This is a genomic window from Klebsiella sp. YJ, from assembly GCF_002108615.1.
Taxonomy (GTDB): Bacteria; Pseudomonadota; Gammaproteobacteria; order Enterobacterales; family Enterobacteriaceae; genus Klebsiella; species Klebsiella planticola.
Genome location: NZ_MTEG01000028.1, coordinates 1 through 81,833, shown reverse-complemented (window position 1 = coordinate 81,833; position 81,833 = coordinate 1). Strand labels below are relative to the sequence as shown.

75 protein-coding genes and 6 tRNA genes are annotated in these 81,833 nt (G+C 56.0%); 20 read left to right on the top strand and 61 right to left on the bottom strand.

Features of this window, described 5'->3' with window-relative positions; translation table 11 throughout:
• Positions 1-159: 159 nt before the first annotated feature.
• The 4 genes from hemG to pepQ are packed head-to-tail and all read right to left on the bottom strand — an operon-like array spanning position 160 to position 4,143.
• Positions 160-693, bottom strand: coding sequence for a menaquinone-dependent protoporphyrinogen IX dehydrogenase (gene hemG, locus BV390_RS24400; protein ID WP_032690008.1), 534 nt, complete (start codon positions 691-693; stop codon positions 160-162).
• Between the two features lie 11 nt (positions 694-704).
• Positions 705-2,156 (bottom strand): Trk system potassium transporter TrkH, encoded by a 1,452-nt coding sequence (gene trkH / locus BV390_RS24395; RefSeq protein ID WP_004119068.1) that lies wholly within the window; start codon positions 2,154-2,156, stop codon positions 705-707.
• A gap of 41 nt (positions 2,157-2,197) precedes the next feature.
• A complete protein-coding gene (locus BV390_RS24390) occupies positions 2,198-2,812 on the bottom strand; it encodes an IMPACT family protein (RefSeq protein WP_032690010.1) in 615 nt (204 codons plus the stop codon).
• Entirely contained in the window at positions 2,812-4,143 is a 1,332-nt protein-coding gene (pepQ, locus tag BV390_RS24385; protein ID WP_032690011.1) for a Xaa-Pro dipeptidase, read from the bottom strand. The genes BV390_RS24390 and pepQ overlap by 1 nt, the downstream gene beginning before the upstream one ends.
• Before the next feature lie 191 nt (positions 4,144-4,334).
• Between pepQ and fadB the strand changes: the two genes are divergently transcribed.
• The gene (fadB, locus tag BV390_RS24375; RefSeq protein ID WP_032690012.1) at positions 4,335-6,524 is read left to right on the top strand and encodes a fatty acid oxidation complex subunit alpha FadB; all 2,190 of its coding nucleotides are present in this window, start codon (positions 4,335-4,337) and stop codon (positions 6,522-6,524) included.
• Positions 6,525-6,533: 9 nt separating this feature from the next.
• Positions 6,534-7,697, top strand: a complete 1,164-nt coding sequence (gene fadA / locus BV390_RS24370) for an acetyl-CoA C-acyltransferase FadA (protein WP_032690013.1) — start codon at positions 6,534-6,536, stop codon at positions 7,695-7,697.
• A gap of 296 nt (positions 7,698-7,993) precedes the next feature.
• Here the strand turns inward: fadA and fre are convergent, their stop codons facing one another.
• Entirely contained in the window at positions 7,994-8,695 is a 702-nt protein-coding gene (fre, locus tag BV390_RS24365; protein ID WP_004869682.1) for an NAD(P)H-flavin reductase, read from the bottom strand.
• Between the two features lie 49 nt (positions 8,696-8,744).
• Positions 8,745-10,220 (bottom strand): 4-hydroxy-3-polyprenylbenzoate decarboxylase, encoded by a 1,476-nt coding sequence (gene ubiD, locus BV390_RS24360; protein ID WP_032690015.1) that lies wholly within the window; start codon positions 10,218-10,220, stop codon positions 8,745-8,747.
• Positions 10,221-10,397: 177 nt separating this feature from the next.
• Between ubiD and rfaH the strand changes: the two genes are divergently transcribed.
• The gene (gene rfaH / locus BV390_RS24355; RefSeq protein WP_004869678.1) at positions 10,398-10,886 is read left to right on the top strand and encodes a transcription/translation regulatory transformer protein RfaH; all 489 of its coding nucleotides are present in this window, start codon (positions 10,398-10,400) and stop codon (positions 10,884-10,886) included.
• Positions 10,887-10,894: 8 nt separating this feature from the next.
• On the opposite strand, the gene tatD is transcribed toward rfaH, so the two are convergent.
• From tatD to udp, 9 genes are all read right to left on the bottom strand, one after another.
• Positions 10,895-11,689 (bottom strand): 3'-5' ssDNA/RNA exonuclease TatD, encoded by a 795-nt coding sequence (tatD, locus tag BV390_RS24350; protein WP_181890757.1) that lies wholly within the window; start codon positions 11,687-11,689, stop codon positions 10,895-10,897.
• A 27-nt stretch (positions 11,690-11,716) separates the two neighbouring features.
• Positions 11,717-12,490, bottom strand: coding sequence for a Sec-independent protein translocase subunit TatC (gene tatC, locus BV390_RS24345; RefSeq protein ID WP_004869672.1), 774 nt, complete (start codon positions 12,488-12,490; stop codon positions 11,717-11,719).
• A gap of 2 nt (positions 12,491-12,492) precedes the next feature.
• A complete protein-coding gene (tatB, locus tag BV390_RS24340) occupies positions 12,493-13,041 on the bottom strand; it encodes a Sec-independent protein translocase protein TatB (protein WP_032690017.1) in 549 nt (182 codons plus the stop codon).
• Positions 13,042-13,044: 3 nt separating this feature from the next.
• Complete coding sequence (gene tatA / locus BV390_RS24335) at positions 13,045-13,296, bottom strand: Sec-independent protein translocase subunit TatA (protein ID WP_004869668.1); 252 nt, start codon at positions 13,294-13,296, stop codon at positions 13,045-13,047.
• A 131-nt stretch (positions 13,297-13,427) separates the two neighbouring features.
• A complete protein-coding gene (gene ubiB / locus BV390_RS24330; RefSeq protein WP_032690018.1) occupies positions 13,428-15,068 on the bottom strand; it encodes a ubiquinone biosynthesis regulatory protein kinase UbiB in 1,641 nt (546 codons plus the stop codon).
• Positions 15,065-15,670 (bottom strand): ubiquinone biosynthesis protein UbiJ, encoded by a 606-nt coding sequence (ubiJ, locus tag BV390_RS24325; protein ID WP_032690019.1) that lies wholly within the window; start codon positions 15,668-15,670, stop codon positions 15,065-15,067. Before ubiJ ends, ubiB begins: the two co-directional genes overlap by 4 nt.
• A 13-nt stretch (positions 15,671-15,683) precedes the next feature.
• The gene (gene ubiE, locus BV390_RS24320) at positions 15,684-16,439 is read right to left on the bottom strand and encodes a bifunctional demethylmenaquinone methyltransferase/2-methoxy-6-polyprenyl-1,4-benzoquinol methylase UbiE (RefSeq protein WP_004869660.1); all 756 of its coding nucleotides are present in this window, start codon (positions 16,437-16,439) and stop codon (positions 15,684-15,686) included.
• Between the two features lie 66 nt (positions 16,440-16,505).
• Positions 16,506-17,954: a DNA recombination protein RmuC gene (gene rmuC, locus BV390_RS24315; protein ID WP_085397429.1), complete on the bottom strand. Its 1,449-nt coding sequence runs from the start codon at positions 17,952-17,954 to the stop codon at positions 16,506-16,508.
• A 139-nt stretch (positions 17,955-18,093) separates the two neighbouring features.
• Complete coding sequence (gene udp, locus BV390_RS24310) at positions 18,094-18,855, bottom strand: uridine phosphorylase (protein WP_004869655.1); 762 nt, start codon at positions 18,853-18,855, stop codon at positions 18,094-18,096.
• Between the two features lie 266 nt (positions 18,856-19,121).
• Between udp and BV390_RS24305 the strand changes: the two genes are divergently transcribed.
• On the top strand, positions 19,122-19,934 hold the full coding sequence (locus tag BV390_RS24305) for a dienelactone hydrolase family protein (protein WP_032690020.1): 813 nt from the start codon (positions 19,122-19,124) through the stop codon (positions 19,932-19,934).
• A 4-nt stretch (positions 19,935-19,938) separates the two neighbouring features.
• On the opposite strand, the gene BV390_RS24300 is transcribed toward BV390_RS24305, so the two are convergent.
• Entirely contained in the window at positions 19,939-20,628 is a 690-nt protein-coding gene (locus BV390_RS24300) for a transporter substrate-binding domain-containing protein (protein WP_077267097.1), read from the bottom strand.
• 156 nt (positions 20,629-20,784) lie between these two features.
• On the bottom strand, positions 20,785-23,046 hold the full coding sequence (gene metE / locus BV390_RS24295) for a 5-methyltetrahydropteroyltriglutamate--homocysteine S-methyltransferase (protein WP_064385917.1): 2,262 nt from the start codon (positions 23,044-23,046) through the stop codon (positions 20,785-20,787).
• A gap of 233 nt (positions 23,047-23,279) precedes the next feature.
• On the opposite strand from metE, the gene metR reads away from it, so the two are divergent.
• Positions 23,280-24,233: an HTH-type transcriptional regulator MetR gene (gene metR / locus BV390_RS24290; protein WP_047663719.1), complete on the top strand. Its 954-nt coding sequence runs from the start codon at positions 23,280-23,282 to the stop codon at positions 24,231-24,233.
• On the opposite strand, the gene BV390_RS24285 is transcribed toward metR, so the two are convergent.
• The 3 genes from BV390_RS24285 to pldB all read right to left on the bottom strand — a co-directional run bounded on the left by BV390_RS24285 (position 24,121) and on the right by pldB (position 26,946).
• On the bottom strand, positions 24,121-25,020 hold the full coding sequence (locus tag BV390_RS24285) for a carboxylate/amino acid/amine transporter (protein ID WP_064385914.1): 900 nt from the start codon (positions 25,018-25,020) through the stop codon (positions 24,121-24,123). The genes metR and BV390_RS24285 overlap by 113 nt on opposite strands.
• A gap of 88 nt (positions 25,021-25,108) precedes the next feature.
• Positions 25,109-25,909 carry a sugar/pyridoxal phosphate phosphatase YigL gene (yigL, locus tag BV390_RS24280; RefSeq protein ID WP_032690024.1) on the bottom strand — a complete coding sequence of 267 codons (801 nt, stop codon included), beginning with the start codon at positions 25,907-25,909 and terminating at the stop codon, positions 25,109-25,111.
• A gap of 14 nt (positions 25,910-25,923) precedes the next feature.
• Positions 25,924-26,946 (bottom strand): lysophospholipase L2, encoded by a 1,023-nt coding sequence (gene pldB / locus BV390_RS24275; protein WP_032690026.1) that lies wholly within the window; start codon positions 26,944-26,946, stop codon positions 25,924-25,926.
• 109 nt (positions 26,947-27,055) lie between these two features.
• Here pldB and rhtB point away from each other — a divergent pair, with 109 nt between their 5' ends.
• Positions 27,056-27,676, top strand: a complete 621-nt coding sequence (gene rhtB / locus BV390_RS24270) for a homoserine/homoserine lactone efflux protein (protein WP_004869632.1) — start codon at positions 27,056-27,058, stop codon at positions 27,674-27,676.
• Positions 27,677-27,721: 45 nt separating this feature from the next.
• Here rhtB and rhtC read toward each other — a convergent pair whose 3' ends face one another.
• The 3 genes from rhtC to pldA all read right to left on the bottom strand — a co-directional run bounded on the left by rhtC (position 27,722) and on the right by pldA (position 31,193).
• Entirely contained in the window at positions 27,722-28,342 is a 621-nt protein-coding gene (gene rhtC, locus BV390_RS24265) for a threonine export protein RhtC (RefSeq protein WP_032690027.1), read from the bottom strand.
• Between the two features lie 84 nt (positions 28,343-28,426).
• Positions 28,427-30,253: an ATP-dependent DNA helicase RecQ gene (gene recQ / locus BV390_RS24260; RefSeq protein WP_032698424.1), complete on the bottom strand. Its 1,827-nt coding sequence runs from the start codon at positions 30,251-30,253 to the stop codon at positions 28,427-28,429.
• A 67-nt stretch (positions 30,254-30,320) separates the two neighbouring features.
• Positions 30,321-31,193 (bottom strand): phospholipase A, encoded by an 873-nt coding sequence (pldA, locus tag BV390_RS24255; protein ID WP_032690029.1) that lies wholly within the window; start codon positions 31,191-31,193, stop codon positions 30,321-30,323.
• A gap of 156 nt (positions 31,194-31,349) precedes the next feature.
• Here pldA and yigI point away from each other — a divergent pair, with 156 nt between their 5' ends.
• On the top strand, positions 31,350-31,814 hold the full coding sequence (yigI, locus tag BV390_RS24250) for an acyl-CoA thioesterase YigI (protein WP_032690030.1): 465 nt from the start codon (positions 31,350-31,352) through the stop codon (positions 31,812-31,814).
• A gap of 49 nt (positions 31,815-31,863) precedes the next feature.
• Entirely contained in the window at positions 31,864-32,757 is an 894-nt protein-coding gene (gene rarD / locus BV390_RS24245; protein ID WP_032690031.1) for an EamA family transporter RarD, read from the top strand.
• 58 nt (positions 32,758-32,815) lie between these two features.
• Here rarD and corA read toward each other — a convergent pair whose 3' ends face one another.
• The 8 genes from corA to lptM all read right to left on the bottom strand — a co-directional run bounded on the left by corA (position 32,816) and on the right by lptM (position 39,743).
• A complete protein-coding gene (gene corA / locus BV390_RS24240) occupies positions 32,816-33,766 on the bottom strand; it encodes a magnesium/cobalt transporter CorA (protein ID WP_004869610.1) in 951 nt (316 codons plus the stop codon).
• A 148-nt stretch (positions 33,767-33,914) separates the two neighbouring features.
• Entirely contained in the window at positions 33,915-33,971 is a 57-nt protein-coding gene (ysgD, locus tag BV390_RS31980; protein ID WP_350028775.1) for a YsgD/CorL family protein, read from the bottom strand.
• 148 nt (positions 33,972-34,119) lie between these two features.
• Positions 34,120-36,282, bottom strand: coding sequence for a DNA helicase II (gene uvrD / locus BV390_RS24235; protein ID WP_064385912.1), 2,163 nt, complete (start codon positions 36,280-36,282; stop codon positions 34,120-34,122).
• 78 nt (positions 36,283-36,360) lie between these two features.
• Entirely contained in the window at positions 36,361-37,077 is a 717-nt protein-coding gene (yigB, locus tag BV390_RS24230; RefSeq protein ID WP_032697954.1) for a 5-amino-6-(5-phospho-D-ribitylamino)uracil phosphatase YigB, read from the bottom strand.
• Complete coding sequence (xerC, locus tag BV390_RS24225; protein ID WP_064385910.1) at positions 37,077-37,979, bottom strand: tyrosine recombinase XerC; 903 nt, start codon at positions 37,977-37,979, stop codon at positions 37,077-37,079. The genes yigB and xerC overlap by 1 nt, the downstream gene beginning before the upstream one ends.
• Positions 37,976-38,683 carry a DUF484 domain-containing protein gene (locus tag BV390_RS24220; RefSeq protein ID WP_004869595.1) on the bottom strand — a complete coding sequence of 236 codons (708 nt, stop codon included), beginning with the start codon at positions 38,681-38,683 and terminating at the stop codon, positions 37,976-37,978. Before BV390_RS24220 ends, xerC begins: the two co-directional genes overlap by 4 nt.
• Entirely contained in the window at positions 38,680-39,504 is an 825-nt protein-coding gene (gene dapF, locus BV390_RS24215) for a diaminopimelate epimerase (protein WP_004869591.1), read from the bottom strand. Before dapF ends, BV390_RS24220 begins: the two co-directional genes overlap by 4 nt.
• Before the next feature lie 35 nt (positions 39,505-39,539).
• Entirely contained in the window at positions 39,540-39,743 is a 204-nt protein-coding gene (gene lptM, locus BV390_RS24210; RefSeq protein WP_015585402.1) for an LPS translocon maturation chaperone LptM, read from the bottom strand.
• 138 nt (positions 39,744-39,881) lie between these two features.
• Here lptM and cyaY point away from each other — a divergent pair, with 138 nt between their 5' ends.
• A complete protein-coding gene (gene cyaY, locus BV390_RS24205) occupies positions 39,882-40,202 on the top strand; it encodes an iron donor protein CyaY (protein WP_032690036.1) in 321 nt (106 codons plus the stop codon).
• An 84-nt stretch (positions 40,203-40,286) separates the two neighbouring features.
• Here the strand turns inward: cyaY and cyaA are convergent, their stop codons facing one another.
• Positions 40,287-42,839: a class I adenylate cyclase gene (cyaA, locus tag BV390_RS24200; protein WP_032690037.1), complete on the bottom strand. Its 2,553-nt coding sequence runs from the start codon at positions 42,837-42,839 to the stop codon at positions 40,287-40,289.
• 356 nt (positions 42,840-43,195) lie between these two features.
• Here cyaA and hemC point away from each other — a divergent pair, with 356 nt between their 5' ends.
• The 4 genes from hemC to hemY are packed head-to-tail and all read left to right on the top strand — an operon-like array spanning position 43,196 to position 47,277.
• Positions 43,196-44,137, top strand: coding sequence for a hydroxymethylbilane synthase (gene hemC / locus BV390_RS24195; RefSeq protein WP_032690038.1), 942 nt, complete (start codon positions 43,196-43,198; stop codon positions 44,135-44,137).
• Positions 44,134-44,874, top strand: a complete 741-nt coding sequence (gene hemD / locus BV390_RS24190) for a uroporphyrinogen-III synthase (protein ID WP_032690039.1) — start codon at positions 44,134-44,136, stop codon at positions 44,872-44,874. Before hemC ends, hemD begins: the two co-directional genes overlap by 4 nt.
• 21 nt (positions 44,875-44,895) lie before the next feature.
• On the top strand, positions 44,896-46,077 hold the full coding sequence (gene hemX / locus BV390_RS24185; RefSeq protein ID WP_049264795.1) for a uroporphyrinogen-III C-methyltransferase: 1,182 nt from the start codon (positions 44,896-44,898) through the stop codon (positions 46,075-46,077).
• 3 nt (positions 46,078-46,080) lie between these two features.
• Complete coding sequence (gene hemY / locus BV390_RS24180) at positions 46,081-47,277, top strand: protoheme IX biogenesis protein HemY (RefSeq protein WP_032690041.1); 1,197 nt, start codon at positions 46,081-46,083, stop codon at positions 47,275-47,277.
• Positions 47,278-47,805: 528 nt separating this feature from the next.
• On the opposite strand, the gene BV390_RS24175 is transcribed toward hemY, so the two are convergent.
• The 17 genes from BV390_RS24175 to trxA form a co-directional block, all read right to left on the bottom strand.
• Positions 47,806-47,882 (bottom strand) — tRNA-Pro (locus BV390_RS24175).
• A 42-nt stretch (positions 47,883-47,924) separates the two neighbouring features.
• Positions 47,925-48,011 (bottom strand) — tRNA-Leu (locus BV390_RS24170).
• A gap of 22 nt (positions 48,012-48,033) precedes the next feature.
• Positions 48,034-48,109: transfer RNA gene (locus tag BV390_RS24165), tRNA-His, on the bottom strand.
• A gap of 67 nt (positions 48,110-48,176) precedes the next feature.
• Positions 48,177-48,253: transfer RNA gene (locus tag BV390_RS24160), tRNA-Arg, on the bottom strand.
• 102 nt (positions 48,254-48,355) lie between these two features.
• The gene (thrP, locus tag BV390_RS24155; RefSeq protein WP_064385905.1) at positions 48,356-49,741 is read right to left on the bottom strand and encodes a bifunctional threonine/serine APC transporter ThrP; all 1,386 of its coding nucleotides are present in this window, start codon (positions 49,739-49,741) and stop codon (positions 48,356-48,358) included.
• A gap of 338 nt (positions 49,742-50,079) precedes the next feature.
• Positions 50,080-50,820: a lipopolysaccharide N-acetylmannosaminouronosyltransferase gene (wecG, locus tag BV390_RS24150; protein ID WP_032690043.1), complete on the bottom strand. Its 741-nt coding sequence runs from the start codon at positions 50,818-50,820 to the stop codon at positions 50,080-50,082.
• A gap of 8 nt (positions 50,821-50,828) precedes the next feature.
• Positions 50,829-52,178 (bottom strand): ECA oligosaccharide polymerase, encoded by a 1,350-nt coding sequence (wzyE, locus tag BV390_RS24145; protein WP_032690044.1) that lies wholly within the window; start codon positions 52,176-52,178, stop codon positions 50,829-50,831.
• Positions 52,175-53,254, bottom strand: coding sequence for a TDP-N-acetylfucosamine:lipid II N-acetylfucosaminyltransferase (locus BV390_RS24140; RefSeq protein ID WP_032690045.1), 1,080 nt, complete (start codon positions 53,252-53,254; stop codon positions 52,175-52,177). Before BV390_RS24140 ends, wzyE begins: the two co-directional genes overlap by 4 nt.
• The gene (wzxE, locus tag BV390_RS24135; protein ID WP_032690046.1) at positions 53,251-54,501 is read right to left on the bottom strand and encodes a lipid III flippase WzxE; all 1,251 of its coding nucleotides are present in this window, start codon (positions 54,499-54,501) and stop codon (positions 53,251-53,253) included. Before wzxE ends, BV390_RS24140 begins: the two co-directional genes overlap by 4 nt.
• Position 54,502: 1 nt before the next feature.
• The gene (rffA, locus tag BV390_RS24130; protein ID WP_032690062.1) at positions 54,503-55,633 is read right to left on the bottom strand and encodes a dTDP-4-amino-4,6-dideoxygalactose transaminase; all 1,131 of its coding nucleotides are present in this window, start codon (positions 55,631-55,633) and stop codon (positions 54,503-54,505) included.
• A 4-nt stretch (positions 55,634-55,637) separates the two neighbouring features.
• Entirely contained in the window at positions 55,638-56,312 is a 675-nt protein-coding gene (rffC, locus tag BV390_RS24125) for a dTDP-4-amino-4,6-dideoxy-D-galactose acyltransferase (RefSeq protein WP_032697958.1), read from the bottom strand.
• A 78-nt stretch (positions 56,313-56,390) separates the two neighbouring features.
• Complete coding sequence (gene wecC / locus BV390_RS24120) at positions 56,391-57,653, bottom strand: UDP-N-acetyl-D-mannosamine dehydrogenase (RefSeq protein ID WP_032697959.1); 1,263 nt, start codon at positions 57,651-57,653, stop codon at positions 56,391-56,393.
• Entirely contained in the window at positions 57,650-58,780 is a 1,131-nt protein-coding gene (gene wecB / locus BV390_RS24115) for a non-hydrolyzing UDP-N-acetylglucosamine 2-epimerase (RefSeq protein WP_072000056.1), read from the bottom strand. Before wecB ends, wecC begins: the two co-directional genes overlap by 4 nt.
• A 56-nt stretch (positions 58,781-58,836) precedes the next feature.
• Positions 58,837-59,883 carry an ECA polysaccharide chain length modulation protein gene (gene wzzE, locus BV390_RS24110; RefSeq protein ID WP_015585414.1) on the bottom strand — a complete coding sequence of 349 codons (1,047 nt, stop codon included), beginning with the start codon at positions 59,881-59,883 and terminating at the stop codon, positions 58,837-58,839.
• A 13-nt stretch (positions 59,884-59,896) separates the two neighbouring features.
• The gene (gene wecA / locus BV390_RS24105; RefSeq protein WP_004869531.1) at positions 59,897-61,000 is read right to left on the bottom strand and encodes a UDP-N-acetylglucosamine--undecaprenyl-phosphate N-acetylglucosaminephosphotransferase; all 1,104 of its coding nucleotides are present in this window, start codon (positions 60,998-61,000) and stop codon (positions 59,897-59,899) included.
• A 240-nt stretch (positions 61,001-61,240) separates the two neighbouring features.
• Positions 61,241-62,500, bottom strand: coding sequence for a transcription termination factor Rho (gene rho, locus BV390_RS24100; protein ID WP_002883293.1), 1,260 nt, complete (start codon positions 62,498-62,500; stop codon positions 61,241-61,243).
• A gap of 333 nt (positions 62,501-62,833) precedes the next feature.
• Complete coding sequence (trxA, locus tag BV390_RS24090; protein ID WP_004869525.1) at positions 62,834-63,163, bottom strand: thioredoxin TrxA; 330 nt, start codon at positions 63,161-63,163, stop codon at positions 62,834-62,836.
• Positions 63,164-63,505: 342 nt separating this feature from the next.
• On the opposite strand from trxA, the gene rhlB reads away from it, so the two are divergent.
• On the top strand, positions 63,506-64,771 hold the full coding sequence (rhlB, locus tag BV390_RS24085; RefSeq protein WP_004869522.1) for an ATP-dependent RNA helicase RhlB: 1,266 nt from the start codon (positions 63,506-63,508) through the stop codon (positions 64,769-64,771).
• An 8-nt stretch (positions 64,772-64,779) separates the two neighbouring features.
• Positions 64,780-66,264, top strand: a complete 1,485-nt coding sequence (gene gppA, locus BV390_RS24080) for a guanosine-5'-triphosphate,3'-diphosphate diphosphatase (protein ID WP_015585415.1) — start codon at positions 64,780-64,782, stop codon at positions 66,262-66,264.
• Positions 66,265-66,334: 70 nt separating this feature from the next.
• On the opposite strand, the gene rep is transcribed toward gppA, so the two are convergent.
• Positions 66,335-68,356 (bottom strand): DNA helicase Rep, encoded by a 2,022-nt coding sequence (gene rep / locus BV390_RS24075; protein ID WP_032690054.1) that lies wholly within the window; start codon positions 68,354-68,356, stop codon positions 66,335-66,337.
• A gap of 112 nt (positions 68,357-68,468) precedes the next feature.
• Here rep and ppiC (BV390_RS24070) point away from each other — a divergent pair, with 112 nt between their 5' ends.
• Both ppiC (BV390_RS24070) and ppiC (BV390_RS24065) read left to right on the top strand, forming a co-directional pair.
• Positions 68,469-68,750, top strand: a complete 282-nt coding sequence (ppiC, locus tag BV390_RS24070) for a peptidylprolyl isomerase PpiC (RefSeq protein ID WP_032690055.1) — start codon at positions 68,469-68,471, stop codon at positions 68,748-68,750.
• Between the two features lie 50 nt (positions 68,751-68,800).
• Positions 68,801-69,082: a peptidylprolyl isomerase PpiC gene (ppiC, locus tag BV390_RS24065; RefSeq protein ID WP_004869510.1), complete on the top strand. Its 282-nt coding sequence runs from the start codon at positions 68,801-68,803 to the stop codon at positions 69,080-69,082.
• Positions 69,083-69,167: 85 nt separating this feature from the next.
• On the opposite strand, the gene ilvC is transcribed toward ppiC (BV390_RS24065), so the two are convergent.
• Positions 69,168-70,643 (bottom strand): ketol-acid reductoisomerase, encoded by a 1,476-nt coding sequence (ilvC, locus tag BV390_RS24060; protein WP_032690056.1) that lies wholly within the window; start codon positions 70,641-70,643, stop codon positions 69,168-69,170.
• 150 nt (positions 70,644-70,793) lie between these two features.
• On the opposite strand from ilvC, the gene ilvY reads away from it, so the two are divergent.
• Entirely contained in the window at positions 70,794-71,684 is an 891-nt protein-coding gene (gene ilvY / locus BV390_RS24055; RefSeq protein WP_004869503.1) for an HTH-type transcriptional activator IlvY, read from the top strand.
• A 70-nt stretch (positions 71,685-71,754) separates the two neighbouring features.
• Here the strand turns inward: ilvY and ilvA are convergent, their stop codons facing one another.
• From ilvA to ilvL, 7 genes are all read right to left on the bottom strand, one after another.
• Positions 71,755-73,299: a threonine ammonia-lyase, biosynthetic gene (gene ilvA / locus BV390_RS24050; RefSeq protein WP_015585418.1), complete on the bottom strand. Its 1,545-nt coding sequence runs from the start codon at positions 73,297-73,299 to the stop codon at positions 71,755-71,757.
• A gap of 2 nt (positions 73,300-73,301) precedes the next feature.
• Positions 73,302-75,152, bottom strand: coding sequence for a dihydroxy-acid dehydratase (gene ilvD, locus BV390_RS24045; protein ID WP_032697961.1), 1,851 nt, complete (start codon positions 75,150-75,152; stop codon positions 73,302-73,304).
• Positions 75,153-75,239: 87 nt separating this feature from the next.
• On the bottom strand, positions 75,240-76,169 hold the full coding sequence (gene ilvE, locus BV390_RS24040) for a branched-chain-amino-acid transaminase (protein WP_004869492.1): 930 nt from the start codon (positions 76,167-76,169) through the stop codon (positions 75,240-75,242).
• 16 nt (positions 76,170-76,185) lie between these two features.
• Positions 76,186-76,443 (bottom strand): acetolactate synthase 2 small subunit, encoded by a 258-nt coding sequence (gene ilvM, locus BV390_RS24035; protein WP_004869489.1) that lies wholly within the window; start codon positions 76,441-76,443, stop codon positions 76,186-76,188.
• Positions 76,440-78,086, bottom strand: coding sequence for an acetolactate synthase 2 catalytic subunit (ilvG, locus tag BV390_RS24030; RefSeq protein ID WP_032690057.1), 1,647 nt, complete (start codon positions 78,084-78,086; stop codon positions 76,440-76,442). The genes ilvM and ilvG overlap by 4 nt, the downstream gene beginning before the upstream one ends.
• A gap of 2 nt (positions 78,087-78,088) precedes the next feature.
• Positions 78,089-78,139, bottom strand: coding sequence for a peptide IlvX (ilvX, locus tag BV390_RS31975; protein WP_202403780.1), 51 nt, complete (start codon positions 78,137-78,139; stop codon positions 78,089-78,091).
• Between the two features lie 87 nt (positions 78,140-78,226).
• Entirely contained in the window at positions 78,227-78,325 is a 99-nt protein-coding gene (ilvL, locus tag BV390_RS24025) for an ilv operon leader peptide (protein WP_001311244.1), read from the bottom strand.
• Between the two features lie 365 nt (positions 78,326-78,690).
• On the opposite strand from ilvL, the gene BV390_RS24020 reads away from it, so the two are divergent.
• The gene (locus BV390_RS24020; protein ID WP_085397428.1) at positions 78,691-80,211 is read left to right on the top strand and encodes a YifB family Mg chelatase-like AAA ATPase; all 1,521 of its coding nucleotides are present in this window, start codon (positions 78,691-78,693) and stop codon (positions 80,209-80,211) included.
• Between the two features lie 24 nt (positions 80,212-80,235).
• Here the strand turns inward: BV390_RS24020 and BV390_RS24015 are convergent, their stop codons facing one another.
• The gene (locus tag BV390_RS24015) at positions 80,236-80,574 is read right to left on the bottom strand and encodes a MaoP family protein (RefSeq protein ID WP_004869479.1); all 339 of its coding nucleotides are present in this window, start codon (positions 80,572-80,574) and stop codon (positions 80,236-80,238) included.
• Positions 80,575-80,692: 118 nt separating this feature from the next.
• Here BV390_RS24015 and hdfR point away from each other — a divergent pair, with 118 nt between their 5' ends.
• The gene (gene hdfR, locus BV390_RS24010; protein WP_032690060.1) at positions 80,693-81,514 is read left to right on the top strand and encodes an HTH-type transcriptional regulator HdfR; all 822 of its coding nucleotides are present in this window, start codon (positions 80,693-80,695) and stop codon (positions 81,512-81,514) included.
• Between the two features lie 92 nt (positions 81,515-81,606).
• On the opposite strand, the gene BV390_RS24005 is transcribed toward hdfR, so the two are convergent.
• Positions 81,607-81,682: transfer RNA gene (locus tag BV390_RS24005), tRNA-Trp, on the bottom strand.
• 55 nt (positions 81,683-81,737) lie between these two features.
• Positions 81,738-81,814: transfer RNA gene (locus tag BV390_RS24000), tRNA-Asp, on the bottom strand.
• Positions 81,815-81,833: the final 19 nt, after the last annotated feature.

The following is an 81,833-nucleotide window of genomic DNA, read 5'->3' as shown; positions in this document are numbered from 1 at the left end:
GTTGGCGTTCATCTCTGAACCCCGCTGACCCGGCGGCTTGCGTGCCGTTGTTCCGTGTCAGTGGAGGCGCATTATAGGGAGTTCTGAGACGTTGACAAGCCCTGTTTTAAAAAAACTTTTCAACCGCTCAAATTCCCGCCATCACGCCCATTTTACGTGCTATTTGCTCGTCATTTGTGCGACTTCCCGCGCAAAATTGGCAACCTGCTTCCAGTCGGTATAGACGACTTCTTTACTGGTATCCGTTTCACCGCCGGTCATCTTCATTATCAGGCGAATCATGAAGCGATCGTACCAACGATAGCGCGGGTAGCGCAGTGCGCCGGCAAACACCGCGCTGCGCTGCGGCTGCCATGGCGAATTAAGCAGAAACTTACGCGTATAGCTATTTGTCTGCGGCGTACGCTTCTCTGGCTTACGCGCCACGAGATTCACCGAGAAAAACGCCCCCGGCAGCGCATTCAGCGATTGCAGGTGTTTCTTCACGAAACGGTCCAGCGCCGGATGAAAGTGTCCGTAACGAATCGATGCACCAATCACCACGCGATCGTAGTGGCGCCATTCAACCTCTTCAGTACGGTTGAGATTAACCGTATCCGCATCGATACCCAGCTCTTTCAACTCAGAGGCAAGGAAGGAGGCAATTTCACGCGTCTGCCCGTCGCGGGTGGAAAATAGAATCAACGTTTTCACAAGCACTCCTGTTATTCGCGCCAGAAAGTGGGGGTAAAGAGCACCAGTAAGGTGAACACTTCCAGACGACCAAACAGCATATTAGCAATCAAGATCCATTTCGCGACCGGGTTCATTGTCGCGAAGTTGTCCGCCACTACGCCAAGTCCTGGCCCGAGGTTGTTTAACGTTGCCACAACCGAGGCGAAAGCAGAAAAGTCATCCACTCCGGTCGCGATGATCGCCAGCATGCTAATAATGAACACCAGCGCATAGGCAGAAAAGAATCCCCACACCGCCTCCAGAATACGTTCCGGCAGTGCACGGTTGCCTAACTTAATACTGTATACCGCGTTCGGATGCACCAGACGCTTGAGTTCACGGTTCCCCTGTTTGAACAACAGCAGTATGCGGATAACTTTCAGCCCGCCGCCCGTCGACCCGGCACAACCGCCAATAAATGCCGAGCACAATAACAGCACCGGCAGGAATAATGGCCAGCGCGCGATGCTGTCGGTGGTAAAACCCGCCGTCGTCGCCATTGAGACCACCTGGAAGAAGGCCTGATTCAGCGTCGTCAGCGCCGAGCTATACACATCATGCAACCACAACACCAGCGTACAAATCACCACCAGCGTCAGTTGAACACCAATAAACATGCGGAATTCAGGATCGCGCCAGTACACCTTCAGACTGCGTCCGCTGAGCAATGAAAAATGGAGGCCATAGTTACAGCCTGAGATCAGCAGGAAAACCGCAATAATCGTGTTAATGGTTGGACTGTTAAAATACCCTACGCTGGCGTCATGTGTAGAAAAGCCGCCAATCGCGATAGTCGAAAAGCTGTGACCGATGGCATCAAATGCCGGCATACCCGCGAACCAGAGCGCAAGCGCACAGGCTACCGTCAACAACACGTAGATAAGCCACAGCGTTTTGGCCGTCTCGGCGATACGCGGGCGCATTTTATTGTCCTTCAGAGGCCCCGGCATTTCCGCCCGATACAACTGCATCCCGCCGACGCCCAGTATCGGCAGTATTGCTACCGCCAACACAATGATCCCCATACCGCCAAACCACTGCAGCATCTGTCGATAGAAGAGGATGGCATGAGGTAAAGAGTCCAGCCCCACCAGCGTGGTGGCGCCGGTCGTAGTCAGGCCTGAGAATGACTCAAAAAACGCATCCGTTATCGTCAAATTCGGTTGTTCGGCGAAAATAAACGGTAGCGCACCGACGCTGCCCAGCACGGTCCAGAAGAGTACGACAATCAGAAAACCCTCGCGGGATTTCAGTTCGCCCTTTTCACGGCGGTTCGGCCACCATAATAGAGAGCCTATCGCCAGAGCGACAAAAAAGGTCTGGGTAAACGCCCGCCCCGCGCCATCGCGGTATATCAGGGCCACTAATCCCGGAAGGATCATCGTCCCCGAAAACAAAATGACCAACAGTCCAACGATTCGGGTTATGGCGCGAAAATGCATCTCTGGCGCTTCCTTTGGTATGCAAAAAAATCAGGTGGGGATTATTCGTCAATCTTCAGTAATTGCAACGAGCCACGACTAAAATCAGCCAGTTTTGTCGAAAAAGACGCCACTTCAGCTTGCGGAAGCGCCACACGAAGCTGGACGGAGGCCTGATAGTCACTGTCGACAATTTGTCCTGAGAACTGAGCCAACAGCGTTTCAATTCCGGCTAACTGCCCGTACTCACACTGCAAAGTATATGCGGTCAGCGGCGTCTTGCGCTGCGTTGTCAGCACGGCAAGCGCCTGATGAACGCCGCCGCCATACGCTTTAACCAGACCGCCGGTACCCAGCAAAATACCGCCGTAGTAGCGTACCACGACGGCCGTTATCTCGCCGACGCCGCTGCCCATCAGCTGCGCCAGCATAGGTTTACCCGCGGTGCCTGCTGGTTCGCCATCGTCAGAAAAACCCAGCTGTTGAGAGTCATTGGGTGGCCCGGCCACCCACGCCACGCAATGATGACGGGCGTCAGGGTGCTCCGCCCTGACGGACTCAACAAACGCCTTTGCCGCTACCACGCCGTCAGTATGTGCCAACAGCGTGATAAAACGACTTTTTTTGATCTCTTCGACAACGGTCACCGGCGCGGCCGGTATCAACCAACTTTCCATTACGCCAGTTTCAGGTCACGCGTCATATTTTCAACACTGTTTTCGTGGATGACGACGTTATCTTCAATACGGATGCCGCCAAACGGCTTCAATGCTTCAATTTTTTGCCAGTTGAAGTGTTTGCTAAACTGCCCTTCACGCCACGGCGCCAGCAGAGACTCAATGAAGTAGATGCCCGGCTCGATGGTCAGCACCATACGCGGCTGCAAAATACGTGTGCAGCGCAGATACGGATATTTCGACGGCGCCGCCAGATGAGTACCGCTATCATCCTGCATGAAGCCAGCCACATCATGGACCTGCAGGCCCAGCGGATGGCCAATACCGTGCGGCATAAACGGTCCGGTCAGGTCGTTTTCAACCATGGCCTCTTCGCTCATGTTGGTTACGATCTGGTGCTTACGCAACAGCTTAGCGATGCGTTGGTGGAACTGGATATGGTAATCCACATAGCTTTTTCCAGCCTTCATCGTGCTAATCAGAGCCAGCTGCTCATCGTTAACGTCTTTAATCAAATGAGCAAAGTCATTATCGCCGTGCGCCGCCCAGGTACGCGTCAGGTCTGCGGCATAGCCGTTGTATTCCGCTCCGGCATCCAGTAAGAAGCTGCGCGCTTCTGCCGGCGCACGATGATCCAGTTTGGTGTAGTGCAGCACAGAGGCATGTTCGTTAAGCGCCACGATATTGCTGTAAGGCACATCGGTGTCGCGATGACCGGTGGCCGTCAGATACGCCTGGTTGATATCGAATTCGCTCATTCCTGAGAGGAATGCTTCATGGGCCGCGCGATGCCCGTTGACCGCCGACTTCTGCGCTTCGCGCATGCAGGCCAACTCATAATCGGTCTTAAAGGAACGATAGTAGTGCAGAAAATCAATCACCCCTTTCGGGTTGATATGACTGGCCGCGATCTCCAGACCGAGCGCACGCTCCGGCACCGGCCCGATATAGGCGATATTGCCGCGCGCAGCTGGCAGCTGGCTACCAATACCGTCGGCTTTCGGCAGGGCAATCACTTCCACCTCTTCCGTCCAGAACGAGGTCGGCAGCGGTTCAACGTTATGCCAGTAATCGACCGGCAGGTAGAACCACAGTTTCGGTTTGTTGACGCCATCAACCAGCAGCCAGCAGTTGGGTACCTGCGTCACCGGGACCCAGGACTTAAATTGCGGGTTGACCTTAAACGGGTACGGATGATCGTCGAGAAAGACATTGACCAGCTCACCGGAGTGAATCAGCAACGCATCAAGGTTAAAACGAGCCAAAGCATCACGGGTACGTTCTTGTAGGGTAACGATATGATTTTTATAGAGCGCGGCTAGTGATTCCATCTTTTATCCTTTGCTTTTATTAGATCGTGATTCCCCGCATCTTAGCACATCGGCCTCGGGCAGGGTGATTTCCGCCAGGTGTGATCCGACCAGCATTTATTTAAAGACTCATTTGCAATTCTTTAACATAAATCCCACACTCCGTTGCATCTGGTACGACCAGATCACATTGCTGGATTCAGGAGACTGACATGCTCTACAAAGGCGACAACCTGTACCTCGACTGGCTGGAAGATGGCATTGCCGAACTGGTGTTCGATGCTCCCGGCTCGGTGAACAAACTCGATACCGCAACCGTAGCCAGCCTCGGTGAGGCGCTGGACGTACTCGAAAAACAACAAGATCTTAAGGGGCTGATGCTGCGCTCCGGGAAAGCGGCCTTCATTGTCGGCGCCGACATTACCGAATTTCTGTCCCTGTTCCTGGTACCACAGGAGCAGTTGAGCCAGTGGCTCCATTTTGCCAATAGCGTCTTTAACCGTCTGGAAGATTTACCGGTACCGACTATTTCAGCGGTAAATGGCTATGCGCTGGGCGGCGGCTGCGAGTGCGTGCTGGCGACGGACTACCGTCTGGCTACGCCGGACCTGCGTATCGGCCTGCCGGAAACCAAACTGGGTATCATGCCGGGCTTTGGCGGCTCAGTACGAATGCCGCGTCTGCTCGGCGCCGATAGCGCGCTGGAAATTATTGCCGCAGGGAAGGATGTCAGTGCCGATCAGGCGCTGAAAATCGGCCTCGTCGACGGCATCGTCAAACCAGAGAAACTGCGCGATGGCGCACTCGCCATGCTGCGTCAGGCCATTAACGGCGACCTGGACTGGAAAGCGAAGCGCCAGCCGAAGCTGGAGCCATTGAAGCTCAGTAAAATTGAAGCGGCCATGAGCTTCACCATCGCCAAAGGCATGGTGGCGCAGACCGCCGGGAAACACTATCCGGCGCCGATGACGGCGGTAAAAACCATCGAGGCGGCCGCTCGTTTCGGCCGCGAAGAAGCGCTGAATCTGGAAAACCAAAGCTTTGTCCCGCTGGCGCACACCAAAGAGGCCCGCGCGCTGGTCGGTATCTTCCTTAACGATCAGTATGTCAAAGCCAAAGCGAAGAAGCTGACCAAAAACGTTGAGACGCCGAAACAGGCCGCCGTACTGGGGGCCGGGATCATGGGTGGCGGTATCGCCTACCAGTCCGCCTGGAAAGGCGTGCCGGTGATCATGAAGGACATTAACGACAAATCGCTGACGCTCGGCATGAACGAAGCCGCTAAGCTGCTCAACAAGCAACTTGAGCGCGGCAAGATTGATGGGCTGAAGCTGGCCGGCGTTATTGGCACGATTCACCCGACTCTCGATTATGCTGGCTTTGAGCGCGTAGATGTCGTGGTCGAAGCCGTCGTCGAGAATCCGAAAGTGAAAAAGGCCGTACTGACGGAAACCGAAGAGAAAGTCCGCCCGGATACGGTTCTGGCTTCTAACACCTCAACGATTCCGATCGGTGAGCTGGCCAGCGTACTGAAGCGTCCGGAAAACTTCTGCGGTATGCACTTCTTTAACCCGGTGCATCGTATGCCGCTGGTAGAAGTGATTCGCGGCGAAAAAACCTCAGATGACACCATCGCAAAAGTCGTGGCCTGGGCGAGCAAAATGGGCAAAACGCCGATCGTGGTTAACGACTGCCCCGGCTTCTTCGTCAACCGCGTGCTGTTCCCCTACTTTGCGGGATTCAGCCAACTGCTTCGCGATGGTGCGGACTTCCGCAAAGTCGATAAGGTGATGGAGAAACTGTTCGGCTGGCCAATGGGCCCGGCATACCTGCTCGACGTGGTCGGCATCGATACCGCGCACCACGCGCAGGCGGTGATGGCCGCCGGCTTCCCGCAGCGTATGCAGAAAGATTATCGCGACGCGATCGACGCGCTGTTCGACGCCAGCCGTTTCGGCCAGAAAAACGGTCTCGGCTTCTGGCGGTATCAAGAAGACAGTAAAGGCAAACCGAAGAAAGAAGAAGACCCGGCCGTCGACGCGCTGCTGGCGGAAGTCAGCCAGCCAAAACGGGACTTCAGCGACGATGAGATTATCGCCCGGATGATGATTCCGATGGTCAACGAAGTGGTCCGCTGCCTGGAGGAAGGCATTATCGCCAGCCCGGCGGAAGCGGATATGGCGCTGGTTTATGGCCTCGGCTTCCCTCCGTTCCACGGCGGCGCATTCCGCTGGCTGGATACCCTGGGCAGCGCAAAATATCTCGATATGGCGCAGCAGTATCAGCACCTCGGCCCGCTGTACGAAGTGCCGGAAGGACTGCGTAATAAAGCACGCCATAACGAACCCTATTATCCCCCGGTAGAACCAGCCCGCCCGGCGGGCGTTCTGAAAACGGCTTAAGGAGTCACAATGGAACAGGTTGTCATTGTTGATGCAGTTCGCACCCCGATGGGCCGTTCGAAGGGCGGCGCCTTTCGCCACGTGCGTGCGGAAGACCTCTCTGCGCACCTGATGCGTAGCCTGCTGTCGCGTAACCCGTCGCTTGATCCGGCTGCGATTGACGATATCTACTGGGGCTGCGTACAGCAAACGCTGGAGCAAGGCTTCAACATTGCGCGTAACGCCGCACTGCTGGCCGAGATTCCGCATTCGGTACCGGCCACCACGGTCAACCGCCTGTGCGGTTCATCGATGCAGGCGCTGCACGATGCGGCGCGCATGATCATGACCGGCGACGCCAGCGTCTGCCTGATTGGCGGCGTGGAGCATATGGGCCACGTCCCGATGAGCCACGGCGTGGATTTTCACCCGGGTCTGAGCCGTAATGTGGCAAAAGCGGCCGGTATGATGGGGCTGACCGCCGAAATGCTGGCGCGCCTGCACGGCATCAGCCGGGAAATGCAGGACCAGTTCGCCGCGCGTTCCCACGCTCGCGCATGGGCGGCAACGCAGTCCGGCGCATTTAAAGCGGAAATCATTCCGACAGGTGGCCATGATGCCGACGGCGTGCTGAAGTCATTTAACTATGACGAAGTGATCCGCCCGGAAACGACCGTGGAAGCGCTGGCTGCATTAAGACCCGCATTCGACCCGGTGACCGGCACCGTCACGGCAGGAACCTCCTCCGCACTCTCCGACGGCGCAGCCGCCATGTTATTAATGAGCGAAAGCCGTGCCCGCGAGCTGGGGCTAAAACCTCGCGCTCGCGTACGTTCCATGGCGGTGGTCGGCTGTGACCCATCAATTATGGGCTATGGTCCGGTACCGGCATCAAAGCTGGCGCTGAAAAAGGCCGGACTGGCTGCCAGCGATATCGACGTTTTTGAAATGAATGAAGCGTTTGCCGCGCAGATCCTGCCGTGCATTAAAGATCTTGGCCTGATGGAGCAGATCGACGAGAAGATCAATCTCAACGGCGGTGCGATTGCCCTGGGCCACCCGCTCGGCTGCTCCGGCGCGCGTATCAGTACTACCCTGATTAACCAGATGGAGCGCAAAGACGCACAGTTCGGTCTTGCCACCATGTGTATTGGTTTAGGTCAGGGGATTGCAACGGTATTTGAGCGAGTTTGATTAAAGAGTTATCTCAAAGCTATTGGTGCCAGAACAAGGCGGCAGGCGAATGACAAATTCGTCAGGAACGAATTTGAACAGCCGAAGGCTGCCTTCGATGAGGGACACGGATGTCCCTTATTCACCCTGATGAGCTTACATACCGTAAGTGATTCGGGATGAATAAGCGCAGCCAACGCAGTTATGGTGACCATGGCGAAGAGAGGGGGTTTAGTTGCCGTTTTTCCCGCCTGTCAGGGGCGGGTTTTTTATTTCTACCGTTCTCTACCCTCTCCCTGAAGAAGAGGGCGTGAGGATCAGATAAAGGCAAATGCATCGCCGAACAGGCGATCTTCGCGGGCATTGCGCTCATTGCAGAACAGCTCACGGGCAATTTTTGCCATTTCGAAGCGGCCGGCAATATAAATATCATGCTCTGCCAGAGTGCCATAGTCCTGCAGTACCGCGGTCAACACGGTGCCAGAACGCCCACGCCACTCTTCTTCCGGCTGTTCCACAACCGGCTCAACACGCAGACCCGGGTGCTCCACGCTCAGCGCTTCCAGCTCTGCCAGATCGTAGAGATGTTTCGCTTCGCGACCACCCCAGTACACGGCAATATCGCGGTTCGGGTTACGCGCCAGGGCGGTAAGCAGAATGGAACGCACATAGGAGAACCCGGTCCCCCCGGCGATCAGGATCAGCGGACGATCTTCGTCCTCACGCAGCCAGGCCTCACCATGCGGAATATCAACCTCAATCTCGCGCTCTTTCAGAATGCGATCCATAACCGCCATCGCATACAGGTTGAGCTCAGAGGCGCCGATATGCAGTTCAATACATTCCTGCTCCGCCGGCGTGGAAGCCATGGAGAACGGACGCTTGTCGCGCTCATCCATTACCACCATCAAATATTGACCAGCGCGGAAAGAAAACGCCGCTTCCGGCACTAATCGAACGCGATACACGGTATCGGTAATTGCCTCCACCGAGGTCACTTTACAGCTTAAGGTTGTCATGCGTCCCCTCTGTCGGGTCTATAGAGCAAAACAGCGGCGTTAGCCCCGCTTACTGTGATTTAAAGATAGCCAGCTCATCCCAGATGGCGTCAACGCGCGCCGTCACCTCAGGATCTTTCTTAATAGGACGACCCCATTCACGCTGGGTTTCGCCTGGCCATTTATTTGTGGCATCCAGCCCCATTTTTGAACCCAGGCCGGAAACCGGCGAGGCAAAATCCAGATAATCAATCGGCGTATTTTCTACCAGTACCGTATCACGAGCCGGGTCCATACGGGTAGTAATCGCCCAGATCACGTCGTTCCAGTCGCGCGCATTAACGTCATCATCGCAGACGATCACGAACTTCGTGTACATAAACTGGCGCAGGAATGACCACACGCCCATCATGACGCGCTTGGCATGTCCGGCGTACTGTTTCTTCATCGTGACCACGGCCAGACGATAAGAGCAACCTTCCGGCGGCAGGTAGAAATCAACAATTTCAGGGAACTGCTTTTGCAGGATCGGCACGAAGACTTCGTTCAGCGCGACGCCCAGGACCGCAGGTTCATCCGGCGGGCGCCCGGTATACGTTGAATGATAAATCGCATCTTCACGCTGAGTGATATGCGTAACCGTAAATACCGGGAAATTATCCACTTCATTGTAGTAGCCGGTATGATCGCCATACGGCCCTTCCGGCGCCATTTCACCTGGCTCAATATACCCTTCCAGCACAATTTCCGCGCTGGCCGGTACTTCAAGATCGTTGGAAATGCACTTGACCACTTCCGTTTTGGTGCCGCGCAGCAGGCCGGCAAACGCATACTCTGAAAGCGTATCGGGAACCGGCGTCACGGCGCCAAGAATGGTCGCCGGGTCAGCGCCCAGCGCTACGGAGACCGGAAAGCGTTCGCCCGGATGAGCCGCACACCACTCCTGAAAATCCAGCGCGCCGCCGCGATGGGAGAGCCAGCGCATGATCAGCTTATTCTTACCAATGAGCTGCTGGCGATAGATGCCGAGGTTCTGCCGTTCTTTATGCGGACCGCGAGTGACCGTCAGTCCCCAGGTAATCAGCGGGGCAGCATCTTCCGGCCAGCAGGTCATGATCGGAATACGCGTCAGATCAACGTTGTCACCTTCAATGATTTTTTGCTGGCAGGGTGCTCCGCGCAGGCGCTTTGTCGGCATATTCAATACCTGCTTAAACTGCGGCAGCTTATCGAACAAATCGCGAAAGCCTTTCGGCGGTTCCGGCTCTTTCAGAAAAGCCAGCAGCTTACCCACTTCACGCAACGAGCTGACATCCTCCTGCCCCATCCCCATGGCGACGCGGCGCGGAGTGCCAAACAGATTGCACAACACCGGCATGGTGTAGCCTTTGGGATTTTCAAAAAGCAGGGCCGGGCCGCCGGCACGTAAAGTGCGATCGGCAATTTCGGTGATCTCAAGGTGCGGATCGACCGGCAGGGAGATTCTTTTCAGTTCGCCCTGCTGCTCCAGTAATGTCAGAAAGTCGCGTAGATCGTGGTATTTCATGGAGTTATTATTGACCTCTATACAGGCGGCTGATTATACGGTGTTCGCCAGCGCCATGCTGTACTTTTGTTAAATTAGAGTGAAAGAACATAGAATTTTTGATTTCAGTTATATTGGCTTTCGCGATCGCCCCAGGCTTTTGTTATGCTTGCTGCTAATAGAGTGGAAAGAGTTATTATGCAAGCCTGGTATTTACTGTATTGCAAACGTGGGCAGCTTCAGCGCGCCCAGGAACACCTCGAACGACAGGCAGTTAATTGCCTGATGCCGACTATCGCACTGGAAAAAATCATCCGCGGCAAACGCACTACGGTCAGTGAACCTTTGTTCCCCAATTACCTGTTTGTCGAATTCGATCCGGAAATTATCCACACTACGACTATCAGCGCCACGCGAGGTGTGAATAACTTCGTGCGCTTTGGCGCCCAGCCCGCCACGGTACCGTCCGCGGTCATTCACCAGCTCTCTATCTATAAACCGGAAGGCATCACCGACCCGGAAACACCGCACGAAGGTGACTTCGTCTTGATTACCGACGGCGCGTTTGAAGGCCTGCAGGCTATCTTTAGCGAACCGGATGGTGAAGCGCGCTCCATGCTGCTGCTGAATCTGCTTAACAAGCAGGTACTGCAAAGCATCAAAAATACCGACTTTCATAAAATCTGACGGTACGCTTAAAAACGGATGCCAAAAAGCGTTCTGACATTCGTGTCAGCGATCTCTTCCAGCCGCTGAGCCTCCTCCCCGCGCCATCCCGCTATGCGGGTCAGAATATGCGGCAGATATACCGGTTCATTCCGGCGGGAAGCGGGCTTCGGGCTAAGGTCGCGGGGCAGCAGATACGGGGCATCCGTTTCAATCAGCAGGCGTTCTGCCGGGATATCCGGCAGCAGCGCGCGCAGCTCAAGCCCTCGTCGCTCGTCGCAGACCCAGCCTGTAATGCCAATATACAAACCATGGTTCACGCAGGCACGCATTTCTTCGCGGGTTCCGGTGAAGCAGTGCAGCACCGCACCAGGCAGTTTATCCAGCCAGGGCGTCAGGAGCGTCAGGAAACGTTCATGGGCATCGCGGCAGTGCAAAAAAACCGGCAGAGACAACTCGGCTGCCAGCGCCAGCTGTGCGCTGAAGGCGGCCTCTTGCTCCTGAGGGGTTGAAAAGTTGCGGTTGAAGTCCAGCCCACATTCGCCGATAGCGACGACTTCCGGCTGGCGCGCCAGCTGAAAAATGGAGTCAGCCACCGATGCCGCCCAGCTGCTGCTGTCATGAGGATGCACTCCGGCGGTTGACCAGCAGCGGGTATAGCGATGTGCCAGCTGCCGGGCCTGCTCGCTTTCATGCAGGTTAGTCCCGGTGAACAGCATGCCGGTCACGCCCGCCGCCTGAGCGCGGGCCACGACCTCATCGCGATCGCGGGAAAACTGTGGACTGGTCAGGTTGACGCCGATATCAAACATCGCTTCTCCAATATGACAACCGCCCTGACGGGCGGCTGGTTACTCTTCTTTGCTCCCCGCCTCTTCAGCGGCGGCATCCTCGTCACGCGTCAGACGTTTTCCGGTATAGAAACGCGCAAAGAACACCCCGATCTCAAACAAGCAGTACATCGGAATTGCCAGCAGCGTTTGCGAGAAAACATCCGGTGGCGTCAGCAGCATGCCGACGACGAATGCTCCCACCAACACGTACGGCCGCTTCTTACGCAAATCTTCCGGGGTCGTGACGCCCATCCAGCACAGCAGCACGATCGCAACCGGCACTTCAAACGAAACGCCAAAGGCGATAAACAGCGCCATGACGAAATCGAGATAGCTGCGAATATCCGTCGAGACCTGCACGCCCTCCGGCGCCGCGTGGGTCAGGAAACCAAACGCCAGCGGGAAAACGACAAAGTAGGCAAACGCCATACCGATATAGAACAGCAGCGTACTGGAAACCAGCAGCGGCATAACCAGCCGACGCTCATGTTTATACAGCGCCGGGGCAACAAACGCCCAGACCTGGTAAAGAATCACCGGCACCGACAGAATCACCGAAACCATGAAGGTCAGTTTGATCGGCGTAAAGAAAGGGGAAGCCACGTCGGTGGCGATCATCGTTGCACCCACCGGCATCTGCCGGATAAGCGGTGCGGAAACCAGCTGATAGATGTCGTTGGCGAAGTACACTAACGCCAGGAAAATGACCAGTATCGCGATGATGCTATTGATCAGGCGCTTACGCAGCTCAATCAAATGCGAAATTAGCGGTTGAGTATCTTCTACGCCCATTTTTACGGTTTATCACTCGATGCAGGGGAGGAATCGGAAGCTGTCACGGCAACTTTTTCTTTGGCGACCGGGAGCGGGTCAGGCTGCGTAGCCGGCTGCTCTGGCACAATGCTCTCTTCTGCGGCTGGAGCGTGAACGGGCGCGCTGGCCTGATGTTCAGCCGTCGCCGGCGTAATGTCCTGGCGCTGCGCTTCACTGCCCTTCACTATCGGGTTATGAATCGTGTTCGCTTCGTCGCTCGCTTTCTCAGGATCGTGGGCGGTATAAGAACGTTTCATAGATTCAGCGGCTTCACGCAGCTCATCCATTGACGCTTTCAGCTCCGGCGTCAGGTTATCCAGGCTCGCCTTTTCCACTTTCTTCAGGCTTTCCTGGAACTCCTGCAGTTTTAGTTCCTGAGTGATCTCATTTTGTACGGTAGCCGCCAGCGATCGTAGCGTACGAATCCAGCTGGCCACCGTTTTTACCGCTACAGGCAATCGCTGTGGCCCCAGGACAATGAGGCCAATGACGAACACCAGCAGTAGTTCACTAAAACCGATATCGAACACGAATTACACCTGCTCTTTGTCGTGGCGTTTTGTCTCGTCTTTTTTCGCATCATCCGGCTTATCAGCGATCGATTTCGCCGTGAAATCTGCATCCGGAGCAGACTTTTCAGGTTTTTCATCATCGCTCATGGCTTTTTTAAAGCCTTTGATCGATGCCCCCAAATCTGACCCCAGCGAGCTCAACTTTTTCGTCCCGAAAAGCAGAACCACAATGACGACAACAATTAATAACTGCCAAATACTGATACCACCCATACACGTTCCTCTATGACAGATGATGAATGATTAGGACGCATTATACACGTCATCCCACAAGCCGCCTCTTTGTCAGGCTGCTCGCATGACTTCGCGCAAAAACCAATGCGCTGTGATAAAGGCGCTTCCCATCAGTGCGTTTTCCGCCAGCCAATCAGCCAGGACACCGCGCCAGCGGCCATCAGCCAGCCTGGCATCATGCCCCATTCCGGGCGGTGGATAAATAACAGCGTACCACTCAGTAACAGAACCGCGCCTATACCAAACAGATAACGGGACTGCCCCTGACGAACATGTCGCACCTGGAAGTCGCGCACGATGGTATCCACGCTGGTCTGCAGCTGCTTACTCTGCTGCAAAGTCTGGTACACCAGCTCAGGTATCTCCGGCATTCTTTCGATCCAGAACGGCGCTTTTTCTTTAAACGCACGCACCAGCGCCGGAATGCCGACCTGATCTTTAATCCACGACTCAAGGAAAGGTTTCGCCGTTTTCCACAAGTCTAACTGAGGATAGAGCTGGCGGCCTACCCCTTCTACGTAAAGTAATGTCTTCTGCAGCAGCACCAGCTGCGGCTGCACTTCCATATTGAAGCGCCGGGCGGTGTTAAACAGGTTCAGCAGCACATGACCAAACGAGATCTCAGCCAGCGGCTTCTCGAAGATCGGTTCGCAGACGGTGCGAATAGCAAACTCGAACTCTTCAACATTGGTATCCGCAGGAACCCAGCCTGAATCCACGTGCAGCTCGGCGACTTTACGGTAATCACGGTTGAAGAAGGCGATGAAGTTTTCCGCCAGGTAGCGCTTATCTTCTTTGTTCAGCGACCCCACGATACCGCAGTCGATCCCGATGTACTGGGGGTTCTCCGGATGGTCGTAGCTAACAAAAATATTACCCGGATGCATATCCGCGTGGAAGAAACTGTCGCGGAACACCTGGGTGAAAAAGACCTGCACGCCGCGTTCCGCCAGCAGCTTCATGTTCGTGCCCTGCGCCTCCAGCGCCTCCACATCGGAAACCGGAATCCCGTAAATCCGCTCCATCACCATCATGCCTTCGCTGCAGTAATCAGAGTAGACTTCCGGTACATAGAGCATCGGGCTGTCTTCAAAGTTGCGCCGCAGCTGAATGGCGTTGGCCGATTCACGTAGCAGGTTAAGTTCATCCAGCAGCGTTTTTTCGTATTCGCGCACCACTTCCTGCGGGCGCAGGCGGCGACCGTCGGGCAGTAAGCGCGGCACCCAGCGCGCGAGACGATAGATAAGTTTCATATCCGCTTTAATCACCGGCACGATGTCCGGGCGGATCACCTTGATAACGACCTCTTTGCCGTTTTCTTTCAGCCGTGCGGTATGGACCTGCGCAATAGAGGCCGATGCCAGCGGTTCAATCGAGAAATCGTCAAACCAGGCCTCTACGGGAAGGCCGCCCATCGCCTGTTCGATCTGCTGTTTCGCCAGCCGACCATCGAAGGGCGCTACGCGATCCTGCAGCAGCGCGAGCTGATCGGCGATTTGCGGCGGGAACAGATCGCGGCGGGTAGAGAGCATCTGACCGAACTTGATCCACACCGGCCCCAGCTCCTGCAGCGCAAGGCGCAGACGTTCGCCGAGGGGTTGGTTTTTATGACGATTCGGCATCCAGAACAGCATCCGCCGCCCGATACGCAGCGGCAGCGTGATACGCATTTTGGGAATGAGCTCATCAAGCCCATAGCTCAAAAAGGTGCGGATAATAAGATACAGGCGCCGTAATTCTCCTGGCGTCATTTGCCCTCCAGCGTTTCCAGCCGTTTTTCCAGTGCGGAAAGCGCGCGTTCCACAGCCGCGGTCTCTTCGCCAAACCAGGCCATTTCCAGCGGCCCCGGCGCCATACGCCACTCTTCGGTCAGCGCCTCAGCGACATAGCGCTGCTGACGCTGAACGCCGTGCAACAGAAAGCGAGCTCCGGAGCGAAAGACCTTACTGACCCCTTCCGCAACGATATCGCCGGTGTAAGGCGCCAGCAGCTCAGCCGGATCGAATTCCGCCAGGTCACATAGCGCTACCGTGTTCTGCACCACCTGCAGATCGCCCTGCACTTCCAGGTCACCGCTGCGAATAAGCGCCGTGAGCTGTTGACGGTTGCGCAGCTGTGGCAGCACGCTGAGGCGGGTAATGACGGTACAGTCGGCATCGCCTTCCCAGGCCCCCAGCACATCCACCTGACGCTCGCTGAAGACCAGCACAACTGGCGTCGACAGCTCCTTCAGCTCAACGCGCAGCACCTTCCCCAGCAGACGCTGGCGAGCAGGTTTTAACGCTTTGTCGCGCCAGAGAAAGGTATTGAGGGCGGTTTCAATGCCAGCGGTAACCAGTGGTTTGAAAGGCATGCGATCCCTCCTGTCAGAACTTATAACCGCGGTGCAACGCAACGATACCAGCCGTCAGGTTGTAGTAGTCGACGTTTTCGAAACCGGCGTCCTGCATCATGGCTTTCAGGGTGTCCTGATTCGGGTGCATACGAATAGATTCCGCCAGGTAGCGATAGCTTTCACCGTCTTTGGCAACCAGCTCCCCTACGCGCGGCAGCACGTGGAAGGAGTAGGCATCATAGGCTTTGCTGAGCGGTTCAATAATCGGTTTCGAAAACTCGAGTACCAGCAGACGACCGCCCGGCTTCAGGACGCGATACATTGAACGCAGCGCTTTTTCTTTATCGGTGACGTTACGCAGACCGAAGGAAATGGTGATGCAGTCAAACGTATTGTCGGCAAACGGCAGGGCTTCCGCGTTAGCCTGAACGTATTCAACGTTGCCGACGATACCGATGTTGCGCAGCTTTTCGCGGCCCATTTTCAGCATGGAGTCGTTGATATCCGCCAGCATGACGCGCCCCGTTTCACCCACCAGGCGAGAGAACTTCGCCGTCAGGTCGCCGGTGCCGCCGGCCAGGTCCAGAACGGTCTGTCCGCGGCGTACGCCGCTGCAGTCGATGGTGAAACGCTTCCACAAACGATGAATACCGAACGACATCAGATCATTCATAACATCATATTTTGCGGCCACAGAATGGAATACATGTGCCACCATGTCCGCCTTCTGCTCTTTGGCTACGGTCTGAAAACCAAAGTGCGTCGTTTCTTGTGAATCCTCAACCATCTCAATGCCTGCTTATCAAGAAAATGTTCGCCGAGTGTAACAGATTCAGCGCATTTCCCATACGGTTCAACGCGGCGTAGAGGGTTCACCGGACATCGCCTCATCGGCCCGATCGGCGATAAATTCGTTATCTTCCAGCGCGTTTTCGTCTTCTTCAGAACGATATTCGTCATCCTGAGCCGTTGCCTGATCGACTAAATCAGGATTAATCCCGCGCTTCACTTCAACACCAAGACCGCGGAACGCCTCTGCCTGCACCAGCAGATTCCCGCGCCCGGAAGCGAGCTTTTTCATCGCCTGGCGATAGTTATCCTGGGCTTTATCCAGGCTCTGTCCGATGGCGGACATATCATCAACGAACAGGCGCATTTTGTCGTACAGACGACCTGCGCGTTCAGCGATTTTCTGCGCATTGCGGCTTTGATGTTCATAACGCCAGAGATTGGCAATCGTCCGCAGCGCCACCAGCAGCGTCGTCGGGCTGACCAGCATAATATTGTTCTTCAGCGCTTCGCTGATAAGTTCAGGCTGACGGTCGATAGCCAGCAGGAAAGCCGGCTCCACGGGAATAAACATCAGCACATAGTCGAGCGAGCGCAGGCCCGGCAGCTGTTGATAATCTTTACGCCCGAGCAGGCGAATATGGTTCCGCACCGAGGCGATATGCTCCTGCAGCGCCGCCTCGCGGGTGTAGTCATCTTCGGCATTAAAATAGCGCTCGTAGGCCACCAGCGTCATTTTGGCATCAATGACCACGTCTTTCCCCTGCGGCAGGCGGACGATCACATCAGGCTGCATGCGCGAACGCCCTTCTGTTTCGATGCTGACCTGGGTCTGGTATTCATACCCTTCGCGTAGCCCGGAAGCTTCCAGCACGCGGGTTAACACCACCTCTCCCCAGTTACCCTGCGTTTTGTTATCCCCTTTCAACGCCCGGGTCAGGTTCAGCGCCTCCTGCGCCATCTGCGCATTCAGCTGCTGCAGATTGCGGATCTCATGGGCCAACGTATGCCGCTCGCGCGCCTCCTGGCTAAAACTGTCCTGCACCTGGCGGCGGAAACCGTCCAGCTGTTCACGCAGCGGCGTTAGCAGGCCATGTAAACTCTGTCGGTTCTGCTCATCGACGCGCCGGTTGCTGTGTTCGAAAATGCGGTTAGCCAGGTTTTCAAACTGCTCGCTCAGACGCTGTTCGCTGTTCACCATCTGGCGGATTTTATCCTCGGCGTGTATCCGGGTAGATTCAAGGCGGGTGGTGACTTCGCGGAGATCGGCCTCCAGTGAGCTATTGATGTCACGCAGGCTGCGCAGTTCGTTATTCAGCAACTCGCATTCATCGCGCCAGTGGGCCTCTTGCACCAGCTGCTGGCGCGCAGCGCTGAGCTCGATATCCAGTTCACGGCGATCCTCGATAAGGTCGGCGCGAATTTGGTCAGCTTTGGCTTTGGTCGCCAGCCACCCTGCGACCAGCCCTACGGCCAGCGCCACGATGGCACTTATCACAATCGAGATATCCACAACGCCCCCTGCGGCAACAACTTACGGCACAAAAATAGAATTGTGCTGTACAAACGTCCAGTTTAAAAGAGATTTCCTGCGAGGCGCAGCGCAAAAAAGAAAGGCCGGAAGATCCGGCCCTGGGGTGAGAGGCGAGGAATTACAGCAGACGGCGAGCCGCTTCCACCACGATTTTTACCGCGTGGCTTTCGGTTTGCTTCATGGTTTCCGCGTTCGGAATTTCCTGCTGGGTACGGTTGACGATAACCCCGGCGACCATCCCGGCACGCAGCCCCTGGCTGGCACACATGGTCAACAGGGTCGCAGATTCCATCTCGTAGTTCATGACCCCCATGGACTGCCACTCTTCCATAGAGCCTTTAAAACGGCTGACCACGCGACCGGAGAAGGTGTCGTAGCGCTCCTGGCCCGGGTAGAAGGTGTCAGATGATGCGGTAACGCCGATATGGGTGGTCGCACCGATCGATTTTGCCGCTTCAACCAGCGCAGTGGTACAGGCAAAGTCAGCCACGGCCGGGTATTCCATCGGCGCAAAGTGCAGACTCGCGCCATCGAGACGTACCGATGCGGTGGTGACCAGCACGTCGCCGACGTTAATGTGTGGCTGGATAGCCCCGGTGGTGCCGATACGCAGGAAGGTACGAATCCCCAGCTGCGCCAGTTCTTCAACGGCAATCGACGTTGACGGGCCGCCGATACCGGTAGAGCAGACAATGACCGACTTGCCATCCAGTTCGGCACGCCAGGAGGTAAATTCGCGGTGAGATGCCAGCTTGACCGGCTTATCCATCAGCGCGGCGATCTTTTCCACACGCTCCGGATCGCCAGGGACGATAGCCAGCGTAGCCCCTTGTAAATCGTTTTTGGTGAGGCCGAGATGAAAAACATCAGACTTAGACATAAAAAACTCCTCTGTGGGTCGAATTATCAGCAGAAGCAAAACGGTACTTTACAGAAGCTACCCGCTAAATTTTGTGACAAAAATCACCATGAACAAAAAACATTGCAATGATTTTCCATCAAAAAGTGATAAACATCACATTAACAAGTTATATTCATCGTGCCTGAACAAAAGATAGCCTGTTTCAGGCACTGTGCTTTGTTAACGTCCGGTCGATAGCGTCTATAGTTATCGATGCGCTAATAAATAAGGGTACGGAGAATACCATGACCACAACCAAGCAACCTGGCTTTGCGCCTGCAGCCACGCCGCACGCTTCTACCGCCGTTCATACCTCGGAGGAGAGCATCACCACAGGCGAAACGTCGATCCCCACTCAGGGAGAGAACATGCCGGCCTATCATGCTCGTCCGAAGAACGCCGATGGCCTGCTCCCGGTCGTTATCGTTGTTCAGGAAATTTTCGGCGTCCATGAACATATCCGCGACATTTGCCGCCGTCTGGCGCAGGAGGGGTATCTGGCTATCGCACCAGAGCTCTACTTCCGTCAGGGCGATCCGAATGACTATACCGATATCCCCACCCTGTTCCAGGAGCTGGTCAGCAAAGTGCCGGATGCACAGGTGCTGGCGGACCTCGACCATGTCGCCAGCTGGGCCGCACGTCACGGAGGCGATGCTCATCGTCTGCTGATCACCGGCTTCTGCTGGGGGGGACGCATTACCTGGCTTTATGCCGCCCACAACCCGCAGTTGAAAGCCGCCGTCGCCTGGTACGGGAAGCTGGTCGGGCAGAAAACCCTCAACTCAGCGAAATATCCGGTGGATATCGCCGTTGATCTCAACGCGCCGGTGCTGGGGTTGTATGGCGGCAAAGACGCCAGCATTCCGCAGGATACGGTGGAAACCATGCGCCACGCGCTTCGCGCGGCCAACGCCAAAGCAGAGATCATCGTCTACCCGGAAGCCGATCACGCCTTTAACGCCGATTATCGCGCCAGCTATCATGAAGAGTCGGCCAAAGACGGCTGGCAGCGCATGCTGGCGTGGTTTGCACAGTATGGCGGGAAGCGCGCGTAAGCCGCTAGCGGTTGCCGATATGACGGTTAATCATATCGGCGATCGTGCCGTCATTCTTCCATGCCGCCAGGCAACCACAGACAAATTCATAGTGTTGTAGCCGGTTTCGTGGAACGCAAATCGCTTGCTGTATCTGACTAAAGCTATCAGGCAGCAGGCGAAACTGGGGATATTCCCGCGCCACGCTGGCAAGCGGTTGACGGATCCCGGCAACCATCTCCCCTTCCCCGGCGATAAAAGCGCGGATCGCCTCCTGGGAGGTGGCGTATTGACGCATCGTGGCATGCTGTAACGTGCGAATCAGATACAGCTCATAGGCCGCCCCTTTCCCGACGTTAATCGTCACTCCCGGGCGATCCATCTCTTGTACGGAGTGAATATCGCTGTCGTTTCTGACCAGCGCTGAACTTTCAATCGTGACATAGGGCGGGGTGAAGCACAGTTTGTCTTCGCGAGCGGGATCAATCGCCAGGAAAGCAATATCCCACTGGTTCAGCAAAGCCGCATCAACCACTTTTCCGGCCGTCGGCCAGGTCACAAATCGCACCTCGCAACCGTATTCAGCGGCCAGTTTTTTGGCTAACTCGGCGGTGATGCCACCCGGGGTATTATCCGGCAATAACGTGGCAAGAACCGGGTTCCCCAGATTAATAGCAAAACATAAAGACCGCTGCGGATCGTCAAGTCTGGTCATCATTCTCCCCCGGAAATGTCTGTACGTGCCCTGTGCAGCTAAGCGTAGCCCAGCCGCAAGAACTCCGCAGGTTGCACGGCGCATGGGCCAGCACGGAAGAAAAAAAGAAAAAAGAGGAGGAGGTCTGGGCCTCCTCCGGGATGGGGGGTAACGGAATTAGGCCTGACGCAGATTCTGCGCGGCTTTCACCATGTTGGCCAGCGCAGCGCGGGTTTCCGGCCAGCCGCGGGTTTTCAGGCCACAGTCCGGGTTGACCCACAGACGCTCTGCCGGGATACGCTGCGCCGCTTTCGCCAGCAGCGCTTCAATCCATTCCACGCTCGGCACGTTCGGCGAGTGGATGTCATATACGCCCGGCCCGATTTCGTTCGGGTATTCGAACTCTTCAAACGACTCCAGCAGCTCCATGTCAGAACGCGAGGTTTCAATGGTGATCACGTCCGCATCCAGTGCGGCAATGGAATCCATGATGTCGTTGAACTCGCAGTAACACATATGGGTGTGGATCTGGGTATCATCCCGCGCCACCGCGGCATTGATTCGGAAGGCTTCTACGCCCCACTGCAGGTAAGCATCCCAGTCGCTACGCTTAAGCGGCAGGCCTTCACGCAGCGCCGGCTCATCAATCTGGATAATGCCGATACCGGCCGCCTCCAGATCCGCCACTTCGTCACGCAGCGCCAGCGCAATCTGCTTAGCGATGGTTTCACGGCTGACATCTTCACGCGGGAAGGACCAGCACAGAATGGTCACCGGGCCGGTGAGCATACCTTTCACCGGTTTGTCGGTCAGCGACTGAGCGAATTTCGCCCACTCAACGGTGATCGCCTCCGGACGGCTGACGTCACCGATCACCACCGGCGGTTTCACGCAGCGGGAGCCGTAGCTCTGGACCCAGCCGTTCTGCGTGAAGATGAAGCCATCGAGGTGCTCGCCGAAGTACTCCACCATGTCGTTACGCTCGGCTTCGCCGTGAACCAGAACATCTAATCCTAAACGTTCCTGCTCAACAATCGCCTGCTTGATGTGCTCCGCAATACCGGTGCGATAGTGGTTCGCATCGAGATTGCCTTTTTTGAAGTCCAGACGCAGGCCACGGATCTCGGTAGTCTGTGGGAAAGAGCCGATGGTCGTGGTCGGCCACGCCGGTAGATTGAAGCGCGTACGCTGTGCCCTGGCACGCTCAGCGTATGGGCTGTTGCGCTGGCTGTCCTGAGCGGTAATGGCCGCCAGACGTTTTTCCACCGCCGCATTATGTACGCGGGACGAGTGACGGCGAGCCTGAATCGGTGCGCTCCATTCAGCCAGTTTTGCGGTCTCGCCGCTGTTCAGCGCATCGCGCAGCAGCGCCAGCTCTTCACATTTTTGCAGGGCGAAGGCGAACCAGCTTTTCACTTCCGCGTCGAGACGGGTTTCCACGCTCAGATCGATCGGGCTGTGCAGCAGGGAGCAGGAAGAAGCGATCCACAGCGCACGCTGGCCGACGAGGTCTTTAATTTGCGCATATTTCTCGGTCAGATCGGCGCGCCAGACGTTGCGCCCGTTGATCAGGCCCGCAGAGAGCAGCCAGTCGGACGGCAGACGCTGATGCAGAGCAGACACATCATCTTTACCGTGCACCAGGTCAACGTGCAGGCCCTGCACCGGCAGCGCGGTGATGGTGTCGAGGTTCGCGGCGATGCCTTCAAAGTAGGTGGTCAGCAGCAGCTTAAGCTGGCCCGCGAGCGCATCATATGCCGGTTTGAATGCATCCAGCCACGCCTGCGGCAGCTCCAGTACCAGCGCCGGCTCGTCAATCTGCACCCACTCGATGCCGCGTTTTGCCAGCTCTGCCAGCACCTGCTGGTAAACCGGCAGGATATCGTTCAGCAGGCTCAAACGATCAAACTGTTGGCCTTTGACTTTGCCCAACCACAGATAAGTGACCGGCCCCAGCAGGACCGGTTTAACCTTATGACCGAGCGCCAGCGCTTCATCCACTTCATCCAGCAGCTGGGTCCAGGTCAGTTTGAACTGCTGCCCTTTTACAAACTCCGGCACCATGTAGTGGTAGTTGGTGTTAAACCATTTGGTCATTTCTGCCGCTGCCGCCGGTTCGCCGGACGGCGCACGGCCGCGACCAATGCGGAACAAGGTATCGATATCAACCGAGCCATCTTTGTTCTGATGACGAGCCGGCACGTTACCCAGTAGCAGGCTGGTGGTCAGAACATGGTCGTACCAGGCGAAATCACCCACCGGCAGCAGGTCAACGCCCGCCTGCTTCTGCTGCTCCCAGTGGCGGGCACGCAGCTCGCGGCCCACCGTCAGCAGTTCTTCGCGGGTCGAGTGACCCGCCCAGTAGCTCTCTTGCGCTTTTTTCAGCTCGCGACGTAGGCCAACACGAGGGAAACCGAGGGTGTGATTAATAATTGTCATTTTTAAGACCTCATAATTTTTTAATCCGAAGGATTTCGGATTCAGGGAAGGCGGCAAGCTTGATCATCCCCGGGTGCTTACTCATGTAAGTGACCGGGGTGAGCAAGCGCAGCCAACGCGCCATAAATTCGAAAGACACAGGATTTAGCCATCCAGATGTTTACACATCCATAATTGACAGGTACTGTATATTCCTCAAGCGCAAATTATTCATGCCGAAGTGAAGGACTTTCATGATCGAAATTAAACACCTGAAAACGCTACAGGCGTTGCGGAACAGCGGGTCGCTGGCAGGCGCTGCGGCGGCTCTGCATCAAACCCAGTCCGCCCTGTCTCACCAGTTCAGCGATCTGGAACAACGCCTTGGCTTCCGTCTGTTTGTGCGTAAAAGTCAGCCTCTGCGTTTCACCCCGCAGGGGGAGATCCTGCTCCAGCTGGCAAACCAGGTGCTGCCGCAAATCAGCCGCGCGCTGCAGGACTGCCACGAGCCGCAGCAAACCCGTCTGCGCATCGCTATCGAGTGTCATAGCTGCATACAGTGGTTGACCCCGGCACTGGAGAGTTTCCGCGCCCGCTGGCCGCACGTCGAAGTGGATTTTCAGTCTGGCGTGACCTTTGACCCGCAGCCCGCCCTGCAGCAAAGCGAGCTGGACCTGGTCATGACCTCCGATATCCTGCCGCGTAGCGGCCTGCACTATTCGCCGATGTTCGATTTTGAAGTTCGTCTGGTGCTGGCTCCGGAGCATCCGCTGGCGGCGAAAACGCGCATCGCGCCAGAAGACCTGGCCTCGGAACTGCTGTTGATTTATCCGGTTCAGCGCGGTCGCCTGGATATCTGGCGCCACTTCCTGCAGCCGGCCGGTATCAGCCCGCAGCTCAAAAGCGTCGACAATACCCTGCTGTTAATCCAGATGGTCGCCGCACGGATGGGCATCGCCGCCCTGCCGCACTGGGTGGTGGAAAGTTTTGAACGCCAGGGTCTGGTGGTCACCAAAACCCTGGGCGAAGGACTGTGGAGCCGGCTGTACGCCGCGGTACGCGACGGCGAGCAGCGCCAGCCGGTCACCGAGGCGTTTATTCGCTCAGCGCGGAACCACGCTTGCGATCATTTACCGTTTGTCCGGAGTGCGGAGCGACCCAACGGCGATGGACCCACAGTGAGGCCAGGATCACCAGAGCTCCTGTAATAAAGCTCGGCCAGTGGGGCTGTTCCTGCCAGATGGCAAGGTTAACCAGCAGCCCGGCGGGGACATGCACGTTATTCATAATGCCCAGCGTGCCGGCATCCACCTGCGTGGCCCCGTAGTTCCACATAAAGTAACCCAGCCCCGACGCCGCCACGCCCAGCCAGACCAGAACGCCCCACTGTAGGGTTGTGGTTGGCAGCCGCTGCGGATTACCCAGCATAAACCAGGCCGCCACTGCCACCAGGAAGGCCCCCATATAAAACCACGCAAACGCGTTGTGCTGCGGCATCGGGCGCAGCTCCATCAGGCGCTTATAGCCCACCATACCGATAGCAAAACTGAGGTTCGACAGCTGAACCAGCAGCAGTCCCGTCCAGAAATGATCGCTCACTTTGTCATAGCGAATAATGGCTGCGCCCAGCACCGCCAGCCCCGCGCTCAGCAGATATCCCCAGCGGAGCTTGCGTCCGCTGAGCAGATCGTAAATCAGCGTGATATACAGCGGCGTAAAGACGGTAAACAGCAGGAATTCAGAAACCGTCAGGTACACATAGGCGCGGAATGCCAGCAGATACATGATGCCAAGCTGCATCGCCCCGACCAGCATGTAGAGCACGATAGTACGCGGCGATTGCCCGCGGGTACGCAGAAACGGCAGAAAGACCAGCGCCGCCAGCCCCACGCGCATTAGCACGGAAAAGTAGCTATCGACGCTACCCGCCAGGTATTCGCCTATCAGGCTAAAGGAAAAAGCCCACAGGATAGTGGTAATAATCAGTAGCGCCACAATGAATGTCTCTCAGGAAGAAGAGCACTCATTGTAGCGGAGAGTCAGGTTGACGACTGAGCAATAAACGAACAGTCGTCAATCTTTATCAGGCGAGATAGAGCTTACGCAGATAGTGCGGCACCGCATCGTCAGCGTTGCTGCCGATCACTTCCAGATCCGGATGCAGGTCTTTCAGCCGCTGGTGAGCGTTCTGCATAATGCAGCCTTTGCCCGCCATCGACAGCATTTCTGCGTCGTTCATGCCATCGCCAAACGCGATGCAGTCTTTCAGACCGTAGCCGAGCATTTTGGCAACCGCTTCCAGCGCATGCCCCTTCGACACGCCACCGGCCATCACTTCCAGGCAGGTCAGCGTGGAGAAGCTGACGTTCACGCGATCGCCCCAGCGGGCGTTGATCGCCTGCTCCAGCGGCAGCAGATGCTGATGATCATCGCAGGTGAAAAAGACTTTGCTGATCCCTTCGGGATCGAGTTCGCCCACTTCATACAGCTTGTAGTTAAACACCGCTTCTTTGAAAAAGCGCATCTCTTCCGGGCGATGGCGATTCATATACCACTCATCTTCGCGGTAGACGTTGGTCACCACCTTCGGGTCGTTACGCATCATTTCGAACAGATCGGCGGCAATATCACGGTCGAGGTTATGGGCAAAGATCTGTTTTCCCTCGCTGTCGTGCACGCGCGCGCCGTTGGAGGTGATCATGTAGGATTTGATGCCGAGATTGTCGCGAATCTGGCCGACATCGATGTAATGGCGTCCGGTGGCGAAGACAAAATTGATCCCGCGCGCGGTCAGCAGCTGCAGCGTCTCTTTTGCGTAGGGCGTTAAGTAGTGATCGGGAGAAAGCAGCGTGCCATCTAAGTCAGACGCAACAACCTGGTACATAAAAATTTTAACCTCTAAGCAGGGCGACGAGCGTTTTCGTCGGATTCATTGTGTCGACTGAAAAAATCGACGATGGCATTCAGCGCGACTGAGCGCATGGCGTCCTTTTCAAAAAGGATCTCATGGTATGCCCCTTCTATAACAAGCGGCTTATTACCTTCGCAGGGCCGACCTGCCGCGGCACGGAGTTCGCAGTAGCGCTCGTGCATGCGGTTATCAACCACGCGTTCTTCTTCTGCCTGCAATAACAGTGTGGGAGTGGTGTCTTTCTCTACGCCCGCCAGCGCCTCTTCGCCTGCGAGGATCCCCTCACGCACCCAGTGGTAGGTTGGCCCGCCGACGCGCAGCTGTGGTTCATCGGCATAGAAGCGCAGATTACGGCGATAGCGTTGGCGACTGTGCGTCAGCACGTTGACCGAAAAGGGCAGCGCCCGCCAGCGGCCGGTACCCAGCGCATACTCTTCACGAATGCGCTGATGGCCCTCAGCCCAGTCGAGAATATGACGCACCATCCAGTCCGGGAAACGCATGACGATACCAAACATGGGCGCGCACAGCGCAATAGCGTCACAATGCTGCTGGTGACGCTGCAAAAACAGCGTCGCGATGGCCCCGCCCATCGAATGCGCGAGGATAAACCTTTTTCGCCAGTGGCCGGGGGCAACTTCCTGCTGCCAGAGCGCCGCCAGATCGTCGACATAATCGCTAAAGCGCACCACGTGGCCGCGATGGCTGTCGGTCAATATGCGCCCGGAACGCCCCTGGCCGCGATGGTCGATAATCATCACGTCGAAACCGCTGTGGAACAGATCGTAAGCCAGCTCGGCGTATTTCACGTAGCTTTCAATACGCCCCGGACAGATGACCACGAGCCGATCGTTATCTTTGGCGCAAAAGCGAACAAAACGGACCGGGACATCGTCTACGCCCCTGAATTCCGCCTCTTCCCGCTGATGCCAGAAATCGGTGAGTGGCCCCATCGTAAAAGCCGCAAACGCGTTTTCTCGTGTATCCCAATCCTTTTGCTGCCGAAACATCGGGCTTACACCCCTGTTAACCACTGAAAATCGTTTTTTTAGCGCGCATCACACAATGCTTACGCAATAGCGTATTGTGGCATAAAAACAGACAACCAGGGAGTTTCTCATGACGTTCGAGTGGTGGTTCGCCTATCTGCTGACATCCATTATCCTCAGCCTGTCGCCAGGTTCCGGGGCTATTAATACCATGACAACCTCGATCAACCACGGCTACCGCGGCGCGGCCGCCTCGATTGCCGGATTACAAACCGGGCTGGCGATCCATATCGTCCTTGTTGGTATCGGCCTGGGAACGCTGTTTTCCCGCTCGGTGCTGGCCTTCGAGGTGCTGAAGTGGGCCGGGGCGGCGTATCTTATCTGGCTGGGTATTCAGCAATGGCGCGCGGCGGGATCGCTCAATCTCAATACTCTGGCAAAGGCGCAAACGCGTGGAAAACTGTTCCAGCGCGCGGTCTTCGTCAACCTGACCAACCCAAAAAGCATTGTCTTTCTGGCGGCCCTGTTCCCGCAGTTTATCGTGCCGCATCAGCCGCAGGTCATGCAGTATCTGGTTCTCGGCGTCACCACTATTGCGGTAGATATCATTGTGATGATTGGCTACGCGACGCTGGCGCAGCGTATTGCGGCATGGATTAAAGGACCGAAACAGATGAAGGCGTTGAACAAAGTCTTCGGATCGTTATTTATGCTGGTAGGCGCGCTGTTAGCTTCCGCACGCCATGCCTGACGGGAGAGTCCCGGTTTGCCTGAAGCAAACCGGGAAAATCTGCGCTTAGCGCGAAATGATCAGATGAATGCCGAAGCCGGCAAAGAGCGTGCCGGCAATGCCGTCGATCCATTTTGCCATTCGCTGGTAGCCGCGACGCATCGTCGGTAGGGCGAACAGGCTGGCGACCACGGTAAACCAGGCCAGCGTTTCCAGAACAATCAGCAGGAAAATCCCCCAGCGCTCGCCCGTGCCAACGTTATCGCCGACAAACAGGGAGAAGACGGAACCAAAATAGATAATCGCCTTCGGGTTAGCGAGGTTGGTCAGCAGCCCTTTCAGGAAGCTACGGCCGCTGCGGGCCAGCTCGACCTGCGGCTCCGGCGCCGCCACGGCGCTTTTCTTCAGCGCCCCGCGCAGCATCTGATAACCCATCCAGCACAGGTACAGTCCACCGCCCACCATGATAATGGTGTGCAGCCAGGCCATTTTTTCGATAATCAGGTGCAGGCCAAGCAGCGCAACGCCCGCCCAGACCATGACGCCACAGGTAATCCCCAGCACGCCCATCATGGCCTCTTTACGAGAACGACTCACGGCGGTCTGAGAAACAAAGAAAAAGTCCGGGCCAGGACTCATCAGCGCAATGATATGCACCAGCGCGACGGTGAGGAAAAGCATTAGCATGATTGCACCCTAATCTATCGGCAATTTGGATCGCAGGAATATAGTGAAGACCGAAACTATCCTGACACTTTTTTGCCCGGCTGACTACTCATCTTCACCATCGATATGCGCCCGAATCAGCGCCATAAACTCTTTCCCGAAACGCTCAAGTTTACGCGTGCCCACGCCGTTCACGCTCAGCATCTCACCGGCGGTCATCGGCGACTGCTCCGCCATTTCGATCAGCGTCGCGTCGTTGAACACCACGTACGGCGGGATATTCTCTTCATCGGCGATGGCTTTACGCAGTTTGCGCAGCTTGGCAAACAGCTTGCGATCGTAATTGCCGCCGAAGGATTTTTGCATCGCCTTCGGCTTCAGCGCCACGATACGCGGAACCGCCAGCTGCAGCGGCACCTCGCCGCGCAGCACCGGACGCGCTGCCTCGGTTAGCTGCAGCGCCGAGTGCTGCGCGATATTCTGCGTCACCAGACCGAGGTGAATCAGCTGGCGAATCACGCTCACCCAGTGTTCATGGCTCTGCTCGCGGCCGATGCCGTACACCGGCAGCTTGTCATGCGCCATCTCACGAATGCGCTGATTGTTGGCCCCGCGCAGCACTTCAACCACGTAGCCCATACCAAACCGCTGATTGACGCGGTAAATCGTCGACAGCGCTTTGCGCGCGTCCATTAATCCGTCGTACTGCTTCGGCGGATCGAGGCAGATATCGCAGTTGCCGCAGGCTTCCTGGCGCCCTTCGCCAAAATAGTTGAGCAGCACCAGACGGCGGCAGGTTTGCGCTTCGGCAAACGCCCCCATCGCGTTCAGCTTGTGGCGCTCAATATCCTGCAGCGGCCCGGCAGGTTTCTCCTCCAGACAGCGACGCAGCCACGCCATATCGGCCGGATCGTAAAACAGCATCGCTTCCGCCGGCAGGCCATCGCGACCGGCGCGACCGGTTTCCTGGTAGTAGGATTCAATATTGCGTGGAATGTCAAAGTGCACCACGAAGCGGACGTTGGGTTTATTGATCCCCATGCCGAAAGCGACCGTGGCCACCACGATTTGCAGATCGTCGCGCTGAAATTTCTCCTGCACATCCGCACGCACGTCGTTCTCCAGCCCGGCATGGTAGGCCGCCGCGCTGATCCCGCGACTTTGCAGGCGTGCGGCGGTATCTTCCACTTTCGAACGGCTGTTGCAGTAGATAATGCCCGATTTTCCGCGCTGGTCCTGCACGTAGCGCATCAGCTGATCGAGCGGTTTAAACTTCTCCATCAGCATGTAGCGGATGTTCGGGCGATCGAAGCTGCTGACCTGAATCAGCGGGTCATTCAGCCCCAGCAGGCGAACGATATCGCGGCGGGTGGTGTCATCGGCGGTGGCGGTTAACGCCATAAACGGGATCTGCGGCACACGCTGGCGCAGCTGGCCCAGGGCGGCATATTCCGGCCGGAAATCATGACCCCATTGGGAAATACAGTGCGCTTCATCCACCGCCACCATTGCCAGGTTCCAGTGGCTGAGATGCTCAAGGAAGTTATCCAGCATCAAACGCTCGGGGGCGATATACAGCAGGCGAATCTGCCCGCTGCGACAGCCGGCCATGACTTCCTGCTGCTGCTCGCGGCTTTGGGTCGAGTTCAGACAGGCGGCGGCCACGCCGTTCGCCAGCAGCTGGTCGACCTGATCTTTCATCAGCGAGATCAGCGGCGATACCACCACCGTCAGGCCGCCCAGCACCAGCGCGGGCACCTGGTAGCACAGCGATTTGCCGCCGCCGGTCGGCATGACGACCAGGCAGTCACGCCCGCCCAACGCCGTGTCGATAATGGTTTCCTGGCCCGGGCGAAACTGCTGGTAGCCGAAGGTTTCCTGTAAAACCTGCTTTGCCAGCAATGTTTGATTCAATACTTCCGCCTGCGCCACGTTGACCCCGTCTGCCTGAAAAGAAAACAGGCGCTATTTTCAGCGCCAGTGAGCCAGAGTGCAACGATTAAAACAGATCGTTAAGCGTCACGCCGACGCCGACGCGGGTCTGGTTAAAGTTATAATCGATAAGCGACTCGCCATAACCGCTGTAAACCTGGGTGTAGAAGCGCACATGGCGGGTAATCGGATAGCTGACGCCGAGCTCCGCACCGCCGTAACCGGTGTTCCAGTTATATTGCCCCTGGGCGCTGAGGATCGCCTCACCTAACTGATACCCCACCTTCAGACGGTAATAGCCCATATATTTGGTGATATCCGGGTTATCGTTGGTGCTGCCGACCACATACCAGGGTTTCACCTCCACCAGCCAGTTGCCATTTTGCGCCATCAGGCGGGCATACAGGCGGTTCCAGCTGCGGGAAGTGGGATCCGAGCGACCGTTCGAATCGTGGTTGTAACCCATTTCGACATCACGCAACGTCCAGCCGGCAAGCTGATAATCCGTAGCAAATCCCAAAAACAGCTGCGGTTCATAGTTGGTTTCACGAAACGGTGCGGACTCTTTGCTGTTGGAGAGCTGCCACCAGGACTTCTGCGTATAGGATGCCCCGAGCAGCGAGTTCTCGCCGAGGATCCCTCGCCACAGCGGAAATGCCAGACTGAGCTGGAATTTGACTTCATCTTTGCGGGCATTTTCCGCCCAGTCATAGCTGGAGATCGCTTCCTTGTTGATATCGCTACTCCACGTATAGAGCAGGTAGTTGCTCTCATAGGGATACAGCAAGAAAGGATTATCATGGTCCTGCAACAGGTTCGCGATAATGCTACCGCGCACCGCCGGTTTATCATGAACCGGCGGACTAACCGGCGCATCCTGCGCCAAAACGCCGGCCGGAAGCGCGCTCAGCGCTAACAGCCAGGCCAAAGAGATACGCATTACTGTTCTCCTGAATGAGTGATTTTTATTTCTGTTTTATCCCGCATCCATTCTACCTGTTTACCGCCATCCTGCCCGGTTATCCGCTCTGAAAGTGGCAATCGCCGTTTCAGAAGCATAAAATCAACATTTTATTAACGAATGGATACAATTGTCATGTCTGAACTCACTGCCGACGCCGTCCTTAAGCTGGTGGGCGAAATCTTTGTTTACCATATGCCGTTTAATCGCGCCTTAGGATTGAAGCTGGAGCGTTATGAAAAAGAGTTTGCCCAACTTAGCTTCAAAAATCAGCCGATGATGGTCGGTAACTGGGCGCAGAGCATTCTGCACGGCGGAGTGATTGCCTCCGCGCTGGACGTCGCCGCCGGGCTGGTGTGCGTAGGCAGTACGCTGACCCGCCATAACACCATCACCGAAGAAGAGCTACGCCAGCGTCTGTCGCGCATGGGAACCATCGATCTGCGCGTCGACTATCTGCGCCCCGGACGCGGCGAGCACTTTACCGCCACCAGCAGCCTGCTACGCGCCGGGAATAAGGTCGCGGTCGCCCGCGTGGAGTTGCATAACGAAGAGCAGGTCTATATCGCCAGCGCCACGGCGACGTATATGGTGGGTTGATCGCGGTAAATAAAGTAACATCGTTGTTTTGGCGTAACGGATTTTACCGATGGATGCAAAACAAACGCGGCTGGGGGTTATACTGGCTCTTGCCGCCTATTTTATCTGGGGCATCGCACCTGCCTACTTCAAACTTATCTACTATGTTCCCGCCGATGAAATCCTGACGCATCGCGTGATCTGGTCATTCTTTTTTATGCTGGCGTTAATCAGCCTCAGCCACCAGTGGCCGCAGGTGAAAAAACTGCTGCATATGCCGCGCAAGATTTTCCTGCTGGCGCTGTCGGCAGTGCTGATTGGCGGCAACTGGCTGCTCTTCATCTGGGCGGTGAATAACCACCATATGCTGGAGGCCAGTCTCGGCTACTTCATTAACCCGCTGGTGAATATTGTGCTGGGGATGATTTTCCTCGGCGAGCGTTTTCGCCGCATGCAGTGGGTGGCGGTGCTGCTGGCCGTGTGCGGTGTGCTGGTACAGCTGTGGACCTTTGGTTCGCTGCCGGTTATCGGCCTTGGGCTGGCCTTCAGCTTTGCCTTTTACGGGCTGCTGCGTAAAAAGATCGCCGTGGATGCACAAACCGGGATGTTAGTCGAAACCCTGTGGCTCCTGCCGGTCGCCGCCGTCTACCTGTTTGCCATCGCCGATAGCCCAACCAGCCATATGGGAGAGAACCCGTGGTCGCTGAATCTGCTGCTGATGGCGGCGGGCGTTGTCACCACGATTCCCCTGCTGTGCTTTACCGGCGCGGCAACCCGTCTGCGGCTCTCCACCCTGGGATTCTTCCAGTATATCGGCCCGACGCTGATGTTCCTGCTGGCGGTGATCTTTTACGGCGAAGTTCCGGGGGCAGATAAGATGGTGACCTTCGCCTTTATCTGGGTGGCGCTGGCGGTCTTTATCGTCGATGCGCTGTATACCCAGCGCCGGCAACGCAGAGGATAGCCGACGCGGATATCCTGCCCGGATAAGACGGCAGCGCCGCTATCCGGGTGCTTATCCCCTACAGCCAGTTTTTACGCTTGAAGTAGAGATACGGCGCCAGGCCGGCGAGCATCATAAAGACGATCGCGCCGGGATAGCCAAAGCTCCAGTGCAGCTCCGGCATAAACTCAAAGTTCATCCCGTAGCTGGAAGCCACCAGCGTAGGCGGCAGAAAGACCACGGAAACCACCGAGAAGATCTTGATGATGCGGTTCTGCTCGATGTTGATAAAGCCCATCGCCGCCTGCATCAGGAAGTTGACCTTCTGGAACAGCGATTCGTTATGTGGCAGCAGGGATTCGATATCTCGCAGGATTTCGCGCGCCTGCTCCAGCTGTCCCGCAGGTAAACGCGCCTTGCGTACCAGGAAGTTCAGAGCGCGCTGGGTATCCATCAGACACAGACGGACCTTCCAGCCAATATCTTCCTGCTCGGCAAGCGTTGAGAGCGCATCGTCGTACTCATCGCCCTGACGACCTTCCATAATCACGCGGCTAAGTTTTTCCAGGTCGCTGTAGATATTTTCGATTTCATCCGCCAGCTGTTCGATTTTGGTTTCGAACAGATCCAGCAGCAGTTCATAGGCGTTGCCATCAACCATTAACTGGTTGCGAACGCGCATGCGATAGAGGCGAAATGCCGGCAATTCACGTTCGCGCAGGGTAAACAGGCGCCCTTCACGAATCGTAAATGCCACGGTGGAGTTACCGGCGTGATCCTCTGCATCTTCAAAAAAGAAAAAAGAGTGAATGTGTAAACCGTCTTCATCTTCGAAGAAACGCGCCGATGCTTCGATATCTTCCAGTTCCGGGCGCGTTGCCAGGTTCTGACCCAATTCCGTCTGCACGCGGCTTCGTTCTTCGTCGTCGGGCTCGACCAGATCGACCCACACCGAACTGGCGAGATGTTTGATCTCATCAGCTTCCAGGCGTGTTAAACGATTATTTTCCAGTTGAAATGCGCTCAGCATGACCGGGACTCCCAATGCAAAAAAATTATCGGACAGTTCGGTGGGCACACAGAAACAATTTGGGTTTCAGACCATTAAGCCTGACTCAGAGCGACGGGTATGACGGGTCGCTGACAACCGCTAAGGCTATCAGCATAAGAGGATAGCCTTAGGAGTTGTTCCTGACGGACAGGAAGTTGAGCCAGCATCTACTGGGTGTGTCCAAGGCGAATGTCCTCTTAGCGTAATCGTGCGCGCATGTTACGCCAGCACAAAAACGGCGTCAACACGCAACGGAACGCTAAAGAGCAAATCCTGCCCTTTAGCATATAAGGCTAGCAGATTATTACAAAAAAACGATATTTTTCTTACTGTTACACTGTTTCCAGCCGGGCATAGGCCGCCACTAACCATTTAATACCTTGCCCCTGGAAGGCGACCTGCAAACGGCTATGCTCGCCGCTGCCTTCCAGATTCACGATGGTGCCTTCGCCAAACTTCGGATGGCGTACGCGCTGGCCCAGTTTGTAACCGGTATCGTTTTCCGCCATCGGCGTCCCCATCCGCTGATGGCTGACCGGACGGCTCACCGTTGCGCGCAGGCGTACCTCTTCTACACAGGCTTCCGGCAGCTCGCCGATAAAGCGCGACGGGCGATGGTAAACCTCTTTGCCGTACAGACGGCGGGTTTCCGCATAGGTGAGAGTCAGTTTCTGCATCGCGCGCGTCACGCCGACGTAAGCCAGGCGACGCTCCTCTTCCAGCCGGCCGCCTTCATCCAGCGCCATCTGGCTCGGGAACATCCCCTCTTCCACGCCAACGATAAACACCTGCGGAAACTCCAGACCTTTCGCCGAGTGCAGCGTCATCAGCTGCACCGCATCCTGCCAGGTATCCGCCTGCCCTTCCCCCGCCTCCAGCGCGGCGTGAGAGAGGAAGGCCTGCAGCGGCATTAAATCCTCATCTTCATCGTTGTAGCTGAACTGGCGCGTTGCCGTCACCAGCTCCTCTAAGTTTTCGATTCGCGTCTGGCCTTTCTCGCCCTTTTCCTGCTCGTACATCATCCGCAGGCCGGAATCGTTAATCACCCGGTCGGTCTGCACGTGCAGCGGCATATCCGCCGTCTCCTGCGCCAGAGCGTCAATCAGCTCCATAAAACGTTGCAGCGCGCTGGCGGCGCGCCCGGCCAGGACTTTATCTTTTAACAGCTCGCGACAAGCCTGCCACAGCGTTAGCTGACGGTCGCGCGAGGTCTGGCGCACCACGTCCAGCGTGCGGTCGCCGATACCGCGGGTGGGCGTATTCACCACGCGCTCAAACGCCGCATCGTCGTTACGGTTGGCAATCAGACGCAGATAGGAGAGCGCATCTTTGATCTCCTGGCGTTCGAAGAAGCGCATGCCGCCATAGATACGGTACGGCATGCAGGCCTGCAGCAGCGCCTCTTCCAGCACGCGCGACTGGGCGTTGCTGCGGTAGAGAATGGCGCATTGCTCAAGCGCCCCGCCGTTCTCCTGCCAGGTTTTGATACGGTTGACGACAAAGCGCGCTTCATCGAGATCGTTAAACGCGCAATAGAGGGAGATCGGTTCGCCGTCGGCGCCGTCGGTCCACAGTTTCTTACCCAGACGCCCGCTGTTGTTTTCAATCAGGGCGTTAGCGGCGCTCAGGATATTGCTGGTCGAGCGGTAGTTCTGCTCGAGGCGGATGGTCTGCGCGCCGGGGAAATCGGTGAGAAAACGCTGAATATTCTCAACCTGGGCGCCGCGCCAGCCGTAGATCGACTGGTCATCATCCCCCACGATCATCACTTTGCCGCTATCGCCCGCCAGCAGGCGGATCCACGCGTACTGAATGTTGTTGGTATCCTGAAACTCATCCACCAGGATATTGGTGAAGCGTTCGCGGTAGTGCTGGAGAATATGCGGTTTATTGAGCCACAGCTCGTGCGCACGCAGCAGCAGCTCGGCAAAGTCCACCAGACCAGCGCGATCGCAGGCTTCCTGATAGGCCTGATAAACCTTCTGCCAGGTCTGTTCCACCGGGTTGCCGTAACTCTGAATATGATGCGGGCGCAGCCCTTCGTCTTTCTGGCTGTTGATGTACCACATCGCCTGACGCGGCGGCCACTGCTTCTCGTCGAGGTTCATGGCTTTAATCAGGCGCTTCAGCAGGCGCAGCTGATCTTCGCTATCGAGGATCTGAAAATCCTGTGGCAGGTTTGCGTCCAGATGATGGGCCCGCAGCAGGCGATGCGCCAGCCCATGGAAGGTGCCGACCCACATGCCGCCCTGGGTCGTCCCCATCAGCTGGCCGATACGATGGCGCATCTCCGCCGCCGCTTTGTTGGTAAAGGTCACCGCCATGATGGAATACGGCGAGCAGTTTTCTACGCTCAGCAGCCAGGCAATACGGTGTACCAGAACGCGCGTCTTACCGCTGCCCGCTCCCGCCAGAACCAGCATATTGGTGCGTGAAGCGGCTACGGCTTCACGCTGTTTGTCATTGAGGCTGTCGAGCAGGTAAGAAACGTCCATTGGCACCGCCGGAAATGAGCTGCCCGGCAACGCATCGTCTACCGGGCATACTGTTAATATATACAGAACTAGTGGTGATTATATCAGCGAGGTCAGAGATGCCAACCGTGAAATTTCAATGTGTGGCAGCAGGCGGCTGTCGGTCGCGCGCATCAGATCGGCCCCCTGCGGCTTGATCCAGCAGGCCTGCATGCCGCAGCGAATAGCGCCCGCAACATCGGTGGTCAGATCATCCCCCACGTGGAGTATCTGATCCAGCGGCAAATCAAGACGCTCCGCCGCCAGATGGTACATATCAGCAAAGGGTTTCGATCGCCCGTCCGGACCAGCACGCAGAACAAAACGGAAATAGTCGCTCAAACCAAAGAGTTCGGGCTGCGCGTTGCCGTTGGTCACCGCCACCAGCGGCCATTTCTCCGCCAGCGCGGCCAGCGTATCGTGAGTTTCCTGCGGCACGTCGATCAAACTACGCCAGTGGGCAAAATTCGCCATTGCCGCATCCGCGCCCTCGGCAGCCTGCCCGGCAGAGAGTCCGGCATTCGTCATCCCCAGCACCAGCGCGCGGCGGCGCCACTCGGTGACGTCGTGGTAAATCTCGGGCTCGCTCTCCAGCAGCGTCTGGCGCAGCCGCTGCAGCTCGTTGGCATCAAACTGACTCAGTGACGGATGGTAGCTGCGCACAAAGGCCAGCGACTCCTGCAACGTCCGGTCGATGACCGGGCGGTTGTCGTAAAGGGTATCGTCCAGGTCAAACGTCAGTGCAGAAATTTGGCCCAGCGGTCGGTAAAAACGCATTATTTCCCCCGTTTGGCGCGCGGATGCGCCGCATCATACACCGAGGCAAGGTGTTGAAAATCAAGATGGGTATAGATTTGGGTGGTCGAGAGATTAGCATGACCCAGCAGCTCCTGTACGCCGCGCAGATCGCCGCTCGACTCCAGCATATGGGTGGCAAAGGAGTGGCGCAGTTTATGCGGATGCACGTGGCTATTCAGCCCCTGCTTAATGCCCCATTCGGCAAAGCGCTTCTGCACATTACGCGCGGAAATACGTTTCCCCAGTTTAGATAAAAACAGCGCAGCGTCATCCGTGCCAAACAGACCGCGTAAATCGAGCCAGTGTTCGATCCACGCCACCGCGCTGCGCCCAATCGGCAGGCGGCGTTCTTTGCTTCCTTTGCCCATCACCCACACCTCCCCGGATTCCAGATCGAGGTGTTGAATATCCAGATTGACCAGCTCGGAGAGACGCAGACCCGCGCCGTACATTACCTCCAGCATCGCCCGATCGCGCACCGCCAGCGGATCGTTAAGATCGATATCCAGCAGCCGGTTGACGTCATCGACATCAATATTTTTCGGTAAGTGACGGGGAATTTTTGGGGCGGAGATACCTTTCGCCGGGTTCGCCGCCAGCTCGCCCTGCGCCACCAGCCAGTCAAAGAAACTGCGCAACGCGGAAAGCCGCAGCGCAAGGCTTGCCGGCCCCAGCCCCTGTTTACGGCTACGGACCGCCAGACCACGAACCTGAGCGGCATCGCACTGCTGCCAGCTTTTGAGCCCCGCCTGTTCCGCGAGCGCCATCAGCGCATCAAGCTGACGCCGGTAGTTCAGTAGCGTGATCGGGCTCAGCTGACGCTCCACGCCCAGATAGCGTAGAAAGCGCTCAACGGCGGTGAATAAGAGAGAGTCGGTCATGCGCGTTCAACCCAGCGCTCCAACAGACCCGGCAGCATTAACGCAATTTCCTGCAGCAGCTGCGTTCCCTGGCCTTGTTGATAATGCTGGGCATCGCGACTGCTGAAAAGCATCACGCCAGGGGCATCATCGCCGCCGAGCAGCGACATCGCCACCGAGCCGATAGCTTTCGCTTCCGGCAGTACCACCAGCAGTTCAGGTCCGTGCAGCGGCCCGAGATAATGACGAGCCTGCCCAAGACGCTGAATGCGGATAGGCTCAAATGCCTGCCGGCTTAGCGCCAGATGGGTGAATTTTGACGGCGCGCCCAGCCGCCAGCTATCGGGAAACAGACGCACCGTCGCCCCCGCCAGCCCTATTTCGCGCGCCCAGCGGTGAAAGCGATTGAGCATCTCATCAAGGCTTTCCGCCGCCGCCAGCCGCGTCTGCAGATGCAGCAGACGCTGGAACAGGCTCTCATTCGCCGTGGCCTGCTCCATCAGCAGCATCATGTTCTCTTCCAGCACGTTGATATGGTTACGTGCCCGCACCATGTGCCATTCCACCAGCGAGATCGAGCCGCGTACCGGATGCGGAACGCGCATGTGCTCGACCAGAGCAGCATTACGAATAAAAAATTCAGGATGTTGCAACAGATAGTCCACCACCGCGCGGTCGTTCAGCGCGCCGGTGATTTCCTGCTGTTCTTCCCCGACTTGTTTCATAAGTGAATAAATCCGTCGTAGACATGTGCCGCCGGGCCAGTCATAAACAACGGTTGGCCCGGGCCTTTCCAGGCGATATCAAGACGCCCGCCTGGTAATTCCACGCGTACTTCTTCGGCCAGCAGTCCCTGTTGGATACCAACCGCTACCGCCGCACAGGCACCGCTGCCGCAGGCCTGAGTTTCACCTGCGCCGCGCTCATAAACACGCAGACGAATGCGATCGCGCTCGACCACCTGCATAAAACCGATGTTGGCGCGCTCCGGGAAGCGTTCGTGGCTTTCCATCACCGGGCCGAGGGTTTCCACCGCGGCGGTTTCCACATTATCGACCTGAATGACGCAGTGCGGGTTCCCCATCGAGACCACGCCGCACAATACTGTCTGCTCGGCGGCGCGCATAATATAGGTCTTTTCCGCTTTGTTGGCGCGGAAGGGCACCTGAGAGGGCTCGAAGTTCGGCTCCCCCATGTTGACGCGCACCAAATCGTCTTCCGTTACGCTTAATACCATACGACCGTTTGCCGTGCTCACGCGGATGTCACGTTTATTGGTCAGGCCTTTCAAGCGGACAAAGCGGGCAAAGCAGCGCGCGCCGTTACCGCACTGCGACACTTCGCTGCCGTCGGCGTTGAAGATACGATAATGGAAATCCAGATCCGGATCGTAAGGCGGCTCAACAACCAGCAGCTGATCGAAACCGACGCCCAGATGCCGATCCGCCAGGCGGCGAATCAGCTCCGGTGAGAAAAAAACATTCTGCGTTACCGCGTCAACGACCATAAAATCGTTGCCAAGGCCATGCATTTTAGAGAACTGCATCATCTACTCCAGTCGCGCGGAACAGAACGTTATCGTTAATAGTTTACCTGGGTCGGGCCGCCGCTATCGCCACGATCGTTACGATCTGGCGCCGAGCTCTGGATACCGCTATTGACCGGTTTGGTCGGCGGAGCCGCCGTCTTTTCTGCCGGAGGGAAATAAAGCGGTCCCTTCAGACCACAGCCGGTCAGGCTGAAGATCGCCAATAAAACGGCAAGCGTTGGAAAAACGTTTTTCATTGATAGTTGCCCGTGATTCACTCTTTCTGCTTTCTATCATCGCAGGAGAAGACGTAAAAGCAAGCGTTTAGCATCCAACTGCGCGCGCTTTTGTTTCGCGCTATACTGCCGCCATCTTCAAAAAAGCAGGGTAGAACCATGAACGACAGTGAATTCCATCGCCTGGCTGACAGCCTGTGGATGACCATCGAAGAACATCTGGACGAGCGGGACGGCGATAGCGATATCGACTGTGAGATCAACGGCGGCGTGCTGACCCTCAGTTTTGAGAACGGCAGCAAAATTATTATCAACCGTCAGGAGCCGCTGCATCAGGTGTGGCTGGCGACAAAGCAAGGCGGCTACCATTTTGATCTTAAAGGTGATGAGTGGGTGTGCGACCGCAGCGGTGAAACCTTCTGGGACCTGCTGGAGCAGGCGGCGACCCAGCAGGCCGGCGAAGCCGTGAGTTTTCGCTAAGCCAGCGCTTTCATCGTCATCGGGAAAGCAAAACCCCGGCGAAAACACAACGTCGCCGGGGAAATGGTGACTCAGGAACGTCGGTCAGGAATAGTGCTGCTGCAGCATGGGCGACGCCACGGCATCCTGGCTCACCGGCGCGGCAGCCGCCCCGATCGCCTGGCTGCGGAACGGAATCACCTGAGGTCGACCGTCAACATCGACGATCTGATAGAACTGCGGCAGGTTGAAGTTGATAAAACTGGAGCCGTAGGTGAAACGATCGTGGGATGAAGAGTAGAAGCGGCTCACGTCACGCACCAGCTCCTCTTTACTGCCTTCACAGTGATGATAAACCTCGGCGCGGTTGCTCTCGTCGAGAATATAGATATTAAATCCGCTCTCGTTATCCGCCTCTTCAAAGAAGAACTGAATAATCCCTTCGCTGGCAAATCCATCCACTACCGCCGGTAGCTTAACATGGTTGGTTTCCACCTGAACCGACAGGCCGTGCAGCTTGTTATGCGAGATAGCGCCGTAGAATTCAATGGCGTTCTCCAGCTTCTGCACCGACACGTTAAGACGTTCGAAAAACAGTCCCCAGGTCTGCCCGGAAACGCGCAGCGCCTTAAAGCGCCCGGTATCCTGACGGGTACTGGAAAGGCGCAGCTCAATGCACTCGGACACCATCTGCTGCACGCGGGTGCGGATGAGACCGCGCAGATGCTGACTGTAGCAGAACACTTCAACGCTATCCGGCGGCGCAGCATCCTGATGCATTTTACCGAGAATGGTTTTCAGCGCTTCGATCATCGCCTGCTCGCCGTTAAAGTGCAGGGTGCGCACTTCGTTCCACGAGTTGCGGTACAGCAGATCGACGCTACCGATTAAGCACTTCTGCTCTTCGCCAAAGCTGAAGACATCCAGTTTACGGAAGTCAAAATGCACAACCTGATTGCGGAACGCCGCCGTCGGGTCATATTCGAGGTTGACGATAATCGCCAGGTGGCGGATTTCGCAGGGGCTATACAGCGCTTTGGGCGTTGGCGACGGCAGACGCAGCGGGAAATGGTGCGAAACGTCGGCGACCATCTCCTGAAGCTTCGCCAGATCGACGATACCGTTGCCCTTAATAAACAGGCGAGTGCGTGACGTCAGCAGGCCGTTAAACCAGGCCCATGCCACCAGCTTATTAAGATAACGGTTATATTCCAGCGGCTGATGGCTGATGATCGATTCCATATCCGGCGCACGATTGTACACATACCAACCGGTACGGTTGGCACGGCCAGGAGGCACGTGGATGAAGGTCAGATTCGGTTCGGAGAGATCCGGAGAGATTTGCGGGTTCACCAGCGTCACTTTGCCCGGCAGCGCTTCAAACGCCGCATACAGCTTACGGGTCAGTACGCCGATATCCTGCGGACTGGCGGACACGCTGAGGTTGTTACGCCGCGCAAAGCGGATCAGGTTGCGATAGCTTTGCATCATCGCATCCAGCAGCTCGTTGTGCGCTTTGCGTACTTCGTCGATCTTCCAGTTAGCCCGGTTGTCCAGCATCATCAGACGCTTTTCATCCCAGCCCCACTCTTGCACCAGGTGGCTCACCACTTCACGACGCCAGCCTACGCAGGCGCGCTCGCGGCTGAGTTTTTCGCACACTTTCAGATAGAAACAGCGGCGCACCAGATCGAGACGCGTGTCGTCTTCAATGGCCTGCAGATAGGCGGTCACGCGTTCCAGCATCATGCAGTAAGGATCGAGCCCAAACGAGACGATTTCTCCGTCGTGCAGACGCTGTTTAATGTCTTTCGCCAGCAGGCGGTTGTTCGGGTACTCCCAGGAGTAGGCTTCCAGCAGCAGCGTTTTCAGCACCGCTTTATACGGTGAATCGATACTTTTATAGAGCTGCCACAGGCTGGCGCCGAAATACTCTTCCGCCGACAGCGAGCTCAGGCCGCCCAGATCGAGCCACTCATTTGGCGTCAGTACACCTTGCGCATAGAGCCCCATCACGTAATCGTCGTAATGATCCTCTTCGTCGCACGGCACCATATTCCACAGAATACGTTTCCCGGCGAGGCGCACGGCGGTGCGGTAGAACTCATCCAGCAGCAGGATATGCTGCGTCGACCCGCAGTCTTCGCCACCCAGGCTGCCGCTTTCGTTATGGCGGAAGCGGTTTTCGTCAATCAGGAAGAAGCTGACCTCAACGCCCAGCGATGCCGCCCAGCTTTCCAACAGGCTACATTTGCGCTGCAGCAGCTGGCGCTCTTCGGTATCAAGCCATGCCTGATGACAAACCCAGATATCGAGGTCGGAAGAGCAGCTTTGGCCTACGGAGGAGGTACTGCCCATCGAGTAGACGCCGGTTATCGGCAGTTCGCCTTTCGGCGGCTCCTGCGCCAGCATGCCGCGGTGCAGTTCTAACTCGTCAAGGTAGTGGCGTTGGGTTTCATCAGGCGTGTAGAGGCAAATGCCGCGGGGAACGTTACCGTCAAGGTAACCCGGCATCAACGGGTGATGATAATGTAGTAATGTCGGCAGTAGACTGTAAACCTGCTGGAAAGCGGGTCCCATGGCAGCAAGCGCGCGATCCACGCGCAGTTGGTTGATGGCATCCAGTCTCTGTTTCAGTGTCTCAATATAGAGGTACAAGACATATCGCCTGATGTTCAAAAACCCGTCGTACAATAGTACGGAGGATTTCAGTATTTCAACAAAAACCGTCACCATTTGTCGTCGGTGTGGTTGTGATGAGCTGCTGACGGACAAATGGTTTAAAACGTGATCAATCTAACACCTTGCTCATTGACCGTAAAGAAAGATGCGCTACATACAAGTGTAGCACCGTTTACTGCGTGTAAATTCCTCACTACGGTTGTGGCAACCGCAATGGCACCAAACGCAAATAACGCAAAAAACGAAACAGCCGCCCCCCTAATCCCACAAAACTAACATCCATAAGGCAACAATGTTAGGATAGTTTGTGGTCGACAATGACGGTAACAAGCATGTTAGACAAAGTTTTGAGAATTGCCACACGGCAAAGCCCACTTGCGCTATGGCAGGCGCATTATGTGAAAGAGCGCCTTGAGTCCTGCCATCCTGGGCTGGCGGTGGAACTGGTGCCGATGGTCACTCGCGGCGACGTGCTCCTTGATACTCCGCTGGCAAAAGTGGGCGGCAAGGGCTTGTTTGTCAAAGAATTAGAACTGGCCATTATCGAAGGGCGCGCGGATATCGCCGTGCATTCCATGAAAGATGTTCCCGTCGAGTTTCCCGAGGGACTGGGGCTGGTCACGATTTGCGAGCGCGAAGATCCGCGCGACGCCTTCGTCTCTAATCGCTATGCGTCAATCGATGCGTTGCCGCACGGCAGCATCGTTGGCACTTCCAGTTTACGCCGCCAGTGCCAGCTGGCAGCCCAACGTCCCGACCTGCAGATCCGCTCTCTGCGCGGTAACGTGGGGACCCGCCTCGGCAAACTCGATAGCGGCGAATATGATGCGATTATTCTGGCGGCCGCCGGGTTGAAACGCCTGGGGCTGGAGTCGCGTATTCGTCAACCGTTAACGCCGGAGCAGTCTCTGCCCGCGGTCGGCCAGGGGGCGGTCGGTATTGAATGTCGCCTTGACGATCAATGGACGCAAACCCTGTTAGCACCGCTGAATCATACGGAAACCGCCATCCGAGTCCGCGCGGAACGGGCGATGAATACCCGGCTGGAAGGCGGCTGTCAGGTTCCGATCGGCAGCTACGCTGAGCTGATTAACGGTGAGCTGTGGCTGCGCGCGCTGGTCGGTGCGCCGGACGGTTCGCAGGTGGTGCGCGGTGAACGACGCGGCCAGCCGGAAGATGCCGAGCGTCTCGGCGTCTCGCTGGCGGAAGAGCTGCTGGATAGCGGCGCCCGCGACATTCTCGCCGCCGTTTATGCAGGAGAAGCCCCTCGATGAGTATCCTGGTCACCCGTCCGTTGCCCCAAAGTGAAGAGCTGGTCAGCCGCCTGCGCGCGCTAGGACATGTGGCCTGGAGTTTTCCACTCATCGAGTTTACCCCTGGACGCGAACTGCCTGCGCTAAGCGGTCAGCTGGCCGCCTTATCCGCGGGCGATCTTTTGTTTGCGCTCTCGCAGCATGCGGTAGAGTTTGCCCATGCTCGCCTGCATCAACTGGGCCAACGCTGGCCGAAAGCACCCGGCTATTTTGCGATTGGCCGCACTACGGCGCTGGCCCTGCATACGGTCAGTGGACAGAATATTCGCTACCCATTAGATCGGGAAATTAGCGAAGTCTTGCTACAATTACCTGAATTACAAAACATTGCCGGGAAGAAAGCCCTTCTTCTTCGCGGTAACGGCGGGCGGGAATTATTAGGCGAAACGCTCCGCGAGCGCGGCGCCGACGTCACTTTTTGTGAATGCTATCAACGTAGTGCAAAGCATTACGATGGCGCAGAAGAAGCAATGCGCTGGCAGTCCCGCGGCGTCACTACGCTGGTCGTCACCAGCGGCGAGATGCTGCAACAGCTTTGGGCGCTGATACCCCAATGGTATCGCGAACGGTGGCTCCTTCGCTGTCGCATTTTAGTTGTCAGTGAACGCCTGGCCCGGCAGGCCCGTGAATTGGGCTGGCAGGATATCCAGGTTGCCGATAGCGCCGACAACGATGCGCTGCTACGCGCATTACAATAACTCTCAACATTGGAAGCCATAATGACGGAACAACAAAACCAATCCGCCGTGGTTGAAGAGACCAGGGAGGCCGTGGACAAAGCGCCACAGCCAGAGAATACCGGAAAGAAAAACGGCGGTAATAAAACCAGCCTCGTTCTGAGCGCGGTGGCTATCGCCATTGCCCTCGCCGCTGGCGTCGGCCTGTTTGGTTTAAATAAACAGCAAGTATCACGGCAGAACGAGACCAGCACGGCGCTCGCCGATCGGGTGGCGGAGCTGCAAAAAGCGCAAGAAAGCCAAAAAAATGAACTCGAAGGTATTATCAAGCAGCAGGCGGACCAGCTAACCGAAGCGAAGCATCAGCAGGAGACGCTGGCGAAGCAGCTGGAAGACGTGCAGCAAAAAGTGGCCGTCATTTCCGGCAGCGATGCCAAAACCTGGCTGCTGGCGCAGGCTGATTTTCTGGTCAAATCGGCCGGGCGTAAGCTGTGGAGCGATCGGGACGTCACCACCGCCGCGGCGCTGTTAAAAAGCGCCGATGCCAGCCTCGCCGATATGAACGATCCGAGTCTGATTAGCGCCCGCCGCGCCATTACCGACGATATCGCGTCGCTGTCGGCCGTCAGCCAGGTCGACTACGACGGTATCATCCTCAAGGTCAACCAGCTTGCTAACCAGATTGATAATCTGCGCCTTGCCGACAATAACGATGACGACTCCCCGATGGATTCCGACAGCGAAGAGCTCTCCAGCTCTATTGGCGAATGGCGCGTGAATCTGCAAAAGAGCTGGCAGAGCTTTATGGACAGCTTTATTACCATTCGTCGCCGCGACGAAACGGCAGTCCCGCTGCTGGCGCCAAACCAGGACATCTACCTGCGCGAAAATATTCGCTCCCGCCTGCTGGTTGCGGCACAAGCGGTACCGCGCCATCAGGAAGAGACATACAAACAAGCGCTGGATAATGTGTCCACCTGGGTTCGCGCCTATTACGACACGGAAGATGCCACCACCAGGGCGTTTCTGGAAGATGTCGATAAGCTGAGTCAGCAAAGCATCACAATGAATGTACCGGAAAATCTGCAAAGTCAGGCCATTCTTGAGAAGCTGATGCAAACGCGGGTACGCAACCTGATGGCGCAGCCTGCCGTGACCCAGAGCAGTGCGCCGACGCCCCCTGCGCCTGCACCTGCACCTGCACCTGCGCCACAAGGAGAGTAACGCATGCTGAAAATTCTCTTACTCTTCGCACTGCTGATCGCCGGGATCGTTGTCGGCCCGATTATCTCCGGGCACCAGGGCTACGTGCTGATCCAGACCGATAACTACAATATCGAAACCAGCGTAACCGGGCTGGCGATCATCATGATCCTCACCATGGTGGTACTGTTTGCGATTGAATGGCTGTTCCGCCGTATTTTCCGTACCGGCGCCCATACCCGCGGCTGGTTCGTGGGCCGCAAACGCCGTCGCGCACGTAAGCAAACCGAACAGGCGCTACTCAAGCTGGCGGAAGGCGACTATCAGCAGGTTGAGAAGCTGATGGCGAAGAACGCCGATCATGCCGAGCAACCGGTGGTGAACTATCTGCTGGCGGCGGAAGCGGCCCAGCAGCGTGGTGATGAAGCCCGGGCGAATCAGCATCTGGAGCGCGCCACGGAGCTGGCCGGAGACGATTTGATTCCGGTCGAGATCGCGCGCGTGCGCCTGCAGCTGGCCCGCAATGAAAACCATGCGGCCCGCCACGGCATTGATAAGCTGCTGGAGATTACCCCACGGCATCCGGAAGTCTTGCGTCTGGCCGAACAGGCCTATACCCGCACCGGCGCGTGGAATTCACTGCTGGATATCCTGCCGTCAATGGCAAAAGCCAACGTCAGCGATGAAGAGCACCGCGCCGCGCTGGAGCAGCAGGCCTGGATTGGCTTGATGGACCAGACCCTGGCCGATCGCGGAAGCGATGGATTACGTGAGTGGTGGAAAAACCAGAACCGCAAAACTCGCAGCCAGGTGCCTCTGCAGGTGGCGATGGCCAGTCTGCTCATCGAGAGCGACGATCACGATACCGCGCAGCAGATTATTATCGACGGACTGAAGAAGCAGTATGATGACCGCCTGGTGATGCTTATTCCGCGCCTGAAGACGAATAATCCGGAGCAGCTGGAAAAAGTGCTGCGTCAGCAGATTAAATCGGTCGGCGATCGGCCTTTACTGTGGAGCACGCTGGGGCAATCCCTGATGCGCCACGGCGAGTGGCAGGAGGCCAGCATCGCGTTCCGTGCTGCGCTGAAACAGCGCCCGGATGCCTTTGATTATGCATGGCTGGCCGATACGCTCGACCGTATGCATCAGCCAGAAGAAGCGGCATTAATGCGCCGTGATGGCCTGCTGCTAACGCTACAGAACAATCCTCAGCCTTAACCTGCCTTTCCGCTATCGTCTCTTCCAGAGGCGATAGCGCGCTTCTTTTCGCCCTCTTCTGCTCATACCGTTGCGACATAAAAAAACGCCTGCACTGAAACCAGGGCAGGCGTTAAAACAGGTCTGTTTGACAACAAATTGGGTGCTTCACTCAACGTTATGTCCATGGTGTTTGATGAGACGGTACGCTGTATCTCTCAAGCTACGTCGAAGTAGCGTGAAGAACGTGCGTATAAACGCGACATCTGTCAGTGGACGATAAGCACCGTAAACGGCTCTGCATCATTCCTGAGTTTATGAGGCACGAGGGCGAACATAAGAGATGGAATGAGCATCTACCCGTTTATTATCGCACAGGTTCCGTGGAAATTGCATCAGCCACAGCGGTAAATTGGGAGGATTCCGGGCACGAAATTACGCGTTCGCATAGCGCACGGATAGCCGTTTTTTATTCGGGGGATCAGGGAGATAGAAGATTGTCGCGCTACGGCAGAAAACAAAAAACCCCGCCGAAGCGGGGTTCAAAATTGGTCGGCGAGAGAGGATTCGAACCTCCGACCCACTGGTCCCAAACCAGTTGCGCTACCAAGCTGCGCTACTCGCCGATGTACTGCTTTTTGAATTTTTAGTTCAATTCGTTAAAGTCGTGGTGCGAGGGGGGGGACTTGAACCCCCACGTCCGTAAGAACACTAACACCTGAAGCTAGCGCGTCTACCAATTCCGCCACCTTCGCATTTCACAACTCTATCAAATAATGGGGTGGCTAATGGGATTCGAACCCACGACAACTGGAATCACAATCCAGGGCTCTACCAACTGAGCTATAGCCACCACTGCAAATCTTTTCACGCGGCACTGTTAAATTAACAGTCCACCGCAGCTCAAGCACCGGGTTAAATGGTGCGCCCGACAGGATTCGAACCTGAGACCTCTGCCTCCGGAGGGCAGCGCTCTATCCAGCTGAGCTACGGGCGCTTAGCGCCGTTGCGGGGTCGGATAATACGGACTTCCCCCCCCGCTGTCTAGTGCCTTTTTAAATAAAATTTCTGTTTGGTCACGCTTTGTGCACTTTGGCGTTTATTCCGTCGTTTTATCGACATTTCCATGTCGACCGAGACCAAACGCCTTATAAATAAGCGTCACGAGGGCCAGGAAAAGTATTCCGACGAACAGCGACATACGGGTGTCGTCATTAAAGCCCATACCTATCAGCACACAAACCAGAAACGCCATCGTGAAATAGTTGGCCCACGGGAACAGCAGCGAACGGAACGGGTGGCTGGCCATCTCCTCCTGATGCGCACGACGAAAACGCAGCTGACTAATCAGAATCACAAACCACGGCACCATACCCGGCAATACGCTGGCACTGTAAACATAGACGAAGACCCGCTGCGGGTTGGGAATAATATAGTTCAGACAGGAGCCAATCAGCAGAATCAGAATCGACAGCGCGACGCCCACGGCCGGCACGCCATTGCGCGAAACTTTCGCCATTGCCGCAGGCAGTTGCCGGTTGCGCGCCAGCGCGTAGAGCATACGACCGCAGCTGTACATCCCGCTATTACAGCCGGAAAGCGCCGCCGTCAGCACCACAAAGTTGATAATACCCGCCGCCGCAGTAATACCGATTTTCGCAAAGGTCAGAACGAACGGGCTGCCGCCGGAACCAATTTGATTCCACGGGAAAATCGTGACAATCACGAAAATCGCGCCCACATAAAAAATCAGGATACGCCACAGGACCTTGCCCACCGCACTGCGCAGCGTGACCTGCGGATTCTTCGCCTCACCGGCGGTGATGCCGATAAGTTCAACCCCCTGATAAGAGGCCACCACGATACACAGCGCCGTCAGGAATCCTTTCCAGCCGCCGGCGAAAAAGCCCCCGTGTTCGGTCAGATTGCCAAATCCGATGGAGTACCCGCCGTTGCCAAAACCAAAGAAGATCACCCCCAGCCCGACGACGATCATCACGATAATGGTGGTGACTTTAATCATCGCGAACCAGAATTCGATCTCACCATACAGGCGTACTGCGGCCAGGTTTGCCAGCGCCACCAGCCCGACGGCAATAAGCGCCGGTATCCACTGCGCCATATCCGGGAACCAGAACTGCACATACACCCCGATGGCCGTAATCTCCGAGATCCCGACCGCCATCCACATAAACCAATATGACCAGGCGGTAAGATAGCCGAAAAACGGGCTCATATAGCGGTGCGCGTAAACGGCGAATGAACCGGTCACCGGCTCAAGGAACAGCATTTCGCCCATCGAGCGCATGATAAAGAAGACAAATAAACCGGCGATAATATACGCCAGCAGGACCGAAGGACCGGCCCATTTCAGCGTGCTTGCTGCCCCCATAAACAAACCCACGCCAATCGTCCCGCCAAGGGCGATAAGCTCAATGTGTCTGGCCTCCAGTCCGCGCTGGAGTTCCGCTTTTTTCTCTGTCATATAACCTCTTGTGTTTGCCCTGCTTCCGGTTTTTGTTCCTCGTCCATTGAGCGGCACGCCTGAGGGCCGACCTCACCCCACCCGTAGCACAGCGATTCATGCCGTCGGGAGTGACAGGTTTGCCATGGCGCGACCCGCGAATGGTCTTGCCCATATACCGGTTATTTTTATTAATGAATGAAAGGAAATGTCCTTGCCTGCACGACGGCACACGCTGCCCGCCGTGCATTAAGCATGCGAATGGTTAATGAATTTTCAGGAAATGGCAAATAAAGTATCAGGCGAGTGACAGTAGTAAACACAATACGTACGTAAACTCGCCAGTTTGCAGTGGAATATCAGAGCTGACCGGTATAATACCAACGTAAATATCGCAGCAGGCGAATCTGTCTTTTAATCCGACTCGGCTGAGAGACCAAACGATAGAACCACTCCAGACCCAGGTTTTGCCAGAATTTTGGCGCCCGGTGGACATGGCCGGTGAAAACATCGTAGGTGCCGCCAACCCCCATATACAGCGCCTGCGGATAGACCTCCCGGCAGTCGCGCATCAGGATCTCCTGACGCGGCGATCCCATCGCCACGGTTACGATTTTCGCACCGCTATCGCGAATACGCTCAAACAACGCCTGGCGTCGATCGGCAGCGAAATACCCATCCTGACTGCCGACAATATTGACCTTCCAGCGGGCACGCAGCTGCGCCTCCGTCTGTGCCAGCACCTCCGGCTTGCCGCCAACCAGGAAGACCGGGGTCCCCTGTGCGCCCGCCCGTTCCATCAGCGCTTCCCAGAGGTCAGCGCCCGCCACGCGCGAAACCTGAGCCTGAGGGTATTTTTTACGCAGTGAGCGCACGACGCTGATGCCATCGGCATATTTAAACTCTGCGGCTTCAATCAGTGCCCGTACGTCAGGATTATCCTCAACCGCCAGCATCTTCTCTGCGTTGATCGCCACCAGCGTTCCCTGGCGGATAGTGCCGTCCGCATACAAATAGTCCAGCGCGTGCTGCATATTGCGCCAACCAATGAGTTGTAACCCTCTCAGCAGATACAACGGCGCAGAAATAGTCTCAGTCATGTCCATCCTTATCTGACCTGAGGTTGCGAAAGCGGTTTAACCCGCCGGTGAATCAGTCCCGCGCTATCCAGGAACCAGTACAGCAATTTCGCCGCCAGTAAGCAGATACCAAAGATCACGAGGAAAAACACCACGCGGGAGCCAAATGAGTCCAGCCCTTCGCGCGCCAGCACTATCATGTTGAAGATAGCGCCAAAACAGAAACTGTGCAGGATAGCCGCTTTATAACGGTTACTCTCGCGGTTACCCAGCTCATACAGCCAGTCGAACCATTTGATAATCAGTCCGACCGCCACCGCGCCCAGCGGAACAAACCAGATCCCCCCCATCACCACCAGCGAGCCGATCAGCGTCGGCGAGATAGCCAGGCCGGAGTGGTTATTCAGCACTTCCCAGGTAAAGTAGTTAGCGGTATTGAGCACCATCGACGGTCGGCTATGCCACATCCAGCTGGGGATAAAGACGTAGAAATCCCTGATCATCGGCGCCAGCCCCTGGAAGGCTATCTTGTCGTAGTTTTGCAGCAGCAGCGCCAGATTCTCCCACGGCGAAAACGTATCGCGGGTCAGATAGAGGAAGGTATAAAACGCTTCATCGCCGCTGACGTTCATGCCATAGCGCTTAAGCGCCAGCCAGAACATTCCCACAATACCCAGGACGCCAGCCGCCGCCAGCATCCACAGGCTGATCCAGCCGCGAATAATGCCGATAAACAGGAAAATGGCGAAAGCGATAATGATATTCGCGCGGGTACCGCCGACAATGGCATAGGTCAACAGCCCAAACGCCACGGTGCTGAGCAGGAAGAATATCCACGCCTTATAATCCTGGCGCAGGAAATAGACCACCAGCATCGCCGGGATAAAGAAATAGAAAAAGCGCTTCAGCGCCACGCCGGAGACTTCGGCAGAGAAGATCTGACTGTAAGAGTTGAGCTTAAACAGCAGGAAGCCATTGTGGGCAAAGAAAATCCCGACGCACAGCAGCGCTACGCCCAGCAGAATGATCCATGCCAGATGCGTTTCCACGCGGTTCATCGTAAATAGTGGCCGTCGCTGGCTGTCGTGCGTGGCCGAACGCAGACGCGTTTTATAGGTCACGTAATAGACCGCATAGAAACAGACCGACACCAGCAAGGTTTGCAGCAACACGTCCGGCGGAGCAACGCTGACATCAAAGCGGAACACCAGGATACTGGTCAGCGGGAAACCAAAGAAGAAGGTCAGCAGAAACAACAACGAGAAGAACACATTGAAGTTAAAGCGCACGCGGCGAAACTCAAAATACGTCGCGGTGGCGATAAACAGCGTTGACAGCAGCCAGACCACCAGCAGCCCGCAAAATTGCATTAATGTCATGCGTTGACCCCCGCGGCAATCTGCAATGCCTGCTGCCAGCCCGCCAGGTAGTTCGGCCGGAAGAAAGCAATCTGGTTCTTATCAACGCTCGCCAGCTGACGCTGGGCTTCACGCACTACGTCAACATCCAGCGCATCGCCGGTAAACAGCACCGGAATATTCTGCTCCGTCATATCCTGCCAGAACGGGTTTTCCCGGTTCAGCACACAGGGTATCCCTGCCTGAATTAATAAACATAGTGTCCCGATGCCCTGCTGGCGAGCAAACAGGAAATAGCCCAGATCGCAGCGGCGCAGCAGATTCAGATAATCAGGAAACGCCAGCTTCTCACTGAGAATCTGCAGGTGGGTGGCGCTAAACAGCGCAGCGCCCGCTTCACGGACCTCGTTAATATAGTCCGTATTATTTTCCGGATACCCCATCGGCACGATCACGTTTACCGTATCGCCAAATTGCTGATGGATAGCACGCAGCGCCGCAATATGCTCATTACTGCGGTCACCCGAGTTCCCGACCAGAATCGTCAGCGTCTCGGCACGCGGTGCGCTCTCGGCCAGCGAATTAAGCGCCGGATCCATGCGCGTCGGAAAATAGAGCAGTTCTCCGGGCACGCGCGGATGACGGCGAGCGAACCAGCTGAGATCGCCCCGGGTGGCAAAAACGCGCCCGACCCGACTCTGGGCAAGGCGCCGCAGCGGATAGAACAGGCGAAACTTCAGGCTGGACGAATTTTCATACAGGTCGGCCCCCCAGATATGCCAGTTAAACTGGGCAGGACGAATCCCCCCGCTTAGCAGCGCCAGCCACAGCCCGGTATTAAACTGGCCGTGGAAGAAAAAGCGCTGTCGGCGATCGGCTTTTGCCAGAGTTATCACCGCCTGCGCCAGGGATTTTTTTCCGGGATAACAGGTGACAGATAATGCCGGGTAGGCCTCGCGCACTCCTGTTGCATCACCGACGACCATAAACCTACGCGCCTGCTCGTCATGGGCGGCCAGCTCGTCATTAAAGAACCGTAAAACGGTCTGGTTGTGGTGCGGGATATCCGATCCCAGTACATGTATCAGTGCTGTCATGCCCGTTTACGCCAGAGTAAAAACACGCCACTACAAAGGGCGAAATAAACAATATACGTAGCCATATACGCCTGCGCTGCGCCAATCGCGCCATGCGCCGGGATCAGCCAGTGCGAGAATGCGGTCAACAGCGTGAACTGGCTGATTTCCGTTAGTATATAAAAACGCAGCGACGCTTTCGCAATCACCAGATAGCCATAAACATAGGCGCCGACCTTCAGCACATCGCCGACCAGTTGCCAGGCAAACAGGTCGCGCATCGCCGTAAAGCGGTCGGAAAACAGCAGCCAGATGGCAAAGTCGCGCAGTAGCCAGACGGTTAAGCTCGCCACCGCCACCGCCGGAAGGACAAATTTTAATGATTTGCCGATCTCACGGGTAATCTCTGATTTGGCCGTCAATCGGGAGAGCGTAGGCAGCAGATAGACGCTAAACGATGCGGTGATAAACTGCAGGTAGGCATCGGAAATGCTGCTGACCCCTTGCCAGATCCCTACCGCCTCCCAGCCATAATGCTCCGCCAGCAGGTTACGCATCATCACGTAAGCCACCGGCAGCGTCACCGAGGTAATCAGCGCCATCAGGGTAAATTTGGAAAGCTGCCCCGCGAGGCCGTTATCCCAGCGCGGACGCAGCGCGCTGAGCGGGATTGTCCCGCGCCGCCATAGCACGATTGCCGCCGGGATCACCACCAGCGCCGGCACCAGCGCCAGCCCGAGCAGCGCCCCCTGGTAGCCCGCGAAGCGATAGCAGGCGTAATAGGCCACGACGCCAATCAGGCTACCGGCGATCAGCGACAGGGCATTGCCCGCCGCATCGCGAAAACCTTTCATCAAGGCCAGCAGCAGGTTTGCCCAGGCAATGCCCATCTGTACCAGCGCCACCAGTTGCACCAGCCCCTGATAGTGCGTATGGCCGAACAGCCCCTGGCTGACCGGCGCGGCCGCCAGCAGAAAGACCAGCGCCAGCAGCGTTGAGAAGCCAAGCACCATTGCTGAGGAGGTGCCGACGACCTTATTCAGCTGCTGGCGATCGTCATGATGCTGTGCGACCAGTTTGGTGACACCGTTGAAAATACCGGCGCCCGCCAGTACGCCAAGCACGGTCACCAGCTGGCGAAAGTTACCGGCCTGACCAACCCCTGCCGGGCCAAAGGAGACAGCCAGTAGTTTAACCACCAGCAGTCCGGCCCCAATTTTGACCAGCGTGGACGCGGCGGTCCACAGTGAAGCTTTAGCCAGCGACATATCAGGAGAAATAACTCAGCAGCGAATTAATCACCGTACGCTGATTGGCTGACGACAGGTTATAGAACAGCGGCAGGCGCAGCAGGCGCTCGCTCTCCTGGGTGGTATGACGATCGTCACCGCGGAACTCGCCAAAGTGCTCTCCCGCCGGGCAGCTATGCAGCGGGATGTAGTGGAACACCGCCAGAATTTCCGCCTCTTTTAGCCAGGCGATCAGGTTACTGCGATCGTCAATATCGCGCAGCTTAATATAAAACATGTGCGCGTTGTGTCCGCAGTCGGCCGGAATCACCGGCAGATCGATGCGACCAGCCCGTGCCAGTGGCAGCAACGCATCGTAATAGCGCTGCCAGAGCGTTAAACGTTGCTGGTTAATCTGTTCCGCCGCTTCCAGCTGCGCCCACAGGTATGCCGCCTGCAGGTCAGACATCAGATAGCTGGAGCCGATATCGCGCCAGGTGTATTTATCCACCAGCCCGCGGAAGAACTGGCTACGGTTGGTCCCTTTTTCGCGGATAATTTCCGCACGTTCGATCAACTTACGATCGTTAATCAGCGTCGCGCCACCTTCACCGCCGGCGGTATAGTTTTTGGTTTCATGGAAACTGAAACAGCCGATATGCCCGATTGTGCCCAGCGCTCGCCCTTTGTAAGTCGACATGACACCCTGCGCGGCATCTTCCACCACGAACAGATTGTACTTGCTGGCAAGGGCCATGATGGTGTCCATCTCACAGGCCACGCCGGCATAGTGTACCGGTACAATGGCGCGGGTTTTCTCACCGATCGCCGCTTCAATTTTGGTTTCATCGATATTCATCGTATCGCGACGAATATCGACAAAGACGATTTTTGCCCCGCGCAACACAAAGGCGTTGGCGGTTGAGACGAAGGTATAGCTCGGCATAATCACTTCATCGCCCGGCTGGATATCCAGCAGCAGCGCCGCCATTTCCAGCGAAGCGGTGCAGGAAGGCGTCAACAGTGCTTTCGCAGTCCCAAACCGCTGCTCCATCCACTGCTGGCAGCGGCGGGTAAATCCGCCGTCGCCGCACAGTTTTCCGCTGTCCATCGCGGATTGCATATAATCAAGCTCGGTTCCCACCACCGGCGGTGCGTTAAATGGAATCATCATGTCACCTGTATAACCAGTACGCGGTGTTTTCCACATTCGCACCGCTGAGAATATAACGTTTAAGCGCGGCGGTGTTCCCCATCTGGGTTGCCACCCGCAGTGTAGACAGCCCGCGGAGTTCGGCCCAATGCCGTGCGGCCTGCATCAGTTCAGCACCCGCGCCGCGACCGGCCAGCAGGCCGATGCGGGCATCCGTCTCATTGAGCTGACGCAGTGAAACAAAAGCGCGAATGTCGCCATCGGCAGCGCGAAAAATCAGACACTGGTTATCGAACGTCCCCCGCACCGCGTTTTCAATCCACTGGGCGTAGAAACGGCCGCTGGCATCTGCGGCATACCAGGGAGCGCGGAAGCGACTTTGCGCAAAGGCCTGTGCCGCCAGCTCGCGCAGTCGTGGAATCTCTGCCGGCGTAGCCACTTCACAGCCCGCGTCGGCAGACCGACCGACCGGCAGTGCCAGATCGACTTCGCCTTCCACCAGCTGGAAACCCAGCTGCTGTAGCGCATCCAGCCGCACGCCATCATCCGCCGCAATCTTCGCCTGCAAACGCGTCCAGCCGGCCAGCGCCTGAGCGGTCAGCTGCGGGGCGTCATCGCGAAAGCGCACAATCGCGCTCTGGATGCCGAAGAAGCGATTTTCCCACTCCAGGGGTTCAATACTGGCGTGGAGAGACATGGAAGGTATCCTGGTTAGATTGGTCACGGCCAGAAGCTGGCATAAAACACAGGCTTGCGCCGATGACCAGAACCGTTCTCACCGCCACACCCCTTTGGTATCGACAATATAATCCTGCGTCACGCTATCGCCGCTGATGGCTTTAAACTCGTGATGGTCAACCAGCATCACCAGCACATCGGCGTTCGCCAGTGCGTCATCCAGCAAGGCCAGCGTACACAGGCCGTCAAGTTTCGCCGGTAGCTGGTGAATATTGGGTTCCACAACCAGCGTTTCACCGCTGTGCCAGCGGGCGATTTGCATAGCGATAGACATCGCCGGGCTTTCGCGCAGATCGTCGATATTCGGCTTAAAAGCCAGGCCAAAACAGGCGACCTTCAACTCACTGGCGCGTTTATTACTGGCGGCCAGACAATCGGCGACCCGGGCTTTGACCTGCTCGATAACCCAGTCAGGTTTATGGTCGTTAACTTCACGGGCGGTGCGAATCAGCCGCGCCTGTTGCGGGTTTTGCGCCACGATGAACCACGGGTCGACTGCGATGCAGTGCCCTCCTACCCCAGGTCCCGGCTGCAGGATATTCACGCGCGGATGACGGTTTGCCAGGCGAATCAGCTCCCAGACGTTAATGCCCTGCTCAGCGCAGATCAGCGACAGCTCGTTCGCAAACGCAATGTTAACGTCGCGGAAGCTGTTTTCGGTCAGCTTACACATCTCAGCGGTGCGGGAGTTGGTGACCACGCATTCGCCTTCGAGAAAAATTTTATACAGCTCGCTGGCGCGGGCGGAGCAAACCGGCGACATACCGCCGATGACGCGGTCGTTTTTAATCAGCTCGACCATTACCTGACCTGGCAACACGCGCTCCGGGCAGTAGGCAATATTGACATCCGCCGCTTCACCAACCTGCTGCGGGAAGCTCAGGTCCGGGCGCATTTCAGCGAGCCAGGCGGCCATTTGCTCCGTCGAACCCACCGGAGAGGTAGACTCCAGAATCACCAGCGCCCCCTTCTTCAGCACTGGCGCAATGGATTTTGCCGCCGCCTCGACGAAGACCATATCCGGTTCATGCAGATCTTTGAACGGGGTGGGTACGGCAATCAGGTACGCATCCGCCGCAACCGGCTCGGTCGTCGCACATAAATAGCCCTGCTCAACCGCCGTTTTGACCACGCTCGCCAGATCCGGCTCTACGATATGAATCTCGCCACGGTTAATGGTCTCCACGGCATGTTGATTGATATCAACGCCGACCACCCGCTTTTGCCGGGAGGCGAACGCGGCAGCGGTTGGCAGGCCGATATATCCAAGGCCAATCACTGAAATGGTAGAAAAACTCATAGCGTTACCTGATTATTTTTAAGTGCGGACAAAATACGGCGACATGCCTGACCATCGCCGTAGGGATTATGCGCCCGGCTCATTGCCTGATACGCGGCATCATCCTGCAGCAGATGCGTCACTTCAGCGACGATACGCTGGCTGTCGGTCCCGACCAGACGCACGGTACCTGCGGCAATCGCCTCCGGGCGTTCCGTCATTTCACGCATCACCAGTACCGGCTTCCCTAACGATGGCGCCTCCTCCTGAATACCGCCGGAGTCGGTGAGGATCAGCCATGCGCGATCCATCAACCAGACAAACGGCAGATAATCCTGCGGTTCAATTAACATCACGTTATCGATATGACCGAGAATACGGTTCACCGGCTCGCTGACGTTCGGGTTCAGGTGCACCGGATACACAATCTGGACATCGGGATTGCTGGCAGCGATTTCTGCCAGCGCGTGGCAAATTTGCTCAAACCCGCGGCCAAAGCTTTCCCGGCGGTGGCCGGTGACCAGAATCATCTTCTTGCCGTTCGCCAGGAAAGGATAGCGCTGCATCAGTGCGCTACGCAGAGCCTCATCGCCCAGCACCCGATCGCGAACCCAGAACAATGCATCAATGACCGTGTTGCCGGTGACCGTGATATGGTCATCGGTGATATTTTCGCGCAGCAGATTTTGCCGCGAGGTCTCTGTCGGGGCAAAGTGGTACGTTGCCAGATGCCCGGTCAGCGTACGGTTCCCTTCTTCCGGCCACGGCGAGCTCAGATCGCCGGTCCGCAGTCCCGCCTCAACGTGCCCCACCGGGATTCGTTGGTAGAAAGCGGCCAGGCTCGCGGCCATCGTCGTCGTGGTATCGCCATGCACCAGCACGACGTCCGGCTTAAATGACTCCAGGACCGGTTTCAGCCCCTCGAGGATACGACAGGTGATTTCCGTCAGGCCCTGACCTGGCTGCATAATATTGAGGTCGTAATCCGGCACAATAGAAAAAAGTTTCAACACCTGGTCGAGCATCTCCCGATGCTGGGCGGTTACGCACACTTTCGCCTCAAAGTGAGGATCTTTTGCCAGCGCATGAACCAGAGGCGCCATTTTGATGGCTTCGGGTCTGGTGCCAAATACCGTTAGTACTTTCACATCGATTCTCTTCGATTAGGTGATGAAGTTGATTAATGCTTCATCACAGGCCGCATTCACTGGACTCTGCGTCGCGATAATGCAACGCCTGCGCCGATGAGCGCGCCCACGATACCCCACATCACCATCAGAAATACGCGCCGCGGGCTATCGCGTTTTACCGGTTCTTCCGGCGTACGCAAATACCGGTAAGTCTGAAAACGCGGATCTAATGTCGGTCCGACGTTGAGCGTATTCAGCATGGCACGGCTTTGGTCATAGTCGAGATCGTATTCCGGCCCCACCGCTTGCAAATTTTCCAGCCGCGCCTGCAGCATTGGCCTGCCGAGCAAGAACAGCTCGGAATCCGGCAGCTGATCGGCCGGGATGTCCGTTTCACTGCGGGAGATATTGTGCTGCTGCGCCACTTTCAACGCCTCTTCCACGCTGTGGGTACGGCGGTTGAAAATTTCGCGCGCCACCTCTTCCTGGCGCTTCACCTGCGCTTTCATCTGTACGGTGCGGGCCGCCCAGGCGCCTTTCAGCTCGTCATTTAGGTGCCCTGCCGCACGCTGGCTGGCGAAGGCCACGTACTGGCGCAGCAGATTATTGGCATCCGCCGCGGTTTCTGCCGTCAGCTTCACGCTGTCATTAACATTTTTTAGCGGGTCGCCGGGCATGAACTGAATATTGTTAATCAGATCGTCCAGCAGCGCAGCGTCCGCGCGGGCATTGCCCGACTGGCGCTGTTTGTAATAGTCAGTTTGCAACCAAAAATCGCGGCGGGTATCCCAGGACCCCTGCTGCATGATGAACTCTTTGTAGGCTTGATCCATCGCCGACGGCTGGTCGACCGGAACCAGATTGGCTTTAATATCCAGATTGCGTAAGAACTGCTGTTGAGAATAGTAACCGCCCAGCATATTCACGGTTGGCCGATCGGTTATCGCCGTTGCGCTCCACTCCTGGCGAGCAAAGAAGGCGTAAACCAGAACGATCAGCGCAAATAGCACGGCCATGCCGGCGATCCAGATTTTTCCTGCCCATAAGGCGCGAAACAGCCCGCGAATATCCAGCTCATTCTCAACGTTCACTGCTTGTGCTCCCGGTAATGGTTGAGTCATCACGTCCCCAGTTCTACTTGGTTAATTTTGGATTATTGCCGCTGTGTCGCCGTATTCTGCGTCTGATGCGCTTAACCAGTCGCGCCACTTTCCATGCGCGTTTAATGCAGTAGCCATAAAGGAAAAAGGCCAACAAAAAGAGAATTAACATCACCCATTCAGGAACGATACGGGTATATTCCGCCACCACGCCCACCAGCGCCAGTAGCGCGGCCGCCAGGGTGATCAGGACAAACGCCTGTCGGGAAGTAAACCCGGCACGCATGATCAAATGATGAATATGCTGGCGATCCGGAGAGAACGGACTCATACCCTTACGCAGGCGGCGATACATAATCGCCACCATATCCATCAACGGAATCGCAATAATCCACAGGGCGGTCACCGGGCTAATGGGATGCGTTTTGCCCTGGGTCGTTTCCAGCAGAATCCAGATGATGGTGAAGCCAATCATGGTACTGCCGGCATCACCCATAAAAACTTTATAACGACGGCCAAGCGCGCCGAGGTTAAGTAAAATATAGGGCAGAATGGCGGCTATCATCGCAAAACACCACATTGCCAGGCTGTATTGGCCGTCAAACCACAGAATAATGCCGGTTGCCGCAAAGGAGACCGATGACAGACCGCCGAGCAGCCCGTCGATACCATCCACCATATTAAAGGCGTTAATCGCGGCCCAGACGGCGAAAAGGGTGAGGAAGAAGCCAAAGGGGCCGAGGACCAGCTCCCACGAACCAAAAATATAGCCCAGACTACTCAGGTGCAGATTTCCTGCCGTCATCATGACAACGGCAATGGCGGCCTGAATCACCGCGCGAATTTTTACACTGATATCAAACCGATCATCCAGCGCACCGACCAGCACAAGGATGCCGGCGCAGGCCAGATATAAGGATGAATGAGGAATGTAATAATCAGCGATGGCAAAAGTAAAACAAATGCCAGCATAAACTGAGATGCCACCCACTAACGGAACCAAACCCTGGTGCCGTTTTCGATAGTTAGGTTTATCCACTAACCCGACTTTTTTTGCTGCTTTTCGGGCAACAAATATAAAAAGGGTAGTGAATAAGAAAATACTGATTAATTCAGTAATAGCAGTGAGTAAATTCACAACACATGTGCTCTCAGCATGGTTAATCCGGGAAGTATAACGACGATGTCTCAACTCCTGAAGGGGTAAAGCAGAACATTACAAATTTATTGTATAGATTTTAGTCTGTTAAAATCATCTCTGCCTGGAGTGGCGCGCTAATCATACGATAATCCCTGCTTCCTTTTCCCTTCCTGGATCATACAAACCCAAAAAACAAAACGCCACGCGATTGCGTGGCGTTTTTGGGCTTTTTTTAACTTACGAGCGCTTCATCATATCGAAGAAGTCATCGTTCGTTTTGGTCATTGCCAGTTTGTTGATGAGGAACTCCATCGCGTCAATCTCACCCATCGGATGGATGATTTTACGCAGGATCCACATCTTCTGCAGCTCTTCCTGGGTGGTAAGCAGCTCTTCTTTACGGGTACCGGAACGGTTGTAGTCGATAGCCGGGAAGACGCGTTTTTCAGCGATCTTACGCGAGAGATGCAGCTCCATGTTACCGGTGCCTTTAAACTCTTCGTAGATAACCTCATCCATTTTGGAGCCGGTATCAATCAGCGCGGTGGCGATGATAGTCAGGCTACCGCCCTCTTCCACGTTACGTGCTGCACCGAAGAAACGCTTCGGACGATGCAGGGCGTTGGCATCCACACCACCGGTCAACACTTTACCGGAAGCCGGAACAACGGTGTTGTAGGCACGCGCCAGACGAGTAATGGAGTCGAGCAGAATGATAACGTCTTTCTTGTGCTCAACCAGGCGTTTCGCCTTCTCGATAACCATCTCGGCAACCTGAACGTGGCGAGAAGCCGGTTCGTCAAAGGTGGAAGCAACCACTTCACCTTTAACCAGACGCTGCATCTCGGTCACTTCTTCCGGACGTTCGTCGATCAGCAGCACCATCAGCACGCAGTCAGGATGGTTGTAGGCGATGCTCTGCGCGATATTCTGCAGCAGCATGGTTTTACCCGCTTTCGGCGGCGCCACAATCAGACCACGCTGACCGCGACCAATTGGCGAAGCCAGATCCAGCACACGTGCGGTTAAGTCTTCGGTTGAACCGTTACCACGTTCCATACGCAGACGTGAGTTCGCATGCAGCGGCGTCAAGTTCTCGAACAGGATCTTATTACGCGCGTTTTCCGGCTTGTCGTAGTTAACTTCGTTAACTTTCAACAGCGCAAAGTAACGCTCACCCTCTTTAGGAGGACGAATCTTACCGGAAATGGTGTCACCAGTGCGGAGGTTGAAACGGCGGATTTGGCTTGGGGATACGTAGATGTCATCGGGACCGGCGAGGTAGGAGCTGTCTGCGGAGCGGAGGAAACCAAATCCATCCTGCAGTATCTCCAGTACGCCATCGCCAAAGATATCTTCGCCACTCTTCGAATGCTGCTTGAGGATGGCAAAAATAATATCCTGCTTACGCATACGGGCCAGGTTTTCCAGCCCCATATTTTCGCCGAGAGTAATCAGCTCAGAAACCGGCGTATTCTTTAATTCGGTAAGATTCATAATGGTGTGGGTTCTTAAACTCGGGGTAGAACTCGAACTTAATGTTGTGAATGGTATGGCAGGAACATCCATGCCTGTTAACGGCCTTCATCTCGTGCCTGTACGTTGCCTGGTCACAGGAAAGAACGCAGAGCTGGAACGACAAAACGGAATGAGTGAAAAGCCCGGAATTTGTAGCCTCTCGCGCATTTTCTGCGGGACGCTTCGGGTAAAACAAGATTCAAACAATAAGGTATGTTTAAAACGAAGTCTGAAGTTAACTTAGCACGACTCTAGCCGGGCGTCCAGAGTTCCGCTAAAAATAGGAACCCGGACGCCGGAATGGCAAACCGCTTACGCCAGGTTGGCGTCGAGGAAATCTTTCAGTTGGCCTTTAGACAGGGCGCCAACCTTCGTTGCCGCCACTTCGCCGTTCTTAAACAGCAGCAGAGTCGGGATGCCGCGAATGCCGTATTTCGGCGCAGTACCCGGGTTCTGATCGATGTTCAGTTTAGCTACGGTCAGTTTGCCCTGATACTCTTCAGCGATCTCATCCAGAATCGGGGCGATCATTTTGCACGGACCGCACCACTCTGCCCAGAAATCGACGAGGGTTAGCCCGTCTGCCTTGAGTACGTCCGTGTCAAAACTGTCGTCAGTCAGGTGAATAATTTTATCGCTCATATTTAACTCCACAGGAATAAGCCTGGTGTGTTGGTGTCGCAGACATCAACGACGTGCCGATGCTACGTTATACACGTTATTGTTCAGGATGCTTCTATTACTGGCAACTGCGCGATCCGATCCCTCATGGACGTCGTCTTGCAGGAGCCAAAGCAAACCGCCTTCAAACCGTTCCCGGTAGATTAATTCTCCTCGACTCGCTGAGTAGTCTAAGCTTTCGAGGATTCATCAGGTTGCCGTAGATGCACCTTAAGTCATTTCGCGTATAGCCAACGAAAGGTTGACGTTATTTCAACGGATACGCTTTCTTAATGCAATAGTTAGCTGATATTCTACCACACTATGAGCAAAACACATTTAACAGAACAGAAGTTTTCCGACTTCGCCCTGCACCCGGCAGTGATTGAAGCCCTTGAAAAGAAAGGGTTTCATAATTGTACGCCCATTCAGGCACTCGCTCTTCCGCTAACGCTGGAAGGTCGTGATGTCGCCGGGCAGGCGCAAACCGGTACCGGAAAAACGATGGCGTTCCTGACGTCAACGTTTCATTACCTTCTCTCTCACCCGGCCAGCGCTGACCGCCAGGTAAACCAACCGCGTGCGCTGATCATGGCTCCTACGCGTGAGCTGGCGGTACAAATTCACGCTGACGCAGAACCGCTGGCTGCAGCCACTGGCCTGAAGCTGGGTCTGGCGTACGGCGGCGATGGCTACGATAAGCAGCTGAAAGTGCTGGAAAGCGGCGTCGATATTCTGATCGGTACCACCGGCCGTCTTATTGATTACGCCAAACAAAATCATATTAACCTTGGTGCGATTCAGGTCGTCGTGCTGGATGAAGCCGATCGCATGTACGATCTCGGCTTTATTAAAGATATCCGCTGGCTGTTCCGTCGTATGCCGCCGACCAATCAGCGTCTGAACATGCTGTTCTCCGCAACGCTTTCTTACCGTGTCCGCGAACTGGCGTTTGAACAAATGAACAACGCCGAATATGTTGAAGTCGAGCCGGAACAGAAAACGGGTCACCGGATTAAAGAAGAGCTGTTCTATCCTTCCAACGAAGAAAAAATGCGCCTGTTGCAGACGCTGCTGGAAGAAGAGTGGCCGGATCGCGCCATTATTTTCGCAAACACTAAACATCGTTGCGAAGATATCTGGGGCCACCTGGCAGCAGACGGTCATCGCGTCGGCTTGTTAACCGGCGACGTCGCACAGAAAAAGCGTCTGCGGATTCTTGAAGAGTTCACCCGTGGCGATATCGACATTCTGGTGGCGACTGACGTTGCTGCACGTGGTCTGCATATCCCGGCCGTCACGCACGTCTTTAACTATGACCTGCCGGACGACTGTGAAGATTATGTCCACCGTATCGGCCGTACCGGTCGCGCGGGCGCCAGCGGTCACTCAATCAGCCTGGCCTGCGAAGAGTACGCGCTGAATCTTCCGGCGATTGAGACCTACACCGGTCACTCTATTCCGGTCAGCAAGTACAACCCAGATGCACTTATGACAGATTTGCCTAAGCCGCTGCGCCTGACGCGCCCACGCACTGGCAATGGCCCGCGTCGCAGCGGTCCGCCTCGTAACCGTCGTCGTTCAGGTTAAATAAATCTATGCTCAGTTCCACCTCGCTTTATGCAGCTATCGATCTTGGTTCTAATAGCTTTCATATGTTGGTTGTACGCGAGGTGGCCGGGAGCATCCAGACGCTCAGCCGCATCAAACGCAAAGTGCGTCTGGCCGCTGGTCTGAACAGCGATAACACGCTCTCCGCGGAAGCGATGGAGCGTGGATGGCAGTGTTTGCGTCTGTTTGCCGAACGCCTGCAGGATATCCCCCCCATTCAAATTCGCGTTGTGGCGACCGCCACGCTGCGCCTGGCCGTCAATGCCGACGAGTTTTTAGCGAAGGCCCGGGAAATCCTCGGCTGTCCGGTGCAGGTCATCAGCGGTGAAGAAGAAGCCCGGCTGATTTATCAAGGCGTTGCACATACGACCGGCGGCGAAGACCGGCGCCTGGTGGTCGATATTGGCGGCGCCAGTACCGAACTGGTGACCGGCACGGGGGCACAGACTACCTCTCTGTTTAGCCTGTCGATGGGATGCGTCACCTGGCTGGAACGCTACTTCGCCGATCGTAACCTGACGAAAGAAAACTTCGATCTCGCCGAGAATGCGGCTCGGGAAGTTCTGCGTCCGATTACTGACATCCTGAATTACCACGGCTGGAAAGTTTGCGTCGGCGCATCCGGTACCGTTCAGGCTCTGCAGGAAATCATGATGGCGCAGGGAATGGACGAGCGTATCACCCTGGCTAAATTGCAGCAGCTCAAGCAGCGCGCGATTCAGTGCGGGCGCCTGGAAGAGCTGGAAATCGAAGGTTTAACCTTAGAACGAGCGCTGGTTTTCCCCAGCGGGCTGGCCATACTTATCGCCATTTTCAGCGAACTGAATATTCAGTGTATGACCCTCGCGGGCGGTGCGCTCCGTGAAGGCCTGGTTTACGGCATGCTGCATCTGTCCGTCGATCAGGATATCCGTAGCCGTACGCTGCGCAATATTCAACGCCGCTTTATGATCGACACCGAGCAGGCCCAGCGCGTCACCCAACTCGCAGCACATCTGGTGAATCAGCTGGACGATGCCTGGGAGCTGGAATCGCTCAGCCGCGAGCTGCTCGCCAGCGCCTGCGAGCTGCACGAAATTGGCCTGAGCGTCGATTTTAAACGCGCCCCGCAGCACGCCGCCTATCTGGTGAGCAACCTCGATCTCCCCGGCTTCACGCCGGCGCAGAAAAAACTGCTCGCGACGCTACTGCTCAACCAGACCAACACCATCGACCTCTCCTCGCTCCATCAACAAAATGCGGTGAAACCGCGGGTTGCAGAGCACTTGTGTCGGCTGCTGCGTCTGGCGATCCTGTTTGCCAGCCGCCGTCGCGACGATCTGCTGCCGGCCATTTCACTGGCCGTCGACGGCGAGAAACTGGTGCTGACGCTGCCGGAGGGATGGCTGGAAAGTCATCCGCTGGGTCGGGAGATGGTGGAGCAGGAGTGCCAGTGGCAAAGCTATGTCCACTGGGCTCTCGAAGTGGCTTAATTCCGCCTGATAAGCAGCGGGTTCAGTAACATCTCCCCCGGTGTGTACCACCGGGAGATATGCGGTCGTCCTACTTCCCTTTCGCTTTTGCCAGCATCGCACGAATATTGGCGACGTTGGCCTGCCCTTTATGCATCCGCTCCTCCGGCGAGATAACCTTGCGCTCCTGCTCCCAGATCAGGTCATCCTGCGGCAGCTCCAGCAGAAAACGGCTGGGCTCAGGGCGCACCAGTTCTCCGTACTGACGGCGCTCTTTACACAGCGTGAAGGTCAGCTCTTTTTGCGCGCGGGTAATCCCGACATACGCCAGGCGGCGCTCTTCATCGACGTTGTCTTCATCGATGCTACTCTGATGCGGCAGCAGCCCCTCTTCCATACCCACCAGATAGACGTAGGGAAACTCCAGCCCCTTCGAGGCGTGCAGGGTCATCAACTGCACCTGATCCGACTCTTCATCAGACTCGCCGCGCTCCATCATATCGCGCAGGGTAAAACGAGTGACCACCTGGGTCAGGGTCATCGGCTCGTCTATGTCGCTGCCTTCAAGCATCTCCGTCATCCAGCTGAACAGCTGATTGACGTTTTTCATCCGCATTTCTGCGGCCTTCGGGCTTGGGGAGGTCTCATACAGCCAGGATTCATAATCCACTCCGCGAATCAGATCGCGCACCGCGGCGACCGGTTCGCGCTCCGCCAGGCGCTGGATGTCAGCCAGCCACTGGGTAAACCCGGTGAGCGCATCATAGCCGCGGCCGGTTAACGTCTGGTTGAGACCCATATCAAAACTGGCGGTAAACAAGCTCTTGTTACGGGTCATCGCCCACTCGCCCAGCTTTTGCAAGGTGGCCGGGCCGATTTCGCGTTTTGGCGTATTGACGATACGCAGGAAGGCGCTGTCATCATCCGGGTTAGTCAGCACGCGCAGATAGGCCAACAGGTCTTTAATCTCGGGCCGTGAAAAGAACGACGTACCGCCCGAAATTTTGTACGGGATGCGGTTTTGCATCAGCATCTTTTCAAAGACCCGCGACTGATGGTTGCCGCGGTAGAGAATGGCGTAATCTTTATATTGCGTCTTATTGATAAAGTGATGGGCGATCAGTTCCCCGGTCACCCGTTCCGCTTCATGCTCTTCGTGGTTTGCTGAAAGCACTTTAAGCTCTACGCCATATCCCAACTCGGAAAACAGGCGTTTTTCGAAGACGTGCGGGTTGTTGGCAATCAGGATGTTAGCGGCTTTTAGTATGCGCCCGGAAGAACGGTAGTTCTGTTCCAGCTTGATCACCTGCAGCGCCGGGAAATCCTGGCTCAGCAGGACCAGGTTCTGCGGCCGGGCCCCGCGCCAGGAGTAGATCGACTGGTCATCATCGCCGACGACGGTAAAGCGCGCACGCTGCCCCACCAGCAGCTTCACCATCTCATACTGACTGGTGTTGGTATCCTGATATTCATCCACCAGCAGATAGCGAATCTTGTTTTGCCAGCGTTCGCGCACCTCTTCATTGCGCTGTAACAGCAGGGTCGGCAACAGGATCAGATCGTCAAAATCCAGCACGTTGCAGGCCTTCATATGGCCATCATAGAGCCCGTAGCAGTGGGCAAAGATCCGCTCCCGTTCACCCTTTGCGCCTGCCGCGGCCTGCGCCGGGGTTTGCAGATCGTTTTTCCAGTTGGAGATCGTCGAGATCAGCTGCTGCAACACGACTTTATCGTCGTCGATCAGCCCTTCGGTCAGCTCTTTAAGCAGTGCAACCTGGTCGGTATCATCGAACAGAGAAAAGTTAGATTTCATCCCTAGCGCAGCATACTCACGCTTAATAATATCCAGCCCCAGGGTATGGAAGGTGGAAATCATCAGGCCCCGCGCCTCTTTGCGCCCCAGCGTTTGCCCGACACGTTCTTTCATTTCACGTGCCGCTTTGTTGGTAAAGGTTACCGCCGCAATATGGCGCGCCTGATAGCCGCACCCGCGGATCAGGTGAGCGATTTTATTGGTGATAACGCGGGTCTTACCGGAACCGGCGCCCGCCAGCACCAGGCACGGTCCGGTAACAAATTCGACGGCTTGTTGTTGGCCAGGGTTTAAACGCATGGGAGTCTTGCTCAATCTTCGAACGGGGTGGGGATTGTAGCAGAAAGCCGGGTGGAGATTTACCGGCTAATGGTAAAGTGTTGGCAACACCGATACTCCAGAGAACAAAACAATGGCAAAGTCAGCAGCAGCCCTGCATATCCTGGTAAAAGAAGAGAAACTGGCGCAGGAGATCCTCGCTAAACTGGAGCGAGGCGTCAGCTTCGATCACCTGGCAAAGCGCTATTCGAAATGCCCCTCCGGGCGCAACGGTGGCGATCTCGGTGAGTTTACGCAGGGAGCGATGGTCGGGCCGTTTGATAAAGCCGTCTTCACCTGCCCGCTGCTAAAACCCTACGGACCGGTAAAAACGAAGTTCGGCTACCACATCATTAAGGTGCTCTACCGCCGTTAGCGCATGCTAATATTGCCGTCTGATTCATCGTAAATTATCAAGGTACGATCATGGCAAAAACAGCGGCAGCAATGCACATCCTGGTGAAAGAAGAGAAACTGGCACTCGACCTGCTGGAGCAGATTAAAAACGGCGCCGATTTCGAGAAGCTGGCGAAAAAGCACTCCACTTGTCCGTCAGGTAAAAAGGGCGGTCATTTAGGCGAGTTCAAACAGGGTCAGATGGTTCCGGCATTTGATAAAGTCGTCTTCTCCTGCCCTGAGCTGGAGCCGACCGGCCCGCTGCACACTCAGTTTGGCTACCACATCATCAAAGTCCTGTACCGCAAATAAAAAGCCGGGTGGCGGCTACGCCTTACCCGGCCTACATCTTGCGGTTTTGTAGGTCGGGTAGGCGAAGCGCCACCCGACAATCTGCTTAACCTGCTACCGCGATACGTTTCATATCAGTCATATAGCCGCGCAGTTTCTTACCAACCTGCTCAATAGCGTGGCCGCGAACCGCTTCATTCACGTCGCGCAGCTGAGCGTTGTCTACCGCGCCTTCGGCAATTGCTTTGCCCAGGTCGCCGGTCTGCAGGGTAGTCATGAACTCTTTCAGCAGCGGTACGCAGGCATAAGAGAACAGGTAGTTACCGTATTCTGCGGTATCGGAGATAACCACGTTCATTTCGTACAGACGCTTACGCGCGATGGTGTTCGCGATCAGCGGCAGCTCATGCAGTGATTCGTAGTAAGCAGACTCTTCGATGATGCCGGAATCAACCATGGTTTCGAACGCCAGCTCAACGCCCGCTTTCACCATCGCGATCATCAGAACGCCTTTATCGAAGTACTCCTGCTCGCCGATTTTACCTTCAAACTGCGGGGCGGTCTCGAACGCGGTTTTACCGGTCTCTTCACGCCAGGTCAGCAGTTTCTTATCATCGTTGGCCCAGTCAGCCATCATGCCGGAGGAGAATTCGCCGGAGATGATGTCATCCATATGTTTCTGGAACAGCGGCGCCATGATCTCTTTCAGCTGTTCGGACAGCGCATAAGCACGCAGTTTCGCCGGGTTAGACAGGCGATCCATCATCAGGGTGATACCGCCCTGCTTCAGCGCTTCAGTGATGGTTTCCCAGCCGAACTGAATCAGTTTTTCGGCGTATGCCGGATCGGTACCTTCTTCCACCAGCTTGTCGAAGCACAGCAGAGAACCAGCCTGCAGCATACCGCACAGAATCGTCTGCTCGCCCATCAGGTCAGATTTCACTTCCGCAACAAAGGAAGATTCCAGAACGCCCGCACGGTGACCACCGGTTGCTGCGGCCCAGGCTTTAGCAATCGCCATGCCTTCACCTTTCGGGTCGTTTTCCGGGTGAACCGCGATCAGCGTCGGTACGCCGAAACCACGTTTGTACTCTTCACGCACTTCGGTACCCGGGCACTTCGGCGCCACCATCACAACGGTGATGTCTTTACGAATCTGCTCACCCACTTCGACGATGTTGAAGCCGTGGGAGTAGCCCAGCGCCGCGCCATCTTTCATCAGCGGCTGAACGGAACGCACAACGTCGGAGTGCTGTTTGTCCGGCGTCAGGTTAACCACCAGGTCAGCCTGTGGGATCAGCTCTTCGTAGGTCCCCACTTTGAAGCCGTTTTCGGTCGCTTTACGCCAGGATGCGCGCTTTTCAGCAATCGCTTCTTTACGCAGCGCATAGGAGATATCCAGACCGGAATCACGCATGTTCAGGCCCTGGTTCAGACCCTGCGCGCCACAGCCGACAATGACCACTTTTTTACCCTGAAGGTAGCTGGCGCCATCAGCGAATTCGTCGCGGCCCATAAAGCGACATTTACCCAGCTGCGCCAGCTGCTGGCGCAGATTCAGTGTATTAAAGTAGTTAGCCATGGTGATACCTCGTGATGTTGTACTGTCTTATTGTTCGGTTCGCTTTTGCGAGAATGAACTTACTATATGACAGGAAATTTATTGCGGAAATTGATATATTCACAACGTCACGTTGCAATTTCTGCAATGCAAAACCGTGGAGTACGGAGTGTGGATTTACGCGATCTGAAAACCTTCCTGCATCTGGCCGAAAGCCGCCATTTTGGCCGCAGCGCGCGGGCGATGCACGTCAGCCCCTCCACCCTTTCGCGCCAGATCCAGCGCCTGGAAGAAGATCTCGGGCAGCCGCTGTTTGTTCGCGATAACCGTACCGTCACCTTGACCGAAGCTGGCGAAGAGCTGCGCCTGTTCGCACAGCAGACGCTGCTACAGTACCAGCAGCTTCGTCATGCCATCGATCAGCAAGGCCCTTCGCTTTCCGGCGAGCTGCATATCTTCTGCTCGGTGACGGCAGCCTACAGTCATCTGCCGCCGATTCTCGATCGCTTCCGCGCGGCTCACCCTTCGGTGGAGATTAAGCTTTCCACCGGCGATGCCGCGGATGCAATGGAGAAAGTTGTCACCGGCGAGGCCGATCTGGCGATTGCCGGCAAGCCGGAAACGCTGCCGGGCTCCGTGGCGTTTTCGATGCTGGAAAACCTGGCGGTCGTGCTGATCGCCCCGGCATTGGCCTGTCCGGTACGCACCCAGGTGAGCCAGGAGAAGCCCGACTGGTCAACCGTACCGTTTATCATGGCCGATCAGGGGCCGGTGCGCCGCCGCATCGAACTGTGGTTTCGCCGCCACAAAATCAGCAATCCCTCGATTTACGCCACCGTGGGCGGCCATGAAGCGATGGTGTCGATGGTCGCGCTCGGCTGCGGCGTGGCTTTAATTCCGGAAGTGGTACTGGAGAACAGTCCGGAACCGGTACGCAATCGCGTGATGATTTTAGAGCGCAGCGATGAGAAAACGCCGTTTGAACTAGGCGTGTGCGCACAAAAAAAGCGGCTGTATGAGCCGCTTATTGATGCTTTCTGGTCGATTCTGCCGAACCACTGATATTTGGCGCACACGCCTTACCTGGCCTGTAATCTGATTGTAGGCCCGATGAGCGCAGCGCCATCAGCCATTAGCCCGCGAGAAAGAACCTGAACGCCGGGTTATTGGTTTCATCGTGGCAGTCATAGCCCAGCTCATGGAGTCGGGTTTCGAAATCCGGCTCATGATCGCCAAGCTCGAACGCCGCCAGCACGCGGCCATAATCGGTTCCGTGGCTGCGATAGTGGAACAACGAGATGTTCCAGTGGGTCCCTAACGTATGCAGGAACTTGAGCAACGCCCCCGGTGATTCGGGGAATTCGAAGCTGAACAGTCGCTCTTGCAGCGGTTTTGACGGCCGCCCACCGACCATATAGCGCACATGAAGTTTCGCCATTTCGTCATCAGAAAGATCGACAACGCTATAGCCGCCTTCGTGCAGCAGACTCAAAATCTCTTTGCGTTCTTCCAGACCGCGGCTCAGACGAACCCCAACAAAAATGCAGGCGTCTTTGGCATCAGCAAAACGGTAGTTGAACTCGGTCACTGAACGGCCACCCAGCAGCTGACAAAACTTCAGGAAGCTGCCCTTCTCTTCAGGAATGGTCACCGCCAGCAGCGCTTCACGTTGCTCTCCCAGCTCGCAGCGTTCGGAGACGTAGCGCAGGCCGTGGAAGTTAACGTTGGCCCCGGAAAGCACATGTGCCAACCGCTCGCCGCGGATATCATGCTGCGCGATATACTTTTTCATTCCTGCCAGCGCCAGCGCACCAGACGGTTCAGCCACGGCGCGAACATCTTCGAACAGATCTTTCATCGCCGCGCAAATCGCATCGCTGTCGACGGTGACGATATCATCAAGATACTCCTGGCAGAGGCGGAAGGTCTCGTCGCCGATACGTTTCACCGCCACGCCTTCGGCAAACAGCCCGACGCGCGGCAGATCGACCGGATGTCCGGCATCCAGCGCGGCTTTCAGACAGGCGGAGTCCTCTGCTTCCACCGCGATCACTTTGATCTGCGGCATCAGCTGCTTGATCAGCACCGCTACGCCTGCGGCAAGCCCACCGCCGCCAACCGGGACAAACACGCGGTCCAGGTGTGCATCCTGCTGTAGCAGCTCCAACGCCAGCGTGCCCTGCCCGGCAATCACCATCGGGTGGTCAAACGGCGGGACCCAGGTGAAGTTCTGCTGTTGCGCCAGCTCGATGGCTTTCGCTTTCGCTTCATCAAAATTAGCGCCGTGCAGCAGTACCTCACCGCCAAAGTTACGTACGGCATCCACTTTGATGTCCGCCGTGGCAACCGGCATGACGATCAGCGCCTTCACGCCAAGACGCGATGCCGAGAACGCAACCCCCTGGGCGTGGTTGCCCGCAGAAGCGGTAATCACTCCCTGCGCTTTTTGCTCTTCCGTCAGGCCTGCCATCATTGCGTAGGCCCCGCGCAGCTTGAAGCTATGAACCGGCTGGCGATCTTCACGCTTCACCAGAATCACGTTATCAAGACGCGACGAGATTTTTTCCATTTTTTGCAACGGCGTAATCTGCGCCGCTTCATAGACCGGTGCGCGCAGCACCGCCCTGAGATATTCCGCCCCTTCGGGGGCGGCAGACAGGGGTTGTGATTCAGCCATCATTAACCCCCCAGTTTTGATTTATCGCGAACCGCGCCCTTATCGGCGCTGGTTGCCAGGCTGGCGTACGCGCGGAGTGCAAAGGAGACCTGACGTTCACGTGCTTTCGGCGTCCAGGCACGATCGCCGCGGGCCTCTTGTGCTTCACGACGCGCGGCGATTTCGGCATCGCTCAGCTGCAGCTGAATACCCCGGTTCGGAATATCAATGGCAATCATGTCGCCGTCTTCAATGATCGCGATATTGCCGCCGCTGGCTGCTTCCGGTGAGACGTGGCCAATCGACAGACCCGAGGTACCGCCGGAGAAACGCCCGTCGGTGATCAGCGCACAGGCTTTACCCAGACCCATGGATTTCAGGAAGGTCGTCGGATAGAGCATTTCCTGCATTCCCGGACCGCCCTTCGGCCCTTCGTAGCGAATAACCACGACGTCGCCCGCCACCACTTTACCGCCCAGGATCGCGTCGACGGCTTCATCCTGGCTTTCATAGACTTTCGCCGGGCCGGTGAATTTCAGAATACTGTCATCCACCCCTGCGGTTTTAACAATACAGCCGTTTTCCGCAAAGTTGCCGTACAGAACCGCCAGACCGCCGTCTTTGCTGTAAGCATGCTCCAGTGAACGGATACACCCTTCGGCACGATCGTCGTCCAATGTATCCCAGCGGCAGTCCTGCGAGAACGCCTGAGTCGTCCGGATACCCGCCGGGCCGGCGCGGAACATTTTTTTCACCGCGTCATCTTTAGTCAGCATGACATCATATTGATCGAGCGTTTGTGGCAGAGTCAGACCGAGAACGTTTTTCACCTCGCGGTTCAGCAGCCCGGCACGATCGAGCTCGCCGAGAATCCCCAGTACGCCGCCCGCACGGTGCACATCTTCCATATGGTACTTCTGCGTGCTCGGCGCCACTTTACACAACTGCGGAACCTTGCGGGACAGCTTATCGATATCACTCATAGTGAAGTCGATTTCCGCTTCCTGCGCGGCGGCCAGCAGGTGCAGAACGGTATTCGTCGAACCGCCCATGGCAATATCCAGGGTCATGGCGTTTTCAAACGCCGCTTTGCTGGCGATGTTGCGCGGCAACGCGGATGCATCATCCTGCTCGTAATAGCGCTTAGTCAGCTCAACGATGCGTTTCCCCGCGTTGAGGAACAGCTCCTTACGGTCGGCGTGTGTCGCCAGCAGAGAGCCGTTACCCGGCTGGGACAGACCCAGCGCTTCGGTCAGGCAGTTCATCGAGTTGGCGGTAAACATCCCCGAACAAGAACCACAGGTCGGACAGGCGGAACGCTCGACCTGCTCACTCTGTTCGTCGGAGACTTTTGGATCCGCCCCCTGAATCATCGCATCGACAAGGTCGAGTTTGATGATTTTGTCAGAAAGCTTGGTTTTCCCGGCTTCCATTGGGCCACCGGAGACAAAAATCACCGGAATATTCAGGCGCAAGGACGCCATCAGCATCCCCGGGGTGATTTTGTCACAGTTGGAAATGCAGACCATGGCATCGGCGCAGTGCGCGTTAACCATGTACTCAACCGAGTCGGCGATCAGTTCACGGGATGGCAGTGAATAAAGCATACCCCCATGCCCCATGGCGATCCCATCATCCACCGCGATGGTGTTAAATTCTTTGGCAACGCCGCCTGAGGCTTCAATCTGCTCAGCAACCAGCTTACCCAGATCGCGCAGATGTACATGACCCGGTACAAATTGGGTGAAGGAGTTAACAACGGCGATAATCGGCTTACCGAAATCAGCATCGGTCATCCCGGTTGCGCGCCACAGCGCGCGGGCACCCGCCATATTACGGCCGTGAGTGGTGGTGGCGGAACGGTACTTAGGCATGCTTTAGTTACTCCCAGTCTCTGTGACATGGGGCGCTGCGTGCCACCCCATTTTTTTATGCTTATGCTTGAAATATGACGGGTATGTTTATTGGTTAACCTGATCCAACCAGCCCCATTTATCCTCGGTTTCACCGGTGAAGAGACCAAAGAAAGCTTGCTGAATACGCTTGGTGACCGGGCCGCAGCGACCTTCGCCAACCTGAATACCGTCAACGCTGCGCACCGGAGTGATTTCCGCAGCAGTACCAGACATAAAGACTTCATCAGCCAGATACAGAGATTCACGGGACAGCACCTGCTCGCGGACTTCAATATCCAGATCTTTTGCCAGTTTAATGATCGCGTCGCGGGTAATGCCCGGCAGCGCAGAAGAGGTAAATGGCGGAGTGAACAACACGCCATCTTTCACTTCAAACAGGTTCTCACCCGCGCCCTCGGAGATATAGCCGTTAACGTCCAGCGCGATCCCTTCCTGATAACCATGGCGGCGCGCTTCGCTGCCAACCAGCAGGGAAGAGAGGTAGTTACCCCCGGCTTTTGCCGCGGTCGGGATGGTATTGGGCGCGACACGGTTCCAGGAAGAAACCATCGCATCGATCCCCTGATCCAGCGCTTCAGCGCCAAGATAAGCTCCCCACGGGAACGCCGCGATGATCACGTCAGTGCTGTATCCCGCAGGCGGGTTAACACCCATGCCAACGTCGCCAACAAAGACCAGTGGACGAATATACGCGCTGGTCAGGTTATTTTTGCGGATAACTTCGCGGCAGGCTTCCATCAACTCATCAATGCTTTGAGAGACCGGAAAACGATAGATTTTGGCTGAGTCATGCAGACGCTGCATATGTTCGCGATGACGGAACACCACCGGTCCTTTATGTGAGTCGTAGCAACGGATGCCTTCAAACACGGAAGTGCCGTAGTGAAGCGCGTGAGACATCACGTGAACCTTCGCCTCTCCCCACGGAACCATCTCGCCGTTGAACCAAATGTAATCAGCTTTTTTCGTCGTCATTTTTCTTCCCTTGCGCTTATGCGCGGATTTGTTGTGATGTTGGTTGCTGGATCTCGACGCAGGCGACGTCGACCAGCTTACTTAATTGACTAAACAGTAATTCGACGGGCCGCTGGCTGGCAACGGTCAATTCAATATTTATGTTGCCGGCATCTGCCGCGGTTTCCATATTCATGGAACAAACCTGAAAGCCACGGTGACGTACCACGCGCAGCACGCGTTCTAAGGTTTCCGGATTGAAGCGAGCCTGCAAAGCGACCTGATGTTGCATCATGATAATTTCTCCAGCATTTCTGCATTACTGGCACCGGGCGGTACCAACGGCCAGACGTTCTCAAGCTCATCGATTGAGACATGAAGCAGGTATGGCCCCTGGCTCGAAAGCATGGTGTCGAGAGCCGCTTCAACCTGGTCTTTACGGGTGATGTGCTGTCCAGGAATGCCGAAAGCGCTGGCCAGCGTGACAAAATCGGGATTATCAGTGAGGGTGGTTTCGCTATAGCGCTCCTCGAAAAACAGCTGCTGCCACTGACGCACCATGCCTAAACGCTGGTTATCCAGCAACAGGATCTTCAACGGCAGCTGTTTACGCTTCACGGTACCCAGCTCCTGCACGTTCATCATGAACGAACCATCGCCGGAGACGCAGATAACGGTATCGTTCGGACGTGCAACTTGAGCGCCAACCGCAGCCGGCAGGCCAAAGCCCATCGTGCCCAGACCGCTGGAGGTAATAAAATTCTCAGGGCGTGTATAGGTCATATGCTGCGCTGACCACATTTGATGTTGACCGACGTCGGTTGTCACAACGCTATCGGCCGGCTTACGGTCGGAGAGCTGTTTGAGCAACAGCGGTGCGTAAATACCCTCACCCGGATGGTCGTAGCGCCATGCGTGCTCGTCACGCAGCGCCTGATTATGCTGGCGCCAGGCGTCGATAGTCAGCGGCTTCTGCAACGCTGGCAGCAATGTATTCAGATCGCCCGCCAGGGCAACATGTGCCTGACGCAGCTTGTTCAGCTCCGCCGGATCGATATCCAGATGGATAACTTTGGCGTGCGGAGCAAAGGTATTCAGCTTCCCGGTAACACGGTCATCGAAGCGGGCGCCAACGGCGATCAGCAGGTCACATTCCTGTACCGCCAGATTGGCCGCTTTGGTGCCGTGCATCCCCAGCATGCCCAGATAGTACGGATAGGCCGCATCAACGGCCCCCAGACCTTTCAGCGTGCAGGTGGCCGGCATTTGCGTAATGGCGATAAATTCGCGCAACGCAGGCACCGCCTGCGCCATGCCCACGCCACCGCCGACGTACAGCATCGGTTTTTGCGCGGCAGCTAACATCTGCAGCGCCTGCTCAACTTCTGCATGGGGGAAGGCAATGTCGTTATCAACCGTCGAGAAATACGGTTCAAGCTCACCCTTCGCCAGCTGGATATCTTTCGGGATATCAACCAGAACCGGGCCTGGGCGGCCAGAGTTTGCGACCTGGAAAGCTTCAGCGATCACTCGCGGCAGTTCTTCCAGCGACTGCACGAGAAAACTATGTTTCGTACAGGCCAGTGATAAACCAAGGACGTCCACTTCCTGGAAAGCATCGGTGCCGATAAACGGCGCCGCGACCTGACCAGTGATGGCGACAACAGGGACAGAGTCCAGTAACGCATCAGCCAGGCCGGTGATCAGGTTCGTCGCACCTGGACCTGATGTGGCGATGCACACGCCGGTTTTGCCGGTGGCGCGAGCATAGCCGATAGCTGCCATGGCCGCTCCTTGCTCGTGGCGGCACAACAGGTGTTCCACGCCGCCGTCATACAATGCATCGTAAACCGGCATAATCGCGCCACCAGGATAGCCAAAAACCGTGTCGACCCCCTGTGCCCGCAAAGCATGTACTACCCACTGTGCCCCATTCATAGTTAGTTCCCCGTCATAGATCGGGAGAAACAGAATTTTATGCTATTCGTCATTGTCTGCTCCTCGCTTATCATTTTTAAGTTATAAAAAAACCCCCGGACCTTTCGGTGCGGGGGTCTTAGTTCGTTAAGGCTTGATTTCTAAGCCTTTCCTCGTCCAAGTGCAGCCCCGCACGGTGGGATAATAATCACCACCACGCTAATCACGACCAGGCTAATCACTCGTAGAAGGGCTGTCATTTTCTGTACTTTCTGGCTTCTTGTTCGAAGGAATACCTAAAGAGTTACCACAGACATCACAATAAACACAAGATTTTTTTATACATCACTTACTGATCGCGCTAACAGTTTTTTGTAAAACAATTGTTTTTAATAGAAAAAATATAAAATGAAAAAAATTCAATTTATCACCCTTTTCTATGACGATGCGGCGGTTTCCGGCAATACGCTATTTCACCATGATGGCCGTCTGCGATGCTGCTTCCATCATGAGTGAAATGTCACAATATCCGGCGATATTCGCTGGAACATGGCGCGTAGAATACATTTCTTACTCATTACTGCCCCTTTTTCTGCCGACATAATGCCCGTACTCAGGAGGCATTATGTCACTCGCGATTATTTACACACGGGCTGCTTTCGGTATCAGTGCCCCACTTATTACGATCGAAATACATATCAGCAACGGGCTTCCCGGGTTAACCATGGTAGGGCTTCCTGAAACCACGGTAAGAGAGGCTCGTGACCGGGTACGCAGCGCGATAATTAACAGCGGCTATACGTTTCCGGCCAAAAAGATCACCATCAATCTGGCCCCTGCTGATTTGCCAAAAGAAGGCGGGCGATACGATCTCCCCATCGCTCTCGCGCTTCTGGTCGCGTCGGAGCAGCTAGATGCGTCCAGGTTGAATCAATATGAGTTTATCGGCGAGCTCGCGCTCACAGGGGCGCTACGCGGCGTTCCTGGCGCTATCTCCAGTGCAATGGAGGCGATAAAAGCCGGACGACAAATTATCGTCGCCGAGGATAACGCTGCAGAAGTGGGGCTCATTGAGGGCCACGAGTGTCTTGTCGCCGGGCATCTGCAGGAAGTGTGTGCTTTTCTCGAGGGACGCCATGCGCTCAATCCTTCCATACCGGAGGAAGAACTTCCTGATGACCCTCTACCTGATCTGAGCGATGTTATTGGCCAGCAGCAAGGAAAACGGGCGTTGGAAATCGTTGCCGCAGGGGGTCACAACCTGCTGTTGATTGGCCCTCCCGGAACAGGAAAAACCATGCTTGCCAGCCGGTTGCCAGGTCTTCTGCCACCGTTAAGCAATCAGGAGGCGCTCGAAAGCGCCGCCATTCTTAGTCTGTTGAGTCGCCATCGCGCAACAAAACAGTGGCGCCGGCGGCCGTTTCGCAGTCCGCATCACAGCGCTTCTCTCGCGGCAATGGTAGGGGGGGGTTCAATCCCGATACCCGGAGAGATCTCGCTGGCACACAACGGGGTGCTATTTCTCGATGAACTACCGGAGTTTGAACGCCGGGTGTTGGATGCTTTGCGGGAGCCGATAGAGTCAGGGAAAATACATATTTCACGAACGCGTGCGAAAATTGACTATCCGGCACATTTTCAGCTTATTGCGGCTATGAATCCCAGCCCCACCGGGCATTACCAGGGTCATCATAATCGCGCATCACCGGAACAAACCTTACGCTATCTGGGTCGCCTGTCCGGGCCGTTCCTCGACCGGTTCGACCTCTCGCTGGAAATTCCTCTACCGCCTCCAGGCGTGCTCAGCCAGGCAGTCTCTGGCGAGGAAAATAGCGCCAGCGTGAGGAAGCGGGTTCTCGCCGCCCGAGACAAACAGCTGGCCCGGCAGGAGAAACTCAATGCCCATCTGGAGAGTAACGAAATGAAAATCTGGTGTCCGCTCAGTAAAGAGGATGCTATCTGGCTGGAACAGGTACTATCGCAGCTGGGGCTTTCTATCCGCGCCTGGCAGCGTCTGCTGAAAGTCGCCCGGACCATCGCCGACATAGGGGGGGAACCCTGTATTGAGCGCTACCACCTGCAGGAGGCCCTTGGTTATCGGGCGATAGACAGGATGCTGAACCATTTGCAAAAACTCATGGCATAAAAAAAGGGCTTACGCCCTTTTTTGTTAATCATCGCTTTCGGTGTAATCTTCAGCGCCTTCAACCTGCGGTTTCCCGCCGGACAGCGTATGAAAACGCTTAGGCCGCTTAATACGCGCCATATACTTAATCCAGACGCGTTCCATTTCCGTGGCTGGCTCACGTTCACCACGACATACCGAAACAAACTGTTTTTCATCTTCGGTGACAGGTTCGCGTTTACCCAGTTCCAGTTCGTTAAGAGCATAACCATGCTGTTCCAGCAGTTGTGCCTCTTTGATGGTGAAATCACCATGACGGGAGAACCCGCGCGGATAATGTTTATTATCGAAAAAACGATTAGTCGTCATAAAGCTTTCCGCCATCCTACACGCTCCTGATTCTTTGGCCGAGCTATTTATGGCGCGGAGTATTAGTTACGCTTGACAGAGTGTAAAACAAAAGATTTAAATCATTACGACAAATAATTTTGCGGAGAAGAGTGTGGATACGGAATTGCTCAAAACTTTCCTTGAGGTGAGCAGAACTCGCCACTTTGGACGAGCAGCAGAGGCGCTTTATCTGACGCAGTCGGCCGTCAGCTTTCGTATTCGTCAGCTGGAAAACCAGCTTGGCGTGAACCTTTTTACCCGCCATCGCAATAACATCCGCCTGACGTCAGCCGGCGATAAACTCCTTCCTTATGCCGAAACCCTGATGAACACCTGGCAGGCGGCACGAAAAGAGGTTGCGAATGCTTCCCGGCACAATGAATTTTCAATTGGCGGCAGCGCATCTTTGTGGGAATGCATGCTTAACGGATGGCTGGGGAAGCTCTACAAAGAGCCCTGTAACCTGCAGTTTGAAGCGCGGATTGCACAGCGACAATCGCTTGTTAAACAGTTACATGAACGACAGCTTGATCTACTGATCACGACAGAATCTCCGAAAATGGACGAATTAAGCAGCCAGTTACTCGGTAATTTCACCCTGGCACTCTATTGCGCCTCGCCATTTAAAACTAAGAATGAATTGAATTATCTGCGCCTGGAATGGGGTCCGGACTTCCAACAAAATGAGGTCGGACTAATTGGCAGTGATGATGTTCCTCTGCTGACAACCAGTTCCGCTGAACTGGCCTATCAGCAACTTGCTGCGCTCAACGGTTGCACATGGCTACCGACACGCTGGGCAAAGGATAAAAGCGGTCTGCATACGGTGACGGACAGTACAACGCTATCCCGGCCCCTGTACGCTATCTGGCTACAAAACAGCGATAAACAGGTACAGATCCGCGAAATACTGAAGACAAATATACTGGAATAATGCGTACCTCCAGGGACGGAGGATGCTGGAAGATTTTGGGGATGGAAAATAACAGACAAAAAAAATCCTTTGCCTGAGCAAAGGATTATATATGGCAGGGGCGGAGAGACTCGAACTCGCGACACCCGGTTTTGGAGACCGGTGCTCTACCAACTGAGCTACGCCCCTAAATCTCTTACTATTAAGCCCGCTAATTAATTTAGCAGGCTTAACTTTTAATAAGTGGCGGAACGGACGGGACTCGAACCCGCGACCCCCTGCGTGACAGGCAGGTATTCTAACCGACTGAACTACCGCTCCACCGAATTTTTCTACAACT

Coding starts and splice junctions, on each gene's coding strand:
- hemX (WP_049264795.1), top strand. CDS start 44,896: ATGACGGAACAACAAAACCAATCCGCCGTGGTTGAAGAGACCAGGGAG.
- rho (WP_002883293.1), bottom strand. CDS start 62,500: ATGAATCTTACCGAATTAAAGAATACGCCGGTTTCTGAGCTGATTACT.
- ubiD (WP_032690015.1), bottom strand. CDS start 10,220: ATGAAATACCACGATCTACGCGACTTTCTGACATTACTGGAGCAGCAG.
- BV390_RS24300 (WP_077267097.1), bottom strand. CDS start 20,628: ATGACCAGACTTGACGATCCGCAGCGGTCTTTATGTTTTGCTATTAAT.
- fadB (WP_032690012.1), top strand. CDS start 4,335: ATGCTCTACAAAGGCGACAACCTGTACCTCGACTGGCTGGAAGATGGC.
- BV390_RS24220 (WP_004869595.1), bottom strand. CDS start 38,683: ATGAAACAAGTCGGGGAAGAACAGCAGGAAATCACCGGCGCGCTGAAC.
- ilvA (WP_015585418.1), bottom strand. CDS start 73,299: ATGGCTGAATCACAACCCCTGTCTGCCGCCCCCGAAGGGGCGGAATAT.
- ubiJ (WP_032690019.1), bottom strand. CDS start 15,670: ATGCCTTTCAAACCACTGGTTACCGCTGGCATTGAAACCGCCCTCAAT.
- yigI (WP_032690030.1), top strand. CDS start 31,350: ATGTCTGAACTCACTGCCGACGCCGTCCTTAAGCTGGTGGGCGAAATC.
- uvrD (WP_064385912.1), bottom strand. CDS start 36,282: ATGGACGTTTCTTACCTGCTCGACAGCCTCAATGACAAACAGCGTGAA.
- gppA (WP_015585415.1), top strand. CDS start 64,780: ATGCTCAGTTCCACCTCGCTTTATGCAGCTATCGATCTTGGTTCTAAT.
- rffC (WP_032697958.1), bottom strand. CDS start 56,312: ATGTCTCTCCACGCCAGTATTGAACCCCTGGAGTGGGAAAATCGCTTC.
- hemC (WP_032690038.1), top strand. CDS start 43,196: ATGTTAGACAAAGTTTTGAGAATTGCCACACGGCAAAGCCCACTTGCG.
- ppiC (WP_032690055.1), top strand. CDS start 68,469: ATGGCAAAGTCAGCAGCAGCCCTGCATATCCTGGTAAAAGAAGAGAAA.
- trxA (WP_004869525.1), bottom strand. CDS start 63,163: ATGAGCGATAAAATTATTCACCTGACTGACGACAGTTTTGACACGGAC.
- thrP (WP_064385905.1), bottom strand. CDS start 49,741: ATGACAGAGAAAAAAGCGGAACTCCAGCGCGGACTGGAGGCCAGACAC.
- rfaH (WP_004869678.1), top strand. CDS start 10,398: ATGCAAGCCTGGTATTTACTGTATTGCAAACGTGGGCAGCTTCAGCGC.
- cyaY (WP_032690036.1), top strand. CDS start 39,882: ATGAACGACAGTGAATTCCATCGCCTGGCTGACAGCCTGTGGATGACC.
- ilvC (WP_032690056.1), bottom strand. CDS start 70,643: ATGGCTAACTACTTTAATACACTGAATCTGCGCCAGCAGCTGGCGCAG.
- corA (WP_004869610.1), bottom strand. CDS start 33,766: ATGCTGAGCGCATTTCAACTGGAAAATAATCGTTTAACACGCCTGGAA.
- wzzE (WP_015585414.1), bottom strand. CDS start 59,883: ATGACTCAACCATTACCGGGAGCACAAGCAGTGAACGTTGAGAATGAG.
- wecC (WP_032697959.1), bottom strand. CDS start 57,653: ATGAGTTTTTCTACCATTTCAGTGATTGGCCTTGGATATATCGGCCTG.
- lptM (WP_015585402.1), bottom strand. CDS start 39,743: ATGAAAAACGTTTTTCCAACGCTTGCCGTTTTATTGGCGATCTTCAGC.
- ilvL (WP_001311244.1), bottom strand. CDS start 78,325: ATGACAGCCCTTCTACGAGTGATTAGCCTGGTCGTGATTAGCGTGGTG.
- rep (WP_032690054.1), bottom strand. CDS start 68,356: ATGCGTTTAAACCCTGGCCAACAACAAGCCGTCGAATTTGTTACCGGA.
- hemY (WP_032690041.1), top strand. CDS start 46,081: ATGCTGAAAATTCTCTTACTCTTCGCACTGCTGATCGCCGGGATCGTT.
- ubiE (WP_004869660.1), bottom strand. CDS start 16,439: ATGGTTGAGGATTCACAAGAAACGACGCACTTTGGTTTTCAGACCGTA.
- ilvG (WP_032690057.1), bottom strand. CDS start 78,086: ATGAATGGGGCACAGTGGGTAGTACATGCTTTGCGGGCACAGGGGGTC.
- rhtC (WP_032690027.1), bottom strand. CDS start 28,342: ATGCTAATGCTTTTCCTCACCGTCGCGCTGGTGCATATCATTGCGCTG.
- metR (WP_047663719.1), top strand. CDS start 23,280: ATGATCGAAATTAAACACCTGAAAACGCTACAGGCGTTGCGGAACAGC.
- ppiC (WP_004869510.1), top strand. CDS start 68,801: ATGGCAAAAACAGCGGCAGCAATGCACATCCTGGTGAAAGAAGAGAAA.
- dapF (WP_004869591.1), bottom strand. CDS start 39,504: ATGCAGTTCTCTAAAATGCATGGCCTTGGCAACGATTTTATGGTCGTT.
- BV390_RS24015 (WP_004869479.1), bottom strand. CDS start 80,574: ATGGCGGAAAGCTTTATGACGACTAATCGTTTTTTCGATAATAAACAT.
- rhlB (WP_004869522.1), top strand. CDS start 63,506: ATGAGCAAAACACATTTAACAGAACAGAAGTTTTCCGACTTCGCCCTG.
- rffA (WP_032690062.1), bottom strand. CDS start 55,633: ATGATTCCATTTAACGCACCGCCGGTGGTGGGAACCGAGCTTGATTAT.
- BV390_RS24020 (WP_085397428.1), top strand. CDS start 78,691: ATGTCACTCGCGATTATTTACACACGGGCTGCTTTCGGTATCAGTGCC.
- udp (WP_004869655.1), bottom strand. CDS start 18,855: ATGTCTAAGTCTGATGTTTTTCATCTCGGCCTCACCAAAAACGATTTA.
- rhtB (WP_004869632.1), top strand. CDS start 27,056: ATGACGTTCGAGTGGTGGTTCGCCTATCTGCTGACATCCATTATCCTC.
- pldB (WP_032690026.1), bottom strand. CDS start 26,946: ATGTTTCGGCAGCAAAAGGATTGGGATACACGAGAAAACGCGTTTGCG.
- ilvE (WP_004869492.1), bottom strand. CDS start 76,169: ATGACGACGAAAAAAGCTGATTACATTTGGTTCAACGGCGAGATGGTT.
- wzxE (WP_032690046.1), bottom strand. CDS start 54,501: ATGTCGCTGGCTAAAGCTTCACTGTGGACCGCCGCGTCCACGCTGGTC.
- pldA (WP_032690029.1), bottom strand. CDS start 31,193: ATGCGTATCTCTTTGGCCTGGCTGTTAGCGCTGAGCGCGCTTCCGGCC.
- rarD (WP_032690031.1), top strand. CDS start 31,864: ATGGATGCAAAACAAACGCGGCTGGGGGTTATACTGGCTCTTGCCGCC.
- ilvM (WP_004869489.1), bottom strand. CDS start 76,443: ATGATGCAACATCAGGTCGCTTTGCAGGCTCGCTTCAATCCGGAAACC.
- wecG (WP_032690043.1), bottom strand. CDS start 50,820: ATGACTGAGACTATTTCTGCGCCGTTGTATCTGCTGAGAGGGTTACAA.
- tatA (WP_004869668.1), bottom strand. CDS start 13,296: ATGGGTGGTATCAGTATTTGGCAGTTATTAATTGTTGTCGTCATTGTG.
- ilvD (WP_032697961.1), bottom strand. CDS start 75,152: ATGCCTAAGTACCGTTCCGCCACCACCACTCACGGCCGTAATATGGCG.
- yigB (WP_032697954.1), bottom strand. CDS start 37,077: ATGCGTTTTTACCGACCGCTGGGCCAAATTTCTGCACTGACGTTTGAC.
- fadA (WP_032690013.1), top strand. CDS start 6,534: ATGGAACAGGTTGTCATTGTTGATGCAGTTCGCACCCCGATGGGCCGT.
- wzyE (WP_032690044.1), bottom strand. CDS start 52,178: ATGACATTAATGCAATTTTGCGGGCTGCTGGTGGTCTGGCTGCTGTCA.
- yigL (WP_032690024.1), bottom strand. CDS start 25,909: ATGTACCAGGTTGTTGCGTCTGACTTAGATGGCACGCTGCTTTCTCCC.
- metE (WP_064385917.1), bottom strand. CDS start 23,046: ATGACAATTATTAATCACACCCTCGGTTTCCCTCGTGTTGGCCTACGT.
- xerC (WP_064385910.1), bottom strand. CDS start 37,979: ATGACCGACTCTCTCTTATTCACCGCCGTTGAGCGCTTTCTACGCTAT.
- pepQ (WP_032690011.1), bottom strand. CDS start 4,143: ATGGAATCACTAGCCGCGCTCTATAAAAATCATATCGTTACCCTACAA.
- hemD (WP_032690039.1), top strand. CDS start 44,134: ATGAGTATCCTGGTCACCCGTCCGTTGCCCCAAAGTGAAGAGCTGGTC.
- trkH (WP_004119068.1), bottom strand. CDS start 2,156: ATGCATTTTCGCGCCATAACCCGAATCGTTGGACTGTTGGTCATTTTG.
- BV390_RS24140 (WP_032690045.1), bottom strand. CDS start 53,254: ATGACAGCACTGATACATGTACTGGGATCGGATATCCCGCACCACAAC.
- ubiB (WP_032690018.1), bottom strand. CDS start 15,068: ATGACGCCAGGAGAATTACGGCGCCTGTATCTTATTATCCGCACCTTT.
- fre (WP_004869682.1), bottom strand. CDS start 8,695: ATGACAACCTTAAGCTGTAAAGTGACCTCGGTGGAGGCAATTACCGAT.
- BV390_RS24305 (WP_032690020.1), top strand. CDS start 19,122: ATGACCACAACCAAGCAACCTGGCTTTGCGCCTGCAGCCACGCCGCAC.
- tatC (WP_004869672.1), bottom strand. CDS start 12,490: ATGGGCGTAGAAGATACTCAACCGCTAATTTCGCATTTGATTGAGCTG.
- BV390_RS24390 (WP_032690010.1), bottom strand. CDS start 2,812: ATGGAAAGTTGGTTGATACCGGCCGCGCCGGTGACCGTTGTCGAAGAG.